Source organism: Delftia sp., assembly GCF_059499305.1.
Genome location: NZ_JCABYI010000022.1, coordinates 168233 through 280764 on the forward strand (window position 1 = coordinate 168233; position 112532 = coordinate 280764).

The following is a 112532-nucleotide window of genomic DNA, read 5'->3' on the forward strand; positions in this document are numbered from 1 at the left end:
TGCGCACGCCGGCCAGCGCGCCGATCTGGCGGTTGAAGGCCTTGTGCGGCACGGTGAGGCGGAAGTCGATGCCGGCCTTTTCCATGACCTTGTTCCAGCGGCCCACGCCCGCGTTGGAGTCCTTGATGTAGTCGTCGCGCAGCACCTCGTTGAGCGCGTTGAGCATGGGCACTTCCTTTTCCTGCAGCCTGCCGTCCACGACCTCCAGCACCTTGTAGTGCTGGTCGTGCAGCCGGTGGTCGTCCGCGCGCTTGCCTTCCTCGTAGCGGCCCTTGAGGCCGCTGCTGTAGAAGGTGGCGGCATTGCTGGACTGGTCGGCGCCGAACAGATCGATGGTCACGCTGTAGTGGAAGTTCAGGTAGCGCTGCAGCGTGGGCAGGTCGATCACGCCGGCCGCGCGCAGGCGGCCCACGTCGTCGGTGCGCAGCTCGTTCATGACCTGGCAGGTGCGCTGCAGCACGCGCGAGACGCCGGACTCGCCCACGAACATGTGGTGGGCCTCCTCGGTCAGCATGAATTTGGTGGTGCGCGCCAGCGGGTCGAAGGCGCTTTCGGCCAGCGCGGCCAGCTGGAACTTGCCGTCGCGGTCGGTGAAGTAGGTGAACATGAAGAAGGACAGCCAGTCGGGCGTCTTCTCGTTGAAGGCGCCCAGGATGCGCGGGTTGTTCTCGTCGCCGGACTGGCGCTCCAGCAGGGCCTCGGCCTCCTCGCGGCCGTCGCGGCCGAAATGCTTGTGCAGCAGGTAGACCATGGCCCACAGGTGGCGGCCTTCCTCCACGTTGACCTGGAACAGGTTGCGCAGGTCGTACATGGACGGCGCGGTCAGGCCCAGGTGGCGCTGCTGCTCCACCGAGGCGGGCTCGGTGTCGCCCTGGGTGACGATGATGCGGCGCAGGTTGGCGCGGTGCTCGCCGGGCACGTCCTGCCAGGCCTTCTCGCCCAGGTGGTCGCCGAAGTGGATGCTGCGGTCGGCCTCGGCCGGGTTCAGGAAGATGCCCCAGCGGTAGTCGCGCATCTTCACGTGGCCGAACTGAGCCCAGCCCTGCGGGTCCACGCTGATGGCGGTGCGCAGGTAGACGTCGTAGTCGGTGGAGCCTTCGGGGCCCACGTCGCCCCACCAGTTCAGGAAGTTGGGCTGCCAGCTCTCCAGCGCGCGCTGCAGGGTGCGGTCTTCGCCGAGGTTGACGTTGTTGGGGATCTTCTCGCTGTAGTTGATGGCGCTCATGGTGGGGTCTCCGTGGATGTTTCGGGGCGTGCCTGCGGTCAGACGCGGTTGAAGTCGAAGCCGGCCTTCTGGCCCGTGCCGTAGAGCTTGAGAGCGCCCTTGTCGCCCACGGCATTGGGGCGGTTGAAGATCCAGTTCTGCCAGGCCGACAGGCGCCCGAAGATGCGCGTGACCATGTTCTCGCGGCTGGCAAAGCGCAGGTTGGCTTCCAGGCCCGTGAGCGCATCGGGCGACATGGCGGCGCGCTCTTCCATGGCGATGCGGATTTCGTCGTCCCAGTCGATGTCGTCGGGCGCGGCCGTGACCAGGCCCAGGGCCAGGGCCTGGTCGCCGTCCAGCGCGCGGCCCGTGGCGGCGCGCGCGGCCTCCAGCGGCGCGGCTTCCTCGTAGAAGCGGCGCTGCAGGCGCGACTGGTCGTTGACCAGGGGCAGCAGGCCGAAATTGAATTCGTCCAGCTGGATGCGCGGGGCGCGCTCGGTGTCGTCGGGCAGCACCAGCATGTAGGCGCGGTCGGCCGCGAAGGCCAGCTCGGCCAGCATGCCCACGAAGCAGGAGCCGGGCTCGATCAGCGCGAACAGCGTGCGCGAGGACACATCGAGCCGCGCAAAGCTGCGGCGCAGCAGGCCCAGCGTCTCGCGCGCCAGCCAGTGGTCCTGGTGGGCCAGCAGGGCTGCGTCTGCGGCCAGCACGGCGGCGGCATCGCCTTCGGTCTTGAGCAGCCAGGTGCCCACGTCCAGCTCGTTGGTGCGCAGGTGCAGGATGGCGTCGTCCAGCTCGCGGCCCATGGCCAGCGGCCACCAGGCGTCGCCAGCCTGCTCGATGGCTTCGATGGTGGCCGGCTGCGGGCCTTGCCCAAGCGTGGGCGCCTTCACGGTCAGCGTGGCGCTGCGGCGCGCGCGGTCGATCTGCACGCTGACATGGCGGTAGTGCAGCGCGTCGTCCGTGGCCTCGCGCTCCAGGCGCGTGAGCGTGATGCCCTGCGCATTGGCGGGGCGCGTGCTGCCCTCGGCCAGGCGCTGCGCGCGCTGGGCCACCACGGCCTCGAACTGCGCGGGCTTGGCCACGGCATCCACCAGGCGCCAGTCCACGGCGCGCTGGCCGCGCACGCCTTCGACGCTGGTGCAGAAGATGTCGGCCAGGTCATGGCGCACATGGCGCTTGTCGGTCACGCGCGTGAGGCCGCCCGTGCCGGGCAGCACGCCCAGCAGCGGCACCTCGGGCAGGGAGACGGAGGAGGAGCGGTCGTCGATCAGCACGATGTCGTCGCAGGCCAGGGCCAGCTCGTAGCCGCCGCCCGCGCAGGCGCCGTTGACGGCGGCCAGGAACTTCAGGCCCGAGTGGCGCGAGCTGTCCTCGATGCCGTTGCGCGTCTCGTTCGTGAACTTGCAGAAGTTCACCTTCCAGGCATGGCTGGACACGCCCAGCATGAAGATGTTGGCGCCCGAGCAGAAGATGCGGTCGCGCCCGCTGGTGACGATGACGGTGCGCACCTGCGGATGCTCGAAGCGGATGCGGTTGAGCGCGTCGTGCAGCTCGATGTCCACGCCCAGGTCGTAGCTGTTGAGCTTGAGCTTGTAGCCGGGCCGTATGCCGCCGTCCTCGGCGATGTTCAGCTGCATGCGGGCGATGGCGCCCTCGACGGTGAACGACCAGTGGCGGTACTGGGCGGGCTCGGTGCGGTAATCGACAGTGGGGTTGGACGGGTGCATGGACGGCCTCTTGGATGAAAAATAGTGCAGTCGCAGATACGGTGCAGGCACAATTATGCAGATTCATCCGGAAAATGCACGCAACAACACGCACGATAGTGCGTGTTTTGGCCGTATCCAGGGTAACCACCAGCCAGCACAGGCGAAAAAAATCCAGGCCTGGGGCCTGGATGCCGTGGGTTGCTGCCGCCGTCTCAGCGTGCGGGCAGGAACAGTGCCTTCAACTGATCGAAGCTCTGCTCCAGCGTCTGGCCGCTGGTATCCACCACGTGGTCGGCCTTGGCGTAGAAGCCGGCGCGGCCTTCGAGGATGCTGCGCAGATCGTCCATGGCCTCGGGATTGGCGGCCATGGGGCGGGTGTCGCCCTGGGCCACGACGCGGGCCATGTGCTCCTCGGGCTGGGCCTTGAGCCAGACCGTGGTGCAGTGCGACAGCAGCTCGTTGAAGGTGGCCGGGTCGGAGACGATGCCGCCCGGCGTGGCGATGACCACGTCGCTGTAGATCTGCACGGCTTCCTCCAGCGCGCGGCGCTCGTAGCGGCGGTAGGCGTTGGCACCGTACAGGTCGTGGATGGCGCGCACGCTGCAGCCCGCAATGCGCTCGATTTCCTGGTTGAGTTCGAGGAAGGGCACGCCCAGCTGCTCGGCCAGCATGCGGCCCAGCGTGGACTTGCCCGCGCCGCGCAGTCCGATCAGGGCGATGCGCGTGTGGCGCTGGCGGTCGCTGGGCGCCGTGCCCAGCAGCTCGCCTGCGGCCAGGCGCACGCGGCGCAGGTCCTCTTCATTGCGGCCTTCCAGCAGCTCGCGGATCAGCAGCCATTCGGCGCTGGTGGTGGTCACGTCGCCCAGCAGCTCGGCCATGGAGCATTGCAGGGCCTGTGCAATATGGTGCAGGACCAGCACCGACACATTGCCCGTGCCGTATTCGAGGTTGGCCAGGTGGCGCTCCGAGACATCGGCCGCCGCCGCCAGGGCGCGCCGCGTCATGCCCCGGCGCGAGCGCAGGCTGCGCACACGCTCGCCCAGCGCCTGCAGCACCTGGTTCCTGGGGGCTTCTGAGAGGGAATCCGCCGCCCCGGCGGACTGGGCTGCCGTCTCGAACTGGTCCATAGAGTTTCCTTGAAGAGGGCGTGAATGATAAACAGTCGGGGTTAACACCAGCCATGCAATATAGTGCTTGACGCTCGGTGGTGTTCTAACTATCTTTTCGGTGCACGCACAATATTGCATGTTGTGCGGAAGATCACAAGTCGGGCCGGATGCCCGATGTCGAAGGAGACCCCGATGATCGACTTCACCCAGCCCTTCAATTTCGCCGCGCACCTGTTCGCGCTCAATGAGGGGCGGCCCGGCAAGATCGCCTACATCGACGACCACGGCACGCTGAGCTACGGCCAGCTGCAGCAGCAGGCGCGGCGCATGGCCAGCGGCCTGCTGGCGGCGGGCATCCACCGCGAGGAACGCGTGCTGCTGCTCATGCACGACCGCCATGAATGGGCCGTGGCCTTTCTGGGCGCGCTGTATGCGGGCGTGGTGCCGGTGGCGGTGAACACCTTGCTCACGGCCGACGACTACGCCTACATGCTGGGCCACAGCCGTGCCCAGGCCGTGCTGACCTGCGATGCGCTGCTGCCCCTGCTGCGCCAGGCGCTGGACCGGGCGCCCAACGAGGTGCGCCATGTCTGGGTGGCCGGCGACGAAGCGGCCGCGCGCGCCGCAGGCTTTGCGCCCCTGCAGCCCTGGCTGGCGGCGCAGCCGCCGTTGCCCGCACCGGCGCCCACGCTGGGCGATGACCCGGGCTTCTGGCTGTATTCCTCGGGCTCCACGGGCAAGCCCAAGGGCGCGGTCCACACGCATGCCAATCCGTACTGGACGGCCGAACTCTATGGCGGCCCGGTGCTGGGTCTGGGCGAGGGCGACATCTGCTTTTCCGCCGCCAAGCTCTACTTCGCCTACGGCCTGGGCAATGCCCTGAGCTTTCCGCTGAGCGTGGGCGCCACCGTGCTGCTGATGGCCGAGCGGCCCACGCCCGAGGCCACCTTCGCGCGCTGGGTGCAGCACCGGCCCACGGTGTTCTTCGGCGCGCCCACGGGCTTTGCGGGCATGCTGGCCTCGCCGCTGCTGCCCGCGCGCGAGCAGGTCAGCCTGCGCATGTGCTCCTCGGCCGGCGAGGCGCTGCCGGCCGAGATCGCCCAGCGCTTCAAGGCGCATTTCGGCGCCGACATCGTGGACGGCATCGGCTCCACCGAGATGCTGCACATCTTCCTGTCCAACCGGCCCGGCGACATCCGCTACGGCACCACGGGCAAGCCCGTGGACGGCTACCGCGTGGAGCTGCGCGGCGAGGACGGCCGCCCCGTGGCCGATGGCGAGGTGGGCGACCTGTTCATCCAGGGCCCCAGCGCCGCCCTCATGTACTGGGGCAACCGCGACAAGACGCGCGAGACCTTCCAGGGCGGCTGGCTCAAGAGCGGCGACAAGTACGTGCGCGACGCCGATGGCTACTACACCTATGCCGGGCGCAGCGACGACATGCTCAAGGTCAGCGGCATCTATGTCTCGCCCTTCGAGGTCGAGGCCACGCTGATGCAGCACCCGGCCGTGCTGGAGGCCGCCGTGATCGGCAAGACCGACGCCGACGGCCTGCTCAAGACCAAGTCCTTCGTCGTGCTCAAGGACGGCTGCAGCGCCACCGAGGCCGAGCTCAAGGCCTTCGTGAAGCAGCGCCTGGCCGCCTACAAGTACCCGCGCTTCATCGAGTTCGTGGACGAACTTCCCAAGACCGCCACCGGAAAGATCCAGCGTTTCCGCCTGCGTGAACGCGAGGCCAGCGTCGGCTGAACAGCCCCTTCCGATTCCCCTGACAAAAGCAAGACCCATCGACCACAAGGAGACACGCATGAACATCGATCGCAAACACTGGGCCGCCCTCGCCCTGACGGCCTCCCTGTCCTGCGGCGCATATGCGCAGGACAGGATCAAGGTCGGCTTCATGCTGCCCTACAGCGGCACCTACGCGGCGCTGGGCTCGGCCATAGAGAACGGCTTTCGCATGTTCGTGAACGAGCAGGGCGGCAGGCTGGGCGGGCGCGAGATCGAGTTCTTCAAGGTCGATGACGAGTCCGATCCGGCCAAGGCCACGGACAACGTCAACCGCCTGATCAAGCGCGACAAGGTCGATGTGCTGGTGGGCACCGTGCATTCGGGCGTGGCCATGGCCATGGCGCGCGCGGCCAAGGAAAGCGGCACCGTGCTCATCGTGCCCAATGCGGGCGCCGATGCGGTCACGGGCGCCATGTGCGCGCCCAACATCTTCCGTTCGTCCTTCTCCAACTGGCAGTCCTCCTATCCCATGGGCGTGGTGGCGGCCAGGCAGGAGGGCAGGAAAACCGCCATGACCATCACCTGGAAATACGCGGCCGGCGAGGAGATGACCAATGCCTTCAAGGAGGGCTTCGAGAAGGAGGGCGGCAAGGTCAGCAAGCAGCTCACCGTGCCCTTTCCCAACGTGGAGTTCCAGGCCCTGCTGACCGAGATCGCGGCGGCCAGGCCCGATGCGGTGTTTGCCTTCTTCGCGGGCGCGGGCGCCGTCAAGTTCGTCAAGGACTACCACGCGGCCGGCCTGCACAAAACCATCCCGCTGTACGGCTCGGGCTTTCTGACCGACGGCACGCTGGAGGCCCAGGGCGAGGCCGCCCAGGGGGTGCTGACCACGCTGCACTACGCCGACGAGCTGGGCACGGAGCGCGACCGGCGCTTTCGCTCCGCCTATGCCCAGGCCTACAAGCTGATGCCCGATGTGTATGCCGTTCAGGGCTACGACGCCGCCCAGATGCTGGGCGTGGGCCTGAAGGCGGCGGGCGGCGACATCGCGAAGAAGGCCGAGTTCCGCCAGGCCATCGAGAAGGCCACCATCCCCAGCCCGCGCGGTGACTTCACCATCAGCAAGTCGCACAACCCCGTGCAGGACATGTACCTGCGCAAGGTCGTGGGCAAGGAGAACCAGCGCATGGGCGTGGCCATCAAGGCCCTGGGCGATACCGGCCGCGGCTGCCGCATGTGAGGCGCGGGGCGCACTCATACGGACGAATACGCACGCATACGGACATCGCCATGGACCTTGCCACCTTTCTCGTGCAGTGCCTGAACGCCGTCCAGTACGGGCTGCTGCTGTTCCTGCTGGCCTCGGGCCTGACGCTGATCTTCGGGATCATGGGCGTGATCAACCTGGCCCATGGCAGCTTCTACATGATCGGCGCCTACATGGCCTTTGTGCTGTCCCCGCTGCTGGGCCAGCACTTCATCACCATGCTGCTGGCCGGCGTGGCGCTGACCGTGGTGCTGGGCTATGCGCTGGAGTGGGCCTTCTTCAGCTACCTCTACGAGCGCGAGCACCTGCAGCAGGTGCTGATGACCTTCGGGCTGATCCTGGTGTTCGAGGAGCTGCGCTCGCTGCTGGCGGGCAACGACGTGCATGGCGTGCCGCTGCCCGGCTGGCTGTCGGGCAGCTTCTCGCTGGGCGGGCTCATGAGCTATCCGTGGTACCGGCTGTTCGCCTCGGGCGTGTGCCTGCTGGTGGCGCTGGCGCTGTACTGGGTGGTCCACCGCACGCGCCTGGGAATGATGGTGCGCGCGGGCGCCAGCAACCGCGACATGGTGCGCGGCCTGGGCATCGACGTGAAGCGCCTGTACCGCATCGTCTTCGCCATCGGCGTGGCGCTGGCGGCACTGGCGGGCATGATCGCCGCGCCCATGAGTTCGGTCTATCCGGGCATGGGCGGCAACGTGCTCATCATCTGCTTCGTGGTGGTGGTGATCGGCGGCATCGGCTCGATCACGGGCGCGCTGCTGGCCTCGCTGCTGGTGGGCTTTGTCGATACCTTCGGCAAGCTGTTCTTCCAGGAGCTCAGCGGCATGAGCGTCTACCTGCTGATGGCGGTGGTGCTGGTGTGGCGGCCCCAGGGCCTGATGGGGCAAAGGAGCTGAACAATGGCCGTATCCAATCCTTCTCCGGCCCTGCTGGCGGCCGCCGCGCAGCCCGTAGAGATGCCGCAGCGCGCCTGCCGATGGCAGGCCTGCGCCGTGCCGCTGGCCTGCGTGGCGCTGCTGGCGCTGGCCGGCCCCTGGTGGTCGGACTATCTGTCGGGCCTGGTGGTCAAGACCATGATCCTGGCCATCTTCGCGCTCAGCCTGCAGCTGCTGGTGGGCGGCACGGGCCTGGTGAGCCTGGGGCATGCGGCCTTCATGGGCCTGGGCGCCTATGCCGCCGTGCTGTCCGCAGGCAACGAGGGCGGCAGCCTGCCGGCCATGCTGGGCTGGGCGCTGCTGGCCTCGGGCGGCTATGCGCTGCTGGTGGGCCTGCCGAGCCTGCGCACGCGCGGCATCTACTTCATCATGGTGACGCTGGCCTTCGCACAGATGGCCTACTTCGTGGTCCACGACACGGGCATCGGCGGCGGCAGCGATGGCATCTACCTGATGGCCCGGCCCGCGCTGGGCGCCATCGACATGGAAATCCCGCGCGTGCAGTACTACGTGGTGCTGGCCGCCCTGGTGCTGGTCTATGCCTTCCTGGCCGGGCTGCGCCAGTCGCGCTTCGGCGCGGCGCTGGCGGGCATACGCGTCAACGAACAGCGCATGCGCGCGGCCGGCTTCACCACCTACGGGTACAAGCTCGCGGCCTTCGTGCTGGCCGGCATGCTGGCTGGCGTGGCAGGCTTTCTGCTGGCGGTGCGCGATGCCGTGGTCAACCCCGAGCTGCTGTCCTGGCACCACTCGGGCGAGGTGCTGCTGATGGTCATCCTCGGCGGCCTGGGCTCGCTGCGCGGCGCCGTGCTGGGCACGGTGGCCTTCATCGCGCTCAAGGAGGTGCTGTCCACGCATGCCATCGTCGGCCCCATGGCCGACCACTGGCAGCTGAGCCTGGGCCTGGCCATCATCGTGCTCGTGGCCCTGCTGCCGAAAGGACTGATGGGGCTGATCGGGCTGGCGGGCCTTGCACGGCAACGCGCTGGAGTGCACAACGAGGTCCATCACAAGGAGGCCGGACATGGCTGATGCGGCACTGCTTTCGGTGCGCGGCCTCACGCGCCGCTTCGGCGGGCTCACGGCCGTGGGCGGCGTGGACCTGGACCTGCACGAGGGCGAGGTCCATGCCGTGATCGGCACCAACGGCGCGGGCAAGTCCACCCTGGTCAACATGCTCTCGGGCGAACTGGCGGCCAGCGCGGGGCGCATCGCGCTCGCGGGCCAGGACGTCACGCGCATGCCCCAGCCCCGGCGCGCGCGTGCCGGCGTGGGCCGCAGCTACCAGCGCACCACCATCTTTCCCGAGTTCTCGGCGCTGGAGAACTGCCGGCTCGCGGCCCAGGCGCAGATGGCGCTCAGGCCCTGGCAGCTGGGCCTGTCCGCACAGCGCTGCGCGGCCAGCCTGCGCCAGGCCCATGCGGCCCTGGAGCGTGCGGGCCTGGCCGGGCAGGCCCAGGCCGTGGCCGGCACGCTGAGCCACGGCGCCAAGCGCCAGCTGGAAGTGGCCATGTGCCTGGCCACCGGCCCGCGCGTGCTGCTGCTGGACGAACCGCTGGCCGGCATGGGCGCCGAGGAGACCGAGCGCATGCTGGCCCTGCTGCAGGAGCTCAAGCGCGGCCATGCGGTACTGCTGGTCGAGCACGACATGGACGCCGTGTTCCGCATCGCCGACCGCATCACCGTGATGGTCAACGGCAGCGTGGTGGCCACGGGCACGCCAGCGCAGATCCGTGTCGATCCCGTGGTCCGTACTGCCTATCTCGGAGAAGACGATGACTGAGCCCATGTTCGCCATCGACGAGCTGCATACCTACTACGGCGACAGCCACATCCTGCAGGGCGTGAGCCTGGCGCTGGGCGCGGGCCAGGCCGTGGGCCTGCTGGGGCGCAACGGCATGGGCAAGACCACGCTGATCCGCACGCTCATGGGCTATGTGCCCGCGCGCCGTGGCCGCCTGCGCGCCGATGGCCGCGACTGCACGGGCGCGCCGCCCGAGCGCATGGCGCGGCTGGGCATTGGCTATGTGCCAGAGGGGCGAGGCATCTTCCCCAACCTCAGCGTGCGCGAGAACCTGGTCATGAGCGCCCGCCCCGGCCTGCAGGGAGAGCGCCACTGGACGCTGGAGCGCGTGCTCGACACCTTCCCCCGGCTCGCGGAGCGCCTGGCCAACGGCGGCGACCAGCTCTCTGGCGGCGAGCAGCAGATGCTGTCCATAGGCCGCGCGCTGATGACGCACCCGCGCCTGCTCATCCTCGACGAAGCCACCGAAGGCCTGGCCCCCCTGGTCGTCGCCGAAATCTGGCGCGTGATCGCCGCCATCCGCAGCACCGGCATCTCCACCCTGATCGTGGACCGCGACTACAAAAAGGTCCTGGCCCACACCGACCGCGCCGTGGTCATGGCCAAGGGCCGGCTGGCGCTGCAGGCCGATTCGCGGGAGCTGCTGGCGCAGCCGGAGCGCCTGTCGGAGTTGCTGGGGGTTTGATCAGGGCTGGGCCGCCACCGGCGGCTGCGCCGCGAGCTTGACGTTCTGCGCATGCGTGGGCGGCAGCAGCGCCATGGTCAGGCTGCAGGTGCAGGTCAGGCGGCCGGTTTCGTCGTGCAGTTCGATGGCCCAGACATGGGTGGTCTGGCCCAGGTGCACGGGGCGGGCCGTGCCCGTGACCCAGCCCTGGCGCGCGGCGCGCACATGGTTGGCCGAGACGTTCAGGCCCACGCTGCGCCAGCCCTCGGGGATGGAGCAGGCCGCGGCCACCGAGCCCAGGGTTTCGGCCAGCACCACGTTCACGCCGCCGTGCAGGATGCCGTAGGGCTGGCAGGTGCGCTGGTCCACGTGCACGCGGCCGCGCAGGAAGTCGTCACCGATCTCGGTGAACTCGATGCCCAGGTGCGAGACGGCCGTGTCGGCGCTCAGCGAGGTGATGTCTTCAAGGGTGAAGCTGCGCTTCCAGATCGGCATGGGAGAAGTCCTGTGGGTGCAACGAAAAAGACGGCCCCGGGGGCCGTCCTTGCATGCTACGCCAGTCCAGGCAGCCATGCCGATGGCCGCCTGTAGCCCAGGAGACTGCGCGCTGGCGCGGTTCAGGCGCGCATGTCGCCCGTTTCGACAAAGCGCTGGTGCCAGCTCAGCGCTTCGCCCAGGATGTGGGGCGTGTGCAGCGCGCCCTGGCGCTGGGCGCGGTCGAAGTAGTCCTGCAGCTGGGGGCGGAAGTCGGGATGGGCGCAGCGGTCGATGATGACCTGGGCGCGCTTGCGCGGCGACAGGCCGCGCAGGTCGGCCAGGCCCTGCTCGGTGACGATGATCTGCGTGTCGTGCTCGGTATGGTCCACGTGCGAGCACATGGGCACGATGCAGCTGATCTTGCCGCCCTTGGCCACCGAGGGCGTGACGAAGAAGGACAGGTAGCCGTTGCGCGCGAAGTCGCCCGAGCCGCCGATGCCGTTCATCATCCCCGTGCCCATGACGTGGGTGGAGTTGATGTTGCCGTAGATGTCGGCCTCGATCATGGAGTTCATGGCGATCACGCCCAGGCGGCGCACCAGCTCGGGGTGGTTGCTGATCTCCTGGGGGCGCAGGATGATGCGGTCGCGGTAGAAGTCGATGTTCTCCTCGAAGTCCCTGTAGGCGCTGCCGGACAGCGAGATCGAGGTGGCCGAGGCGCGGCTCATCTTGCCTGCGCGCAGCAGGTCCAGCATGCCGTCCTGCAGCACCTCGGTGAAGCCCAGCAGGTTCTCGAACGGCCCCGTCAGCAGGCCGGCCAGCACGGCGTTGGCCACGTTGCCCACGCCCGACTGGATGGGCAGCATCTCCTTGGGCAGGCGGCCCATCTTCATCTCGTGCGCGAGGAAGTCGATGATGGACGCGGCGATCAGGTTGGAGTTGGCGTCGGGCTGGGCGAAGACGTTGTCGCGGTCGCCCTTGTGGGTCTCGACCACGGCGACCACCTTGGCCGGGTCCACGCGCAGGTAGGGCTCGCCGATGCGGTCATCGGCATGGGTCAGGGCAATGGGCACGCGGCGCGGCGGGATGGCCGTGCCGTAGTAGATGTCGTGCATGCCTTCCATCTTGGCCGGCGGCTTGGTGTTGACCTCCAGGATCACCTTGTCGGCAATCTCCAGCCAGGTCTTGTTGTTGCCCACGGCGGTGGAGGGGATGAGGCGTCCGTCCTCGGTCACGCCCAGCACCTCGACCACGGCCACGCTCATGGGGCCCAGGAAGCCGAACCACGCATGCTGGGCCACGTGGGACAGGTGCATGTCGATGAAATCGATCTCGCCGGCATTGATCCTGGCGCGGCAGGTCGGGTCGGTGTTGAAGGGCAGGCGCTGGCCCAGTGCGCCGGCTTCGGCCAGGGCGCCGTCCATCTCGGCGGCCGTGGAGGCGCCGGTCCAGACATTGATCTTGTAGGGCCGGCCGGCCGCGTGTTCGCTCTTGGCGTGCTGGGCGATGGCCTGGGGCAGGGCCTTGGGGTAGCCCGCGCCCGTGAACCCGCTCATGCCGACGTTGACGCCGTGGGGGATCAGGGCGGCGGCCTGCTCGGCCGTCATGGTGCGCGAAAGGAATTCTGGGAAACGTACGCGGTCTGCGAGGGACATCTATGGCTCCGGCTGACGGCTCGCGCCAGCCGGCAGGGTGCCGCAGCGCTGGCTTGCAAGCCTAAAAAAAACCGCCCCATGCAAGAACGCAAGGGCGGTATATCTCCGGAAACCGATGGTAGCAGCGCTGGCAGCGGCCCTCGGGTTTCCCCGTAAAGGCCCTGCCGCGCAGTCAAAGGCTCAAAGAATGTTTGCGTGTGCTCACATTCAATGAATCAGCGGCTGATCATCGCGTGCATGATCCAGCAGCGCGTACAGGATGATGGCGCCGAAAGTCGCGGTCCCGATGCCGCCCAGCGCGAAGTCGCCGAACTTGAGCGTGAAGTCGCCCGTGCCCAGGATCAGGGTGATGGCCGCCACGATCAGGTTCTTGTTCTGCGAGAAGTCCACGCGGTTGTCCACCCAGATCTTGGCGCCGGCCACGGCGATCAGGCCGAACACCACGATGGACACGCCGCCCATCACGGGCAGCGGGATCGCCTGGATCAGCGCGCCGAACTTGGGCGAGAAGCCCAGCAGCACGGCCAGGACGGCGGCCACGAAGAACACGGCCGTCGAGTAGATGCGCGTGGCGGCCATCACGCCGATGTTCTCGGCATAGGTGGTCACGCCGGTGCCGCCGGCCGCGCCGCTGACCATGGTGGCCACGCCGTCGCCGATGAAGGCCCGGCCCATGTACTGGTCCAGGTTCTTGCCCGTCATGGCGGTCACGGCCTTGATGTGGCCCAGGTTCTCGGCCACCAGGATGATGACCACGGGAACGATGAGCACCATGGCCGGGCCGCTGAACACGGGCGCGTGGAACTGGGGCAGGCCGAACCAGGCGGCATTGGCCACGCCCGACAGGTCCACGGGCTTGCCCATGCCCAGCACATTGGTGAACAGGCCGTACAGCACGCTGGCGGCGATCAGGCCCACCAGGATCAGCAGGCGCTGCACCATGCCGCGCGTGAACACGGCCACCAGGCCCACGCAGACGAAGGTCAGGGCCTGCATCCACGACTCGAAGTTGTTGGCCGCCATGTTCTTGACGGGGATGGCCGCCAGATTCAGCCCGATCACGGCCACCACGGCGCCCGTGACCACGGGCGGCATGAAGCGCTCGATCCAGCGCGTGCCCACCAGCTGCACCACCAGGCCGATCAGCGCATAGACCGCGCCGCAGGCAATGATGCCGCCCAGCGCCACGCCGATGTTGCCGTTGGCGCCCTTGCCGCCATAGGCCGTGGCTGCGATCACCACGCCGATGAAAGCAAAGGACGAACCCAGGTAGCTGGGCACCTTGCCGCCCGTGATCAGGAAGAAGATCAGCGTGCCGATGCCGCTCATGAGTACGGCCACGTTGGGGTCGAACCCCATGAGGATGGGCGCCAGCACGGTGGAGCCGAACATGGCGATCACGTGCTGTATGCCCATCAGCCCGGTCTGGGGCCAGGGCAGGCGCTCATCGGGGCCGATCACGCCTCCCCGTTGCAGCTGGTCGGCGGATTTCTCCGTCCATTGGAAAAGGCCCATGTGGCATCGCTCCTTGTAAAAAATTGGCGCGATATTAGAGGCATTTGTTTTCTGGCAGGAGGGGGCGAGCGGAAATTTTTTCCCAGTGTTTGTGCGCAGATACGCGATCCGGCCCGCAGACTTTGTCGCCCAGGTGCCAGGCTAATGGCTTTCCCGTCTGGGCTCGCGGGCAGCGCGCGCGTACCGTGGCCGGTCATGAGCCACACCCCTGCCTTCATCCCCCAGATCCGCCTGTACCAGGACTGGCTGCGCGAGCGCCACGGCCTGCAGTTCGACAGCTACGACGCGCTGTGGCGCTGGTCGGTGACCGACCTGGACGCCTTCTGGCAAAGCATCTGGGACTACAACGCGCTGCAATCGCCTACGCCGCACACGGCCGTGCTGGAGCGCAACACCATGCCCGGCGCCCAGTGGTTTCCGGGCGCCCAGATCAACTACACGCGCCAGGCGCTGCGCCATGTGGATGCCGCCCATGCGGCCGGCATGCCCGCCGTGGTCAGCCGCAACGAGACGGGCCGCCACCGCGAACTGTCCTGGCCCGACCTGCGCCGCCAGGTCGCCGCCCTGGCCCTGCACCTGAAGGCCCAGGGCGTGGGCCGCGGCGACCGCGTGGCTGCCTACCTGCCCAACATCCCCGAGGCCATGGTCGCCCTGCTGGCCACGGCCAGCCTGGGCGCCGTCTGGAGCATCTGCGCGCCCGACATGGGCACCAACGCGGTGCTGGACCGCTTCCGCCAGATCGCGCCCAAGGCGCTGATCGCCGTCGATGGCGTGCACTACGCCGGGCGCGATATCGACCGCATGGCCGTGCTGGCGGAGCTGCGCGCAGGCCTGCCCAGCGTGGAGCATGTGGTCCTTGTGCCCAACCTGGATCTGCAGGCCAGGCTGGCCGATGCCGCCGACTACGGCCAGGTCACGGCCCGCGACGACGCGGCCACGGCGGCCTTCGAGCCCGAATGGCTGCCCTTCGACCACCCGCTGTGGATCGTCTACTCCAGCGGCACCACCGGCCTGCCCAAGCCCATCGTCCACGGCCATGGCGGCATGGTGCTGGTGGCCCTGCAGCTCAAGGCCCTGCATAACGACGTAGGCTGCAGCTACCACCCCAACAGCTGGGGCGAGCGCTACCACTGGTACAGCTCCACGGGCTGGGTGATGTGGAATGCCCAGGTCTCGGGCCTGCTGGGCGGCACCACCTGCGTGATCTTCGACGGCAGCCCCGGCGGCAGCAAGGACAGGCCCGACTGGGGCGTGCTGTGGCGCTTCGCGGCCGAGACCGGCGTGACCAGCTTCGGCTCGGGCGCGGCCTTCTACGCCAACTGCATGAAGGCCGGCGTGGACCTGGCCCAGTGCGGCGACCTGTCGCGCATCCGCAGCCTGGGCACCACGGGCTCGCCGCTGTCGCCCGAGGTGCAAAGCTGGGGCACGGCGCAGTTCGCCAGCATGGGACGGCCTGACATCTGGTGGAACAACATCTCGGGGGGCACCGACTTCGCGGGCGCCTTCATCGGCGGCCACCGCGAGCTGCCCCAGCAGCCGGGCATCATGCAGTGCCGCCAGCTGGGCGCGGCCGTGGAGGCCTGGAACGAGCAGGGCCAGCCCGTCATCGACGAGGTGGGCGAGCTGGTCTGCACCCAGCCCATCCCCTCCATGCCGCTGTACCTGTGGGGCGATGCGGACGGCAAGCGCTACCTGTCCAGCTACTTCGACATGTACCCGGCCGGCCATGGCCGCGCGCCCGGTGGCGGTGACGGCCCCGCCGCCATGGGCCCGGTCTGGCGCCACGGCGACTGGATACGCATCCTCCCGGAGGGCGGCTGCATCATCTACGGCCGCAGCGACGCCACCATCAACCGCCACGGCCTGCGCATGGGCACCAGCGAGATCTACAGCGCCGTCGAGGCCCTGCCCGAAGTGCTGGACTCCATGGTCGTGGACCTCGAATACCTGGGCCGCGAAAGCTACATGCCGCTGTTCGTGGTGCTGCGCCCGGGCGTGGATCTGGACGACGCCCTGCGCGCGCGCCTGCAGGGCGCCATCCGCCAGGCCCTGTCGCCGCGCTTCGTGCCCGACGAGATCGTGCAGGTGGCCGAAATCCCGCGCACGCTCAGCGGCAAGAAGCAGGAGCTGCCCATCAAGAAGCTGATGCTGGGCCAGCCGCTGGACAAGGTGGTCAACAAGGAGGCCATGGCCAACCCGGGCTGCCTGGACTGGTATGTGGGCTTTGCGGCGCAGCATGCCAAGGCACAGGCCGCCTGATATTCAAACGGTATCAGTGGCTCGGTTTTTAATATTGGACTGCGACAGACCGGCTGCCTAGAGTGGGGTCCAACCATGGAGCCCTGCAATGAGTGTGCTTGATTCCCTTGCCCTGACCCGCATCCCCGCCGAGGACGAAGCCCTGCGCGCCGAGGTGCGCGCCTTCCTCGCCCAGGCCATAAGCGGCCTGCCGCCCCATGTGCGTGCGCGCTCCTGGGGCGGCTACAGCGCCGAACTGAGCCGGCAGCTGGGCGAAAAGGGCTGGATAGGTGTCACCCTGCCGCGCGAGTACGGCGGCGGCGGGCGCAGCGCCTTCACGCGCTACGTGCTGGTGGAGGAATACCTGGCCTGCGGCGCGCCCGTGGGCTCGCACTGGATTGCCGACCGCCAGAGCGGCCCGCTGATCCTCAAGTACGGCACCGAGGCGCAAAAGCGGTTCTACCTGCCGCGCATCTGCCGGGGCGAGGCCTTCTTTTGCATCGGCATGAGCGAGCCCGGCGCGGGCTCGGACCTGGCCAGCGTGAAGACGCGCGCCGCGCCGAACGGCAAGGGCTTCGTGCTCAACGGCCAGAAGATCTGGACCACCAACGCCCACCACTGCCACTACATGATCGCCCTGGTGCGCACCTCGGGCGAGGCGGGTGACCGGCACAAGGGGCTGTCCCAGGTCATCGTGGACCTGTCGCTGCCGGGCGTGACCGTGCGGCCCATCACCGACCTCTCGGGCGACAGCCATTTCTGCGAAGTCTTCTTCGACAACGTGCAGCTGCCGCCCGACGCCCTGATCGGCCAGGAAGGCCAGGGCTGGGAGCAGGTCACGGCCGAGCTGGCCTTCGAACGCAGCGGGCCCGAGCGGCTGTTCTCCAGCATCGTGCTGTTCGACGAATGGCTGGCCTGGCTGCGTGCAACGGGCGAGCGCAGCGAAGGCGCGCTGCGCCTGGCCGGCCGCGTGTTCACCGAGCTGGCCCCGCTGCGCGCCATGTCGGTTGCCGTGCAGGACAAGCTGGTGCGCGGCGAAAGCCCTATCGTCGAGGCGGCCCTGGTCAAGGAGCTGGGCACGACGCTGGAGCAGTCCATTCCCGCCGCCATCGCCGACGACCTGTTCGCACGCGAGGCGTCCGAGGTTCCGCTGGAGCTGCTGCGCACCCTCAACTACGTGACGGAGGTGGCACCTTCGTACTCGCTGCGCGGCGGCACGCGCGACATCCTGCGCGGAATGATCGCGCGTGGCCTCGGCCTGCGTTGAATAAGGTTCCCCCTGAGTTGGGGCGCGCCAGTTTCAAACGGAACGCCCAAGGCCTGGCGTCATGTGTCATGAATGGAGAGAGACATGCAAGACGATTTGTTTGCCGATGCCGCACGCCAGCTGCTGCAGGGCGAGTGCACGCCCGCGCGGGTGCGCGCCATCGAGGCCGGGGGCTCGCCCCGGGCGCTGTGGCAATCGCTGGAGCAGGCCGGCTTTGCCGATGCCCTGGTGCCTGAGCACGCGGGCGGCGCGGGGCTGGCGCTGGCGCAGCTGTTCGATGTGTGGTCGCAGGCCGGCGCCCATGCGCTGCCCGTGCCGCTGGGCGAGACCATGCTGGCGCGCGCGCTGTTGGCGGGCGCGGGGGCGGAGCGTCCACCAGGCGCCATCGCGTTGGCGCAAGGCCTGCTCCAGCCGGATGGCAGCCTGCACTGCGCACCCGTGCGCCTGGGCGCGGTGGCGGACAGCGTGCTGGTGCAGCATGCGCAGGGCTGGAGCCTGCTGCCCGTGGCGCAGGCGCAGTCCGAGCCGGCGGCCTTCTGCCTGGACGTGAACCTGCGCTGGAGCGCCGATCAGGTCCGCGCAGCACCTGCTCCCGCTATCGCCCTGCCGGATGGGCTGGACCTGCGCACGCTGCAGGCCGGCCTGGTGGCGGCGCAGCTGGCGGGCGCGCTCATGGAGGTGTTCCAGCGCACGCTGCAGTACGCGAACGAGCGCCAGCAGTTCGGGCGCCCCATCGGCAAGTTCCAGGCCATTCAGCACCAGCTGGCGGTGATGAGCGAGCATGTCTTCGCCGCGCGCATGGCGGCCCGGCTGGGCTGCGCGGGGCAGGGCATCTTCCCCGATCGGCTGCGCGTGGCCGTGGCCAAGGCGCGCTGCAGCCAGGCCGCGCTGGACGTGGCCGAGGCGGCCCACGCCATCCACGGCGCCATGGGCTTCACCGAGGAATACGACCTGCAACTGCTCACGCGCCGCCTGCATGCCTGGCGCCAGACGGCGGGCTCCGAGTCGTACTGGCACGGTGTTGCTGGCGCCGCGCTGGTCCATGGCCACGCGGGCAGCACGCTGGACCTGATCCGTTCAACCACCGACATCACCGAATAAACCCTTGCTCAAGGAGTCTTCTCCATGTCCTTTCTGAACATCGCCCGCGACGGCGCCATCTGGACCCTCACCATGAACCAGCCCGAGACGCGCAATGCGCTCACGGGCAACACGGCCGTGGAGGAATTCGTGCAGGTCTGCGACGAGATCCGGCGCGACGCCTCGGTCAAGGCCGTCATCCTCACGGGCGCCGGCCCCATCTTCAGCTCGGGCGGCAACGTCAAGGACATGCAGCGCTTCTTCGACGACGCGCTCACGCCCGATGCCATCCGCGAGGAGTACCGCCAGGGCATACAGCGCATTCCGCGTGCCCTGACCCAGCTGGACGTGCCCGTGATCTGCGCCATCAACGGCCCGGCCATCGGCGCGGGGCTGGACCTGACCTGCATGTGCGACATCCGCATCGCCAGCGAGACGGCCACCTTTGCCGAGAGCTTCGTGCGCGTGGGCATCGTCCCCGGGGACGGCGGCGCCTGGCTGCTGCCGCGCGCCGTGGGCCGCGCCAAGGCGGCCGAGATGGCGTTCACGGGCGAGGCCATCGACGCGCAGGAGGCCCTGGCCTGCGGCCTGGTCAGCCGCGTCGTGCCGGCGGACCAGCTGCTGCCCACGGCACGCGCGCTGGCCGACAAGATCGCCGCCAACCCCGGCGCCGTGATGCGCATGACCAAGCGCCTGCTGCGCGAGGGCGAGCACAGCACGCTGGAGTCGCTGCTGGAGCTGTCCGCCGGCTACCAGGCCCTGGCCCACAAGACCGCCGACCACCGCGAGGCCGTGATGGCCTTCGTGGAGAAGCGTAAGCCCCGGTTTCAGTGACCGGGTCCGCCCGGCCCCCGCCACGGGGGCATGGGCCGTGTGTGACACAACACAAATGGACACTCCCCGGGGCCCGCCTCCCGGCGGGAGTGGGCGCCCATGTACTGCACACACAGTACACTTTGCGCGTCGAGAGGCAACTCTCCCATCCACCGCACTCCCAGTCCCATGGCCGTTGAAACGACGAGTACTGCCCGCCCCAGCTTCGACCTCAAGAGCGCGCAGCTGCCCGTGGTGGCCGTGACCCTGCGGGATACCGACGTACGTGCGCTCGTGGCCGACCTGGCCCAGCGCCTGGCCGACGACCCGGATTTCTTCGACAACGACCCCGTGCTGATCGACCTGGCCCATGTGCGCGAGGCCGAGGAGTCCATCGACTTCGCCGTGCTCGTGGAGGCGCTGCGCTTTCACCGCACCGTGCCCGTGGCCGTGCGCGGCGGCAGCCCGGCGCAGATGGAGGCGGCGCGTGCCGCAGGCCTGGCGCCCGCGCCCGAGGCCGCACCCGTGCGGCCCACGGTGCCCGAGATCGAGATCCAGGAAGTCGTGCGCGAGGTCGAGGTGGTGCGCGAGGTGCCTGCTCCCCAGGCCGACGCCCTCATCGTGGACAAGCCGCTGCGCTCGGGCCAGCGCGTCTATGCGCGCGGCACCGACATCGTGGTGCTGGCCATGGTCAGCTATGGTGCCGAAGTCATCGCCGACGGCAACGTCCATGTCTACGCGCCGCTGCGCGGCAGGGCCATCGCCGGGGCGCGCGGCAACACCGAGGCGCGCATCTTCAGCACCTGCATGGAAGCACAGCTGCTGTCGATTGCCGGCATCTATCGCACAATCGAGACCGATCTCCCCGCGGATGTGGCCGCCAGGCCCGCCAAGGTGCGTCTCGACGGCGAGAAAATCCTCATCGAGCCGGTATGACACCGGACCCTTCTTCTTTGCTCTCCAGTCTTTAAGGAACCGTGCAAACATGGCCAAAATAGTCGTCGTGACCTCCGGCAAGGGTGGCGTGGGCAAGACCACCACCAGCGCCAGCTTCGCATCGGGCCTCGCATTGCGCGGGCACAAGACCGCCGTCATCGATTTCGACGTGGGCCTGCGCAACCTGGACCTGATCATGGGCTGCGAGCGCCGCGTGGTCTACGACCTGATCAACGTCATCCAGGGAGAGGCCAACCTCAACCAGGCCCTGATCAAGGACAAGCAGTGCGACAACCTCTTCGTGCTGGCCGCCTCCCAGACGCGTGACAAGGATGCGCTCACGCAGGACGGCGTCAAGAAGATCCTGGACGACCTGGCGGGCATGGACTTCGAGTACATCGTCTGCGACTCGCCGGCCGGCATCGAAAGCGGCGCGCTGATCGCCATGCACTTCGCCGACGAGGCCCTGGTCGTGACCAACCCCGAAGTCTCCTCCGTGCGCGACTCCGACCGCATCCTGGGCATGCTCAGCTCCAAGACCGCGCGCGCCATCGCGGGCGAGACCGTCAAGGAACACCTGCTGATCACGCGCTACAACCCCAACCGCGTGCAGGACGGCCAGATGCTGTCGCTGGAAGACATCCAGGACATCCTGCGCATCGAGCTGATCGGCGTCGTGCCCGAGTCCGAAACCGTGCTGCAGGCCTCCAACCAGGGCATTCCCGCCGTGCACATGCAGGGCTCGGACGTGGCCGAGGCCTACCAGGACGTGGTCGCGCGCTTCCTGGGCGAGGAAAAGCCCATGCGCTTCACCGAAGCGCAAAAGCCCGGCTTCTTCAAACGCATGTTCGGGGGGAGGTAAGCGGCCATGTCCATGCTCTCTTTCCTGCTCGGAGAAAAGAAGAAGACGGCCTCGGTGGCCAAGGAGCGCCTGCAGATCATCCTCGCGCGCGAGCGCGTGGGCGGCAATGGCGGCGGTCCCGACTACCTGCCTGCGCTGCAAAAGGAGCTGATGGCGGTGATCTCCAAGTACGTGGACATCGACGTCAACGACATCAAGGTGCACCTGGAGCGCCAGGAAAACCTGGAAGTGCTCGAAGTCAAGATCGAGCTGCCCGACGCCTCGCGCTGAGCGCCGCCCGGCGCCGTGCTCAGCCCAGGCGCAGCGTGCAGCGCAACCCGCCCAGCGGGCTCGGCCCCATCTCCAGCGATCCACCATAGGTCTCGGCGATGTCGCGCACGATGGCCAGGCCCAGGCCGTGGCCCTGGGCCTGTTCGTCGAAGCGGACACCGCGCTCCATGGCCTGCGCGAGATGCTCCGGTGCCAGGCCTGGGCCGTCGTCATCGATCTGCAGCAGCGTCGTCGTGCCATCCTGGCACACGGCCAGCGTGACGCGGCTGCGCGCCCACTTGCCGGCGTTGTCCAGCAGGTTTCCCGCCATCTCCTCCAGGTCCGAGGCCGCGCCGCGCCAGCGCCGCCCATGGCCGGGCAGCGGCGTGGAGGTCTGGATGGACCAGGACAGGTGCCGCTGGGCGTGGATCTGGCGCATGGCATCCAGCAGCCGGGCCAGCACCTCATCCAGCGCCACGCTGCCGGCGCTGCCGGCGCCGCTGGCGAAGCGCGCCAGATGGCGGTCGATGGTGTGGGACATGGCCTGTACCTGGTCACGCAGCCACGGGCCATCGACCTGATGGCCGCGTGCCTGGATGCCGAGCACGGCCAGCGGCTTCTTGAGCGCATGGCTCAGGTCGGCCGCCTGGTGGCGCGCGCGCTCCACGACCTGGGCATTGCGCTGCAGCACCTGGTCCACGGCCTCGGCAATCGGGTCCAGGTCGGGGCCGAAGTGCCGCCCCAGCTGCGTGCGTGTGCCGTCTTCCATGTCCTGCAGCGCCTGCTGCAGGCTGCGCAGCGGCTGCAATCCCAGGCGCACCAGCGCCACCGTGCACAGCAGCAGCGCGGCGACCAGGCCCAGCTCGGTGACCAGCAGGATGCGGTCGATTCGGCGCCATTCCTGGCGCGTACCGTCCAGTGGGCCGAAGACATGCAGCTGCACGCGCCTGCCCGCGACATCGAAGCTGCGGCGCAGGCCCAGCAGTTCGCGCCCCTGCGGCCCGCGCAGCGACAGCAGCGTCTCGCTGCCCTTGTGCCGGGGCCAGGGACGGGCGTCGTCCAGCTCCAGGCTGTCGTCCCAGACCGAGCGCGACTGCTGCAGCCGCCCGTCCTGCTCCAGTGTCCAGTACCAGCCCGAGAAAATGCGGCCGAACTCGCCGCGATTGAGCCGCGTGCCCTGTCCGGTCAGGGGTCCCGGGGACTGCAGCTCGGCCTGCAGCCGCTCGGCGCGGTCCTGCAGGCCGGCCTTGAAGCTGCGCAGCACCGCATCGTGCAACTGCTCGCGCAGCAGCCAGCTGGCGGCCGTGCCGCAGGCCAGCGTGGCCACCAGGCTCAGTGCCAGCAGGCGCTCCGACAGGCCCCAGTGCCTAGGACGCATGGTCGCCGCTGGCCTGCTGCAGGCGAAAGCCCCGTCCGCGCTCGGTATGGATCAGGCCATGCGGGGACAGTTTGCGGCGGATGCGGCCGACCAGCACGTCCACGGTGTTGGAGTCCGGGTCCAGGTCGCGTGCGTAGACATGCTCGCTGATGTCGGCGCGGCTGACGAGCTGTCCATGCCGGTTGGTCAGAAAGCTCAGGATGCGTTGCTCCTGCGCGGTCAGCGCAAGCGGCCGACCTTCGAGCGTGAAGCGGTCTGCCATGGTGTCGTAGGCCAGCGGGCCTATCTGCACCAGGGGCCGGCTGCCGCCTGCTGCGCGCCGGTGCAGCACGCGCAGCCGCGTGACGACCTCCTCGTGCAGAAAGGGCTTGGTCAGGTAGTCGTCCGCGCCGGCCTGGAAGGCCGTGAGCTTGTCGCTCCAGCGGTTGCGGGCCGTGAGCACCAGCACGGGAAAGGAGCGGCCCTGCTCGCGCCAATGGCGCAGCACCGAGACGCCGTCCTGTCCTGGCAGCCCCAGGTCCAGCAAGGCGGCGTCATAGTGTTCGACGCTGCCCAGTTCCTGGGCGAGGCGGCCGTCCGCGCAGCACTCGGCCAGCATGCCGGCCTCCTGCAGGATGGCCTGCAGGCCTGCAGCAAGATCGGCGTCGTCTTCGACGATGAGCACCCGCATCAGCGCAGTCCGTCCTCTTCGATGGGCTGGCCGCTGTACGCATCCACATGCACTTCGATGCTGCGGCCGGCGCTCAGCTGCAACTCGACCTCGTAGTAGGCGCGCTGCCGGACGTCGATCTTGAGCTCGGCCTCTGTGGCGCGGGCCTGGTACTTGCGCTCCAGTTCCTCAAGAATGCGCGGCAGCGGTTGCAGCGTGGCGGCCTGCTCCCGGCTCAGGACAGGCTCCGCCAGGATGCGGCCCGTCTGGGCGTCGGCGCGCAGCAGCTGCTCACGGCCTTCGCGCGTGAGCAGCTGGATCTCGTAGTAGGGCCTGGGGCTGCGCGTTTCCTCCAGCTCGATCTGCAGCACGGTGCCGGGATGCAAGCGGGTGACGGCTGCCGCCACGGCGGACATGGGTATCAGCACGGCGGTGGTCGCGCCCGGCCGGGGGATGTCCTGTCCCGTGACTGCATCGATATAGATCTCCGTGCGCTGGCCATTGGCGAGCTTGATTTCGTACCAGCGCCGGCCGTCGGCGCCGCGCTCGAGTTCGATGTCGATGACGCGCCCTTTGTGGCGCTGCTGCACGTCCTGGAGGATTTCCGCCAAGGGCCGCAGGCGCTTGGACTGCACCTCGCGGCGCACGCTTTCATGCTCCGCTGGCGTGGTGGCAGAGGCGGGCGCCAGCGGCAGGGCCAGCAAGGCAGCAAGTGCGAGGCGGAGTTTCACGGCCACGCATCTTATGTGCACGTTCTTAAACAGTGCATGAACGCGCCATTCATGCGCGGTTTAGGCGCCTTTGCCGACACTGCAGGCGGTTGCACCGATGGCCCCGCCGCGGTGCCTTTTCATCTGTTTCTTTCTGGCATCGAACACCATGCATTTTCTTCGCTTTTCCCGCTCCGCCCCGCCATTGCCCCGGGTCCTGGGCGCTGGCGCGCTCTCGCTGTCCGTGCTGCTGGCCGCCTGCGGCGGTGGCGGCGGCGGGGCTGACAAGCCCGCCCCCACGCCGGTCACTCCCAGCGCCAGCTATGCGTCGGGCACCATTGACGGCTTCGGCTCCATCCTGGTCAATGGGGTGCGGTATGACGAGCGCCAGGCCCGGATCACCGATGGCGATGGCGTCCTGCTGGCCAGCGATGCGCTCAAGCTGGGCATGGCGGTCCATGTCACGGCCGATCCCGTGACCACCGGCAGCGATGGTGTGGCGCGCGCCATGGCCCGCCAGATTCTTGTGCGCAGCGATCTGGAAGGTCCGTTGAGCGCGGTCGTGGGCGACCGGCTGACCGTACTGGGCCAGACCGTGATCGTCGATGCGGCCACGGTGTTCGAGGACGGCCGCGCGGCGGCGCTGCAGGTCGGCCGTGTGCTGGAAGTCCACGGCCTGCGCGATGCGCAGGGCCGCATTCTTGCCAGCCGCATCGAGATCGAGGATGACGCCGACGAGCCCTGGCGCCTGCGCGCGCCTGTGGATGCCGTTGACATGTCGCGCCGCACCCTGCGCATCGGCGAGGCCGTCGTCAACTGGAGCGGCGTGCAGGTTGCCGCCGCGCTGGCTGCCGGCGACGTGGTCAGTCTGCGCCTGGCGCGCCAGCCCGATGCCGCCGGCCTGTGGGTGGCCACCGCACTGTCGGTGCAGCGTCCCACGCTGCCCGAACAGGCGGGCGTGGAGGCCGACGTCACCGGCCATATCACCCGCATGGACTCGCCGACCCGCTTCGTCGTGGACGGCCTGAGCGTGGACGCGGGCAGCGCCACACGCCTGCCCGCAGGCCTTGCCGTGGGCGACCTGGTCGAGGTCGAGGGCATGTTCCAGGACGGGGTGCTTCGCGCCTCCGAGGTCGAGCGCAAGCTGCGGCTGGACAGTGACGATGGCTTCGAGATCGAGGGCCGCATCACCGCTGTCGACAGCCTGGCCGGCATCTTCGAGCTGCGCGGCGTGCGCGTGGACTATCGCAATGCGCGCTTCGAGGATGGCAGCGCTGCCCAAATTGCCGTGGGGCGCGTGGTCGAGGTCAAGGGCCGGCTCTCGGTCGATGGCGCGATGGTGGTGGCCACCGAGGTCGAGTTCGACTAAGGGTTCGCGTTCGCCGCAGGCCGCATCGCCTCGCTCTGCGCACGCGCGGCGGCGGGGCGCACCCACAGCAGGTAGGCGGCGCCCAGCAGCACGATCCACAGGCCGCCCACGACCAGCGCGGCACGGGTGTGGAGGAAGTAGCCGAGCACGCCCAGCACCAGCAGCATGAAGGCGATGGCGGCCAGCGGCGCGGCGGGCCACAGCGGGACCGGGAACTTCAGCGCGGCCACCTGCTGCGGGCTCATGCGGCGGCGCGCCGCGAACTGCGACAGCAGGATCATCAGCCAGACCCAGACCGTGGCGAAGGTGGCGATGGAGGCGATCAGCAGGAACACGTCCTCGGGGATCAGGTAGTTCAGCACCACGCCGGCCAGCAGCGCCACGGCCATCACCACCACCGTCATCCAGGGCACGCCATGGCGCGAGACGCGGCCGAAGCCGGCGGGGGCCTGGCCCTGGTGCGCCATGCCGTACAGCATGCGGCCGGCGCCGAAGATGTCGCTGTTGATGGCGGACACGGCCGCCGAGATCACCACGACGTTGAGGATGGTGGCGGCCGAGGAAATGCCCAGGCCGCTGAAGATCTGCACGAAGGGGCTGCCCTGGCTGCCGATCTGCGGCCAGGGGAAGATGCTCATCAGCACGAACAGCGTGAGCACGTAGAACAGCAGGATGCGCAGCGGCACGGCGTTGATGGCGCGCGGGATCACGCGCGCCGGGTCCTTGGCCTCGCCGGCCGAGATGCCGATGATCTCGATGCCGCCGAAGGCGAACACCACCACCGCCAGCGATGCGATCAGGCCCGAGACGCCATGGGGCATGAAGCCGCCGTGCACCCACAGGTTCTGCACGCCGGTGGGCGCCTGGTCGGACGCCATGCCGAAGCCGAACACCATGATGCCCAGGCCGCCGCCGATCATGGCGATGATGGCCGCCACCTTGAGCAGGGACAGCCAGAACTCCATCTCGCCGAACACCCTGACCGAGCACAGGTTGAGCGCGCCGATGAAGCAGACGATGGACAGCACCCAGATCCAGCGCGGCACCTCGGGAAACCAGAACCCCATGTAGATGCCGAAGGCCGTCACGTCGGCCAGGCAGACGATGACCATCTCGAAGGTATAGGTCCAGCCCGTGATGAAGCCGGCGAACGGGCCCAGGTAGTCGCTGGCGTACTGGCCGAAGGAGCCGGGCACGGGGTTGTGCACGGCCATCTCGCCCAGCGCGCGCATCACCATGTAGACCGCCGCGCCCGCCAGCAGGTAGGCGATCAGCACCGAGGGGCCCGCCTGCTGTATGGCCTTGGCCGAGCCGTAGAACAGCCCCGTGCCTATGGCCGAGCCCAGCGCCATGAAGCGGATATGGCGGGCCGACAGCCCTCGGTGCAGGCTGCCTGCAGATGGTGAACTCATGTGCTGTCTCCCCCCGTCATTGGTGAAATGGCCGCCGCATCCACGGGCTTCATCGGCCTGCGGATGGGTCTGTGCTCAGATGTATAAGCCTGTATATACAATATGCGCAGACACCGATTTCCCGGACCGGGGATTACCCGGAGGCGGGAAGGAGCGGGAATGGGGGAGCTGCCGAGAGAGACGACGGGAGTGCTGCCGCGGGCCCGGGCTCAGCCCAGGCCGCCCGTGTGCATGCGGCCTGCGTGGTACAGCAGCGGCGTGTGGCCGGCCTGGTGGCTGCACTGCTCGACCTCGCCGATGAAGATCACATGGTCGCCCTCTTCATGGCGATGGCGGTTGCGGCACTCGAAGACGGTGGTGGCTTCGGTCAGCAGCGGCACGCCCTGGGCCGAGCTGCGCCAGGCGGTGTTGGCGAAGCGGTCCACGCCCTTGCGCGCGAACAGCTCGGCCAGGGGCTTTTGCGAGGCCGACAGCACGTGGATGGCGTAGTGCGAGCAATGCTGGAACACGGGCAGCGAGGCCGCCGACAGCGCCATGCTCCACAGCACCAGCGGCGGTGTGAGCGAGACCGAGTTGAACGAGCTCACGGTGACGCCCACCGGATGGCCCTGCGGGCTGCGCGCGGTGACGATGGTCACGCCCGTGGCGAACTGGCCCAGCGCGTCGCGGAACTCGCGCGACGAGAACGGGGCCTGAGGGGCCAGGTTGGCCATGGCGGCAGGAGGCAGGGCGGAATTCACGGGTGCAAGAACCAGGCGGCAGCAAGGCGGCAGCAGGGCTGCCGCGTTTGGGACGGGCGCCCGTAGCCGGGCAGCAACCGTGCATTATGGGTGCGGATGCCGGCAGATGCGGCCGATGGGGATTTGGCCAGGGAGGTCTTTGCCTTGCGTGCGCCGTGCCGGCTCACAGCGCCATGCGCATCTGGGCGGGCGCGGCGTTCTCCTGCAGCCAGCCTGACATGCGGGCGCGCGCGCAGCGCTGCAGCCGCATCAGCAGGGCATGCTCGGGCCAGGCCAGCGCATAGCGCCGGCACAGGTCCTGCTGCATGCGCGCCAGCAGGGCGGCGGCCATCTCGGCATCGGCCAGCGCCCGGTGGGCACGCTCGGCCACGGGCAGGCCCAGGTGGGCGGTGAGCCGGCTCAGGCTGTGGCTGGGCGCGTCGGGATAGATGCGGCGCGACAGCAGCACGGTGCAGGCAAAGGGCTGGGGCGCGGCCTCGCCGGCCAGGGCCAGTTCGGACTGCCAGAACTTGCTGTCGAAGGCCGCGTTGTGCGCCACCATGGGCGCGCTGCCCACGAAGCGGGCGGCATCGCGCATCACGTCCTCGGCGGGCGGCGCGGCTGCGACCATGGCATTGGTGATGCCGGTCAGCCGCGTGATGAAGGGCGGTATCCAGGCGCCCGTGCGCATCAGGCTCTGGAAGCGGTCCACGACCTGGCCGCCCTCGATCAGCACGATGGCGACCTCGGTGGCACGCGCGCCCTGGGCAGGCGCCATGCCCGTGGTTTCAAAGTCGATGACGGCAATCGGCTGCGGCATGGGGCGATTGTGCCCGGCAGTGCCCGACCGGCGTGCCGGGGCGGCTATTCCTCGGCCTGGCTGCCGTCGGCCGCGCCCAGGCGCTGCACGACCTGGTCGAGCAGGGCGTAGAGCTGCTCGATCTCTTCATGGCCCACCAGGCGCTCGATCTCGGCATAGGTCTCGGAGGAATGCGGCGCGATCTCGGCCACGATGGCGTGGCCGGCCGCCGTGAGCTCGAACTCGGCGCCGCGCATGTCGCTGGCGTGGCGCGACCGCTCCACCAGCTGCCGGCCTTCCAGCGTCTTGAGCAGGCGCGAGAGGCTGGGCATGCTGATGTAGGTGGCCTGCGACAGCTCCATGGGCCGCAGCCTGTGCGTGACCGCCGCCATGGCGCGCAGCACGCGCCACTGCTGTTCGGTCAGGCCATGGGCGCGCAGCATGGGCCGAAAGCGCACCATGACCGATTCGCGGGCGCGCAGCAGCGCCATGGGCAGGGAGCGCGAGAAGGCGCGCAGCGGCTCGGGGGCAAAAGAGGTCGTGGTCTGGGGCATGTTCGGCAGCATCTGTCGGCTGGATTCTATGCAGCCGCCGCTCCCTCCCCGGAGCGGCGTTGCGCGCGCCTTGTCAGGCCGGGGCCTCAATAGGTCTGGCTTTTCGGCGCGGGGGCCGCTGCCTGCTTGAAGCGCGCAGCCAGCGCGCTGGTGGCCTGCACCAGCACGCTGGTGTCCAGGCCCACGGCCGTGAAGGTGCAGCCTAGCTCCAGGTACTTGCGCGCCAGGGCCTCGTTGGGCGTGAGGATGCCGGGCGCCTTGCCGGCGCGGCGTATGCGCGCGATGGCGTCGGCAATCGCCTCCTGCACCTCGGGATGGCCGGGGTTGCCGATGTGGCCCATGGAGGCCGACAGGTCGGCCGGGCCGATGAAGACGCCGTCCACGCCCTCGGTGGCGGCAATGGCGTCCAGGTGGGCCAGCGCCTGGCGCGTCTCCACCTGCACCAGCACGCAGACCTGGGCGTTGGCTTCATGGGCGTAGTTGGCGCGCCGGCCCCAGGCCGATGCGCGTGCGCCGCCCATGCCGCGGATGCCGCCCTGGCCGTCGGCCTGCGGATAGCGCGCGGCGCGCACGATGCGTGCGGCCTGCTCGGCCGTGTCCACCATGGGCACGAGCAGGGTCTGCACGCCGATGTCCAGGTACTGCTTGATCAGCATCTCGCCGACCTCGCCGTGTCCCATGGGCACGCGGGCAATGGCATGGCTGTCGGGATAGGCCGCGATGGCCTGCAGCTGCGCCAGCAGGGTGCGCGTGTCGTTGGGCGAATGCTCGCCGTCGATCAGGAGCCAGTCGAAGCCGGCGCCCGCGCAGATTTCCGCCGAATAGGCGTCGGCCAGGCCCAGCCACAGGCCGATCTGGGGTTGGTCGGCCGCAATGGCGGCCTTGAAGCGGTTCACAGGTGTCTGCATGGTGTGATTGTCCGGGCCTCAGTGGCCCATGCACAGGTACTTGGTGCTCAGGTATTCCTCTATGCCGGCGGCGCCGCCCTCGCGGCCCATGCCCGACTGCTTGACGCCGCCAAACGGCGCCACGGCCGTGCTGATGATGCCGCTGTTGATGCCCACCATGCCGTACTCCAGCGCCTCGCCCACGCGCCACACGCGGCCCACGTCGCGGGCGTAGAAGTAGGCGGCCAGGCCGTACTCGGTGTCGTTGGCCATGCGGATGGCCTCTTCCTCGGTCTTGAAGCGGAACACGGGCGCCACGGGGCCGAAGACCTCTTCCCTGGCGATGCGCATGCGGTCCGTGGCGTTGGCCAGGATGGTGGGCTCGTAGAAGGTGCCGCCCAGCGCGTGGCGCTTGCCGCCCAGCACGACCTCGGCGCCGTTCTTCACGGCATCGGCCACCAGCTCCTCGACCTTGTCCACGGCGGCCTGGTCGATCAACGGGCCCTGGCCCACGCCGGCCTCCAGGCCGTTGCCCACCTTGAGGGCCTGCACGGCGACCTTGAGCCTGGCCATGAAGGCGTCGTACACGCCGTCCTGCACCAGCAGGCGGTTGGCGCACACGCAGGTCTGGCCGGTGTTGCGGTACTTGGAGGCCATGGCGCCCTCGACGGCGGCATCCAGGTCCGCGTCATCGAAGACGATGAAGGGCGCGTTGCCGCCCAGCTCCAGCGACATCTTCTTGAGCGTGGGCGCGCATTGCTCGGCCAGCACGCGGCCCACTTCGGTGGAGCCCGTGAAGGTCAGCTTGCGCACGGCCATGCTGGCCGTGAGCACGCCGCCGATGGCGCGCGAGGAGCCCGTGATCACGCTGAACACGCCCTCGGGAATGCCGGCGCGCTGGGCCAGCTCGGCCATGGCCAGGGCCGACAGCGGTGTCTGCTGCGCGGGCTTGACGATGATGGTGCAGCCCGCCGCCAGGGCGGGTGCGACCTTGCGCGTGATCATGGCGGCCGGGAAGTTCCAGGGCGTGATCGCGGCGCAGACCCCCACGGGCTCCTTGGTCACGATGATGCGCTTGTCGGCCCAGGGCGCGGGCACGGTGGAGCCGTAGATGCGGCGCGCTTCCTCGGCAAACCACTGCACGTAGGAGGCCGCATAGGCGATCTCGCCGCGCGACTCGGCCAGGGGCTTGCCCTGCTCGCTGGTCATGATCAGGGCCAGGTCCTCCTGGTTCTCCATCATCAGCTCGAACCAGCGATGCAGCAGGCGTGCGCGGGCCTCGGCGGTCTGCTGCTTCCAGAGGGCGAAGGCGCGCTCGGCGGCGGCGATGGCGCGCTGCGTCTCGGCCTCGCCCATGCGGGGCACATGGCCCACGGACTCGCCCGTGGCGGGGTTGTGGACGTCGATGCGGCTGCCATCGTCGGCGGCCAGCCATTGGCCGTCGATCAGGCAGAGGTTCTTGAGCAGGCTGGGGTCACGCAGGGCAAGGGGCATGGGAAATCTCCAATAAGGGCGGGGCAGGCGTCGGGACGACAGCGCCTAGACAAAGCGGAACTGCAGGCGGCCCAGCGGGCCGTAGTCGGCATCGAACAGGTCGCCAGGCTTGGCGGCCACGGGGCGCGTGAACGAGCCGGCCAGCACGGTCTGGCCGGCCTCCAGGGCCTCGCCCCAGGGCGAGAGCTTGTTGGCCAGCCAGGCCACGCCGATGGCGGGATGGCCCTGCACGCCGGCAGCCAGGCCGGTCTCCTCGACCACGCCGTTGCAGCGCAGTATGGCGCCGCACCAGGGCAGGTCTATCACCTGGGGGTCAGCGCGGCCGGCGCCGGTGACGATGCCTGCATTGGCTGCGTTGTCGCTGATGGTGTCGTAGACCTTGCGCATGGCCTTGGTGTGGCGGTCGAACTGCTCGATGCGCGCGTCGATGATCTCGATGGCCGGCGTCACGTGGTCGGTGGCGTCCAGCACGTCCTGCAGCGTGATCTCCTTGCCGCCGGGCAGGCCCGGGCCGCGCAGCGGCGCCTTGAGCACGAAGGCCAGCTCCACTTCCACGCGCGGCGCGATGAAATTCGCGGCCGGGATGTCCAGCACCTGGCCCGGCGTGCAGCGGTAGAGCATGCTGTCGAGCAGGGTGCCGTAGTCGGGCTCGTCGATCTGGCTCGATATCTGCATGGCGCGCGAGGTCAGGCCGATCTTGTGGCCGATCACCTTGCGCCCCGCCGCGATCTGCAGGCGCACCCATTCGCGCGAGACGCGGTAGCCATCCTCCACGGTCATGCCGGGAAAGCGCTTGGAGAAATGCTCGACCTGCACGCGCGTCTTCTCGCTGCGGTCCAGCTCCTGGGCCAGTTGGGTCAACAGTTCTTGGGAAAACATTTCAAGGCCTGGAAAAGAGGGGATGAAGGGTGCTGTGCTTGCCGTCATACACCTGGCCCGGGCTTTCATCGACCTGCACGGTCAGGCCCAGGTGGCGCTGCGCGAACAGCGGCTGCAGATGGCGGCGCGCGCAGGCCAGCAGGGCGTCGCCGGCCTGCTGCTGCACGGCGGCCGAGCGGCCCCGGCCCATGCGCAGGTTGATGTAGATGAAGCCGTAGTCGCCATCGCCGCCCGCTGCGCGGCCCGCAGCCCCGCCATCGGCCACGGCGCTGTGCGGCGCGGGGTAGGCCAGCACGCGCGTGCCGCCCGTGGGAAAGACCTGGGCGCCGTCTTCGGCACGCACGGTGAGCATGGTGTCGGCCAGGGCGCGGCACAGCTGCGTCATGTCGGTATACGCGTCCAGGCTGGCCGTGTAGAGGATGACCACGTGCGGCATTCAGGCCACCTCCATGGTGGCGGCCGTGCAGCTCACGGCGAAGATGGGAATGGGCTGGCAGTACAGCACCTGGCCCGCGCCGCGCGCGGCGGCGGCCACGGCGATGAAGCTGCGGATCTCGAAGCCGCCCTGGCCGCCGTCGCGGTAGGTTTCGGCGTCGGTGTACGACAGCAGCGCGTCCCGGTCGTTGCGGCACCAGCGGTCCATGAACTGCTGGTCCCATTCCCAGTTGACCTTGCCCGAGTCGGGCGTGGCCGGCCAGTGCGAGATGCCGCCCGTGCCCACGATGGCGATGCGCTCGGGCGCCTTGTCGCAGGCGCGGCGCAGGGCCTCGCCAAAGGCCCAGGCGCGGTGCAGCGGCGTCAGCGGCGGGCCCTGGCAGTTGATGTTGACGGGGATGATGTCCTTGTCATAGGCCGGCGTCAGAAAGTGCAGCGGGACCATGATGCCGTGGTCGAACTTCCACTCCTCGGCAAAGGCCACGTCCACGGTCTGCATGACCTCGGTGATCAGGCGCCGCGACAGCTCGGCATTGCCGGGAATGCGGTGGCGCTCTATGCCCAGCCAGGCCGGGTCCTCGATGGGTCCTTCGTAGTGGTCTGCCATGCCGATGGCATAGGCCGGCATGTTGTTCATGAAGAAGTTGGCGAAGTGCTCGGCCGCGATGACGATCACGGCGTCGGGCCGCGCCGCCTCCAGCCGTGCGCCCATGTCGCGGAAGGCGGCATGGAAGGCATCCCTGGTGGCCGGATCGGCCAAGTGTGCGCGGCCCGTGATGCCGGGCGCGTGGCTGCAAACGCCTGCAAATACCAGACTCATCTCAAACTCCTGCGATCTTTTCGTTGGTGGCTGTCGTCATCGCGTAGACGCCCGCGCGCACCGGTCCGTGCTTTTGCACGCCGTCGCGCATGGCCTGCAGGTAGTCGGCCCAGGGCATGCCCAGCAGTGGCGCGAAGTGCATCAGCAGCTGGCCGTTGCAGCCCAGCACGTAGAGCTTGCCGATGTCGCCCTGGAACATGGCTTCGTACTCCTCGGGCTCCAGCGCGTACTCGGCCAGCAGCGCGGCGCGATCCTCGGCAAAGCGCCGCTGCACCTCGGGCTCGCGGTTGAGCTGGAACAGGAATTTCTGCATGGTGTACAGGCTCATGGCGGCTCCCGGTGTCTGCCTCAACCCAGCGTGATGTTGGCGCGGCGGATGATGGCTTCGTACTTGGCGATTTCGCTGGTGACGAAGGCCGCGAACTGCTGCGCCGTGCCGGCCTGCGAGACGATGCCGCCGCGCGCGAAGGCGTCCACCACGGCGGGCTCGGCCAGGGCCTTGACCACGGCGGCGTTGATGCGCTGCACCAGCGCATCGGGCGTGGCGCCGGGTGCCAGCAGACCCTGCCAGGAGTTGGATTCCAGCGCCACGCCCTGCTCGGCCAGCGTGGGCACCTGGGGAGCGAACTGCGAGCGCTGGCGCGTGGCCATGCCCAGGGCCACCAGCTTGCCGCTTTGCACATGGCCACGGAACTCGGGCCAGTTGCCGAACATCACGTCCACCTGGCCGCCCAGCAGGTCGGCCAGCGCCGGGCCCTGGCCCTTGTAGGGGATGTGGACCATGTCGATGCCCATCTCCTGGCACAGCAGCGCGCCCGACAGATGGGCCGAGGTGCCGTTGCCGAACGAGGCATAGCTGAGCTCGCCGGGCCTGGCCTTGGCGCGGTTGCGCAGATCGGCCAGCGTCTTCAGTCCGCTGCCCGGGTGGGTGGCCAGCACATGCTCGGACAGGCCCATCAGCGCCACGGGCTTGAGGTCGCGCGTGGTGTCGTAGGGCAGGTTCTTCACCAGCGTCTTGTTGGCCGTGAAGCTGTTGGCCACGCACACCAGGGTGTAGCCGTCGGCCGGCTGCTTGGACACATAGTCCACGCCGATCACCGTGCCCGCGCCGGGCTTGTTCTCCACGATCACAGGCTGGCCCAGGGACTTGCCCAGCTCGGTGCCCACCAGGCGCGCCACCAGGTCGGTGGTGCCGCCCGGCGTGAAGGGCACGATGATGCGCAGCGGTTTTGCAGGCCAGGTGCCGGCCGGGCTACCGGGCTGGGCCTGGGAAAGGCCCGGGAGCATCAGCGCTGCGGCCGTGGTGGCTGCGGTGGATTGCAGGAAATGGCGGCGTTGCATGTCTTGTCTCCTCGGTTCTCTTTGTCGTTGTCGCTGGTCGCCCGTTCAGACGCCCCAGTGCGGAATATGGTGCGAGCCCAGCGAGACGGCCACGTTCTTGGGCTCGCAGAAGACCTCGTAGCTCCAGCTGCCGCCCTCGCGGCCCGTGCCCGAGGCCTTGGTGCCGCCGAAGGGCTGGCGCAGGTCGCGCACGTTCTGGCTGTTGACGAAGCACATGCCGGCCTCGATGGCGGCGGCCACGCGGTGGGCGCGGCCCACGCTCTCGGTCCAGACGTAGCTGGACAGGCCGTACTGGATGTCGTTGGCCAGGCGCACGGCCTCGGTCTCGTCGCTGAAGGGAATGATGCAGGCCACGGGGCCGAAGATCTCGTCCTGGGCGATCTGCATGCGGTTGTCCACGTCGGCAAACACCGTGGGCAGCACGTAGTTGCCCTTGCGCACGCGCTCGGGCAGCACGGGCGCGTCCAGGCCGCCGCACAGCATGCTGGCGCCTTCCTTCTGGCCCAGCTCGATGTAGTGGCGCACCTTGGCCAGGTGGCTGGCGCTGATCATGGGGCCGACGATGGTGGACTCGTCCAGCGGGTCGCCCACGGTGATCTTCCTGGCGCGCTCCACGAAGCGGTCCACGAACTTCGCATAGATGCCCTTTTGCACCAGGATGCGGCTGCCGGCCGTGCAGCGCTCGCCGTTGTTGGAGAAGATCATGAACACGGCCGCATCCAGCGCGCGCTCGAAGTCGGCGTCGTCAAAGATCACGAAGGGGCTCTTGCCGCCCAGCTCCATGCTGAACTTCTTGAGGCCGGCGGCCTGCACGATGCGGTTGCCGGTCTGGGTCGAGCCCGTGAACGAGACGGCGCGCACATCGCGGTGGCGCACCAGGGGCTCGCCCGCGTCCTTGCCGTAGCCGTGCACCAGGTTGAGCACGCCGGGCGGAATGCCGGCCTCCAGCGCCAGCTCGCCCAGGCGCGCGGCCGTCATGGGCGACAGCTCGCTCATCTTGAGCACGGCCGTGTTGCCGAAGGCCAGGCAGGGCGCCACCTTCCAGGTGGCCGTCATGAAGGGCACGTTCCAGGGCGAGATCAGCGCGCACACGCCCACGGGGTGGAACAGGGTGTAGTTCAGGTGCGTGGGCGTGGGATAGGTGTGGCCGTCCACGCGCGTGCACATCTCGGCAAAGTAGTAGAAGTTGTCGGCCGCGCGCGGCACCAGCTGCTTGCCGGTCTGGGCGATGACCTGGCCGCAGTCGTTGGTCTCGGTCTGCGCGATCTCGGGCACATGGCGGGCGATCAGGTCGCCCAGCTTGCGCACGAGCTTGGCGCGTTCGGTGGCGGGCGTGTTGGCCCATTTCGGGAAGGCGTTCTTCGCGGCGGCGACGGCGGCCTGCACCTCGGCCTCGCCGCCAGCGGCAACCTCGGCCAGCACCTCCTGGGTGGCGGGGTTGACGGTCTCGAAATAGTCCTTGCCGGCGACGGCCTTGCCGTCGATCAGGTGGTCAATGCGCATGGGGATTCCTTGGCGTGTGCGGTGGGTTCAGGAGGCGGCCGGCGCGTCGCCGACGATGGTGTTGACCAGGCGGCCCAGGCCTTCGATCTCGGTGACGATCTCGTCGCCCACGCGGGAGTCGGCCACGCCGTCGGGCGTGCCGGTGAGGATGAGATCGCCGGGGTTCAGCGTCATGAAGCCCGACAGGTGGGCGATCAGCGAGGGGATGTCATGCACCATGTCGCGCGTGCTGCCGTCCTGCTTGAGCTCGCCGTTGACCCAGCTGCGCAGGCGCAGGTTCATGGGGTCGGGCACATCGGCCGCATCGACGAACCACGGGCCCACGGGCGTGGCGCCGTCGCGGTTCTTCACGCGCAGGTTGGGCCGGTAGAAGTTCTCCAGGTAGTCGCGTATGGCGTAGTCGTTGGCCGTGCAGTAGCCGGCGACCACGCCGTAGGCATCCTCGCGGCGCACGTTGCGGCAGGTCTTGCCTATGACCACGCCCAGCTCGCACTCGAAGTGCATGTAGGCCACGTCGGCGGGCCGGTACGTGCGGCCGCGGTGGCCGTTCAGCGTGTTCGGGCCCTTGAGGAAGACCAGCGGCTCCTCGGGCGCCTTGTTGAAGGCGATTTCCTTGGCATGGTCCGCATAGTTCAGGCCCAGCGCGAAGACGGTGCCGAACTGCAGCGGCGGCAGCCACTGCACGGCGGTCTCCGCCACCAGGCGGCCATCGGGCAACTGCACCTGTCCGTGCGGGCCTTCGGTGACCTGCAGGCTCTGTCCTTCGAAGATGACGCGTCCGTGCTTCATGCTGCTGCTCCCTGTTCTGCCACCACCGAATGCGTGAGCCGGCCCAGGCCGGGCACCTCGATGACCACGCGGTCCCCGGGCCGCGCCAGCGGCGCGCCTTCGCCCGGGCCCAGCAGCAGCACGTCGCCGGGCGACAGCGTCATGAATTCGGTCACGTCGGCCAGCAGCCTTGCGGGCGAGCGCACCAGACCGGCAAAACCGCGCTGCCAGACCTGTTCACCATTGATGGACACCGTGAGCGTGGCCGCCTGTGCGTCAAAGCCTGTGCCGCGAACGAGGGCGCCCAGCGGGCAGAAACCGTCGCGGCAGCGCTGGCGGATGGCGGGGCGGTAGTAGTTCTCGTGCGGCAGCGTGAGGTCGCTGGCGATCAGCCAGCCGGCCACATGGTCCAGGGCCGTTGCTTCGCGGACGCGCGTGGCGCTTCGGCCGATCACCAGGCCGATGCTGGCATCGACGCGGACCTCGCCGGGATCGGCCGGCACGGCCACCGCAGCGCCATCGCGTGCCCAGGTGTTGCGCGGCTTGAGGTAGAGCACGGGGGCGCGCGGAGCGGCCTTGTAGGGCGCGCTGTCGAACTGCGGCGACAGGCGCTGCACGGTGGCCTGCTGGTTGAGCAGCGTGCCGTAGACCGTGCCCAGCGCAAGGCCGTCATCCAGGAGAAAGGGCTGAATCTGCATGGTGTGGATTTAGTTAACGTGGTAATTATTGTTTTTGCAACAAGCCCCGTCAACACGGTGGATTCAGGGTTTTCCCAGGCCGCAGCAAAAAGCCCCTGCGCGGCGAACCGTGCAGGGGCTTGAAGGGGGTACCGGGTGCGGCCGGTACAGAAGGCGCGCGGGCGTCAGCCGCGGCGGCGGCGCAGTGCGGCCATGCCGCCCAGGGCCAGCGCCAGCAGCGCCTGGGCCAGTGTGGACAGGCCGGGCACGGGGGTGGCCGTGGCGCCGGGCGGCAGGGCCGCAGGCGCGGCCACCGCCACGGGGTCCACGATGACGCCGTTGGCGGCCAGGTCGCTGTCTCCCGTCTGCCCGTCGGTGATGTCGAAGCTCACCGAGCGGCGGTCGGGTGCGAAGCGGTAGGCCGACGCGGCCAGCTCATACCAGTGCGCCGTGGGCGTGGCGGCCGTGGGGCCGTACTTCCAGAGCGTGGCCTGGGCGGGTGCGGCTTCAGGCAGGTCCATGCGGATGGTGGCCATGGAGCCCGGTGTGCCGCCCATGAGCACGAAGCTCAGGCTGCCGTAGGGCATGCGCAGGCCGCCCGGCAGCGGGCTTTGCGAGGGCGCGGGCTGAAAGCCTGCCGAGTTCGAGGCGAACTGCCATTGGTCCGCACCCACATTGCCCGTGCCGTTGCTGACACCTGCCGTGTTGCTGCCCGTGCCGATCTGCGTGCCGATGGGCACGGGCTTGCTCAGGGCCAGCACAGCCGGCGCGCTGGCCGTGCCCGAGGCCGGCAGGTTGACCGCATGCACGCGGTAGCTCACGGCAGGGTCCAGGCCGGTGAAGGACAGCGTGGCGGCCGTGCCGGCTGCGGTGCTGACCGTGTTGCTGGCAGGGGCCGGCAGGCCGGCGGCATCCAGGCCGGCCATGACCTGTTCCCAGCTGGGGACGGGCGCATTGGCAGGCAGGGCCACGGCGCGCAGGCTGCCGCCCACGCTGGGCGTGGCCTGGACCACGGCCGATGTCTGGTCCACTGCCTGGGCGGACAGGGCCACGGTGGACAGCGCCGGCACCGCCAGGCTGTCCAGGCGCGCCTTTTTCCAGGCGGCATAGGGCAGGTCCTTGGCCACGGTGCCATCGCCGTAGAAATCGGCATCGCCGCAGTCGCTGAGGATGTCCACGCTGCCGCCGGCGTCCAGGCTGGCGGGCATGGCGCCTATGCCTTCGGCCGAGCAGGCGGTGTGGGGTGCGGTGATGGCGGCCAGGTCGGCAGTGCGCGGGCGCAGGTTCAGGGCCAGGCCTGCGCCGTTCACGCGGCCATCCCAGGAATAGAGCTGGAAGTTGCGCGGCGCGGTGCCCGTGGCGCTGGCCGAGGGGCCGGCGATGATCAGGTACTCGCCGGCCGCGTTCTTGCGGATTTCGCGGATGCCGCGGCCGCCCAGGTCCAGGCGGATCGGCTGGCCCATGGACGCGCTGCCCTTGCTGCCGCCATCGGCCGCAGGCAGGGCCGCGAAGTTGGTCACGGGCACGATCAGCGCATGCGTGCGGCCCGTGGCGTCGTCCGCCGTGACGGCGGGCGCGCCCGGCGCCGGCACCAGCGGCGCGCGAAAGCCCAGCCAGGCGGCGCCGTCGTCGGGGCTGGTGGACATGCCTTCGATGGAGAAACCGCTCATCGTCTCGGCCTCGGGCGCCTTGGTGGCGCCGCCGTCCGAGCTGGCCACCAGGCCCAGATAGTTGGCGGCAAGGCCGTCATGCGCGGCCGCGTCCCAGCTGCGCAGGTCCTCGCGCAGCCAGCGGTAGTAGCCACTGGCGGTCAGCGCCGTGGAGGCGCCGGAGCCGGTCACATCCATCGCCGCCAGGCGCCAGCGGTCGGTGCGCGACTTGCCGCTCTTGTTGTTGGAGTGCGAGCCCGCCACGTACACGCGGCTGCCCAGGGCAAAGCTGGCCTCGATGTCCATTTCCTCGTCGCTCTTGCAGCTGTCCAGGCCCGTGAGGCCGGGGGCGGTGCAGGCGGCGGCATCGGCCAGGCCCAGGGCGGTCCTGTCCAGCATCAGCGGCTTGACGGGCAGCCCGCCGGCCGGGCCATAGGCCGAGAAGGAGTTGCCGGCCGGCAGCGCATTGCCCGAGGCATCCTGGGCAGGCGCCTCGTCGTCGCCCACCAGCATGGTGGCGGCATCGATGACGATGGCCGTCGATGCGTCCGAGCGCCCGGCCAGCCAGCGCGGGCTGGTGTTGGCTGCGGTGTTGGCCGAGGCCGCGTACTTGATGGTGCGGCTGACGGAGGCGCCGCCCGCGTTGGTCAGCGTGACGGTGATGTCGGCATAGCCCACGCCGGTGGGCGTGATCCTGAGCACGGCGTTGCCGGCCTGGTTGGACGCGGCCAGGCCGGCGTCGGCCACCACGGCCTGGTTGCTCGAACGCGCAGTGACCTGTACGCCGCCAGCGCCCCCCGCATCCTGCACCGTGAAGCCGATGCCTGCCGAGGCCAGCGGGTCGTTGGCGTCGCCGACCACGCCGGAAAACGCGGTCAGTTCGGGCAGCGAGGCCGTCGGCGGGGCCGAGGCCATGAAAGGCACGCTCACTGCAGCCGTGCTCCCGCCGAGGCCGTTGACCGCGCGCACGCGCAGCGTATAGCTGCCGGGCTGCAGGCCTTCCAGCGCCTGGCTGTTGCCCAGGGCCACGGCCGTGGAGGCTACCGATGCAAAGCTGTCCTGCGACAGCTCCACCACGTAGTAGGCGGCGCCCGGCACGGCGTCCCAGGCGGCCGTCACGCGGTTGCCGGTTGGGGTGGCCGCCAGGTTGGAGGGGGCGGCGGGCACGGTCGCCGGCACGGTCTCCAGCGGGGCCCAGGCCACGCCATAGAACACGCCGTCCTGCGGCGCGGCGATGGACTCGGCCGTGCCCGACAGCGTGCCGGCGTAGCCGCCGTGATCGAAGGCGCGGTACAGGCGGCCCGTGGTGTCGGTGGCCATCAGCATCACATTGCCGCCGCCGGTATCGAAGGCGGCCAGGCCGTGGACCTTGGACAGGCCGGCAATGGAGCCTGCGGGCTGCCAGCTGGTGCCGTCCATCGAGAGGCGGAATTTCCGGATGGCGCCGGTATCGTTGTCCGCCACGTAGACGGTGTTCGCCAGGGCGGGGCCGCCATCGAGTTGCAGGAAGGCGATGCCGCGGTAGGTGGAGGGCGTCAGGCCCGCCAGGGGCAGGGCCGTCTGGATGCCCGTGGTCGGCAAATTCGTGCCGATCTGGTTGAGCGAGCCTCCGTTGATGGCGGCGATCAACTGGCCGCTGGCGACCGCCAGGCCCTGGACATTGCTGCTGTTCAGTTGGGAGATGCCCGTGCCGTCGGCAGCCACATGCCAGATGCCGTTGTTGGCCGTGGCCGTACCCTTGCCGCTGGCCCAGACGGCGCCGCAGTCGCTGCTGGCTGCTGCGCGGATGGTGTCCTTGCTGAAGGCCGTGGTGCCGAGCGGGCGCAGGCTTTTCACGTCGGAGTCGAACCCCACCACGGCCACGGCGCGCGGGGCCGCCGCTGCCGTGACGCCGTTGGGCTCGGTGCCGCCGGTGGCCACGGCATAGCCGGGAACCACCAGGCACAGGCCATTGTCCGAGCGGTTGAGCAGGCCTTCCGAGCCCTTGCTGCTGGCCGTCAGCGGCGTCGCTCCGCCTGACAGCGGCAGCGATTGCACTAGCGTGCCGTCCACGCGGTACTCATCCAGGAACACGGGCAGCGCGCCTGTGCCCGTGCCCACGCGGTAGGCCACCAGGTTGCCCGGGGTGAAGGGCGCGGACCATGCAGCGCCACACAGGGCCAGGCAGGCCGTTGCAATCGCCTTGTGCCGCCAATCCAAAGTACTCGCGCGCATGCTCACCATCCCCCTGTGTGACAAATCGCGCGACTGTAAGAGGCGGCTGTGACAGCCCGGTGACGGCAGGCCCGCAGGATGGTGGGAAGGCACCATGCAAAAAAAGACGGCTCCCTCAAGGGAGCCGTCCTTGCCTCATTGCGCCGTGATGCCCGCGCTTTGCTTTTTCTGGTTATGGGCGCTGCGTGTGCACGGGGCAGCGTATCGCGCGGTCGATCAGCGGATCAGCAGCACAGGCACTTGGCTGCCGGCCAGCACCTGGGTGCTGACCGAGCCCATGACCAGGCGGCCCAGCGTGCCGTGGCCATGCGTGCCCATGACCAGCAGGTCGAACTTGCCTTCTTCGGCCGCCTTGATGATGGAGTCGGCAATCGGGCCGACCTTGCTCAGGCGGGCTGCCTGCACGCCGTGCTCGGCCAGGTAGCTGCACACGGGGTCCAGCACCTTGGTCGACTCCTCGGCGTAGTACTCGTCCACCACGTCCTTGCCCAGGGCGGCGCGCGCGCGGGCCGGCAGCTGGGGCTGGACGGTGATGGCGCTGTAGCTGTGGGCCGAACCCAGGATCTCCGGGTGCGAGGTCAGGTAGGCCAGCATCTTCTGGGTGTAGGGGCTGCCATCGACAGCGAGCAGGATGTTCATGAAGGTCCTCCTTGGGTATGGCCCGAGACTAAGCCCAAGCCGGGGTGGAGTGCTTGATCCAGGTCAAGCACGGGCCGGTGCCTCTGCCGCCCCTGCGGTCGCATGCACCGGCAACTCGATGGTAGAGCGCGGCGAAAACCCCTCCTGCTCGCCCTTGCGCGCGTAGCCCAGCGGGTTGGCCACCACGCGGCAGCGCCAGGCGCTGCCATCGCCGCGCAGGCCCTCGGCCACATAGTCGCTGGGCGAATGCAGGTGGCCGTGCAGCCACAGATCGGCAAAGGGCAGCAGTTCATCCAGCACGTTGCAAAAGCCGGCCGTGCCCGGCACCAGGCCGTAGCGCGGGTCGGCGCTGCGCAGGCTGGGCGCGAAATGCGTGACGGCCACCGTGGGGCCATCGAAGGGCCTGGCCAGCGCCTGGCGCACCCATTGCTGGCAGACCAGCGACTGCTCGCGCATGGGCTCGGCCAGGAAGGGCTCGCCGTCGCGCGTGCCGCCGGTCTTTTGCAGGTAGAAATTGGCGGCGCGAAAGGCCTTCTCGCGCAGTTTGAGCAGCCGGGCCAGATCGGTCACGCCTTCATGCATGGACATGGCGTCGTAGTCGCTCCACAGCGTGGTGCCCACGAAGCGCACGCCGTCCAGCACGGCCGTCTCGCGCTCCAGCCAGACCATGCCCATGCGCTCGCAGGTGGCACGCAGGCGGGCGTGGGCGGCGTCGAAGTCCTGCATGTCGTACTCATGGTTGCCCGGCACGAAGATCACGGGGCAGGGCCAGCCCGCGTACTGGGGCAGGGGAGAGAAGCGCTCCAGCCCGAAATCCTGGCCCGGCAGCAGGCTGCCGCTCTGGTAGGAGCCTATGTCGCCGGCCAGCACCAGCACGTCGGCATCGGGTGCGGGCTCAGCGATGAAATGCGGATGGGCCTCGAGGTGCAGGTCGGACAGCAGCTGGATCTTCATGCGGCCAAGTGTAGAACCTGCGCTGGCGCGGGCGCCCCGCAAACGGCGCTCAGGTGTGCGGGAAGGTCGCCTCTGCAGAGCGCGTGAGCGTGCGCAGCAGCCAGTCGTAGGCCTGAGGATGCTGGCCGCGCCGGCGCCACAGCGCGTCCACGTGCACGGGCTGCACGTCGAAGGGCAGCTCGCGCAGCACCAGCTTGTCGGCCATGCCGGTCACGGGCACGAAGTGGCGCGGCAATATGGTCAGCAGGTTGGAGGTCATGACCACGCGCCCGGCCGTGAAGAACTGGTTGACGGTAAGCACCACCTGGCGCGTGCGGCCCAGCGAGGCCAGGGCCTCGTCGATGAAGCCGAAGGAGCGGCCCGAGAAGCTCACCAGCATGTGGCGCGCCGCGCAGTAGTTGTCCAGCGTCAGCGGCACATCGGCCAGCGGATGGCCCTGGCGCATCACGCACAGGTACTCGCCTTCATACAGGCGCCGGCTGTCGAAGGCCACCAGGGCGCCCGACTGCGCGCGCGCCGTCAGGTCGGCCAGCGCGGCGGGGAAGTAGCCCACGGCCATGTCGGCCTCGCCGGCCTCCAGCAGGCTGCGCGGGTCGCGCGTGGTCAGCGGCAGCACGCGGATGCCGATGCCGGGCGCCTCGCGCTCCAGCAGGCTGAACATGGGAGGAATCAGCGTGGCGGCCGTGGCGTCGGCCATGGCCAGCACAAAGGTGGCGGTGGCGGTGGATGGGTGGAATTCGCCTGGCGTCAGCGTGTCCTGCAGCTGCTGCAGCGCCTCGCGGATCACGGGCCACAGCGCCAGCGCGCGCGGCGTGGGCTCCACGCCCTGGCCCTGGCGCACCAGGAGCTCGTCGCCCAGCGCCTCGCGCAGGCGGCGCAGCGCATTGCTCACGGCCGGCTGGGTGATGGCCAGCTTGTGGGCCGCCCGCGTGAGGCTGCGCTCCGCCATCACCTCGTCGAAGACGCGCAGCAGGTTCAGATCCAGTGTGCGGAAGTTCAGGGCGGACATGGCCGTGGCAGCGAGCGCTGAGTCATCACTGGTGTGAATGCTACAGATTCAAGATATAAATTTGAAGAACTCTAGGGTAAACCCTATAGTTACCCCTAGTCGCCCGCCACGCCGTCAAAAGCGGCCATTTAACTGGGTTTATCTGCCATGAGCAACTTCATTTACAACTCCTACTGTGTCGAGCACCCTGGTGTGGTGCATGTCTATCAAGCCGCCGACGACCGCAAGAGCGCCGTCAAGCGTTTCTCCGGCAAGCGCGGCGCCAGCGCCCTGCTGCTCGCTGCCCTGGTGGCCGCGCTGATGGTGGTGGTCAACGAGGTCGCCCACAACTGGACCGACGGCCACATGCTGGGCGCCTGGGTCGTGCTGTGGGTTGCCGCCTTCATGGGCCTGGCCCTGTTCTCCGCCCCCGCCCGCCGCGCCGCCATGATGGCCCGTGCCGGCTACCGCGCCTGGACCGAGAGCCGCCAGCAGGCCGCCGCTGACGAGCGCATCTGGAACGCCGCCCTGCAGGACGCCCGCCTGATGGCCGACCTGGCCCGCGCCATGGATAGGCAAGGTAGCTGATCTCTGCCTGGGGCGCCTTGCGGCGCTCCTCCAAAAAAAGCCGCTGCCCACAAGGCGCGGCTTTTTTGTTGTCTGGGGGCGTCGTTGAAACGCCACAAAAAAAGCCTCGCACTGCGAGGCTTTTTCCATGGGTCGAGAGCTACTCAGGGATTCATTGTTCTGTGCATCTTCCACAGTCCATGAAACTGGCGCTGCCCAAAGCATGAGGCACCGAGGAAGGGCCGCCCCGCACCGAGGGTGCCGTCCCCCCCGCGGAGCGAGAGGGGGAAGCGGCGTAGCCGCTCAGGGGGAACTTTATGTCCCCAGGCGCTTTTCGAGTTCGGCCTTGGTCACCAGCAGCTCCTGGGGCAGCTTGTGGGCCAGCTTGTCGAAGTGCTCGGTGTGCAGCTGCATTTCCTCGGCCCAGGCGGCCTTGTCGATGCTGGTCACGCTGGCGAACTGGTCTGCGGAGAAGTCCAGGCCGGTCCAGTTGATCTCGGCGTACTGGGGCGCAATGCCGAAGGCGGTCTGCTCGCCCTGTGCCTGGCCTTCGAGGCGGTCGATCATCCACTTCAGGACGCGCATGTTCTCGCCGTAGCCGGGCCAGACGAACTTGCCGTCGGCATTCTTGCGGAACCAGTTGGTGGTGAAGATCTTGGGCAGGGCCGCGCCCTGGGCCTGGATCTTGGCGCCCAGCGTAAGCCAGTGCTGGAAGTAGTCGCTCATGTTGTAGCCGGCAAACGGCAGCATGGCGAAGGGGTCGCGGCGCACCACGCCCTGGGCGCCGAAGGCGGCGGCCGTGGTTTCCGAGCCCATGGTGGCGGCCATGTAGACGCCTTCGGTCCAGTTGCGGGCCTCGGTCACCAGCGGCACGGTGGTGGAGCGGCGGCCGCCGAAGATGATGGCGTCGATCTTCACGCCCTTGGGATCGTCCCAGGCTTCGTCCAGCGCGGGGTTGTTGGTCGCGGCCACGGTGAAGCGGGCGTTGGGGTGGGCGGCCTTGGCGCCGGTCTCGCGGGCGATCTGGGGCGTCCAGTCCTTGCCTTGCCAGTCGATCAGGTGATCGGGCAGCTTGCCGGTGTCCTTGTCCATGCCTTCCCACCACACGTCGTTGTCGTCGGTCAGCGCGACGTTCGTGAAGATCACGTTCTTGTCGAGGCTGGCCATGCAGTTGGGGTTGGTGTGGTAGTTCGTGCCCGGGGCCACGCCGAAATAGCCGGCTTCGGGGTTGATCGCGCGAAGCGAGCCGTCGGCCTGGGGCTTGATCCAGGCGATGTCGTCGCCGATGGTGGTGACCTTCCAGCCTTCGAAGACCTTGGGCGGCACCAGCATGGAGAAGTTGGTCTTGCCGCAGGCGCTGGGGAAGGCCGCAGCCACGTGGTACTTCTTGCCTTCGGGGTTGGTCACGCCCAGGATGAGCATGTGCTCGGCCAGCCAGCCCTGGTCGCGGCCCATGGTGGAGGCGATGCGCAGCGCAAAGCACTTCTTGCCCAGCAGGGCGTTGCCGCCGTAGCCCGAGCCATAGCTCCAGATTTCGCGCGTCTCGGGGTAGTGGACGATGTACTTGGTCTTGTTGCAGGGCCAGCTGGTCTGGTCCTTCTCGCCTTCGGCCAGGGGCGCGCCCACGGTGTGCACGCAGGGAACGAACTCGCCTTCCACGCCGATCACGTCATACACGGCACGGCCCATGCGGGTCATGATCTTCATGTTGACGGCCACATAGGCGCTGTCGGACAGCTCCACGCCCACGTGGGCGATGGGCGAGCCCAGCGGGCCCATGGAGAAAGGCACCACATACATGGTGCGGCCGGCCATGCAGCCGTCGAACAGCGGCTGCAGCGTGGCGCGCATCTCGTTCGGGGCCATCCAGTTGTTGGTCGGGCCTGCGTCTTCCTTGTTGGCCGAGCAGATGTAGGTGCGGTCCTCGACGCGCGCCACATCGGACGGATCGGACCAGGCCAGGTAGCTGCCGGGGCGCTTGACGGGATCGAGCTTCTTGAAGGTGCCGGCATCGACGAGCTGCTGGCACAGCTGCTCGTATTCCTCCTGCGAGCCATCGCACCAATGGATTTTGGCGGGCTTGCACAGTGCGGCCATCTCGGCCACCCAGGCGATCAGGCGGCTGTTCTTGACATAGGCGGGGGCCTGGATGTTCAGGCCTTGCATGACGGGTGCGTTCATCGCGGAGCTTCCTTCAATTGAAAAAACCAGTTTTTCAAAGGGGACGCGCCTGCTGCACCGCGCCAACTTTGAGAAACGGGCTCTCGTTCAGTCGGCGCGCGAAGGAAGCTCTTCTCTGGGCGGCGAAGCGGCGCTGGCGGAAGCTGGCGGCGCACCGGCTGGGGATTCGATTCTAGGGAGCGGTCACGAATTTGTCAGCAAACGAATGGCAAAAACTATGCATTCTATGCATTGAAGTATGCAATATGAAAGATGAAATTGCCTGTTGAAAAGGCAAGCAAAAAGCCCCGCAAAGCGGGGCCTGGTGCAGGGGCAGGAGGGCCGGAATCAGGCCATGTTGACGGCAATGAAGGCCAGCAGAAACATCAGCACGGCGCCTGCCAGGGGCAGGATGACAGGCATGTAGGGGACGACGGCCTCGGTGGCGTCTTCGGGGGCCGGCTGCTCGCCGTGGTGCGCTGCGGGATCGTGCGTCATGCAAAAGCTCCTGGCTTGCCAATGGGGATGCCTGATTCTAGGCAGGCCTGTCCCCTGGCGCCTTCGGGGAAAGCCATGACACCGGGCCTGCTAGACGGCATTGACCTGCATGCCTTCGGCCTGAAGGGCGGCTATGACCTCGTCGATATGGGCCTTGTTGCGCGTCTGCAGCACCAGCTCGATTTCCACGCTCTGCGCGGCCAGCATGGTGAAGGCGCGCTGGTGGTGGACTTCCTCGATATTGGCGCCCGCTGCAGCCACTGTGGCCGTGATGCGCGCCAGCACGCCGGGCACGTCGCGCGCGCTGACCTTGATGCGTGCCAGCCGCCCGGAGCGCACCATTCCGCGCCCGATGATGGCCGCCAGCAGCAGCGGATCGATATTGCCGCCCGACAGGATCATTCCCACCTTCTTGCCCGCAAAGCGCTGCGGATGGCGCAGCAGCGCGGCCAGGCCTGCGGCGCCCGCGCCCTCGACCAGGGTCTTCTCGATCTCCAGCAGCATGAGCACGGCCTGCTCGATATCGCCCTCATCGACCAGCAGCATGTCGTCCACCAGGCGTGCCACGACTTCCTGCGTGATCGCGCCGGGCTGGGTGACGGCAATGCCTTCGGCGATGGTCGAGGTGCCCATCGGCAGCTCGGCCTGGCGCACGGCATTGAACATGGACGGAAAGCGCTGGGTCTGCACGCCGATGATTTCGATGTCCGGGTTCAGCCCCTTGGCCGCCGTGGCCACGCCCGCGATCAGGCCGCCGCCGCCAATGGCCACGACCAGCAGGTCCAGATCCGGCTGTTCGGCCAGCATTTCCAGCGCCAGGGTGCCCTGGCCCGCCGCGATCTGCTCGTCGTCATAGGGATGGACAAAGCACAGGCCCTGCTGCTCGGCCAGCGCGTAGGCGTGCTGGCGCGCCTCGGCCAGGGAGTCGCCGTGCAGCACGACCTCGGCGCCGAAGCCGCGCGTGCGCTCCACCTTCACCCCCGGCGTGAAGCGCGGCATGACGATGACGGCACGCACCCCCAGGCGCTGCGCGTGGTAGGCCACGCCCTGGGCATGGTTGCCGGCGCTCATGGCGACCACGCCGCGTGCGCGCTCCTCGGGCGAGAGCTGGGCCAGCTTGTTGAGGGCGCCGCGTTCCTTGAACGAGGCCGTGAACTGCAGGTTCTCGAACTTGAGATACACCTGCGCGCCCGTGATCTGGGACAGCGTGCGCGATTCCACGCAGGGCGTTTCGAGCACGGCGCCGCGCAGGCGGCCGGCGGCGTTCTGGATGTCTTGGAGGCTGAGCATGGCGCATTGTGGCGCACACGCGGGCCTGCCCGCGCCAGGCCATGCAATGGATTCCCCGCAGCCAGCGTGGTGCAGGGGGCTTTCATAAAATAAGAATCATTCTTGTCTGTGGGGCGCGCACCGCTCCGGCTGGCCATGGCTTTCTCCTCTGTCCAAACACCTGCACGCCCTCCGCGCTGGCTGGGGCGGGGCACGCTGCGTGCCTGTGACTTCAGCGGGCCCGACTACCGCATCCTCGATGCCGAGGTCACGGCACAGGATGCGCTGCTGGCCGGGCACCTGCAGGCCTGGCAGGTCCAGCCCGGCCTGTGGCTGCATGGCGTGGAAGCCCGCGACCTGCGCACCATGAGCACGCGTTCGCCGGCCGTGCCGGGCCTGCACATGGTCGTGCTGCTGGAGGGGTGCGTGGACGTGGCCTTCGGCAACCAGGGCCTGCAGCTGCAGGTGGCGCCCGCCAGCGCCGCCGGTGCCCATGTGCAGGCCTGCGGGGCCATCATCCACACGCGGCCCGGCGACATGTTCATGCGGCAGTGGCGGCGCGGCAAGTTCGAGCGCAAGCTCAGCATCACCGTGCAGCCGCAGTGGTTTGCCGCACAGACCCTGCCCATGGCGGCGCCGCCGCTGCTGCAGCACTGGATGGAGCAGCAATTGCTGGCCATACGGCCCTGGCAGCCCTCGCCGCGCGCCGTGGCGGTGGCCGAGCAGATCATCCAGCTGGCACGCGAGGGCTCGGCGCCCTTGCTGCTGGCCAGCCGCACGCTGGAGCTGGTGCACGAGGCCGTGCAGTCCCTCGAGGCGCCCGAGCCCGATCCGGCGCAGACCGTGCCGGGCGTGCTGGGCGTACGCGAGCACCGGCGCATGGCGCGCCTCAAGGCCCTGCTGGACAGCGGCGGCGACGGCTGCCGCACGCTGGCCGAGATCGCACGCGAAGTGGGCCTGAGCGCCAGTGCGCTGCAGCGCCAGTTCCGCCTGGCCTATGGCTCCAGCATCGACGAGTACCGGCGCGAGCAGCGGCTGGCGCGCGCCTGGGCCGCGCTGGAGCAGACGGGCTGCAGCGTGGCCGAGGTCGCACATGGGGCCGGCTATTCCAGCGCGGCCAACTTTTCCACGGCCTTCAAGCGCCGCTTCGGCATCTCTCCCAAGCTGGTGCGTGCCCGGGTCTGACGCCCGGCGGGCGTCTTTGGCGCGTGGCGCAAACATCGGCAGGCCTGCCGCAAAGCCTGCTTGCGCCAGGCGGTGCTGCAATGTGGCAAAAGAAAGGACATACGCGAATGACACAGCTGCAGGCGCGCACCTCGGTGCACATGGACAGGCCCGACGAAGCCATTGCCGCCATCGTCGGGCACATGCAGGAGCACGACATCACCGTGCGCCGCGAAGGCACGCGCTGGGTGGCCGACTACGAAGGCGGCCGGGGCCAGCTGTGGCTGGAGGGCCGGCAGGTGCATGCCGAGGTGGCGGCACCCGGCGTGGAGCTGCTGCAGGACATGAAGCTCATGCTGGCCCACCTGCTGCTGGAGGCCACGGGCGCCGCCGACGGCTCCCTGGCCTGGGAGGGTGACGGCGCCGCGCTGCAGCGCCCGCCGGCCTTCCGCGTGCTGCAGGTGCTGGCCGTGCACGACCTCACGCCGCACATGCGCCGCGTGCGCTTTGCCTGTGACGACATGGCGCGCTATGCGCAGGACACCCACATCCACGTCAAGCTGCTGTTCCCCCAGCCCGGCGTGACCGAGCCCCAATGGCCCACGCTGTCGGCCAGCGGCCTGCTGCGCCTGCCCGAGGGTGACATGCGCCTGGACATGCGCACGTACACCATGCGTGCGATGGGTGTGGATGGCGTGGACAGCGAGGCGGGCGGCGCCAACGGATGGATCGACGTGGACTTCGTGCTGCACGAGGACGCCGGCCCCGGGTCGGCCTGGGCCGCGCGCGCCCAGCCGGGCCAGCGCATCGGCATGACCGGCCCCGGCGGGCGCACGGCCACGCCGGCCGACTGGATGCTGCTGGCCGGCGACGACACCGGCCTGCCGGCCATGCTGCGCATCGCGGCCGCCCTGCCGGCGCATACGCGCGGCCATGTCTTCGCCGAAGTCCAGGGCCCGCAGGACGAGCAGCCCGTGCAGGCGCCCGCAGGCCTGCAATGGCACTGGCTGCACCGCGGCGCTGCCGAGGCCGGGACCACCACGCTGCTGATCGACGCGCTGCGCGCCGTGCGCTGGCCGGATGCGTTGGCCGGTCATCCCGCCAGCCGCTTCGTCTGGGCCGCTGGCGAGTTCGACACCGCCCAGGCCGTGCGCCAGTGGGCGCGCGAGGAGCGCGGGCTGGAAAAGCACGAGCAGCTGGTCGTGGCCTACTGGCGGCGGGGCATGAGCGAGTCGGATTTCAAGGCCGCGAAGTAGGCCGCCAAGTAGACCGCGAAGCAGGCCACGCAGGAGGCCGGCGCCTCAGGGGGCGCTGCGCTCCTGACGCAGCAGAAACTTCTGCAGCTTGCCTGTGGGCGTGCGCGGCAGGCTGGCCGCAAAGACGAATTCACGCGGGATCTTGTAGCGCGCCAGCCTGTCGGCCAGGAATTGCTGCAGCGCCTCGGTATCGGGCGCGGTCTCGCCGCGCAGCACCACATGGGCGATGACGGTCTCGCCCCATTCGGGGTGGGGCCGGCCCACGACGGCGACGTCGGCGACCTGGGGATGGGCCGAGATCGCATCCTCCACCTCCTTGGAATAAACGTTCTCGCCCCCTGTGATGACCATGTCCTTGGTCCGGTCCACGATGAAGAGATAGCCCGCGTCGTCCAGGCGCGCAAGATCGCCCGTGCGGTACCAGCCGCCGGGCGCGAAGGCGGCGGCCGTGGCCTGGGCGTCGTGCAGGTAGCCGTCCATCACGCTGCCGGTGCGCAGCCAGATCTCGCCGGTGTCGCCCGGGCCGGCATCCTCGCCGTCGTCGCGCACCACGCGCATGTCCACGCCGGGCAGGGCCACGCGGCCGATGGAGCCGGCCCGCTCCACCTGCTCCTCGGGGTAGAGCGTGGTGCCCGTGGGGCCGGTCTCGGTCATGCCGTAGACCTGGTAGAAGCGGTCGCTGCGGTAGGCCGTGGCCAGCTTGCGCGCCATCTCGGCGCCGATGGGGCCGCCGCCGTAGACCCAGGCGCGCACGCTGCTCAGGTCGTAGCGGGCAAAGTCCGGCAGCATCTGCAGCGGCGCGAAGTAGGAGACCGGCGCGCCGAAGTACAGCGTCACGCCCTCGTCCTGCACGGCCTGCAGGAAATGCTGCGGGTGGTACTCGCGCAGCAGCACCACGGTGCCGCCCATGTACAGCGTGCCGCCAAACCAGTTGTTGAGCGGCGAGGAATGCCAGATGGGCATGGCCATCAGCGTGCGTTCCTCGCGCGTGATGGACAGGCCCAGCGCGGCCGTGATCGCCGCCAGCGTGACGGCGCGGTGGCTCAGCAGGCAGCCCTTGGGCCGGCCCGTGGTGCCGGAGGTGTAGAGCACCTGGGCGATGTCGCCATCGGCGGGCCGCGCGCCTTCCATGGGCCTGGCGGCCGCCACCAGCGTGTCCCAGTCCTGGACACCCGGGACGGCCTCTTGCGCCTCGGTCACAAGGCGGGCGCAGGGGTGCTGCGCGGCGGCGACCACGGGCGCGAGTGCGGCGTCAAACACCAGGGCCTTGCACTGCGCGTGGCCGAGGATGTACTGCAGCTCGGGCGCCTGCAGCTTGTGGTTGACGGGCACCAGCGCGGCGCCCAGGCGCCAGGCGCCGAACAGGGCTTCGACAAAGCCCGGCGTGTTCAGGCACATCAGGGCCACGGTATCGCCCCGGCCCACGCCCTGGGCCTGGAGTACGGCGGCAGCGCGCTGCGAGCGCCGCTGCATGTCGGCATAGCTGATGGAGGCGCCGCGGTCGCGCAGAAAGGCCTTGGCAGGCGTCTTGCGCACGGCGCTGTCGAAGGCGTCGAGCAGGTTCATGTCTTGTCTCCTTGTGCTTTGTTGTGTGGCGGGCCGGCCACCGCTTCAGGCGGGCAGCGCGCGCTGCAGGATGGCGGCAATGTCCAGGCCTGCGGGATCGAAGGCGCCCGCCACCATGGCGCCCTGCTGCGCGCCCAGGCGCGTGGCGATGAAGCCGTCGGCCATGGCGGGCGGCGCATGGCGGCGCAGCAGGCAGGCCTGGGCCAGCAGCACCAGGTCCTGCACCAGGCGGCGTGCCTGGGCCTCGAGCTGGTCAGGCGGGCCGGACAGGCGCCGGGCCAGCGACTGCGCCTGCTGCAGAAGCGCGGGCTCGCCCGCCGCCGTGTCGATCAGGTCCTGCAGCAGCAGCTGCGCGCCGTCGGGCTCGCGCGAGATGGCGCGCAGCACGTCCAGGCACATGACGTTGCCCGAGCCTTCCCAGATCGAGTTCACGGGCGCCTCGCGGAACAGGCGCGCCATCACGCCCGTGTCCACATAGCCGTTGCCGCCCAGCACCTCCATGGCCTCGCCCGTCAACTCCACGCCGCGCTTGCAGACCCAGAACTTGGCCGCCGGCGTCATGATGCGTTTCCAGGCGCGCTCCAGCGGATCGCCCTCATCGCCTCCACGCTCATAGGCCTGGGCCAGGCGCATGGCGATCTGCAGCGCGGCCTCGCTTTCCAGCGCCAGGTCGGCAAGCACGCTGCGCATCAGCGGCTGCTCGGCCAGCCGCTTGCCGAAGACGCTGCGCCGGCGCGCATAGGCCAGGGCCTGCACCGTGGCCGAGCGCAGGATGGCGGCGCTGCCCAGCACGCAGTTCAGGCGCGTGTAGGTGGCCATCTCGATGATGGTGGGAATGCCCCGGCCTTCCTCGCCCATCAGGATGCCCCAGGCGTCCTCGAACTCCACCTCGCTGCTGGAGTTGCTGCGGTTGCCGACCTTGTCCTTCAGGCGCTGCACGCGCACCGCATTCTTTGTGCCGTCGGGGCGCCAGCGCGGTACGTAGAAGCAGGCCTGCCCACCGCCTTCCCCCATGCGCGCCACCACCAGGTGGGCATCGCACATGGGGGCCGAGAAGAACCACTTGTGGCCGCGCAGCAGGTACTCGCCGCCACGCCCGCCGGCGTACACCGGCATGGCCACCGTGGTGTTGGCGCGCACGTCGGAGCCGCCCTGCTTCTCGGTCATGCCCATGCCCAGCCACATCGACGCCTTGTCGGCCACGGGCAGGTCGCGCGGATCGTATTCGTGGCTGAACAGCTTGCCCTGCAGCTGCTGCCACAGCGCCGGTTCCTTTTGCAGCAGCGGGATGGCGGCCGTGGTCATGGTGGCCGGGCACAGCGTGCCCTGTTCGACCTGGCCATGCAGGTAGAAACCTGCGGCCCAGGCGCTCCAGCGGCCCGCGCTGCTGTCCTCGAAGGGCAGGGAGATCAGCCCCTGCTGCCGGTATAGTCCCAGCAGCGTGTGCCAGCTCGGGTGGAACTCCACGGCGTCGATGATGCGGCCGCGTGCGTCGAAGCGGTGCAGCTCTGGCGTGTGGCGGTTGGCCTGCTCGGCCAGCTCCCAGGTGGCGCGCTCGCCCAGCTGCTGCGCATAGCGCGACAGCGAAGGGATGTGGCGCGCAGCGCCGCTGCGCTGCAGGGCCTCGGCCAGGGCGGGGTCGGCCTCCAGCAGGTTGAAGTCGGTGAGTTCGTCGACCTGGTTCAGGACGTCGTGCGTGTTCCAGGTGTGCCCTGTCTGCAAAGTCTGGCCGGTGCTCATGCGTGTCTCCGTGATCGTGGGTCTCAACGCAAAAGTCTAGGAAAAATGCCCAGCAAAGGTGTTCGGGTTTCAAGGCAGCAGCCGCAGCCGCCCAAAGTGCGGCGCCGCCCCCTGCAATCGCGCGCGCAGGCCACCTCGCAGGCGCTGCAGGACGCCTTTGTTCGGCTTGTGATCGAGCAGGGCTACGAGCGCACCACGGTGCGCGAGGTGGCGGCCGTGGCCGGCGTGGGCCTGGGCACCTTCTACGAATACTTCGGCAACATGGACACGCTGGCGGCCATGTGCATCCACCGCCAGGTGCAGGCCCTGCATGCCCAGGGACTGCAGACGCTGCAGGGATGCGCCGGCATGGCGCCGGCCACGCGCGTGGACCGGCTGCTGGACACCTTGGTGGACGGCATTGCGCGCGAGGCGCCGATGTGGGCTGCGCTGTTCATGCTCGAGCGCAAGGTGTCCGCGCCCGAGCCCTTCCGGCGCCACTACCAGGCCTATGTGCAGCTGTGGGCCATGGCGCTGCAGGACTGCGATCCGCCGTTGCCCGAGCCGGCCCAGCCCCTGGCGCGGCTGCTGCACACGATGACCTATGGCTGGGTGTCGCAGTCGCTGCTGGCGCTGGGGCCGCAGCAGACGCCGCAGCAACTGCGCGAGCCGCTGGGCTGGGCCATTCATGCGCTGCTGCGCAAGGCGCAGGCTGCGTAGTCCCTCAGGGCCCAGGGGCCCGAGACTCAGATGCGCGGAAAGCGCAGCGTGAAGCGGGCGCCGCCCCGCTCGGAATCGTCGGCCTCCACGCTGCCGCCCTGGGACAGGGTCAGCGCCTTGACGATGGACAGGCCCAGGCCAGAACCCTCGCGGCGGCGCTTGCCGGGCACCTGGGCAAAGCGCTGGAAGGGATGGGCGCGCAGCTCGCTGGGCAGGCCGGGGCCTGCATCGCTGATGCGCAGCACGGCCCAGGCGCGGCCTTCGATATCGGACTCCACCGTGAGCGCCACGCCCAGCCAGGCGCCGCTGGCCGCATGGCGCATGGCGTTGCTGACCAGGTTGGAGAGGATCTGGCGCATGCGGTCGGCATCGGCGCGGATGTCGGTCATGCCTTCGTCGGTGGGGCCGGGCAGGGACAGGTCCAGCTGCATGCCGTGCTGCTGCAGCTGGGGGTGGAGCTGGTCCAGCGTCTCGGCCACCAGCAGGGTCAGGTCCATGCGCTGCTTTTGCAGCGAGAGCTGGCCTGCATCGGCCATGGACAGCGTGTGCAGGTCGTCCACCAGCCGGCCCAGGTGCTCGACCTGGGACAGCAGGGTGTTCAATTCGGTGTCGTCCGCCGCGATGACGCCATCGCAGATGGCATGCAGTCGCGCCTGCAGCACCGTCAGCGGCGTGCGCAGCTCATGCGAGATCGAGGCCGCCGTGGCGCGGCGCTCGGTCTCCAGCGTCTCCAGCGAATCGATCATGCGGTTGAAGGCCACCACCATCTCGGCCATCTCGCCGTGGGCCTTGCCGGGCAGGGCGCGCGCGCTGAAGTCGCCCAGCTCCACGCGCTTGGCCACCTCGACCATGGACGCCAGGGGCCGCGTCACCAGGCGAGACACCCAAAAGCCCACGGCCAGTCCGAAGGGCAGGCACACCAGCAGGCCGATGACCAGCGACCATTTCTCGCCGAACAGCAGATCGCCCGTCCAGTACTGGCCATAGATCTGCATGGCGCGCGGGCTGTCCTCCAGCGACTGGGCGTTGAGTTCGTCCAGCTCGATCTGCACGGCCGGCGGCAGGCTGTTGTAGAAGTCGCGGTACTGGATCTCGGAGAACACCAGCACGCCGATGGCCAGCAGGGCGATGGTGCTGAGCACGGTGGCCGTGATCCACAGGCCGAAGCGCACCCAGATGCGGTTGGGCCTCAGTCCCAGGGCCATAGCCGGTAGCCGATGCCACGCACGGTTTCGATCAGGCCTTCCTGGCCGGCCAGCTGCAGCTTGCGGCGCAGCTTGGACAGGTGCGAGTCGATGACGCGCTCCAGCGCATCGCTCTCGGGCAGGCAGTGCTCGATCAGGTGGGAGCGCGAGAAGCAGCGCCGGGGCTGGGCCGCCAGGCAGGCCAGCAGGCGGAACTCGGTCAGCGTCAGGGGCAGCGGCAGGGCGCGGCCCTCGTTGTCGTAGACCACGGCGCTGTGCGCCTCGGTATCGATCTCGATGGGGCCCACGCGGATGGGCGCGGGCGCCGGGTTCTTGCGCGCCTGGGTGCGTCGCAGCACGGCGCGCACGCGGGCCACGACCTCGGGCGGATTGAAGGGCTTGACCACGTAGTCGTCGGCGCCCAGGCGCAGGGCCAGCAGCTTGTCCACATCGTCGGCCAGGGCCGTGACCATGATCACGGGCGTCTGGCTGTCATCGCGGATGGCGCGCAGCACGTCGATGCCATCCATGCCGGGCAGGTGGATGTCCAGCAGCACCAGGTCGGGCCGCAGCTGGCGGAACAGCTGCAGCGCCTCCTGCCCGTCCGAGGCCATGCGCGAACGCAGCCCGTCCCGCTCGAGATAGGCCGTCAGGATGCTGGCGATGGCGGGCTCGTCTTCGACGACGAGCACGAGGGGGGTGGTTGCCGTTGGCTGTGCTGTGGAGTTCATGGGAAAGCTGGCAGGGCCAAGCGCACATTATGGTGCGATGCCCTGCGAGCCGCAGCCCTCCATATTGGCTCCACGAAGTCTGCAATCGCGCGCAAGGCTGGCGCTGTTCATTTCCTGCAGTCCCATCAGCGGCTATTGGTAGCTCATCGTGAAGGTCGCCCTGCCATAGGCCACGCCAGGTGTCACGCTGCCGGCTGTCTGCACCAGGCGCGCGCTCAGCGGAATCTTCAGGCTGTTCTGCCCCTGTGCGACCTGGCCCGCATTCCATTGGTTGGCATTGCCCAGGCTGCCGGAGTCGGGGCCGAAGCTCACGGGCACGTTGTTTCTCAGTACCTGTATGCCGACACCCCGGGCCTTGGAGTTTTGGGCCAGCGTCAGCGTGCTCGATCGGTTGGTCGCCTGGGTGGCGTCCGTCAGCGTGATGAAGGCGGTCAGGCGTGTATTGGCTTCGCCTCCCGCGCAGGTCAACTCGATGCTGAAGTCCTTGGCTGCCGTGACGGTCCCGATTCCCTTGAAATCGGCGAACGGGGCGGGGGCCATGGCCACGTCGATCTTGCCCGTGGACACCCGGCAGGTCGGCGGCCTGGGGCGGCTGCTGACGTTGACGGTGATGCCACTCGAAAAGAATACCGTGGCCAGCAAGTCACGGGCATTGCTGGTCCCAGAGTAGATTCGTGCGAAGCTGCCATTCAGGAAACCGCCAGATGTGAGTTCCCCGGTTTTCACGAGCTCGATGGTCATGTTGTTGCTTGGCAGTGAATGGAATATGCCCTGTTTCAGCATGGACCCTGAATAAGGCGCGGCTCTTTCCCACGTGATTCTCATGCCCAGGTTGGGAATGGAGGTGGAATATATTCCACCGCTTTCCGTTCCAATGCCTTCTATGTAATAAAAATCATTGTCGCAAGAAATGTGGTAGCTGCCGGCCCCGGTATTTTGCAAAGCCATTGCCCTGGAATAGACAACGCTGCCAATCGGATAATTTTCGTTGACGATGGTGGGGGTGTTGGCCGAACCCGGAAACTGGGCATTCCAGCCCTGGGAGGAGCAACGCGCCCAGGATGAAATAGGGGCCATGAAGAAAATCAAGAGGAGCGGCATGGCCAATGCATGGCGCAAGATGGCTGTGAAAGGCATGCTGTGGACTCCAGCCAGGAAGATATGGATCAATGTCCTTGGGACAGGCGGCACCGGGCGCGATATCCGGTCAATATACCGACCTGTATGCGGCATTGGAATCGGAGTGTTCTGAAAATAAACTCGGAATCATCCGAGTCCGCGGTAATCTGGCGCGGTCCGCGACTGGCTCCCGCCCGGGATGGGCAAGAGAGGCTTGCGCACGGCGCCGCGTTCTCCATGTTTCCTCCATAAAGCCTGCAACCTCGCGCAAGCTTGGCCGCGTCCAATGGCTATCCGGGGACATGGTTCCCTGGCCTCGTTTTCCCGGTCCTCCCCCTCGATCATCCCCTCCCGCCTGTCCATCCCGTGAACCACGCCGCCGCGACGCAACGCCTCTCCAGCCTGTGCCTGGGCGCCGCCCTGGCGCTGGCCGGCTGCTCATCGCCGCCCCCGGCACAGCTCGACGGCTCGGTGCCTGCGCAGTGGACACAGCCCCTGCCCGCCGCCGCGCCGGGTGCACCTGGCTCGGCCGCCGCACCCGACCTGCAGGGCTGGTGGAAGGCCTGGGGCGATGAATCCCTCAACACCCTGGTCGAGGAGGCGCTGGCCGCCAACCTCGATCTGTCCCAGGCCCAGTCGCGCCTGCGCCAGCAGCGGCTGCTGGCGGGCACGGCCGGCGCTGCCTTCCGGCCCGTGTTCACGGCCGGTGCGCGCACGCTGCAGGACATCGCAGCCATCGACTCGTATTTCCACGCCAGCATCGACGTGAGCTGGGACCTGGGCCTGTTCGGCGCCCGCGAGGCCGGCGAGCGCAATGCCGCAGCTGCCGTGCTCGATGCACGGGGCCGCCTGCAGGCAGCGCGCGTGGCCCTGGTGGCCGACGTGGTGCACCGCTACCTGGACATCCGCATGGCCCAGCGCCAGCTGGCCCTGATCGACGAGCAGGCGCAGCTGGATGCGCGTGCCCTGCAACTGGCCCAGGTGCGCCAGCAGCAGCGCCTGGGCACGGCCGAGGCCGTGCGCCAGCTGCAGCTGCAGGCCGGCCAGAGCGCTGCCCTGCGTGCGGGCCTGCGTGAAACCCAGGCCCGCAGCGCCCACATGCTGGCCGCACTGCTGGGCCGCACGCGGCCCGATGCGCAATGGCTGCAGGCCGATGCGACAGCGCCGCTGCCCGGCCCGCAGGCGCTGGGCGTGGCGGTCCTTCCGGCCGACCTGCTGCGCACGCGCCCCGACATCCAGGTGGCGCAGGCCGGCGTGGAACGCGCCGCAGCCGAGCAGGGCATTGCGCAAGCGGCGCTGTACCCGCGCTTCGTGATCGGCGGCTCGCTGCTGTATTCGTTCAACATCACCCAGAACCTGCGCACGACGCAGGACAACGCGCCCACCTTCGGGCCGCAGATCGACATTCCCCTGTTCGACTGGGGCCGCCGCCGCTCGCAGGCCGATGCCAGCGAGCTGGCGCTGCAGGCTGCCATCCAGGGCTACCGCCAGAGCGTGCTGGACGGCGTGGCCGAGGTCGAATCCGCCCTGGCCGCCATCGGTGCCCAGCGCCAGCGCATCGCCGCGCTGCAGGACTCGCAGCAGGTGCTGGCCGAGCGCGAACGCGTGCAGCACCAGCGCCAGAAGCTGGGCCTGGACAGCGAGTTCGGTGGTCTGGCGTCCCGGCGCGCCGCATTGCAGGCGCGCAGCGAGCAGACCACCGCCCTGGCCGCCCATGCCCTGGCCTATGTGGCGCTGTACAAGGCCCTGGGCGGCGCGCCGCTGCCTGCCGAGGACAGGCCGGAGGACGATTCCGGCAACGGCCCTGCGCCCGTGGCTCAGGGGGCATCCTCATGATCGCGCTGGCGCGCAAGACGCTGGTGCACGAGTGGCGCCGGTTCATTCCCTCCGTCTTCGCGGTGGGCTTCTCCGGCGTGCTGCTGGCCATGCAGGCCGCGCTGGTGCTGGGCATCTTCGGATCGGCCGCGCTGTATGTGACGGCGTCCTCGGCCGATCTGTGGATCGGCTACCCGGGCACGCAGAGCGTGAATTTCGGCCGCACCATCGGCCGCGACGTGGACATGCGCCTGCGCATGGACCCGGACATCACTGCCGTCGAGCCCTACGTCTGGGTCGATGGCGACTGGCGCTCCAGCACGCCGGCCGGCGGCGCGGCCAGCGAACACGGCGGCGGCGTGTCGGTCTACCTGTCCGGCATTGCCACCGATGATGCCTCCATGCTGTTTTCCCGCGTGCTCCAGCCCTGGCAGCGGCAGCGCCTGCGCGAACCCGGCGCCGTGATCGTGGACCGGGCCGACCTGCAGACGCTGGGCGCCAGCGAGGGCGGCGTGGCCTGGGTCAACAACCACCGCGTGCAGGTGGTGGCCGCCGTGGACGGGCTGCGCGGCCTGGGCGGCGTGAACGTGCTGGCCTCGCTGGCCACGGCGCGCGAGATTGCCGGTGACCCGGGCCAGGGCAGCACCTACTTCGTGGCGCGCGTGCGCCCCGGCGCCTCGGCCAAGGCCGTCCAGCAGCGCCTGAACCAGTCCACGCCCAGCTTCGGCCCCTACGAGGCATGGACAGCCAAGGAATTCGCGCGGCGCTCGCAGCGCTACTGGATGTTCGACACGGGCGCCGGCGCGGGCGTGCTGTTCATGGCCGTCATCGTCTGCCTGGTGGGCTCGGTGGTCACCAGCCAGTCGCTCAAGGCTGTGGTGGCTGCCTCGTCGCGCGAGTACGCCGTGCTCAACGCGCTGGGCGTGAGCCGCGCGGCCCTGGGCCGCGTGGTGGTGGAGCAGGCCTGCTGGATCGGCGGCCTGGGCTTCGTGATGGCCGCGCTGGCCAGCGCCGTGCTGCTGGCCGTGGCCACGGCCTACCGCGTGCCCGTGGCGCTGAACGCATCGGCCGTGCTGGCCTGTGCCGTGCTGGTGGCCGTGCTGTCCCTGCTGTCGGGCCTGGGCGCCATGCGCAGCCTGCTGCGCGCCGACCCGGCCACGCTGCTGCGCTGAAGACTTCCAGACACCATGAACGTGATGAATGCCTCTTCCCCCGCGCCCACGGCGGTGCCTCGCACGGCGCCCAGCCTGGAGGCCGTGCGGCTGTGCAAGTCCTTCCTGTCGGGCATGGTCAGCGTGCAGGTGCTGCAGGGCCTGTCGGTATCGCTGTACGCGGGCGAACTGAGCCTGATCTCTGGCCCATCGGGCTGCGGCAAGAGCACCCTGCTGTCGCTGATGTCGGGCCTGCAGGCGCCGGACAGCGGCTACGCCATGGCGCTGGGCGAGGACCTGGGCAAGCTGGGCACGCGGGCGCTGGAGAAGTTTCGCCTGCGCCACACGGGCTTCGTCTTCCAGGGCTTCAACCTGTTCCCGGCACTGACGGCCATCGAGCAGGTGCAGTTGCCCCTGGGCTACATGGGCCTGCGCAGCGACGAGGCCCTGCGCCGCGCGCAGCAGGCGCTGGACGAGGTCGGCCTGTCCCACCGCGCCCACATGCGCCCGGCCGAACTGTCGGGCGGCGAAAAGCAGCGCGTGGCCATTGCGCGCGCCATGGCCAAGGCGCCGCAGCTGCTGTTCGCCGACGAACCCACGAGTGCGCTGGATGCCGAAAGCGGCCAGCGCGTCATCGACATCCTGCACCGCGCGGCGCGCAACCATGGCACGACCGTGCTGTGCGTGAGCCATGACCCGCGCCTGGTGCGCCATGCCGACCGCGTGCTCGGCATGGAGGACGGCGCCATCCGCAGCGACTGGCGCCAGACCTCCCCGTTGAAGGAAAAACAATGAAGCACCCCCTGAGCGGCCTTGCCGCTTCCACTGCCGGACTGGCTGCGGCGCTGGCCGCCGCCGCGCTGCTGGCGGGCTGCGGTCCTTCGCACGATGCGCCCGCCAATGCGGGCCAGGCCAGCTCCAGGGCGCAGCAAAACGGCCCGGCGGCAGTGGCCGTGGCGCGCGGCAAGATCGAGGTGGAAGGCGGGCTGCTGGACCTGTCGCCCGCCGTGGCCGGCGTGGTGCAGCAGCTGTCCGTCAAGGAAGGCCAGTCCGTGCAGCGCGGCCAGCTGCTGCTGAGGCTGGCCGACGAGACGGGCCAGGCCGACCTGGCCGTGGCCGAGTCCGAGGCCCAGCTGGCCAAGGCCCGCCAGAAGGCACGCGCCGCGCGCCTGCCCCAGCTCAAGCAGACCCTGGCGCGCTGGCAGGCCGCAGCGCGCGAAGGCGCCGCCGATGCGCAGAACGTGGACGAGGCCGCGCAGGCGCTGCGCGATGCCCAGGCCGAGATCGACGTGGCCGCGGCCGAGGCCCAGGTGGCACAGCGCAAGCTCGAACAATTGCGCGCCCAGCACAAGCGCCAGGAACTGCGCGCGCCCGAGGCCGGCACCGTGGTGCGCCTGGCCACCCACGCGGGCAGCCAGGCCGTGCCCGGCACGCCGGCCGTGGTGCTGCTGCCGCAGCGCCCGCTGCAGGTGCGCGCCGAAATCAACGAAAGCTTCGCCGCCGCCGTGCGCGAAGGCATGCGTGCCACGGTGACGCTGGATGCCGATGGCGCCGCACAGCAGCAGCTGCCTTCGGCACGCGTGCTGCGCATCAGCCCCGTCTATGGCACGGCGCGGCTGCAGGACGACCAGCAGCGCGGGCCGGTGCGTGTCATCGAATGTGTGCTGGTCTTCGAGCAAGCTCCCGCCGCCGCCGTGCGCGTGGGCCAAAACGTAAGGGTGCAGTTCCATGAATAAGCGCATTCCCCTGTATCTGGACACCGCCGCGCCCGGCTGGATGGTGCAAAGCGATTTCGACGGCACGATCAGCCTGCTGGACGTGACCGACACCCTGCTCAACCGCTTCGGCAAGCCCGGCTGGCAGGAGCTGGAAGACGCCTGGGAGCGCGGCGAGATCGGCTCGCGCGAATGCATGAAGGGCCAGGTCGCGCTGCTGGACATGGACGAGGCCGAGCTGCGCGCCCACCTGGACACCATCGAGATCGATCCCGGCTTCGCCGGCTTCGTGGCGGCCGCCCAGGCCCACGGCATGGTGGTGCAGGTGGTCAGCGACGGCATCGACTACGCCATACGCCATGTGCTGGAGCGCCATGGCCTGGGCCATCTGCAGGTCATCGCCAACCGTCTGGTGCCGACCGGCGAGCGCAGCTGGCGCCTGGACTCGCCCTGGGCCAGCGCGCAGTGCGCGCGCGCCAGCGGCAACTGCAAGTGCGAGCGCCTGGCCGAGCAGCAGGCCCAGCATGGCCGCGTGCTCTATGTGGGCGACAGCACCTCGGACTTCTGCGTCTCGGGCCGCGCCGACTTCGTGCTGGCCAAGTACAAGCTCATCGCCCACTGCGAAAGCCGGGGCATCGCCCATGCGCCCTTCGAGCATTTCGAGCAGGCCACGGCCTTGCTCGACAAGGTCGTCCTGGGCCTGGAGGCGCTGGCATGACATACCACCCCCTGAGTCGCTTCGCGCCTTCCCGTTGCACGGCGCCCCCCAACGGGGACGATACCTTCGGTGCGGGGCGGCGCGGCCGGCCAAGGCCCTTCCTTGGTGTCTCTGGCTTCGGGGCACGCCAGTTTCATGGACAGAGGGCGACGCGCAGCGTCATGGAAAATTGACATGAATTTGAGTGATGGGCTCTCCTTGGTTCAGCGCAGCGAGCCTGCCACGGGGCTGGACAGCGTCTGCGTGACCGAGCATGAATTCGTCATGCCCGGCACGGGCGCTGCCGCGCGCACCGGCGTGCTGCTGGTGCACGGGCTCACGGGCACGCCGGCCGAGATGCGCCTGCTGGCCAAGGGGCTGAACAAGCAGGGCTTCACCGTCTATGCGGTCCAGCTGGCCGGCCATTGCGGCAGCATGGAAGATCTCGTGGACACGCGCTGGACCGACTGGCTGGCCAGCGTGGAAGGCGGCCTGCAGCGGCTGTCGCAGCATGTGGACCATGTGGTGGTCGGCGGCCTGTCCATGGGCGCCGTGCTCTCGCTGGCCGTGGCCCAGCGTCATCCCGACAAGGTGGACGGCGTCTGCGCCCTGTCCACCACCTTCCGCTACGACGGCTGGAGCATCCCCTTCTACACGCGCCTGGCCTTTTTGCTGCCGCTGTTCCGCGCGCTGGGCATTGGCCGCCGCAGCGTGTTCATGGAGCAGCCGCCCTACGGCATCAAGGACGAGGCCCTGCGCGCGCGCGTGGTCGAGCAGATGCATTCGGGCGACAGCGCGGCGGCCGGCCTGCCGGGCAATCCCTGGTGGTCCATCATCGAGCTGCGCCGCCTCTCGGCCCATGTGCTGGCGCGCCTGCCCCAGCTGCGCTCGCCCTGCCTGGTCATCCATGCGCGCAACGACGACATCTCGTCGGTGGCCAACGCCCACGACATCGTGCACGGCGCCAGCCAGGCCCATGTCGAGCTGGTGCTGCTGGACAACAGCTACCACATGGTCACCATCGACCGCGACCGCCGCACCGTGATCGCGCGCACCACCGAGTTCGTGGCGCGCATCGCCAGCGGCGCCGCCCCCCGCGAAGGCCGGGCTGTGGAGGCTGCGCCGCATGGGCAGTGATCTCTCGCCGCTGGTCATCACGCTGTGGGTGCTGAACGTGCTGGTGGACAGCGGCGGCCAGCTGGCCTTCAAGGCCGCTGCCAGCCAGCCCGGTGACCTCGACGGCCTGGCGCGCTGGCGCTTCATGGCCTCCAGGCCCTGGCTGTGGCTGGGCGTGGGCTGCTATGTGGCCGAGTTCGTGCTGTGGCTGGCCTTTCTCTCGCTGGTGCCGCTGTCCGAGGGCGTGCTGCTGGGCTCCATCAACATCGTGGCCATCATGATCGCGGGCCGGCTGCTGTTTGCCGAGAAGCTGGCACCCATGCGCGTGGCAGGCATCGTTCTGGTGTCCATAGGCGTCGCCATCGTGGGCCTGCATTGAGATGAAACAGCACCCCCTGAGTCGCTTCGCGCCTTCCCCCGTGTGCACGGCGCCCTCTCTCGCTTCGCGGGAGGGGGACGACACCCTCGGTGCGGGGCGGCCCTTCCTCGGTGTCCCTGGCTTTGGGGATCGCCAGTTTCATACGATGCGGGCGGCGCGCAGCCCCGTGAATAACTGAGATGAAACGTTTCTATTTCATTGGCTTTCTGGTGCTCATGGCCTTCGACACGCTGGCCCAGCTGAGCTTCAAGCAGGCCGGCAATGCGGCGCTGCCGCTGGAGTTCTCGGTGGACTGGCTGGCGCGCGTGTTCGGCCAGCCCTGGATCTATGGCGCCTTCGTGGGCTACATCGGCGCCTTTTTCTCGTGGATGACCTTGCTCAAGCGCGCGCCCATCGGCCCGGCCTTTGCGGCATCGCATCTGGAGATTCTTTCCGTGCTGGCGCTGTCGTACTGGCTGTTCGACGAGCGCATAGGCATGCCCCAGATCATCGGCTGCCTGTTCATCGTGGCCGGCATCGCCTGCCTGGCGGTCAGCGAGACGCAGGAGGCCGAGGGGCCCGGCGCAGACGACGACACGCCGGGCCATGCGGGCGGCAATCCGGGCGCGGGCTCGGCCAGCGCGGGCGCCGCGCATCTGGCGGCATCGGCCGAGCACGGCACGCGCCATGGCTGAACGCATGCTGCCGCCCACGGCAGGCCTGCCGCTGCGCGCGGCCGACCTGCTGCCCTGGGGCGACGCGGACCTGGCGACGGCGCTGGCACAGTGGCTGGGCGTGCCCGCCGTGCAGCTTGAATGCTCTGGCACCTCGGCGCTGATGGTGGCGCTGCAGACCCTGCGCCGCCTGGCGCCGGGCCGCAGCGAAGTCATCGCCCCCGCCTATACCTGCCCGCTGGTGGCCCTGGCCGTGGCGCACTGCGGCCTGCAACTGCGCCTGTGCGATCTGCATCCCGACACGCTGGACATGGACCCCACGCGCCTGCGCGCCCTGTGCAGCGAACGCACCCTGGCCGTGCTGCCCACGCATCTGTGCGGCCGCGTGGCCGACGTGGCCACGGCCGTGGACTGCGCGCGCGCCGTGGGCGCCTGGGTGGTGGAGGACGCGGCCCAGGCCCTGGGCGCACGCCTGCGCGGCGAGCCCGTGGGCTGGCAGGGCGATGTGGGCTTCTACAGCCTGGCCGTGGGCAAGGGCCTGACCACCTTCGAGGGCGGCGTGCTGCTGGCGCGCGACCCCGCGCTGCGCGAGGCACTGCGCGAGACACATGCAGCCAGCGTGCGCCAGGACCGGGGCTGGGAGTTGCGCCGCAGCCTGGAGCTGCTGGGCTATGCGGCGCTGTACCGCCCCGCCGGGCTGGACCTGGCCTATGGCCGCCCCCTGCGCGATGCGCTGTCGCGCAGCGACTGGGTGCAGGCCGCCGGCGATGATTTCGACGACGCCATTGCCCGCCATGAACTGGGCACCTGGCGCCGCCGCGTGGGCCGGCGCGCACTGGCGCGGCTGGCGGACTTCCAGCAGCAACTGCAGCGCCAGGCGCGTGAGCGCGGCGCCTGGCTGTCGGCCATCGATGGCATCGAGGTGGTGGGCGACACCGTGCCGGGCGCGCAAGGCGTCTGGCCCGTGCTGCTGCTGCGCCTGCGCGATGCCGCCACGCGCGATGCGCTGCTGCGCGCGCAATGGGGGCGGGGCTGGGGTTTGTCGCTGCCCTTCGTGCATGTGCTGCCCGACTATGGCCGCTACGACCATGTGCTGGGCCTGGCACGCCAGGACGTGGTGGACCAGGGGCGCGACTGGGCGCAGCGCCTGGTGGCCGTGGGCAACAGCCTGTGGTTCGACGACGCGCGCTTTGGCGATCTGGTCCAGGTGCTGGAAAGCGCCACGAAGCAGGCCGCCGCCTGACCTCGCAGCCCCGGTCGCCGCAGCCCCGGTGGGGCCTCAGCCGGCCTGCTGCAGACGCTCCACCAGGCGCTCGTTGAACGCATGCTGGCCCAGTTGCCAGGTGGCCAGCGTCTGCGCGCCGATCTGCGTGTCCTGGCCGTCACCCGCGCTCATCCAGCGCTTCCACCAGGTCGCGTAGCGCCAGGAAGACACATCGCCCGTGATGTCGCTGCCCACGATCTGGCCGGACAGCGCGCCAATGATGTCCATGGCTTCGCTCTCCAGCATGCGGCCCTGGTCCCAGTTGGTGCGCACCACCTCGGGCGCGAACACGTCCTTGTCGATGCTCAGGTAGGTGGGCTGGGCCTGCTCGCGCAGCATGCGCGCCAGCGTGCGCGACAGCTCGGCCACGCTGGCAAAGCTGCGAAAGGCCGAGTCCACGCCCAGGCGGCGCGCCCAGCCCGTGTCCACGCCCGCGCTCCAGTAGCTCAGGCGGCCGGCGCGCAGCGGCGTGAGGTAGTTCTCCCAGGCGTGCGCGCGGCCAATGTCGCCGGAGGTGATGCCGGCCACGTGCACATGCGAGACGGCCGGATGCAGGGCCACGCGGCGCACCCAGGAGCCGCAGTGCACGCCCCAGGGAAAGCGCATGTTGTCGGGGTGGTTGTCCAGCACGACCACGCGCAGCGGCCGGCCTGAGGACAGGGCCCGCGCCGCGATGCAGCGCTCGATCAGCGGCCAGCTCAGATGGTGGAAGTCGCCGCTGCCCATGAGGGCCGTGCCATGCGCGGCGGGCAGCTGTGCATCGAGCGCCGCGCGGAACCGCGCGAAGCGCCGCAGGCCGCAGCCGAAGCGCACCTGCTCCTGCCAGTGCTGCAGCGGCAGGCGCAGCTCGCCGGGCAAGGAACCCACCGAGCCATCCACATCCAGCACGACCGGCTGGGCATTCAGTTCTGTTCGCTCCATTGGCGATCGCTTTCGAAGTGGCCGGCAAAGCGCCGGCCCAGTGCGCGCAGCAGCGGGTTGCGGATGAAGACCGCATGCTGCGTGAAGGTGAAGCTGGCGCCCAGCTGGGCCTTGACCTCGGGATCGGTCCAGCCGGCCACGTAGTGGCTCAGGCCGCGTTCGATGGCGTATTCGAGGTTGACCATCCAGCTCACGAAGTAGAGGTTGGCCTCGCGTGCGGCCGGGTAGGACAGGCCGATGTACTTGTCGATCAGCTTGCCGCCGTGCTCGAAGCACAGGTTCCAGCCCAGCAGCGCGCCGGGCGCGCCGTCGTCCTGCAGCGCGCGGTACTCGAAGACGAGGCCGCCGTTGCCTGCATCGCGCAGCACGGCCGCGAAGAAATCGCGCGTGAGCCTGTCGAAGTGGATCTCGCTTTGCGCATACACCGCATCGAACAGCGCGTAGTAGGCATCGACGCAGGCGTCATCGGCAAAGGCCGCGCCCGTGGGAATGCGCTGCACCTGCAGCTGCGCGCGGCTTTTGAGCTTGCGGCGCAGGTTCTGGCGGCGGCTCCTGGACAGGCGCGCAAGGTACTCGTCCAGGCTGGAGAAGTCGATGGGCACATGTGCCAGGGCCTGGCCTTCGACCAGGAAGAAGCCCGCATCGGCCAGGGCCTGCGCCAGCGCCCGTGCATGGGCGTTGTCGGCGTCCGGCAGCAGCGGGGAATCCTGGGGCAGGTCCTTGACGATGGTCAGCATGCGCCGGCCTGCGCGCGCACGCAGCGCGGCAGCCTGCTGGGCGGCAGGGATGCCCATGGGCAGCACGGCGTACTCGCTGACCGTGGTGCCCACGAAATCGGTGGACAGGCGCAGCCGGCGCGACAGCCAGCCGCCACCGGGCAACGACAAAAGACGCGCCTTGAGCGCGTCGTCCGCCGTGGTCAGAAGATCGAAGGGCGCCGTGAAGGCCGGCGCCGGCCAGTCCTGCAGCAGTGCGAAGCCCTCGGGAGGATGGGCTGCGAACTGCGCGAGCAGGCCTGGGGGTTCGAGCTGGTTGTGCAGGCGCTCTGCGGGCATCGCGCCTTCAGGCCGCCTTGGCTTTCGTGAGCAACTGGTCCAGCAGGACCATGGCCTCGTCGATCTCGGGGCGCGAGATCATCAGCGAGGGCGCGAAGGTGATCACGTTCTTGTAGTAGCCGCCCACGTCCAGCACCAGGCCGCGCTTGCTGCCCTTGTATTCCAGGCCGCCTTCGAGTCCGATGTCCACCATCTTGTCCAGCAGCGCCTTGTTGGGCGTGAAGCCGTCCTCGGTGCAGATCTCGGCGCGCAGCGCCAGGCCCAGGCCGTCCACATCGCCGATTTCCTTGTGGCGCCTTTGCAGCTCCTTGAGGCCTTCGAGGAAGTAGGCGCCCGATTCGCGCACCTGGCGGCCGAAGTCCATCTCGTGGGTCATCTTCATGACTTCCAGGCCCAGGGCCGTGCCCAGCGGGTTGGAGGCGAAGGTGGAGTGCGTCGATCCCGGCGGGAAGATGGTGGGGTTGATCAGCTCCTCGCGCGCCCACAGGCCCGACAGGGCGTTGAGGCCGTTGGTCAGCGCCTTGGCGAAGACCAGCACGTCGGGCTTGACGCCGAAGTTCTCCACCGACCACAGCGTGCCGGTGCGCCAGAAGCCCATCTGGATTTCATCGACCACCATCAGCACGCCGTGGTCGTCCAGCACCTTCTTGAGGCCCTTGAAGAAGTTGGGCGGCGGCACGACGTAGCCGCCCGTGCCCTGGATGGGCTCCACGTAGAAGGCCGCGTACTCGCACTGGTTGGTCTTGGGGTCCCAGATGGCGTGGTATTCGTTCTCGAACTTGCGCGCGAACTCCCGGACGATGGAGTCCGCGTATTCCTCCGACGTCATGCCCTTGGGGCGGCGGAACGGGTAGGGGAAGGGGATGAACTGCGCGCGGTCGCCGAAGTGGCCGTAGCGGCGGCGGTAGCGGTAGCTGGAGGTGATGCTGGAGGCGCCCAGCGTGCGGCCGTGGTAGCCGCCCTCGAAGGCGAACATCAGGCTCTTGCCGCCGCTGGCATTGCGCACGACCTTGAGCGAGTCCTCGATGGCCTGGGCGCCGCCCACGTTGAAGTGCACGCGGCCGGCATGGCCCCACTTGCGCTCCGCATCCTGGGCGATGAACTTGGCCAGCTCGATCTTGGTGGGGTGCAGGTACTGGCTGGCGACCTGGGGCAGGGTCTGCAGCTGCTCGATCATCTTCTGCTCGAGGCGCTTGTTCTTGTAGCCGAAGTTCACGGCCGAATACCACATCTGCAGATCGAGGTAGGGCGTGCCGGCCTCGTCGTACATGTAGCTGCCTTCGCAGCCCGAAAAGATCTTGGGGGGATTGACGTAGTGGACGGTATCCCCGAACGAGCAGTACTTGGCTTCGTCGGCCAGGAGTTGGGCGTTATTGGTCACAGCAAAGGGCTCCAGATATTCAGCCGCCGCAGTGTGAGCGGGCAATCTTGCTGCGCTGTCGAGTCTTTGTGTGGGGTTTGTGGAGGAGGTCCGCGCGGGACCGTGATCTGCCCCTGTGACGTAAATGATACAAAACAAATGATAATCATTATCAATTGATGGGAGAATCGCGGAAAGCCAGCAGGAAGAAATCACACCCGGGGGAATCAATGGTCTCGCAAGAGCACTCCGCGAAGAGGTCGGCAGCTAGCCAGCAACCCTCGTTCCCCGATTCCTGCCATGGCTCCATCTTCACGCTCCTGCGCCCCTGTCTCCCTTTTCTGGAATCCCTGCGCTGCGCCGGCCTTGCGGCCCAGCCTGCTGGCCGTGGCCGTGCAGGCCGCCGTGATCGGTCTGGCCACGTCCGGCGCCTGGGCCCAGCCCCGGCCTCGGGCCCTGGACGATGAGGCCCGGCTGATGGCGCAGGCACCCACCAAGGCACTGGCCCAGGTCGACGTGGTCGACACGGCCGAGCCCGCGCAGCGAACCCCGGGCGCCTCCACCACCGTCAGCGGCCCGGCGCTGGAGCAGGCCGGCAGCATGGCCGACGTGGTGCGCTACCAGCCCCTGGTCTCAGCGCCCGGCACGGCCTCGGGCACCAGCCGCAACCGCAGCAGCTTCGACCGCTCGGGCACCACGGGCTACAACATCCGCGGCATCGAGGGCAACCGCATCGGCATGGATGTGGACGGCGTCGAGATGCCCGACGCCACCACGCGCCCCTATGTGAGCCGTGTCGGTGCCAACACCTTCGGCGTGGGCCGCGACTTCATCGACCCCGAGATGTTCTCGGCCGTGGACATCCTCTCCGGCACCACCACGGCGCGGCGCGCGGCCGGTGGCATCGGCGGCTCGGTGGGCTTTCGCACCAAGTCCGCCGAGGACTACCTGGTGGGCGGCAAGACCTCCTACCTGGGCGGCAAGATCGGCCACGACACGGCCGACCGCTCCTGGAACGAGAGCTTCACGGCCGCTGGCCGCTCGGGCGACCTCGACGGCCTGATCGCCTACTCGCGCCGCGACGGCCACGAGACGCGCAACCACAGCGCCATCGTCAACAGCTATCCCGACGACTGGAACTCCAACGCCCTGCTGCTCAAGGGCGGCCTGCGCATCAACCCGGCCCACCGCCTGGTGCTGTCGGCCGACCTGTACCGCCGCAAGAACGACACCTCCTTCCACGGCTGGGACACCACCAACACCAGCATCACCGAAAGCTCGCGCCAGAACAGCGACACCAGCCGCAACACGCTGCAGCTGCAGCACCTGTGGACACCGGCCGGCGCCTGGGTGGACCAGCTGGACACGCGGCTGTACTTCCAGAACACGGACACCAACGACGTCACCGACACCACCACGCTGGCCACGGGCGCCAAGGTGCACAACGTCTCGGGCAACGAGACGCGCACCTGGGGTTTCTCGAGCACGGGCGACAAGCGCATCGACCGCCACCGCCTGAGCTTTGGCGTCAATGCATCGACACAGGACACGGAGCGGCCGTGGAACGTTTTCGCTACCGGCACGCCCGTTATGAAGCCCCAGCCCGACACCACCACCCGCCGCTACGGCGCCTTCCTGCAGGACGAGATCAGCTTCCAGGCCGGCGGCCGCCGCCTGGCGCTGATTCCCGCGCTGCGCGTGGACCGCGTGGAGATCAAGACACGCGACCTGGACAACTTCGTCTCGGGCGTGCTCACGGCCGCCGATGTGGAAAAGATTTACGGCGGCACGCGCGGCAACACCATCCTCAGCCCCAGCCTCGCCCTGGTCTATGACCTCACGCCCACGTTCAGCGCCTATGCCCAGTTCAAGCGCAGCGGGCGAGAGCCCTCGGCCGGCGAGATCTTCGGCTCGTGGAACATGGCCAGCAACTACAACGCGGCAGGCCAGTACGCCCTGGTCGGCAACCCCAACCTGAAGGAGGAAAGCAGCAATGCCTTCGACTTCGGCCTCAAGGGTTCGCCCACGCCGGGCGTGACCTTCAACAGCTCGGTCTTCTATACCAGGTACTCCGACTTCATCGCCTACACGCGCTACCTGCGCGCGGGCCGTCCCGACCTGTTCGTCAACGTGCCCGCCCACATCGGCACCATCTACCAGGCCGAGAACCGCGACAGCGCAAAGATCTACGGCTTCGAGGCCAGCGCGCGCCTGGACCACGGCCAGTGGATGCCCGCCGCCAGGGGCCTGTACTCCACCTGGGCGCTGGGCATCAGCCGCGGCACCTCCAAGTCCTACTACGCAGGCGACAAGGATGTGCCGCTGGACAGCGTGCTGCCGCGCAAGGCCATCGTCGGCGTGGGCTATGACGCACCCGCCCGGCAATGGGGCCTGAACCTGACCGGCACCTTCGTCGCGGGCAAGCAGGCCGTGGCCACCAACCGCGACAGCTACCTGAACGCGGGCACCGGCCTGACCGACCCGACCACCGAGCTGTTCCGCGTGCCCGGCCATGCCATCTTCGACCTGGCCGGCTACTGGCAGGTCGCAAAGAACGTGCGCCTGAACGCCGGCATCTACAACCTGGGCGACAAGCGCTACTGGGACTATTCCAGCACCCGCAGCCTGCAGCCCGGCGTGGCGCGCGACCGCCGCGACATCGAGCTGCTGAGCAACCCGGGCCGCACCTTCGCCGTGTCCATGAACGTTGCGTTCTGAGCACCCTGCGCACCATGCCATTGCATCCACGCCACCTTCACTTGCCGCGTGGCGCGGATCCGAGGAGTTTCTCCAGGGGCCGGCCGGCCTTCCCTACAGCGGCGGTGTCGGCCGGAAAGCCTCCACCACCATCGCAGCCGCCGCTGTATCTGCCTACTTCAGGAGTCGTTTCATGATCGAGTTCTCTCTGTCCCACCGCATGCTGGCCGCTGCCGGCCTGGCGGCCCTGCTCACCGCCTGCGCATCGCCCACGGCACCGTCCGCCAGCGGCCCGGCCCAGCCTGCGGGCGGGCATGGCCAGTCTGCCTTCATGGGCAGCTACGACGCCAACCGTGATGGCGTGGTCACGCGCCAGGAGTACGACACCGTGCGCAAGCAGCGCTTCCTGGCCGGCGACACCAATGGCGACGGCTGGCTCAGCGAGAAGGAGTACGTGGCCGAGTTCGAGGCCCGCCTCAAGCAGCAGTACGCGGGCCGCCAGCCCGACGAGCGCTATGCCCAGTCCATGAAGCAGGCCCATGTGCGCTTCGGCATCGTGGACAGGAACCGCGACGGCAAATACACCGTGGAAGAAGACATGGCCATCGCCGAACGCAGCTTCAAGGAAGCCGACGTCAATGCCGATGGCGTCGTGGACAAGAACGACGTCAAGAAGCCCTGAGCGGACATGGCCAAAACCCCATCCAAGCGATTGGCCTGGTGGCTGCCGCTGCTGTCGGCCGTGTGCATCTCCGCCCAGGCCCACACGCCCTACCTGCTGCCCACCAGCTTCGAGGCTTCGCCCCGGGCCGTCATCAGCGTGGACGCCAGCTTCGCCGACAAGTTCTTCATCCCCGAAGTGGCTTTTGGCGAAACGCGCTTCGCCGTGACGGCGCCCGACGGCTCGGTCACGCCCATGGCCGATGTGCGCCAGTTCAAGACCCGCACCGTGGCCGAGCACCAATTGCCCGACGAGAAAGGCACCTACCGCGTGAGCACCGGCCCGCGCCTGGGCGCCGTCTTCCGTTCGTGGGAGCGCAACGGCAAGGTGGAGACGGCGCGTGATCCCGCCACTCCCACGCCGGCCGATGCCAGGCTGCTGAGCCACTACCAGTCGCTGTCGGTCTCCGAGACCTACATCACGGTGGGCAAGCCCAGCCGGGCCGCGCTCGCGCCCTCAGGCAAGGGCCTGGAGATCGTGCCCGTAACGCATCCGGCCGACCTGTTCGCGGGCGAGAAGTTCGACTTCACCGTGCAATACGACGGCAGGCCGCTGGCCGCGCAGAAGGTGGAAATCTTCCGCTCGGCCATGGACCTGGCCAGCCAGCACAGCGTGGATGCACTGACCACCGATGGCGAGGGCCGCATCTCCTACGCCCTGCCCAAGTCCGGCATCTACCTGGCCCTGGTGCGCTACCGCGCCGACGCCCCCGCCGGCGCCGCCGCGCCGCAGTACGGCAACAACTACACGCTGACCTTCAGGGTGCTGGCGCAGTAAGGGGTTCCGGTTTCACGAAAAAGGCCTGACGCCATGGAGGTGCAGGCCTTTTCTCATGGTGAAGCCCTGCCCCATGCGATGTGCATGAGGGCTATGCGCCTCAGCCCGTGGCCACCACCCGCAGCACCTCGGCGCCATAGGCGTCCAGCTTCTTGGCGCCCATGCCGCTGATGCCCTGCAGGTCGTCCAGCGAGGCCGGGTTGCGCTCGGCAATGGCGGCCAGCGTGGCGTCGTGGAAGATCACATAGGCCGGCAGGTTGTGCTCGCGCGCGACCTCGGCGCGCCAGGCCTTGAGGTTGATGAAGCGCACCTGGGCATCAGGCCCCAGGCTGGCGGCGGCAGCGTTGGGCTGGGTGGCGCGCTTGGAGGTGCGCGTGCGCGGCGCTGCGACGGCCTCGCGCAGCTGTACCTGGACATTGCCGCGCAGCACTTCGCGCGAGCCTTCGGCCAGGCACAGGGTGTCGAAGCTGTGGCCGCTGTTCTCGCTGGTGATCTTGTGCAGGCCCAGGGCGCCAGTGGCCAGCAGCTGGCGCATCACGCCGCGCAGCTGGGGCTCGCTGTAGTCCTTGCCCAGGCCGAAGGTGGAGATCTTCTCGTGCCCGTACTGGCGCACCTTCTCGGTGTCCTTGCCGCGCAGCACGTCCATGATGTGGCCCGCGCCAAAGGTCAGCTGGCTGGCCTCGTGCACGCGGTAGATGGTGGACAGCAGCTTGCGCGCGGCGTCCGTTCCATCCCACAGGGCCGGGGGCTCCAGGCAGTTGTCGCAGTTGCCGCAGGCGGTCTTTGCCACGCGCTGCAGCGGCCGGCCTTCAATGTCCGTCTCTGCGTCTTCTCCCGGTGCGCCCAGGCCGTACTGCTCGCCGAAGTAGGCCAGCAGCCGCACGCGGCGGCAGTCCGTGGCCTCGGCCAGGCCCAGCAGGGCATCGAGCTTGCCGCGCATGACCTGCTTGAAGGTGTCCTCGGCCGGGCTTTCGTCGATCATGCGGCGCTGGTTGACCACGTCGGACAGGCCGTAGGCCATCCAGGCGTCGGCGGGCAGCCCGTCGCGGCCTGCGCGGCCGGTTTCCTGGTAGTAGCCCTCGATGTTCTTGGGCATGTCCACGTGGGCCACGAAGCGCACATCGGGCTTGTTGATGCCCATGCCGAAGGCGATGGTGGCGACGATGACGATGCCGTCCTCGCGCAGGAAGCGGTCCTGGTGCAGCTGGCGCGTCTCGAAGGGCAGGCCCGCGTGGTAGGGCAGGGCGGGCACGCCGGCCTGGCTCAGCGTCTGGGCCAGCTCCTCCACGCGCTTGCGCGACTGGCAATAGACCACGCCGGCCTCGCCCTCGTGCTCGCGCTCGATGAAGCGCAGCAGCTGGTTGCTGACGTCCTTCTTCTCGGCGATGCGGTAGCGGATGTTGGGGCGGTCGAAGCTGCTGACGAAGTGCCGCGCGCTCTCCAGCTGCAGCCGCTCGACGATGTCGGCGCGCGTCAGCGCATCGGCCGTGGCCGTGAGCGCGATGCGCGGCACGCCCGCATAGCGTTCGTGCAGCACGCTCAGCGCGCGGTACTCGGGCCGGAAGTCATGGCCCCACTGGCTCACGCAGTGCGCCTCGTCGATGGCGAACAGCGACAGCTTGCCCTGGGCATGCAGGTCGTCGAGCAGGCCCAGGAAGCGCGGCGTGTTCAGGCGCTCGGGCGCGGCATACAGCAAGGTGATGTCGCCGCTTTGCAGGCGCCATTCGACTTCCTGCGTCTCGTCATAGGACAGCGTGGAGTTCAGGTAGGCGGCGCTGACACCGGCCTCGTGCAGCGCGCCCACCTGGTCGTGCATGAGCGCGATCAGCGGCGACACCACCACCGCCACGCCGTGGCCCTGCTGCTGGCGCACGATGGCCGGCACCTGGTAGCACAGGCTCTTGCCGCCGCCCGTGGGCATGAGCACCAGCGCATCGCCGCCGGCGACCACGTGCGAGACGATGGCCTCCTGCGGACCGCGGAATTGTTCGTAGCCGAACACGGCTTGCAGGACGGAATGCGCGGCGGACAACGGAGGCTTTCGGAGAAGGGGCGGCGGTGCCGCGAGTTGGCGAAGCGGGAATGCAGGGCAAGCGCCCAAAAAACGGTTCCGGCCACAAGGGCCGGAACCCGCAATTGTGCTCCCCCGGCAAGGGCTGCGAGGGTCATGGGGTTTCGGGAAGGCCTGGCAGCCCATTCTCCCTGCGCATTTCCTGCTCACAGGCGACTTGTGTAGCACGGTTTTCAACGGCGTCCAACAGACTATTCCTAGGAGATAGGACGGCGTGGTCGCCGGATTTCCAGCCAAAAACAAACTCCATAAGCTGCATTTTTTCGCAACGAAACGGGAGGCTGGATATGTGGAAGCGACATCAATCAGTGCGATCAGTGCGCAAGCGGGCTCACGGTCCATGGGCCGCAGGGCTTGGGCTGTTGCTCACCTGGACCGGGCAGGGAGCGGTGGCTGCGGCAGTGTCTGAGCCATCGGTGCCCATGCCCATGCAGCAGGTCAGCCAGGCCCTGCAGGGTCTGGCCGTGCCCTTCGAAGCCAACGGCGGCCAGTTCGACCCGGCCGTCGCCTTCAGGGCCAGGACCTTCGCCGGGGCCGTCTTTGTGACGCAGCAGGGCCAGATCGTCTACAGCCTGCCCGGTCCCGTGAACGGCAGTGCAGACCGGGCGCGTCCGGGTCCGGCTCGTGATGCCGAGCTTACCCGCCAGCCCGGCTGGCGGCTGACGGAAACCCTGGTCGGCGCGCAGCCGCTGGCGCCGCAGGGCGGGGAGGCCGCCCAGGTACAGGTACGCCACTTCACCGGCCCGCGCAGCTACCACGCCGCCACCTACCACAACGTGCAACTGGGCCAGGCATGGCCCGGCGTCAACGTGGAGCTGGCAGCGCGTGGCAGCAATGTGGAGAAACTCTTTCATGTGGCGCCCCATGCCGATGCCGCGCAGATCCAGGTGCAGCTCGGTGGTGCGCTGTCCCTGCGCCTGGGCGAGGAGGGTGAGCTGATCGCTGCAACCGGGCATGGCGACGTGGCCTATACGGCGCCCGTGGCCTTCCAGCAGACGCAACAGGGGCGTGTCGATGTGCCGGTGCGCTATGCGCTCAACGCGGCTGGCGATGGCTACGGCTTTGCACTGGGGGCCTATGACGCATCGCTGCCGCTGGTGATTGATCCCTTGTTGCGCAGTACGTATGTGGGGGGCAATGGGTGGGATGGCATCCATGCACTGGCCATTGATCCGCAGACGGGGGATGTGCTCGTGGCAGGGTGGACCAAGTCGTACAGCTTTCCTGGTGTGGCAGGTGGAGGGCGTTTTGGAGATGAAGATGGTTTCGTGTCTCGCCTGTCGGCGGACTTGAAGACGATCAGGCAAAGCATTTACCTGGGCGGCAATGCCCTGGACCTCATCAACGCGCTGGCCATTGATCCAAAGACGGGAGATGTCCTCGTGGCGGGAGTTACAGACTCCACCGACTTCCATGGCGCCACGGGCAGTGCGCCGCCCGGGCGCAACACCTTCGTGGCGCGCTTGTCAGGCGATCTTGCGGCGTCCAGAAGCATCTATCTGGGAGGATCGGGCCGTGACGATGTCTACGCCCTGGTGATCACGGACAACGGTGACGTGGTGGTTGCCGGGGAGACGAACTCCACGGATTTTCCCCTGGCTGCGAGCGGATCCAGCTTCGGTGGTGGTCGGTGGGGGGATGGCTTTGTCGCGCGCTTGTCTGGCGATCTGGTACTGCAGCGCAGTATCTACCTCGGAGGAGAGGGAGACGACAGAGTTACGGCGATTGCCTTGGATACCAGCCGTGCGGGCAAGGGGGAGTTGCTCGTGGCGGGGAGCACGAACTCCAGCGACTTCCCTTTGACACAGGGCGGGCAACAGGAGCGATTTGGCGACCAAACCGTGGCTGGCTTTATATCGCGCCTGTCGAGTGATTTGGGCATAGTGCAAAGCACCTATCTTGGAGGAGGTGAGGGAAGCCGTTCTTGGGTTGATGCATTGGCCATCAATGCGCGCACGGGCGACATAGTGGTGAGCTCGACAACCAACTCTCCCAATTTTCCGGGTCGCGCCAGTGGTGTCCAGCACGACCATGAAATTTATGTTCAAGGGCATATGGAAGTCGTTGTATCGCGTTTACCGGGCAGTCTCACAGCGGCGCCCAACAGCATTTTTCTGGCAAGTCCAGGCAAAACAATCTCTAGCGCACTGGTCATTGCGGCAGGTGACACGGATGATGACCCCGACGATATTGTGGTTACGGGCTGGACAGAAAGGCACCCCAATTCAAACCCAGGGTACCTTGAAGGTGCCGATATGGGCTTGCAACCGTCGCGTTCGGATCGGGGCGCTACCGGCTTTGTTGCGCGCTTTTCGCTGCCAACACGGGGGGATCTGACCGTCAGGCGCAGCACCTATCTGGGGCGAGGAGGCGAGGTGATCGACGCAATGGCCATTGACTCCATGGGCCGTGTCGTGGTGGGTGGAACCACATGGACCGACCTTCCCGGCGCCACAGGCACTATGGGCGGCGGGCGAGACGGCTTCGTCTCCCGCATCGCGGGCGACCTTCGAGCCACTTCCACACAAAAGATCGTCTTTCCCCAGCAAGGCGCGCAGCGCTTCGACCAGGGCAGCTTTGATGTGCATCCCCCGGCCGTGGCCAGTTCGGAATTGCCGGTTCACTACGGGGTGCTGCCGGCATCGAAGAATGTCTGCGCCATCCCCGACGGTCGGGTGGGCAAGGTCACCATTTTGGGCGTGGGTACCTGCGCGGTGGTCGCCAGCCAGCCTGGCGATGGCGGCATCGGCTGGCTGGCTGCGGGTGACGTGGTTCGCGATATCCGCATCGTCCGCTAGCCCAGCACTCCACGCGCAATGATGCTGCGCTGCACTTCGGACGAGCCTTCGTAGATGCGCAGGATGCGCGCATCGCGCACCAGGCGCTCCAGCGGCATTTCGCGCGTGTAGCCGTAGCCGCCGTGGATCTGCAGGGCCTCGTCGGTGACGAAGCCCACCATTTCCGAGGCATGCAGCTTGGCCATGGCCGAGTGCTGGGTGAAGGGCTGGCCTGCCTGGCGCAAGGCCAGGGCCTGCATGGTCAGCGCCCATGAGGACTCCAGCCGCAGCTTCATGTCTGCCAGCTTCCACTGGATGCCCTGTTTCGTGGCCAGTGGCTCGCCGCCGACCAGGCGCTGATTGGCCCATTGCGCGGCGGCGGCCAGGGCGGCCTCGGCCACGCCCAGGGCGGTGGCCGCCACGTCCAGGCGGCTGTTGTCCAGCACCTTCATCGCCGTCTTGAAGCCCGTGCCCTCGGCGCCCAGCCGGTGGCTGGCAGGCACGCGCACGCCGTCCAGCGATACCTCGAAGGCATGGCCGCCGCGGATGCCCATGAGTTTTTCGGGCGCCGAGACCTGGATGCCGGGCAGGTCACGCGGCACGATGAAGGCGCTGACGCCGCGCGCGCCGGCCTCCATGTCGGTCTTGGCGAAGACGACCATGAAGCGCGCCTCGGCGGCGTTGGAGATGAAGTGCTTGACGCCCGTGATCAGATAGTCGTCCCCATCGCGCACGGCGCGCGTGCGCATGTCGGCCGGGTGCGAGCCGCCGCGCGGTTCGGTCAGCGCAAAGGCCGCCAGCCATTGGCCGCTGGCGCAGCGCGGCAGCCACTGCTGGCGCTGGGCGTCGTCGCCGCCGATGAGCACGGCGTCCGTGCCCAGGTAGTGGGCGCCGATCATGGACGAGGTGGCCGCGCAGGCGCGCGAGATGGCCACCAGGGACAGCAGCATGGCCGTGGGCGTGACGCCGGGGCCGCCCAGGGCCTCGGGCAGGTTCATGCCCATCACGCCCAGGGCCGACAGGCCCGGCACATGGCAGGTGGCGGACAGCGCCTCTTCGTCCATGCGCTGCGCCAGCGGGGCGAGTACGTCGTCGGCAAAGCGGGCCACGGCATCGGCAATGGCGTGGTCGTCGGCGGTGGTGCCCAGTCGTTGGAAGTTCATGTCGGTTGCTCAATGTGATGGGGAAGAGGGGGCTGCGCCTGCGGTGCCCAGGGCACCGGATGCGCGCAGCGCGGCAATGGCTTCGGCGCCCCGGCCCAGCCACTGCGAGAGCAGGGCCTCGGTGTGCTCGCCCAGGGCCGGTGCGCGCTCGGCGCGGTTGGGTGCGGCGCCGCTGAAATGCACGGGCTGGGTGGGCAGGCGCAGGCCGGGCAGGCGCTCGTCGTGCACCGCGCCGAGCAGGCCGCGCGCCTGGCTTTGGGGCGACTCCAGCGCCTGGGCAATGTTCCAGATGGGGGCGGCGGGCACGCCGGCCGCATCCAGCGCGGCCACCACCTGCGCCACTTCATGCCGGCCGGCCCAGGCCTCGATGGCCTCGCGCAGCGCGGGTTCGTGGGCCGAGCGTGATTCGTCGCTGGCAAAGCGCGGGTCGCCGGCCAGGCTGCCCAGCTCCATGGCCTGCAGGGCGGCAGCGAACAGCTTGTTGTTGAGCACGGCCAGCGCGAAGTGGCCATCGCCTGCGCGGTACACGCCGAAGGGGGCCGACAGCGGATGGCGGTTGCCCACGCGGCGCGCGGGCCGGCCCGTGAACAGGTAGCGCGCCACCGAGGTGGCCAGAAAACTCAGCGTGGTGTCGAACATGGCCACGTCCACCTGCTGGCCCTGCCCGGTGGCGCGGGCCTGCAGCAGCGCGGCCAGCGTGGCCCAGGAGGCGAACAGGCCGGCCACCACGTCGCTGACGGCCTCGCCCACGACGGTGGGCGCGCCATCGGGCTCGCCCGTGGCCTCCATGAGGCCGCTCATGGCCTGCACGATGATGTCGTAGGCCGGCCGGTGGGCCAGCGGCCCGGTCTGGCCGAAGCCCGAGACGCTGACGTAGACCAGGCGCGGATTGAGTGCCCGCAACTGGCTTGCGCCTATGCCCAGGCGCTCGGCCACGCCGGGCCGGAAGTTCTCCACCACCACGTCGGCCTGGGCCGCCATCTCGCGGACCAGGGCCACGGCCTCGGGGTGCTTGAGGTCCAGCACCAGGCTTTGCTTGTTGCGGTTCATCACCGTGAACAGCGCGCTTTCGCCGTTGTTCATGGGGCCGATGGCGCGGTAGTCGTCGCCCTGCGGCGGCTCGATCTTGACGACCTCGGCGCCCAGGTCGGCCAGCAGGGCCGTGGACAGCGGCCCGGCCAGCACGCGCGTGAAGTCGAGGATGCGCACGCCGTCCAGCGGGCGGGCGGTACTGGCAGGGGCGGGGGGCGAGGCGGATTCGGTCATTGATGCAGCCATGGACAGGTGGTGGATGGCTGCATGCTGGCCCGCAATTGAATCAATGGAAAATATTCAATCCTGATGCAATGCATTCAAAAAGATGATCCATATCAGCCTCCGGCAGCTTGAGTACTTCGTGGCCGCTGCACGCCATGGCAGTGCGGCGCGCGCGGCAGAAGCCATCGGCGTGTCCCAGCCGTCCATCTCCAAGGCGATTGCCGACCTGGAGGCGCAGTGGGGCGAGGCGCTGTTCGTGCGCCGCCATGCCAGGGGGCTGGATCTCACGGCGGCCGGCGCGGTGCGCAGCCGCGATGCCCAGGCGCTGCTGGACGGCGCACGCAGCCTGCAGGGGCCGCGCACGGCGGCGGTGGCGGGCGTGCTGCGCCTGGGCTTTCTGAGCACGCTGGGCGCGCGCTGGGTGCCGGCGCTGCTGGCGCAGATGCAGCGCCGCCATCCCGGCATTGCACTGGAGCTGGTGGAGGGCGATATCGCCTCGCTCACGCAGCAGGTGGAGCGCGGCGAGCTCGATGCGGCCCTGCAGTACAACACGGGCCTGGCGCGTCCCCGCATGGAGCTGCTGCCCGTGGCGGCGTTGCCGCCCTATGTGCTGCTGCCGCATCGCCATGCGCTGGCGGCCAGGACCAGCGTGAGCCTGGCCGAAGTGGCGGCCCACCCGCTGGTGCTGATCAACCTGCCGCACAGCCGCGAGTATTTCCTGTCGCTGTTCCGCGAGGCCGGCGTGACGCCGCTGGTGGCCCATGAGTTCGCCTCCATCGAGATGCTGCGTTCCATGGTGGCCAATGGCCACGGCCTGAGCGTGCTGACCACGCGACCGGTGGTGGACCGCGCCCACGATGGCCAGCGCCTGGCCTGCCGCCGCATCCGGGGCCGCGTGGCCCCCCAGCCCGTGGTGCTGGCCGTGCCGGCGGGCAATGCCTCGCCGCTGATTGCACCTTTTTTGAAGGTGGCGCGGGCTGTGATTGCACCGTAGCGGCGCGCCATGCGGTGGCCTGCACCACGGTGGTGAATCGCGACCAGGGACTTTCCCCAGCTTGTATGGACAAGATGGGTTGGCACGGTGCTTGCTCTCGCTCTCTGTGTTGACCGCAGATGGATGCAGGTTTCCGCCCTTGCCAGGTTTGCCGGGTAATCCTGTATATACATGTTTGGTCGGCAAAAACACACTTCGGGCTTCCGCACCGGTCTGCCCGCGGACCCCGAAACTGCCATTGCCAACTTGCTTTCCCGACCGAGGAGTGCCACATGAGTTCGATCCCCACGTTCCGCCGCCTGCCCCTGGGGCCGCTGGCCGCCGCCCTCTGCCTTGCCGCCGCACTGCAGCCCGCTGCCGCGCAGGAGACCAAGATCACCCTGGGCATGTCGGGCTGGACCGGCTTCGCGCCGCTGACCCTGGCCGACAAGGCCGGCATCTTCAAGAAGAACGGCCTGGCGGTGGACCTGAAGATGATTCCGCAGAAGGACCGCCACCTGGCCCTGGCCTCGGGCGCCATCCAGTGCGCGGCCACCACCATCGAGACGCATGTGGCCTGGAACACCAACGGCGTGCCCATCGTGCAGATCTTCCAGATGGACAAGTCCTATGGCGCCGACGGCATCGCCGTGCGCAATGACGTCAAGGGCTTTGCCGACCTCAAGGGCAAGACCGTGGCCGTGAGCGCGCCGGGCACGGCGCCGTACTTCGGCCTGGCCTGGATGCTGCACAAGAACGGCATGACCATGAAGGATGTGAAGACCGTCTCGCTGGAGCCCCAGCCCGCGGCCCAGGCCTTCGTGGCCGGCCAGAACGATGCGGCCATGAGCTACGAGCCCTACCTGTCCACCATCCGCGCCAACCCGGCGGCGGGCAAGATCCTGGCCACCACCATCGACTACCCCATGGTCATGGACACCGTGGGCTGCGATCCCAAGTGGCTCAAGGCCAACGCCGCCGCCGCCAAGGCCCTGGCCCAGTCGTATTTCGATGCGGTGGCCATGATCGAGGCCGACAAGACCAAGTCCTTCGAGATCATGGGCACGGCCGTCAAGCAAAGCGGCGAGCAGTTCGGCAAGTCGGCCTCCTACCTCAAGTGGTCCGACAAGGAAGCCAACCAGAAATTCTTCGCCAACGAGCTGGTGCCCTTCATGAAGGAGTCGGCCGTGATCCTCAAGGAGGCCGGCATCATCCGCTCCATCCCCGAGAACTATGGCGTGATGTACGACGCCAGCTTCATCCAGTAAGCCCGCCAGGGGATGACCATGCAAGCCGCATCCACTTCCGCAGTCCAGCCGGCTAACAAGCCCATGACCCACGCCACACCGCACGCTCCCGCGCCCGCCGCGGCGCCAGCCCCCGTCCGCCGCCGCCGCATGGCGCCGCTGGAGCCCGTCAGCCCCACGGCCAAGTGGGTGCTGGGTGTGGCCTTCTTCGTGCTGTTCTTTCTCGTCTGGGCGGCTGTGACGCTGGGCGGCTTCGTCTCCCCGACCTTCCTGGCCAGCCCCATGACCATGGCGCGCGAGGGCGTGCTGCTGTTCACCGAGTACGGCTTCCTGCACGACATCGGCATGACGGTCTGGCGCGTGATGGGCGGCTTCATCCTGGCCTCGGTCGTGGCCGTGCCCCTGGGCATTGCCATGGGCGCCTGGAAGCCGGTCGAGGCCTTCTTCGAGCCCTTTGTCTCGTTCTGCCGCTACCTGCCGGCCTCGGCCTTCATCCCGCTGCTGATCCTGTGGGCCGGCGTGGGCGAGACGCAGAAGCTGCTGGTCATCTTCATCGGCTCGGTGTTCCAGATCACGCTGATGGTGGCCGTGACCGTGGGCGGCGCACGCAAGGACCTGGTGGAGGCCGCCTACACGCTAGGCGCCTCCAACACCGGCGTGGTGCGCCGCGTGCTGATCCCGGGCGCCGCGCCCGGCATTGCCGAGACGCTGCGCCTGGTGCTGGGCTGGGCCTGGACCTATGTGATCGTGGCCGAGCTGATCGGCTCGTCCTCGGGCATCGGCCACATGATCACCGACAGCCAGGCGCTGCTGAACACGGGCCAGATCATCTTCGGCATCATCGTGATCGGCCTCATCGGCCTGGTGTCCGATTTCATCTTCAAATCGCTGAACCGTCGCATGTTCGAGTGGAGCACCCTGTGATGAATCTGCTGTCCATTCAAGGTGTTTCGCGCACCTTCACCAGCCACAAGGGCACGAGCACGCAGGCCTTGCTGCCTGTGGATTTCGAGGTCCGCGAGAACGACTTCGTCACCATCCTCGGCCCTTCGGGCTGCGGCAAGTCCACCATGCTGCGCATTGCGGCGGGGCTGGATTTCCCGACCACGGGCCAGGTGCTGCTGGACGGCCGCGCCGTGGACGGGCCGGGCGCCGACCGCGGCATGGTGTTCCAGAGCTACACGCTGTTCCCGTGGCTGACGGTGGCCCAGAACATCCGCTTCGGCCTGCGCGAGAAGGGCGTGAGCGAGGCGCTGCAAAAGGAGCGCAGCGACTACTTCATCGCCAAGGTGGGGCTGCGCGGCTTCGAGAACCACTTTCCCAAGCAGCTGTCGGGCGGCATGCAGCAGCGCACGGCCATTGCGCGCGCGCTGGCCAACGATCCCAAGATCCTGCTCATGGACGAGCCCTTCGGCGCACTCGACAACCAGACCCGCGTGCTCATGCAGGAGCTGCTGCTGGGAATCTGGGAGGCCGAGCGCAAGACCGTGATGTTCGTCACCCACGACATCGACGAGGCCATCTTCATGGCCAACCGCGTGGCCGTGTTCAGCGCGCGGCCGGGCCGCATCAAGGCCGACATTCCCGTGAACCTGCCGCATCCGCGCCACTACACGGTCAAGACATCGCCCGAGTTCATGGAGCTGAAAGCCCGGCTGACCGAAGAGATTCGCGCAGAGTCGCTGGCTGCTGCTGCACACTGACGCTTTTCATGACCACTGCCCACACCATGTCTTCCCGCTCCACGGCTTCTCGTCTTTCCGCAACGACGGCGGAGGTGCCCATGGCCCTGTACCAGCAGGTCAAGGACCATGTGATGCGCAAGATCGCCGATGGCTCGCTGTCGGCCGGCGAGCGCGTGCCGTCCGAGCAGGAGCTGGTGCAGGAGTTCGGCGTGGCCCGCATGACGGCCAACCGCGCGCTGCGCGAGCTGGCCGAGCAGGGCGTGATCGTGCGGGTGGCGGGCGTGGGCTCGTTCGTGGCCGAGGAAAAGCCGCAGTCCACGCTGCTGCGCATCGCCAACATCGCCGAGGAAATCCGCCAGCGCGGCCATGACCACCGCTTCGAGCTGATCAGCGTGCGCCGCGAGTCGGCCTCGCCCGAGGCGGCGGCTTCGCTGCAGCTGTCCGCCGGCAGCTCGGTGTTCCACCTGCAGGGCGTGCATTTCGAGAACGACGTGCCCGTGCAGCTGGAAGACCGCCATGTGAACCCGCGCATGGCGCCGGACTTCATGGAGCAGGACTTCTCGCTGATCCAGCCTTCGGTGTACCTGGTGCGCAACGTGCCCTTCGACCAGATCGAGCATGTGGTGGACGCCATGCTGCCCACGCCCGAGCAGGCACGCTGGCTGCAGATGGAGACCGACCAGCCCTGCCTGACGCTGACGCGCCGCACCTGGTACCTGGGCACGCCCGTGACCTGGGTGCACTGCGTGCATCCGGGCATGCGCTACCGGCTGGGCAGCCGCTTTCGCACCGACGGCGGATCGCACGACGGCTGAGGCCGGAAAGGCGGGGTTCCCGCTCTTGCGCTGTTCCGCTTCGATTGATATTGTATAGACAGGCATAGACATCCATCCTGGCACATCCTCCCAGACACCGACAGGGCATCACCATGAACACCATCACGACTCCCGGCCTCACCTCCCGTCCCGGCACCGCGCTGACGCTGCAGCCCGGCCAAGTCACCCTGGCCCAGCTGCGGGCCATACAGCAGGGCGGCGTGCGCCTGTCCATGGCGGCGCCCGCCTACGAGCGCATGCGCGCCGCCCAGGCCCATGTGCAGCACATCGTGGATGAGGACCAGGTCGTCTATGGCATCAACACCGGCTTCGGCAAGCTGGCCTCCACCAAGATCGCCCATGACCGCCTGGCCGAACTGCAGCGCAACCTGGTGCTGTCGCACAGCGTGGGCACGGGCGAGCCGCTGCCCGACGCCGTGGTGCGCCTGGTGCTGGCCACCAAGGCCGTGAGCCTGGCGCGCGGCCACTCGGGCGTGCGCCCCGAGCTGGTGGACGCGCTGCTGGCCCTGGCCAACGCCGACGTGCTGCCCGTGATCCCCGCCAAGGGCTCGGTGGGCGCCTCCGGCGACCTGGCGCCGCTGTCGCACCTGGCCTGCGTGCTGATCGGCGAAGGCCAGGCCAAGATCGACGGACAGGTGGTGTCCGGCGCCGAGGCCATGCGCCACGTGGGCCTGGAGCCCTTCGTGCTCGGCCCCAAGGAAGGGCTGGCCCTGCTCAACGGCACCCAGGTGTCCACGGCCCTGGCCCTGGTGGGCCTGTTCCAGGGCGAGAGCGTGTTCGCGGCCGGCCTGGTGGCGGGCTGCCTGACGCTGGAGGCCATCAAGGGCTCGGTCAAGCCGTTCGACGCCCGCATCCACGAGGCGCGCGGCCAGCTTGGCCAGATCGCCGTGGCCGCCGCCGTGCGCGAGCTGCTGGACGGCAGCGCTATCGACACCTCCCACCCCCACTGCGGCCGCGTGCAGGACCCGTACTCCATCCGCTGCGTGCCCCAGGTCATGGGCGCCTGCCTGGACAACCTCAGCCATGCGGCCCGCGTGCTGGTGATCGAGGCCAACGCCGCCTCGGACAACCCGCTGGTCTTCGACAACGGCGACGTGATCTCGGGCGGCAACTTCCATGCCGAGCCCGTGGCCTTCGCGGCCGACATCATCGCCCTGGCCCTGGCCGAGATCGGCGCCATCTCCGAGCGCCGCATGGCCCTGCTGCTGGACACCGGCCTGTCGGGCCTGCCGGCCTTCCTGATTGCCGACAGCGGCGTGAACTCGGGCTTCATGATCGCCCAGGTCACGGCCGCCGCCCTGGCTGCCGAGAACCAGTGCCTGGCTCATCCCAGCAGCGTCACCAGCCTGCCCACCTCGGCCAACCAGGAAGACCATGTCTCCATGGCCACCTACGGCGCGCGGCGCCTGGGCGAGATGGCGCGCAACACCGCCGTCATCGTGGGCGTGGAAGCCATGGCCGCCGCCCAGGGCATGGACTTCGACCGCAGCCTGAGCAGCTCCGAACTGATCGAGGCGCAGTACGCGCTGATCCGCAGCCAGGTTCCGCACCTGGACCGTGACCGCTACCTGGCACCCGACATCGAAACCATGCGCCAGTGGGCGCTTGCCACGGACTGGCCCCAGGCCATCGTCCGCCACCTGCCCAGCCACCAGGCTGCCTGAACCCCGCAACCGCTCACCCTACGCACCCAGGAGATCGCCATGAACGCCAACGACGCCATCCTCAACGCCAACGCTGCCACGGCTGCCACCAATCCCCGCTATGACGCCAGCCGCGTCATCCGCGCCCCGCGCGGCAGCGAACTGCACTGCAAGAACTGGCTGGCCGAGGCCGCCTACCGCATGCTGCAGAACAACCTGGACCCCGACGTGGCCGAGAACCCCAAGGCCCTGGTGGTCTACGGCGGCATCGGCCGCGCGGCGCGCAACTGGGAGTGCTATGACCAGATCCTGGAGTCGCTGAAAAAGCTGGAGGCCGACGAGTCGCTGCTGATCCAGTCGGGTAAGCCCGTGGGCGTGTTCAAGACGCACGAGAACGCACCGCGCGTGCTGCTGGCCAACTCCAACCTCGTTCCCCAGTGGGCGAATTGGGAGCACTTCAACGAGCTCGACCAGAAGGGCCTGTTCATGTACGGCCAGATGACGGCCGGCAGCTGGATCTACATCGGTGCCCAGGGCATCGTGCAGGGCACGTTCGAGACCTTCGTCGAGGCCGGTCGCCAGCACTACAACAACGACCTCACGGGCAAGTGGATCCTCACGGCGGGCCTGGGCGGCATGGGCGGTGCCCAGCCGCTGGCCGGCGTGCTGGCCGGCGCCTGCGTGCTGGCCATCGAATGCCAGCAAAGCAGCATCGACTTCCGCCTGCGCACACGCTACCTGGACAAGCAGGCGCGCGACATCGACCACGCGCTGGAGCTCATCGCCCAGCACACGGCTGCGGGCGAGGCCATCTCCATCGGCCTGCTGGGCAATGCCGCCGAAATCCTGCCCGAGCTGGTGCGCCGCGCAAAGGCCGGCGGCGCCCGCCCCGACATCGTGACCGACCAAACCTCCGCCCATGACCTGATCAACGGCTACCTGCCCGTGGGCTGGACCGTGGACGAGTGGCGTGCCGCCGCGGCCGACCCGTCGCGCCATGCCCAGCTCAAGGCCGCCGCCGCCCAGGGCTGCGCCCAGCACGTGCAGGCCATGCTGGACTTCCAGGCCATGGGTATTCCCACGGTGGACTACGGCAACAACATCCGCCAGGTGGCCCTGGACCAGGGCGTGAAGAACGCCTTCGACTTCCCCGGCTTCGTGCCCGCCTACATCCGGCCGCTGTTTTGCGAGGGCAAGGGCCCGTTCCGCTGGGTGGCCCTGTCCGGCGACCCCGAGGACATCTACAAGACCGACGCCAAGATCAAGGAACTGTTCCCCGACAACAAGCACACCCACCGCTGGCTGGACATGGCGCGCGAGCGCATCAGCTTCCAGGGCCTGCCCGCGCGCATCTGCTGGCTGGGACTGGGCGAGCGCCACAAGGCGGCCCTGGCCTTCAACGAGATGGTGAAGAACGGCGAACTCAAGGCCCCCATCGTGATCGGCCGCGACCACCTGGACTGCGGCTCGGTGGCCAGCCCCAACCGCGAGACCGAATCCATGAAGGACGGCACGGACGCCGTCAGCGACTGGCCGCTGCTCAACGCCCTGCTCAACACTGCAGGCGGCGCCACCTGGGTCAGCCTGCACCACGGCGGCGGCGTGGGCATGGGCTACTCCCAGCATGCGGGCGTGGTCATCGTGGCCGATGGCACGGACGAGGCCGCCGCCCGCCTGGGCCGCGTGCTCTGGAACGATCCGGCCACCGGCGTGATGCGCCATGCGGATGCGGGCTACGACATTGCCGTGGCGGCCGCCAAGCGCCATCAGCTGAACCTGCCCATGGTCAAGTGAGCCGCTTGCAGGACACCACGGCCATGCAGCGTTTCGACCTGAACCAGATCGCCGCCAGCCCCTGGAAGAACGGGGGCGGCAGCACGCGCGAGATCGCCTGCTGGCCGCCCGGGGCCGGCATGGAGGCCTTTGGCTGGCGCATCAGCGTGGCCACCATTGACCAGCCCGGCCCGTTCTCGGCCTTTGCGGGCGTGGACCGGCAGATCATGCTGCTCGATGGCGACGGCGTGCACCTGCGCGGCGAAGGCATCGACCATGTGCTGGACGCGCGCTGGCAGCCGTTTGCCTTCTCCGGCGATGTGGCGCTGGGCTGCTCGCTGCTGGGCGGCACTTCCACCGACTTCAACGTGATGGCGCGGCGCGGCCGGTGGCGGGCGCAGGTCCAGGTGCTGGACAGCGCTGCCGACGCCGGCCGCGCCGACGCCGGCCTGTGCATGGTGCTGCAGGGCGACTGGCAGGCGGATGGCGCTGCGCTCATCCCCGGCCAGGGCCTGTGGTGGAGCGCGCAGCAGCCCGACCCGCAGCAGCTGGTGCCGCAGACCGACGACGCGCGGCTGGTGCAGGTGCTGCTGCAAGCCTGCTGACGACCCACGACATCCAAGGAATCACCTCCATGACCGAGCCCCACGCACCCGCTTCTGCATCCGCTTCCGCACTCGCTCCATCCTCCTCGGCCGACGGCTGCTGGCAGAACCTGCGCCTGGCGCCTGACATGTTCGAGGCCGGCCAGGCCGTGGGTGATGGCGAGGATGCCTGCATCGTGGTGCAGCAGGGCCGCGTGGCCTGGGTGGGGCCGCAGCAGGCCCTGCCGCCCGCATATGCGTCCCTGCCGCGCCATGACGGCCAGGGCATGCTGGCCACGCCGGGCCTGGTCGATTGCCACACCCACCTGGTCTATGGCGGCGAGCGCGCCAACGAATTCGCCATGCGCCTGGACGGCGCCAGCTACGAGGAAGTGGCACGCGCCGGCGGCGGCATCGTCTCCAGCGTGCGTGCCACGCGCGAGGCCAGCGAGGACGAGCTGTTCGCCCAGGCCCTGCCGCGCCTGCAGCAGCTGCTGGACGAGGGCGTCTGCGCCATCGAGATCAAGTCGGGCTACGGCCTGGCGCTGGAGCACGAGCGCAAGCAGCTGCGCGTGGCCCGGCGCCTGGGCCAGGCCCTGGGCGTGACCGTGCGCACCACCTTCCTGGGCGCGCATGCGCTGCCGCCCGAGTACGCAGGGCGCAGCCAGGACTACATCGACCTCGTCGCCGGCACCATGCTGCCCGCGCTGGCGGCCGAGGGCCTGGTCGATGCGGTCGATGTGTTCTGCGAGCGCATCGCCTTCTCGCTGGCCGAGACCGAGCAGGTCTTCCAGGCCGCACGCCGCCTGGGCCTGCCCGTCAAGCTGCATGCCGAGCAGCTGTCGAACATGGAGGGGGCGGCCCTCGCGGCCCGCTATGGCGCGCTGTCCTGCGACCACATCGAGCACCTGTCGGAAGCAGGTATCGCCGCCATGCGCGGCGCGGGTTCCGTGGCCGTGCTGCTGCCCGGCGCCTACTACACGCTGCGTGACACCCACATGCCGCCCATCGCGGGCCTGCGCGCCGCGGGCGTTCCCATGGCCGTCTCTACCGATCACAATCCGGGCACCTCCCCCTGCCTGAGCCTTTTGCTCATGGCCAACATGGCCTGCACCCTGTTCCGGCTCACCGTGCCCGAGGCCCTGGCGGGCATCACCCGCCATGCCGCGCGCGCCCTGGGCCTGCAGGACGAGCATGGCCTGATCGCGGCCGGCCGTCCCGCCCACTTCGTGCTCTGGCCCGTGCGCCATGCGGCCGAGCTGGCCTACTGGTTCGGCAGCAAGCCTGACTGCACCATCGTGCGCCAGGGCCGCATCGTGCGGACCCGCGGGCAGGGGAGCCACTGAAAGCCTGCTCATGCCCCATGCACTGTTTCTCGATGAATTGATTTCCACCCTGGGCGCCGAAGTGGCGCAGCGCGGCGACGATGTGCCCGCGCGCTACCACACCGACTGGAGCGGCACGCCGCCCCAGCGCCCGCTGGCCCTGGTGCGCCCGCGCAGCACCGACGAGGTCAGCGCGCTCATGCGCCTGTGCACGGCCCACCGCGTGCCTGTCGTGCCCCAGGGCGGGCTCACGGGCCTGGCCGGTGCGGCCGTGCCCGTGCCGGGTGCGGTGGCCGTCTCCATGGAGCGCATGAATGCCATCGAGGACGTGAACGCGCGCACCGCGCTGATGACCGTGCAGGCCGGCGCCACGCTGCAGGCCGTGCAGGAGGCGGCCGTGGCCGCAGGCATGGTCTTCGGCGTGGACCTGGGCGCGCGCGGCAGCTGCCAGATCGGCGGCAACGTGGCCACCAATGCGGGCGGCAACGGCGTGCTGCAGCACGGCATGATGCGCGAGCAGGTGCTGGGCCTGGAGGTGGTGCTGGCCGACGGCACGGTGCTGCCCATGCTGCGCCCCATGCTCAAGAACAACACGGGCTACGACCTCAAGCAGTTCTTCATCGGCTCGGAGGGCACGCTGGGCATCGTCACGCGCGTGCTGCTGCGCCTGCGCCCCGCGCCCCAGGCCCGCGCCACGGCCCTGGTGGCCGTGCCGGACTTCGATGCGGCGCTGTCCGTGCTCGCGCGCATGCAATCGCGCTTTGGCAACGGCGTGGCGGCCTTCGAGCTGATGTGGGACAGCTTCATCCAGGCCTCCATCCGCTGGCAGAAGCTGCAGCCGCCCTTTGGCCAGGCGCATGCGCTGCTGGCCCTGATCGATGTGGACGGCAAGGACGAGGCCACGCTGCGCGCCGACGTGGAAGAGGCCCTGGGCGAGGCCATGGAGGCCGGCGAGGTGGCCGATGCCGTCATCGCCCAGTCCGTGGCCCAGGCGCGCCAGCTGTGGAAGCTGCGCGAGGCGCCGGCCGAGCTCAACACGAACATGCATCCGCCCGTCAACTTCGACGTCAGCCTGCCCCAGGCCGACATCGGCCGCTTTGCCGATGCCTGCCGCGCCGCGTTCGACGCGCGCTGGCCCGGCCACCACACGCTGTTCTTCGGCCATGTGGGCGACGGCAACCTGCATGTCTCGGTGGACGGTGCCACCGCCAACGGCGACTGCGAAGGCGTCGAGGCCGCGCTGTACCACCTGGTCGGCGAGTTCGGCGGCAGCGTCTCGGCCGAGCACGGCATCGGCCTGCACAAGAAGCCCTATCTCGGCGCCAGCCGCACCCCGGCCGAACTGGCCGTCATGCGCGCCATCAAGCAGGCGCTGGACCCCCTGCATCTGTTCAACCCCGGCAAGGTATTCGACCTATGAACGCTCCCGCCCTCCACGCGATCCACACCCTGGCACGCCCCGAAGTGCCGCCGCTGCCGCCCTACAACGCAGGCCTGTCCTCCGAGGCCGTGCGGGCGCGCTACGGCGTCACCGAGATCGCGCGGCTGGCGAGCAACGAGAACCCCTTTGGCGCCAGCCCCGCCGTGGCCCGCGCCCTGGCCGACCTGGCCCTGCACGTGGGCACCTATCCCGATGCGCAATGCACGGCGCTGCGCGCGGCCATCGCCGCGCGCACCGGCGTGCCGGCCGAGGCCATTGCCGTGGGCAACGGCTCCGAGGACATCCTGCAGATGCTGTGCCAGGCGTTTCTCTCGCCCGGCGACCGCGTGCTCACCCAGCGCCCGGCCTTCGGCCTGCACGAGATCTACCCGCGCATGATGGGCGCCCGCGTCGAGCTGCTGGAGCTGACGCCCGCGCTGGACTTCGACGTCGATGCCTGGTGCCAGGCGCTGGCGCGCGGTCCCAAGATCGCCATGCTGGCCAATCCCTCCAATCCCGTGGGCTGCATGTTCAGCGCCCGCGATTTCGCGCGCCTGCTGGACGCCACGCCGCCGCAGACCCTGCTGGTGGTGGACGAGGCCTACTACGAGTACGCCCTGCACGCCGACGGCTACCCCGACGTGCTGGCCCTGCTGCGCGGCCGCGCCATGCCCTGGATCGTGCTGCGCACCTTCTCCAAGGCCTGGGGCCTGGCGGGCCTGCGCGTGGGCTACGGCCTGGCCAGCGACGCGGCCCTGGTGCAACTGCTGGACCGCGTGCGCACGCCCTTCAACGTCAACCAGGCCGCCCAGGCGGCGGCGCTGGCGGCCTGGGGCGACGAGGACTTCATGCAGCGCGGCGTGGCCGAGACCGTGCGCCTGCGCGATGTGCTGGCGCAGCGGCTGGCCGCCCTGCCTGCACTGCCCGCACTTCGGATAGCGCCTTCGGCCGCCAACTTCCTGTTCATCGACATCGGCCGCCCCAACGGCCCCGTGAACGAGGCGCTGCTGGCCCGGGGCCTGATCGTCAAGCCCTGGAAGGAGCCGGGCTTCGAGCACTTCATCCGCGTCTCCGTGGGCACGGAGGCCGACAACGAACGCTTCGTGCGCGCGCTGGCCGAGATCCTGGAGGCCGGGCAATGAGCGGCATCGACCCGACACCCGACAGCCGCACGCTGTTCGCCGAGCATGCGCTGCTGCCCACGGGCTGGGCGCGCAATGTGCTGCTGCGCTGGGATGGCGCAGGGCGCCTGCTGGCCGTACAGGCCGACGCCCCGCCCGGCAGCGCGCCGCGCGCGCCCGGCCCCGTGCTGCCCGGCATGCCCAACCTGCACTCGCATGCCTTCCAGCGCGCCTTTGCGGGCCTGACCGAATACCGCGCCGAGGCCCAGGACAGCTTCTGGAGCTGGCGCGACCTAATGTACCGCTTTGCCGCGCGCATCACGCCCGAGTCGCTGGAGGCCATCGCCACCTGGCTGTACGTGGAGATGCTGGAGGCCGGCTACACCTCGGTCTGCGAATTCCACTACGTGCACCACGACCGGGATGGCCGGCCTTATGCCGACGACGCCACGCTGTCCCTGGCCCTGCTGCGCGCCGCGCGCAAGGCCGGCATGGGCATCACCCTGCTGCCCGTGCTCTACCAGACCAGCGGCTTCGGCGGCAAGCCGCCGCGCGCCGACCAGGCGCGCTTCATCCGCAGCACCGACAACATGCTGGCCCTGCTGCAGCGCCTGCTGCCCGAGGCGCGCGCACAAGGCGCGGCCCTGGGCCTGGCGCCCCACTCGCTGCGCGCCGTGCCGCCCGACAGCCTGCGCGTGGCCGTGGAGGGCCTGACGGCGCTGGACGCGCGCGCGCCCCTCCACATCCACATTGCCGAGCAGACCCAGGAGGTGGACGACTGCCTGGCCTGGAGCGGCCAGCGCCCCGTGCAATGGCTGCTGGAGCATGCCCCCGTGGACGCGCGCTGGTGCCTGGTCCACGCCACCCACATGACGCCCGGTGAATACGCGGGCGCCGCGCGCAGCGGCGCCGTGGCCGGCATCTGCCCCACCACCGAGGCCAACCTGGGCGATGGCATCTTCGACATGCCGCAATGGCTGGGCCATGGCGGCGCCTGGGGCGTGGGCTCGGACAGCCATGCCTGCGTCAACGCGGCCGAGGAACTGCTGATGCTCGAATACAGCCAGCGCCTGTCGCTGCGCCAGCGCAATGTGCTGGCCGGCCCCGACCCGCAGGTGGGCACCGCGCTGTGGACCGCTGCCGTGCAGGGCGGTGCCCAGGCCGCAGGCCGCCCCGTGGCCGGGCTGGCCGTGGGCCAGCAGGCCGACTTCCTGGCGCTGGATGCAGGCCATGTGGCACTGGCCGGCCTGCCGGTGCAGGCCATGGTCTCGGCCCATGTCTTCGGCAGCCACCGCAGCAGCGCGCTGCACAGCCTGTGGGTGGGCGGCGAGCGCCGCGTGCAGGCCGGACGGCATGCGCTGCACGAGGCGGCAGCCCGCGGCTTTGTCGCGGCCCGCGCGGCCACCCTGCAATCCTGAGGCCCCCGCATGCCATGGGCCCGCGAAACCCGCCAGAAACGTTCCAGAATCACGCCATGACCGATACCGCTCCCCCTCCCTTCATCTTCCACCAGGGCACGGCGCCGCTGCTGATCTCCATGCCGCATGCGGGCACCCATGTGCCGCCCGACATCGCCGCGCGCCTGACCGAGGAAGCCCGCCACGTGCCCGACACCGACTGGCACCTGCCGCGCCTGTACGAGTTCGCCAGGGCCATGGGCGCCTCCATCCTCGTGGCCACGCATTCGCGCTATGTGGTGGACCTGAACCGTCCGCCCGATGGCGCCAGCCTCTACCCGGGCCAGAGCGTCACCGGCCTGTGCCCCGTGGACACCTTCGACGACACGCCGCTGTACGCCGACCCGGCCGATGTGCCCACGGACGCCGAAATCGCCGCGCGCCGCGAGGCCATCTGGGGCCCGTACCACGCACAGCTGCGCGCCGAGCTGGACCGCCTCAAGGCCGTGCACGGCACCGTGGCGCTGTGGGACGCGCACTCCATCCGCTCGGTGCTGCCGCGTTTCTTCGAAGGCAAGCTGCCCGACCTGAACCTGGGCACCGGCAAGGGCACGAGCTGCGCGCTGGAACTGGCCGAGCATCTGCTGGCCATTGCGCAGACCGCGCCGGGCCACACCGCCATACTCAACGGCCGCTTCACGGGCGGCTACATCACGCGCCACTACGGCCAGCCCGAGGCCGGCATCCACGCCGTGCAGCTGGAGATGACGCAGTGCAGCTACATGCAGGAAGCCCTGCCCTTCGACTACCTGCCCGAGCGCGCCGAACAGATCCAGCCCACGCTGCAGCGCATGCTGCAGGCGGTACTGGACTTCGTGCGCAAGCCGACCTGACACGGCGCCGCGCCGGGGCCGCAGATATTCATCGTCTGCTTGGGCGTTTTGCCTTGCAGCGTTGACCGGCTGGCCCTTTCTGTGTCCCGGCCTACCTGACCCTTACAGTCTTCACTGCCTTGGATGTGATCCGGTCTAGCTCCTTGCTGTGAAACAGGTCAATGCACTTCATTGTGTTGAATTCCGAGGGCACTGAACCGCCGTATTTCAGGGCAACATACTTGGCAACCAGAGCCCGGAGGTCGTCATACACGGCCAAGTCTTGTTGACCAAATTCCAGGTAGGCTCCGGCGGTGGACCCGGCGTCCCTGGCAGTGCGCTCGTCCTGAGCCACTTGCGCCAGGCAAATGCTGAGCGCCCAATTCTTCAGAAGGGTCTTCTGGCTGTACTTGCTTGTTTGCGGGAGCGTCTGCGCCTGCACCGTTGCGCAAGCGATACCAGCCAAGACCCATAGCAGGACTGAGGGCTTCATGGCAATACCCAAATGGATGCAATGTCGGGCACGAACGTGCCGTTGTCAGGGTCCGACATCAAGTGACAAGTGTCAGAGCATTCCGTGCCGTTCCATAGGGTCACATGGCCGATAGCATTGCCCCATCCGTGGCCCTTGACGACGATGATTCCCTTCATGCCAGTAAAGTCGGTCGTCTTCGGCGAACGCACGGTTTTTTCAGCCTTGCCAAAAGTCTTTTCCAAATACGCCATCATTTCTGCCACTCTGTACATGTACTGTCTACCGTCAGCCCCACTCACGGTTTTGTAGGTGCTGCCCTTCGGAATTGGAAATCCCGTCATGTTGAGCACATAGCTCATCCGGATCGGACAGGCATTCTCAAAGCCTCCAAGCTTTGGGTCGAGCTCGGTGTTCTTTTGAACCATGCCGCCGATCTTTCGGCCGACCTCTTTAACGGGAATGCGCACTGCCATGAAGGCATGCCATGCTTGGCTGAAGGCCGGACGTTTGGTAGCCATAAAGATTTCTTTTCTTAGAGCCGCTGAAAAACCATTGATACGTTGCTGCTTCGCGCCTCGCCTCAACCGTCAATCCTCGATTAAATGGTTTGCACTGTACTGAATCGGCATTCCATTTTATGAACTGCCTTCGATGGGCGACCTACCTGGTCTTTTCGATGGAAGGGATCATAGACAAGATTGAGATCAATCGATCATGAGGAGTTCTTCAGAATAATCTTATAAATGTAAGTAAATGAATTTGAAGTTCCATGTGGCTGCTTAATTTTGTTTTCTGAATGCAGGCATGGATCTGTATGACGGAATGGCCGCCGCCGCTGGCCGGTCTTCTCCAGCACGGGCGCGGTCGGGGTGGCGGGCTGCCACCAGCGCTTGCCGCTGGACTTCGTCACGACACGGCGCGTGTCCTGATCAGCCTTCGTCGTGGCAGTGGCCCGGGCAGGGCCCGCCCATGGCCACGGGCGGCGGGTCGCCCAGCCAGCGGCGCGGCCCGGGGCCGTTCTGTGCGCACAGGTCGCCGGGGTTGTGCAGCACGCAGTGGCGCAGCGACAGGCAGCCGCAGCCAATGCACTGGTCCAGGCTCTCGCTGAGCCGCTGCAGCTCGCCTATGCGGTCGTCCAGCCGCTGCTTCCAGACCCGCGACATCTTCTGCCAGTCCCCGCCCGTGGGGACATGGCGGCTGGGTAGCTTGGCCAGCTGCTCGGCGATCTCCTCCAGCGTGAAGCCTATGCGCTGGGCGAACACCACGAAGGCGATGCGCCGCAGCGACGAGCGGTGGTAGCGCCGGTGGCCGCTGGCGCTGCGCACGGACTCGATCAGGTTCAGCGACTCGTAAAAGCGCAGCGCCGAGGCCTTGACCCCGCTGCGCTGCGCCACGTCGCCGATGCTGAGCAGCGGATCATCCTCGGTTTTCATGGTGGCTTTCCTTCGTGGCTTGACTTCAAGTTCACTTGAACTCGAAGAATGCGGCCATTCTGAGCGAAAGCGCAGGAACAGGGCAACCGGGGCTTGTACCGCCCCTGCAGGCGTCCTGGCCGGACTGCGAAATTCTTTGGCCGAGTGCTGCAATGACGCAGCTGACGTTCATTCATAGAGTAATGGGTCTCATTTGTATTGAATGGCATCGGCCGGAGGTTTCCATGTACATCGACAGCAGCAGCTTTCCCCTGGTCCGCATGGGCTACGAGCGCGACAAGGCCGTGCCCGTGGACCGCTTGCTGGAGGATTTCTCGGCCCTGCTGGCCCGCGGCCAGGCCTTTGTCTTCTTCAGCGACGGCGACATGTCCCAGGAGGAGCGCTCGCCCGAGGAGCGCAAGCAGGTCGTGCTGTGGATGAAGGCCCGCCGCCCCGAGCTCAAAAGCCTGGTGCGCGCCCTTGTCCACGCCGAGCCCGATGCGCACAAGCGCGCCGAGGCCGAGGCCTTCGCACAGATGTTCGGCAAGGCCTGGGGCTATCCCATGCTGCTGGTGGCCTCCCCCGAGGAGGCGCAGCAGCGTGCACGGGAGCTGCTCGGGTCCGATTGATGACCGATTGACATGAACTGAGAGAAACACCATGAATGCCGTGGATTCCGCCCTGCTCAAAGTCCTGCCCGAGAGGTGGGATCCCGACCATGTGGACCGTCCCGTGATCGTCCTGCCGATGCGCTCGGGCCCGGGTGACTGGGCAATGGACTTCCATGCCCACCGCAAGAGCCAGCTCATGGTCACCAATGCGGGCCTGATCACGCTGGAGACCGAGGCCGGAGTCTGCGTGGTGCCGCCGCGCAGCGCCGCCTGGATTCCGGGCGGCACGCTGCACCGCGTCAGCTGCAGCGGTGCGGCCAGCGGCCATATCGTCTTTGTGGAATCCGGCGCGGCGCGCCCCGCGCCCGGCCCCTGCCATGCGCTGGCCGTCTCGCCCTTTCTGCATGCCCTGCTGGAGCGCGTGCAGGGCCTGCCGCAGGACTACGAGCCCGACAGCGGCGATGGCCGGCTCATGCAGGTCCTGCTCGATGAAATCCAGAACGCGCAGCCCGAGGGCCTGCACCTGCCCCTGCCGCGCGACCGCCGCCTGCGTCGCATGACCGGCGCCCTGTGCGAGCAGCCCCAGCTGCAGGCGCGGCTGGCCGACTGGGCCCAGCGCATCGGCATGAGCGAGCGCAGCATGACGCGGCTGTTCCTGGCCGAGACCGGCCTCACCGTCAACCAGTGGCGCCGCCAGCTGCATGTGCTCACCGCGCTGCAGCAGCTGTCCCAGGGGCTGCGCATCCAGACCGTGGCCGATGCCCTGGGATACGAAAGCGCACCGGCCTTCGTGACCATGTTCCGCAAGGCCGTGGGCACCTCGCCGCGCCGCTTTCTGGCACTGCGCAGCGCGGTGCGCTGATCGCTACGAAAGCCGCAATCCCAGGCCGACCAGCACGGCCACCACCATCGCCGCCCCGAAGACATCCCAGCGCTGGATGCGCCGGTACCTGAGGATGACGACCAGGACGATGCCGATCAGCGTGATCAGCCGGGCCTGGAACACGGTGCCCAGCAGGAAGCAGATCACGATCTGCGCCCAGTAGGTGAGCAGGCCGGCCATCGGCGGCCTTTTCGATGCGGGCGGATTCGGGTCCGGTGCGGCCGGTGATGGCGATGCCGCGGGCAGGGTGCTTGCGACGCCGGGGGCAGGGCCAGCCGCCTGCCGGGCGGCCTGCCGTTCCTCCTGGCGCTGCTCGCGCCGCTGCTGGTCGGTCTTCTCCAGCACGGGCGCTGCGGGTGCGGCCGGCTGCCACCATGGCTTGCCGCTGGCCAGCGCAGGTGCCTGCCCGCCGGCTGCCAGGCGCCGGAACGTGGCGTTTGCGGCGGGCTTGGCGCGCGCGGCGGCGCGGTCCTGCCGGCTGGCCTCGAGCAGGGCGTCGTTCGCCCGGTCCACAGGGCTGCGCGTGAGCTGCCGGGCCTGTGCCAGCAGCGGCCCGCCCTGCACGGGATCGATCTGGTGGACGAACTGCGCCATTCCCAGCAACTGCGAGGCATGTGCCGGCTGGCCTTGCCAGTGGGGCGCCTGGGCAGGCTGGACAGATTGGCCTGGCAGGCCTGTCCCGGCCTGCGTGGCGCGGTGCAGGGCGGCGCGCAGGCGCCTGCGCGTCTGGCGCGATACGCCGGGCTTGTCCGCGTTCACCACCAGCCCCGTGACCTCCTGGCGGCGGCCCTTGCGCATCACGCGCTCCTTGTCGGGGTGGGGCGTGAAGCCTTCGTCGCGCAGTATCCAGCGCACGCGGCCCAGCAGCCGCCCCACGTTGTCGCGCGCGGCCTCGCCCGAGGCCGAGAAGGTCAGGTCGTCCGCATAGCGCGTGTACACAAAGCCCAGCTGCCTGGCCAGGCCCAGCAGGCGGCGGTCCAGGCGGCGGCACAGCAGGTTGGTGAGCATGGGGCTGGTGGGCGCGCCCTGGGGCAGCACGCGCTCGCGCGCCTTGCCGCCGACGAAGAGCTTCTCGCCATCCACCTGCCAGGCCTGGGCGCGGCTTTCGCTGCACAGCAGGGCCAGGAGGGTGGCCATGGCCTCGCCATAGCCCAGATGCCGGAACACGCCCTTGATGCGGCCGAAGGCAATGCTGGGAAAGAAGTCCTTCACATCCAGGTTGATGACCACGTCGTGGCCCGCATGCGGCGCGGCATTGCTCACGATGGAGCGGCCGGCCAGGAAGCCGTGCGCGGCATCGTGCGCGGGCACCTTGGCGAGGATGTTGTCCAGCACCCAGTACTGCGCGCGCTTGAGGCGCGGCATGGGCGCGGAGATCAGCCGCTCGCCACCGGTCTTCTTGGGCAGGGTGAACGAGTGGTAGTGGTGGGTGCGGGCCACCTCGCGGTGAAAGCCCAGGAAGCGCAGCTCGGCCACGGTGATGCCCATGGCCTGCGCCAGCTGGGCGGCATCGGCCAGCTGCGGCAGGCCATGCCGGGCGAGCCGCTGCGGATCGGCCTGCCTGCGCTCCGTGCCATCCCGGGCGGCATCCTGCAGGGCCGCGGAGACGCCGGGACCCAGATAGCCCATGTGCGTGGACCGCCTGGCATGCCAGGCCAGCGCCTTGTCATGGCGTTCCTGGGCCTGGCGGCGTTTGGTTTCCTCGCGCTGGGCCAGCGCCTTTTGCATGCGCTCCTTGCGCATCTGGCGCAGTGCGCGCTCGGGGTTCTGGCGCACGGCGATCTGCTGGCGCAGCTCGGCCAGCTCGCGCTGCAGCTCGCCTTCGCGCTGGATGTGGGCGGCGGCCAGCTGCGGCTGTCCCTCGCCCTTGGGCCAGAAGCCCAGGCGCTGCATTTCCTCGAGGATGACTTCCTGTTTGCTGGAGGCCTTGATGCGCTCGTAGATCTCGGCGCGCGTGGGTTGCGGCTGGCTCATGCGGCAACTCCTGCAAGGCGGGCCCGGCCGGTGCGAGGCGGGCAAGAAGGTGGAGCGACGCGCTTCTCGTCGAAGAGCCCGCAGGGCTCACGGGACGGGAGCTGTTCGCTCGACGCCACCCCGCGACGGTATGCGTGTTTCGCTTGTAGCAAGCCACTCAGGAAAACGCATACCGTCGCTGGGGTGGCACAGTGAAAACGGCGCCCGTGGTGCATGAAACGGCAGTTCACAAGGGTGGCGAAACACCACCCGGGTTGCAAGAGCCTGCGCGTCGCTCCGCGTGGCAGTGTAGAGCAATTGAGGCGGTTCACGCGATTTCTCCTTGTCCTGCTGCGGCCGCCTGCTGCGGGCCTGCCGGCTGGCGTGCGGCATCGAGCTGGGCCTGCGCCACCAGGCGCAGCGCAATCATGTGCTCGCAGGGCCCCTGGCGCAGCCGGTGCTGCTGGTAGTGGTTGCAGCTGCAGCGCGCATCGGTCAGGCGCTCGTCCGCGTTGAGTTCGAGCTGGGTGTCGAACAGGCGCTTGCCGTCGGCGCGCGGTATCTGGCCGGTGATGCGGCTGAAGCCGTCCTTGCGGTCGATGCGCGGCGGGGCAATGGCCTTGCCGCGCACCAGGGCCAGCGCCTTGTCCTCCTCGGGGTTGGCGGGCTGCAATTGCTGCGCCGTCAGCGGCTCGCGCAGCAGCTCGCGCCAGGCGTAGCGCCCGGCGTCCAGGTCGTAGACCGCGCGCCCGGCCTGCATCCAGCGTGTCATGGCCGTGTGCACCTGGGCCGGGGCCAGGCCCGTGGCCTGGGCCAGTTCCTGCGCGCCGGCCTGCCAGCACGACTGCAGTTGCCGGCCCACGGCCTCGACCTGGGCGGGCGTGACCTCGGCCTGCGGCGCCATCAGGTGAAAGCGCGCGCTGGCGGCCCAGTCGTTGGCGCTCCAGCCCGACAGGCCCAGCGTGACCGTGACCTGGCCCAGCTCCACCACCCAGAAGCTGGGCATGCCACTGCCCAGCAGGTGCACGCGCACGCGCGTGGCCTGCGGGATCAGCCGCTCCAGCGTGAGCAGGCGCCGGCGCCCCCACAGGCGGATGGTGCCGCCGCCCGTGCCCAAGGCATCGCTGACGACGTGCGAGCGCCGGGTGGCCAGGCGTTCCTCCCAGGGCTCGAACACCACGGCGGGCGGCTGCCCCGGCGTCAGCTCGAAGCGCAGCGCGCGCGGGCCATGGCGCTCGCGCCGGGCACGCAGCCGCGCGCAGATGTTGAACAGGTCCATGGGGTGCAGTTCCACCACGGTGGCGGGCAGGGCCATGGCGCTGGAGACCTGCACGAAGCCGCGCAGCCAGCTGTCGGGCAGGTCGATCTTTTCCTCGCGCAGTGCCGGATCGGCGCCCACCTGCACGGCAAAGCCGGCCGGGTCCAGCGTCAGCCGCGTGTCCCGGTAGCTGCGGATCTTCTGGAACTCTTCGTAGAGGCTGGCCGAGTAGTCGATGTTGGTGGTGCCGCAGATGCGCTCGCCCGCATGCTCGAAGGCCTCGTGCCGGATGCTGACCGCGCAGTAGCTGGACTCGTCCTGGCTGAAGGCCTCGAACAGCAGCCGGTCCGGGTGCACGGTGATCACGGGGTCGAGCACGTACCAGGCATCGCGGTTGGCCTGGTACAGCCAGTCGAAGTATTTGCGCTGCGCCTTGTAGAAGGGCGCGAGCACCTGGTTGCGGGTCTCGCGCAGGTCCTTGAGTTCGGCGCTGATTTCCCTGGCGCGCGCCTGGGCGCCGCCGGTGTCGGCCATGAAGCCGGCCAGCAGCTGGGACTCATGCTCCTGCAGCCATTCGCGGTAGGCCGTCTTGTCGCGGCCGCGCGTGCGCATGTCGCTGACCACCACGCTGTGCAGCGCGCTGAGGCCTTCGCGCACCTGCAGGAAGGCCGGGCCGTCGCGCCTGAGCAGGCCGTCGAAGCGCGTGGGAGGCCGCAGCAGGTCGGGCGCGAAGGAAAACGCCTGTTGCGTGGCCGTGTCGCTGACCTGCGTGCTGCCGTAGTACTGATAGCGAAATTCCATGTCCGTTCGACTCCGTGCTGTGAACAGGCGCTCAGGTGGAAGACGGGGCCTGGCCGCGCCGCTCCGCCGCCAGGGGCTGCATGAAGCTTTGCGCCAGATGGGGATGGCGCTGCACGATGTCGCGCAGCCCGGCCACATAGTCGGGCTGGTCGGCCTGGCTGGCGCTGACCACCTGCCGCGCGAAGATGGCCGCGACCACGGCCGCGGTCTCGGGCGCATCGACCTGGCCGCGCAGGAAATGCAGCACGCGCGTCTTGCTGGCGCGCGCGCGGTGCACCTGGCTGAGCACAGTCAGGAAGTAGGGCTGCAGCTCCTGCAGGCGCGTGGCGCGCTGGGGCGCGGGCTCGTCGGGCAGGGCCAGCAGCCATTGCGTGACGAACAGCTGCACGCCGGGGGCCGGGTGCTGGGCCAGGCGCGCGAGGTAGAGGCTGGCCTCGGGCGCGCTCATGTGCTGCTCGAGCCGCTGGCGGCCCAGGGCCTGTACCCAGGACTGGGGATGGTCCACCCAGCCGATCAGCAGCTCGGGCGTGAGCGCATTGGCCGGCAGCCGCTGGCCGAACATCTCGCGTGCGTACTGCTGGGTGTCGGCGAACAGGGCGTCGGCCAGCGGCAGCAGTTGTTCCGCCTGCTCGGGCCGGGTCTGTTCCATGGGCGTGAGGCGCGTGTCGATGCTCTGGCGGCTCCGTGCGCGCACATCGGCATCGGCATGCCGCGCCAGCGTGGACCACTGGCGCAGGGTGTAGGCCTGGATGTCCAGCGCCTTCAGGCCCCAGGCGCCGTAGCGTTGCGCACCCGTGGCCTGGGCCTGCAGGGCGCGCCAGATGCCCGAGGCATCGCGGGCCGGGGCCACGGCGGCCAGCGGGCCGGTGAGCAGGCGCAGCGCCGCGTCGTGGACGCCTTCGGCCTTTTCCGCGCGGAACAGCACCTCGTGCAGGCGTTCGGCGATCTGGGCGTTGCAGCGCGCGTTGTACAGAGGGGTGCCGGCCAGGCGCTCGACCAGGGGCGCGGCCGCTGCGCGCAAGGCGGCATGGGGCGATACCGCGAACCCGGCCAGCATGTCGGCCTGCTCGCACAGCAGATCGTCGGCCAGGCTGCCCATGAGCCGTATGCCGCAGGCCATGCGCGCAGGTTCCTCGGATTCCAGCAGCCCGCGCAGCGCCGCCGCAGGCAGGGTGCGCAGGCCTTGCGGGTGGACCAGCAGCCAGGCGGTCGCCATCTCCACCAGTGCCGTCACCGAATGCGCCAGCAGGTGGTGCAGCGGCGGGGCCGGAACGCCGGGCGCGTGCGCGACCAGCGGTGCCTTGTCCGCGAAGAGGGCCTGCACCGCATCGCGGATGTCGGCCAGCGCAGCGCCGTCCGCATCCAGCGTGGGCAGCGCCGCCAGCAGGGCCAGGGCCACGGCGGCGCCATCGGCATAGAGCAGCAGGGCCAGTGCCTGCGTGCGCGAGCTGGCGGCGGGCGACAGAAGCAGGGCCGCCACCAGCTCGGCATCGCGCGCGGCGGCTGCGCGGTCGCGCGACAGCCAGGCGCCCAGGTAGCGGGCGGCCGGCCCCTCGCCGCATTGCGCAAGCGCCAGCAGCCAGGGGCGGCGCGCCGCATCGTCGGTCAGAGCGACCATGCGCTGCTGGGCAATCTCCAGGCCCAAGGCGGCGGCGGGCGCATAGGTTTGGTGCAGCAGCGGCGCGGCGGCCGCCGCATCCAGGCTGTCCAGAAAGGCCTTCTGGTCCTGCAGAGCGCGCGTGAGCGACCACAGCAGCAGCGTGGACTGCGAGCGGCCCACCAGCTGCAGCAGCCGCTCGGGGTGGGCGTCCCACAGGGGCGACAGCCCTTCCACGCGCTGCGCGGGCAGCTGCTGCAGGTCCAGCGGCTCGTCGGTGTTCCAGCCATGGGCGCGTGCCGAGGCATGCAGCTGCGGCCAGCGCGGCAGCAGCAGCCGGGCGGCAAGCAGCCAGCGCGATTCGGGCAGGCGGCCGGAGCGCGAGGCAGCCTGGCCCGCGCAGCGGCGGTCCATGGCCTGGAGCAGGGCCGTGGCCTGCGCGGCGCCTTCGCTGTGCCCGGCCGAGACCATGCGCCGCAGCTGGCGCCAGCCGCGCAGGCGCAGGTACAGGGAGGTGTCGCGGCTGAAGACGGCACCCTCGTCGCGCGGGCCATCGAAGCGGGCATGCAGCACGGCCAGCAGGGCGTGGTCGCGCCGCCACTCGGCACGCTTGTGGATGCGCCGTATGGCAGGCCACCAGGGGCGTGTGAAAGGGATGCGCTCCATCCAGGCCAGCAGCTGCCGGTGGACGGCGCCATCGTGCGCTCCCAGCGTATCGGCCGCCAGCAGCGCCTGGGGCGTGAGGGCGTTGAACACGGCCTGCTGCGCCTGCGGGCCGTCCTCCGGCGGGGCGGTGCGTGTCTCTTGTTCCCCCTGTGCCCCTTGCTCCCCTTGTACCCACTGCTCCCACTGATCCCGGTGCTCCTGCAGCGCCGCCTGGCGCTCCTGCGGCGCGAGCAGCGCCAGCCAGGCCTGGTGCGCCAGGTCGCGCGTGGCCTCGCTGGCGCCGCGCTGCGACAGCGCCTGCATGGCCACCGCCGCGCCGCCATCGCCCAGGCGGCCCACCAGATAGGCCAGGCAGTAGTCGAGCAGGTCGTCGCCCGTGCCCAGCAGGGCCACCAGGCGCGGCACCTGCGCATGCAGCAGGCGCTGGGCGCCGCCGCCGCGCGCGGCATCCGCATATTCCGCCAGGCGCCACACCAGGCGCGCCTGCTGGCCTGCGGGCATCAGCCGCCAGGCATTGCCGTCCAGGCGCCGGCACAGGGCCGGTATGGCGGCGGCCTGCACGGGCGACTCCGGCAGCTGTGGCGGCTGCGGTGCCGGTTCCTGGGCGTGGCCAGCCAAGGGCAAGGCTTGCACGCCATCCAGCTCGGCAAAACCTTGCTGGGACTGCAGCACATCGCCGGCCGCCAGGCGCTGGCGCAGATAGGCCAGTGCGCGCTGGCGTGCAGGCTCCAGTGCCAGCGGCAACGGGGTCAGCGTGCTGTCATCGACCTGCGCGACGACGCCGGCCTTCCATTGCGTGACCTGCAAGGTCACGACATGGCGCGCCGCCGCGTCGCGCCCCTGCGGGTCCAGGGCCACCAACGTCACGGTGCTGATGCGTTCATTGCGTCCCTGCGGGCGGGACAGTACGGCTTGAGCAAGCAGGTTCATGCGGCAGGCATCCAGTGCTTTTCCATATGGGGTTGGCTGGCGGGAACAACCGGGGCCGCAAAGTGTTCGCGGCCGTCGTTTCCCGCTGGCCAACGCAGGGTCAGATGGCATCGCAGTGTAGTGCCTCGATGCCCTGCGGGCGCCGCCCGCCGCAGTGCCGATGGCCGCTGCGCTTGTCCGATCCGGCCATTGATTCCCCTGGCAAACCGTCCTCAATTTTCGTGGTGTCTTTGTGGCTGGATCTTGACTTCAAGTTCACTTGAACTTGAAGAATGCAACCCATTGTGAGCAGCCGCCGGCAAGGCCTTCAGAGCTTGCGGTACAGCCCCCCTTTTTCCGGCCCTGCACCGACCCCGGCAGCAGGGCCTTGCCCATCCCCCTCAAGGAGAGTCGATCCATGCCAGTTCTTCCCCCGCCGCCGTTGCGGCGTGCCCTGTTCGGAGGCGCCCTGGCGGCGCTGGCCCTGCTTGCCGGCTGCCGCCCGCAGGCCGTGGGCGATGCCCATGCCAGCGACGGCCCGCCGCCTGCGCCCGAGGTGCTGGTGAGCGAGGTCGTGCCGGCCAGCGTGCGTGTCTGGGACGAGTTCAACGGCCGCATCGATGCCGTGGACTCCGTGCAGCTGCGCCCGCGCGTGTCGGGCTATATCGAGCGCATTGCCTTCAGCGAGGGGCAGGAGGTCCGGAAGGGCCAGCTGCTGTTCGTGATCGACCAGCGGCCCTACCGCGCGGCCCTGGCCAGCGCCGAGGCCGAGCTGGAGCGCACGCGTGCCGGCGCCGCCCTGGCGCGCACCCAGGACCAGCGTGCCCGCCAGCTGGTGGCCGAGCATGCCGTCTCGCGCGAGGAAGCCGACACGCGTGCCGGCGCCATGGCCCAGAGCGCCGCCCAGGTGCGTGCCGCCGAGGCCGCGCTGGCGGCCGCGCGGCTCAACCTGGACTTCACCGAGGTGCGCGCGCCGGTCTCCGGCCGCGCGGGCCGCGCCCTGCTCACCGTGGGCAACCTGGCCCAGGCCGACCAGAGTGTGCTGACCACCGTGGTCTCGCAGGACCCGGTGTATGTGTATTTCGATGCGGACGAGCACAGCTTCCTGCGCCACCAGCAGGCCGCCAACGCCGCCAACGGCGGCAAGGGCCGGCCCGTGCGCATGGGCCTGGCCAGCGATGAGGGCTTCCCGCACAAGGGCACGCTGGATTTCACCGACAACCAGCTCAACGCCGGCACGGGCACGGTGCGCATGCGCGCCCGCATGCCCAATCCCGACCGCCTGCTGACGCCGGGCCTGTTCGCGCGCGTGCAGTTGCAGTCAGGGCAGTCCGAGCAGGGCGGCGGCGGGCAGCAGGCGCTGCTGATCGACGACAAGGCCGTGCTCACCGACCAGGACCGCAAGTACGTGTATGTGGTGGGCGAGGGCAACAAGGCCGAGCGCCGCGACCTGGAGCTGGGCCGCATGGTCGATGGCCGGCGCGTGGTGCAAAAGGGCCTGGCGGCGGGCGACCGCCTCGTGGTCGGCGGCCTGCAGCGCATCTACTACCCCGGCATGCCGGTCAGCCCCAAGCCTGCGCCCGGCGATGGGCAGGCGGCGGTGGCCCAGGCGTCGGCCGTGGCCGCGCAGTGAACCGGGACGCACCATGGATTTCTCCAAATTCTTCATAGACCGCCCGATCTTCGCGGTCGTGCTCTCCATCATCCTGTTCGCCGTGGGCCTGGTTGCGATTCCGCAGCTGCCCGTGGGCGAGTATCCCGAGGTCGTGCCGCCCAGCGTGGTGGTGCGCGCCACCTATCCGGGCGCCAATCCCAAGGAGATCGCCGAGTCGGTGGCCGTGCCGCTGGAGGAGGCGATCAATGGCGTCGAAGGCCTGATCTACCTGAAGTCGGTCGCGGCCTCGGACGGCAGCCTGCAGGTGGTGGCCACCTTCCGCGCCGACGTGGACCCCGACACGGCAGCCGTGCGCGTGCAAAACCGCGTGAGCCAGGCGCAGAGCCGCCTTCCCGAGGAAGTGCGCCAGTACGGCGTGACCACGCAAAAGCGCTCGTCCACGCCGCTGATGTATGCGGGCCTGACCTCCAGCGACGGCAACCATGATGCGCTGTATCTGCGCAACCATGCCACGCTCAAGATCAAGGACGAGCTGGCGCGCATCCCCGGCATCGGCGAGGTGGCGCTGTACGGCGCAGGCGACTATGCGATGCGCGTCTGGCTGGACCCCAGCAAGGTGGCCGCACGACAGCTCACCGCCGCCGAGGTGATCGCCGCCATCCGCGAGCAGAACGTGCAGGTATCGGCCGGCCAGCTGGGCGCCGAGCCCAGCCCCAAGGGCTCGGACAAGCTGCTGTCCATCAATGTGCGAGGCCGCCTGAAGACGGCCGAGGAGTTCGGCTCCATCGTGCTCAAGGGGGGTGCCGACGGCCAGGTCGTGCGCCTGTCCGACGTGGCGCGCATCGAACTGGGCGCCAGCGACTACAGCATGCGCTCGCTCAGCGACACGCGGCAGATGGCGGCCGTGGGCATCTTCCTGTCGCCGGGCGCCAATGCGCTGGGCGTGGCGCGGGAGGTCTACGCCACCATGGAGCGCCTGTCCAGGGATCTGCCCGAAGGCGTGAACTTCGAGACCGTCTGGGACCCCACGGTCTTCGTGCGCGACTCCATCAAGGCGGTGCAGAGCACGCTGATCGAGGCGGTGATCCTCGTGGTGCTGGTGGTCATCGTCTTCCTGCAGACCTGGCGCGCTTCCATCATTCCGCTGCTGGCCGTGCCCGTGTCCATCGTCGGAACCTTCGCGGGGCTGTACCTGCTGGGCTACTCCATCAACACGCTGACCCTGTTCGGACTGGTGCTGGCCATCGGCATCGTGGTGGACGATGCCATCGTCGTGGTGGAGAACGTGGAGCGCTACATCGAGGAGGGCCACTCGCCCCTGGAGGCGGCGCACCTGGCGATGAAGGAGGTCTCGGGCCCCATCATCGCCATCGCCCTGGTGCTGTGCGCGGTCTTCGTGCCCATGGCCTTCCTCAGCGGCGTGACGGGCCAGTTCTACAAGCAGTTCGCCGTGACGATCGCCATCTCCACGGTGATCTCGGCCATCAACTCGCTGACGCTGTCGCCTGCACTGGCGGCCAAGCTGCTGCAGCCGCGCGGCGCGCCGCGCGATCTGCTGTCGCGCGGGCTGGACCGCAGCCTGGGCTGGTTCTTCCGGCCCTTCAACCGCTTCTTCGACCGCAGCGCGCACGGCTACCAGAACTCCGTGGGGCAGTCGCTGCGCCGCCGCGGCCTGGTGTTTGCGGTCTACGCGGCGCTGCTGGCGGGCACGGCCGTGCTGTTCCAGGCCGTGCCGGGCGGCTTCATCCCGCTGCAGGACAAGCTGTACCTGTTCGGCGGCGCCAAGCTGCCCGAGGGCGCCTCGCTGGGCCGCACCTCCGAGGTGACGCGCCAGATCGTGGAGCTGGCCCACAGCGTGGAGGGCGTGGACAAAGTCGCTGCCTTCGCAGGCTTCAATGCGCTGCAGACCACGACCACGCCCAACCTGACCAGCTCCTACATCATGCTCAAGCCCTTCGGCGAGCGCACGCGCAGCGCCGAGGAGATCAATGCCGAGCTGGGCGCCAAGTTCGCGCAGATCGAGGGCGGCTTCGCCTACGCGCTGATGCCGCCGCCCATCCAGGGCCTGGGCAACGGCTCGGGCTACTCGCTGTTCCTGCAGGATCGCGCGGGCCTGGGCTACGCGGCGCTGCAGCAGGCGCTGCAGGCCTTCCAGGCCGAGATCGCCAAAACGCCGGGCATGACCTATCCGGTCAGCAGCTATCAGTCCAACATCCCGCAGCTCGAAGTCAAGGTGGACCGTACCAAGGCCAAGGCGCAGGGTGTGGCGCTGACCGACCTGTTCCAGACGCTGCAGGCCTACCTGGGCTCGGTCTACGTCAACGACTTCAACGCCTTCGGCCGCGTCTGGCGCGTGATGCTGCAGGCCGATGCCGACCACCGCCAGGCCGTGGAGGACATCGCGCGGCTGCGCACGCGCAATGCGCGCGGCGAGATGGTGCCCATTGGCTCCATGGTCACCGTGGTGCCCAGCTTCGGGCCCGACCCGGTGCTGCGCTACAACGGCTTCCCGGCGGCCGACCTGATCGGCGACTCCGACCCGCGCGTGCTGTCCTCGGGCGAGGTGCTGACCAAGCTCCAGGAGATCGCGCAGCGCACGCTGCCGCGCGGCATCGAGCTGGCCTGGACCGACCTCAGCTACCAGCAGGTGGAGCAGAGCAACGCCGCGGCCGTGGTCTTCGCCATCGCCGTGATGCTGGTCTTCCTGGTGCTGGCCGCGCTCTACGAGAGCTGGACGCTGCCGCTGGCCGTCATCCTCATCGTGCCCGTGTGCATCTGCGCGGCGCTGTTCGGCGTCTGGCTGGCCGGCGGCGACAACAACGTCTTCGTGCAGGTGGGGCTGGTGGTGCTGATGGGGCTGGCCTGCAAGAACGCCATCCTGATCGTGGAGTTCGCGCGCGAGCTGGAGCTGCGCGGCGTGGGCATCGTCGATGCCGCGCTGCAGGCCTGCCGCCTGCGGCTGCGGCCCATCGTCATGACCTCGATCGCCTTCATCGCCGGTGCCGTGCCCCTGCTCATCGGCGGCGGCGCGGGCAGCGAGGTGCGCGCGGCCACGGGGGTGACGGTGTTCTCCGGAATGCTGGGCGTGACCCTGTTCGGCCTGTTCCTCACGCCGGTGTTCTACGTCACGCTGCGCCGGCTCTCGGGCCGGGCGCTGACGGGGCATGCGCCTGCACATGCCGCGCCTGCCTTCCCACCCTCCGACAAAGCCGCACCCCTGGAGCCCCACCATGTCTGAAATCCGCAAATCCCTGAGCCGACACGCGCTGGCGCTGGCGTCTGCCGGGCTTGTGGCCGGCTGCGCGGTCGGCCCCGACTTCAAGGCGCCTGCGGCGCCGCAGGCCGGAGCACAGTTCGCGCGGGCCGAGCCTGCACCGGCCACCCCGCAGGCCGAGCCCGATGCCGCCTTCTGGCGCCAGTTCCAGGACCCGCAGCTGACGCGGCTGGTGGAGCAGGCGCTGGGCGGCAACCAGGACCTGCAGGTGGCGCTGGCACGGCTGGACGGCGCCCAGGCGCTGCTGAGCGAAAGCCGCTTCGACCAGTTCCCCACGGTCACGATGTCGGGCCAGGCCACGCAG

General features: G+C 69.0%; 97 protein-coding genes and 1 pseudogene (2 of these 98 running past the window's edge). 50 read left to right on the forward strand and 48 right to left on the reverse strand.

Annotation, left to right across the window (positions count from 1 at the left end):
* From boxB to AC5I49_RS13370, 3 genes are all read right to left on the reverse strand, one after another.
* On the reverse strand, positions 1-1225 hold the 5' portion of the coding sequence (gene boxB / locus AC5I49_RS13360; protein ID WP_495789493.1) for a benzoyl-CoA 2,3-epoxidase subunit BoxB. It extends 203 nt beyond the left edge of the window; 1225 of the gene's 1428 nt are visible here — the first part of the coding sequence; the start codon lies at positions 1223-1225; its stop codon lies beyond the left edge, outside the window.
* Positions 1226-1263: 38 nt separating this feature from the next.
* Positions 1264-2934: a 2,3-epoxybenzoyl-CoA dihydrolase gene (gene boxC / locus AC5I49_RS13365; RefSeq protein WP_495789494.1), complete on the reverse strand. Its 1671-nt coding sequence runs from the start codon at positions 2932-2934 to the stop codon at positions 1264-1266.
* Between the two features lie 194 nt (positions 2935-3128).
* Positions 3129-4043 (reverse strand): helix-turn-helix transcriptional regulator, encoded by a 915-nt coding sequence (locus AC5I49_RS13370; RefSeq protein WP_012202015.1) that lies wholly within the window; start codon positions 4041-4043, stop codon positions 3129-3131.
* A gap of 174 nt (positions 4044-4217) precedes the next feature.
* Between AC5I49_RS13370 and AC5I49_RS13375 the strand changes: the two genes are divergently transcribed.
* Genes AC5I49_RS13375 through AC5I49_RS13400 form a run of 6 tightly spaced genes read left to right on the forward strand, consistent with a single transcriptional unit; the run spans position 4218 to position 10447 of the window.
* A complete protein-coding gene (locus tag AC5I49_RS13375) occupies positions 4218-5774 on the forward strand; it encodes a benzoate-CoA ligase family protein (RefSeq protein ID WP_343740379.1) in 1557 nt (518 codons plus the stop codon).
* Between the two features lie 58 nt (positions 5775-5832).
* A complete protein-coding gene (locus tag AC5I49_RS13380; protein WP_016447315.1) occupies positions 5833-6996 on the forward strand; it encodes an ABC transporter substrate-binding protein in 1164 nt (387 codons plus the stop codon).
* Between the two features lie 50 nt (positions 6997-7046).
* Positions 7047-7919, forward strand: coding sequence for a branched-chain amino acid ABC transporter permease (locus AC5I49_RS13385; RefSeq protein ID WP_495789495.1), 873 nt, complete (start codon positions 7047-7049; stop codon positions 7917-7919).
* A gap of 3 nt (positions 7920-7922) precedes the next feature.
* A complete protein-coding gene (locus AC5I49_RS13390) occupies positions 7923-8990 on the forward strand; it encodes a branched-chain amino acid ABC transporter permease (RefSeq protein WP_495789496.1) in 1068 nt (355 codons plus the stop codon).
* Positions 8983-9741 (forward strand): ABC transporter ATP-binding protein, encoded by a 759-nt coding sequence (locus AC5I49_RS13395; protein WP_071953933.1) that lies wholly within the window; start codon positions 8983-8985, stop codon positions 9739-9741. Before AC5I49_RS13390 ends, AC5I49_RS13395 begins: the two co-directional genes overlap by 8 nt.
* On the forward strand, positions 9734-10447 hold the full coding sequence (locus AC5I49_RS13400) for an ABC transporter ATP-binding protein (RefSeq protein ID WP_016447319.1): 714 nt from the start codon (positions 9734-9736) through the stop codon (positions 10445-10447). The genes AC5I49_RS13395 and AC5I49_RS13400 overlap by 8 nt, the downstream gene beginning before the upstream one ends.
* On the opposite strand, the gene AC5I49_RS13405 is transcribed toward AC5I49_RS13400, so the two are convergent.
* The 3 genes from AC5I49_RS13405 to AC5I49_RS13415 form a co-directional block, all read right to left on the reverse strand.
* Positions 10448-10921, reverse strand: a complete 474-nt coding sequence (locus AC5I49_RS13405; protein WP_012202024.1) for a hotdog fold thioesterase — start codon at positions 10919-10921, stop codon at positions 10448-10450.
* A gap of 122 nt (positions 10922-11043) precedes the next feature.
* Positions 11044-12558, reverse strand: a complete 1515-nt coding sequence (gene scpC, locus AC5I49_RS13410) for a succinyl-CoA:acetate CoA-transferase ScpC (protein WP_043789488.1) — start codon at positions 12556-12558, stop codon at positions 11044-11046.
* 207 nt (positions 12559-12765) lie between these two features.
* Complete coding sequence (locus AC5I49_RS13415) at positions 12766-14073, reverse strand: solute carrier family 23 protein (RefSeq protein ID WP_046239355.1); 1308 nt, start codon at positions 14071-14073, stop codon at positions 12766-12768.
* 195 nt (positions 14074-14268) lie between these two features.
* Here AC5I49_RS13415 and AC5I49_RS13420 point away from each other — a divergent pair, with 195 nt between their 5' ends.
* From AC5I49_RS13420 to minE, 7 genes are all read left to right on the forward strand, one after another.
* Positions 14269-16332 (forward strand): acetoacetate--CoA ligase, encoded by a 2064-nt coding sequence (locus tag AC5I49_RS13420; protein ID WP_207442502.1) that lies wholly within the window; start codon positions 14269-14271, stop codon positions 16330-16332.
* An 88-nt stretch (positions 16333-16420) separates the two neighbouring features.
* A complete protein-coding gene (locus AC5I49_RS13425) occupies positions 16421-17578 on the forward strand; it encodes an acyl-CoA dehydrogenase family protein (protein WP_013799995.1) in 1158 nt (385 codons plus the stop codon).
* Positions 17579-17662: 84 nt separating this feature from the next.
* A complete protein-coding gene (locus AC5I49_RS13430) occupies positions 17663-18679 on the forward strand; it encodes an acyl-CoA dehydrogenase family protein (protein ID WP_495789497.1) in 1017 nt (338 codons plus the stop codon).
* A 24-nt stretch (positions 18680-18703) separates the two neighbouring features.
* Positions 18704-19492 carry a crotonase/enoyl-CoA hydratase family protein gene (locus tag AC5I49_RS13435; RefSeq protein ID WP_154833006.1) on the forward strand — a complete coding sequence of 263 codons (789 nt, stop codon included), beginning with the start codon at positions 18704-18706 and terminating at the stop codon, positions 19490-19492.
* Positions 19493-19660: 168 nt separating this feature from the next.
* Positions 19661-20407: a septum site-determining protein MinC gene (gene minC / locus AC5I49_RS13440; protein ID WP_126311558.1), complete on the forward strand. Its 747-nt coding sequence runs from the start codon at positions 19661-19663 to the stop codon at positions 20405-20407.
* Positions 20408-20456: 49 nt separating this feature from the next.
* Positions 20457-21269 carry a septum site-determining protein MinD gene (gene minD, locus AC5I49_RS13445; RefSeq protein ID WP_017405686.1) on the forward strand — a complete coding sequence of 271 codons (813 nt, stop codon included), beginning with the start codon at positions 20457-20459 and terminating at the stop codon, positions 21267-21269.
* Between the two features lie 6 nt (positions 21270-21275).
* Positions 21276-21539 (forward strand): cell division topological specificity factor MinE, encoded by a 264-nt coding sequence (gene minE, locus AC5I49_RS13450; RefSeq protein WP_012202033.1) that lies wholly within the window; start codon positions 21276-21278, stop codon positions 21537-21539.
* A gap of 19 nt (positions 21540-21558) precedes the next feature.
* Here the strand turns inward: minE and AC5I49_RS13455 are convergent, their stop codons facing one another.
* From AC5I49_RS13455 to AC5I49_RS13465, 3 genes are read right to left on the reverse strand one after another with little or no spacing between them, the layout of a single operon-like run.
* Positions 21559-22896: a sensor histidine kinase gene (locus AC5I49_RS13455; RefSeq protein ID WP_074921175.1), complete on the reverse strand. Its 1338-nt coding sequence runs from the start codon at positions 22894-22896 to the stop codon at positions 21559-21561.
* A complete protein-coding gene (locus tag AC5I49_RS13460; protein WP_013800000.1) occupies positions 22886-23566 on the reverse strand; it encodes a response regulator transcription factor in 681 nt (226 codons plus the stop codon). Before AC5I49_RS13460 ends, AC5I49_RS13455 begins: the two co-directional genes overlap by 11 nt.
* Positions 23566-24276 carry a PepSY domain-containing protein gene (locus tag AC5I49_RS13465; RefSeq protein WP_223275184.1) on the reverse strand — a complete coding sequence of 237 codons (711 nt, stop codon included), beginning with the start codon at positions 24274-24276 and terminating at the stop codon, positions 23566-23568. The genes AC5I49_RS13460 and AC5I49_RS13465 overlap by 1 nt, the downstream gene beginning before the upstream one ends.
* A 148-nt stretch (positions 24277-24424) precedes the next feature.
* On the opposite strand from AC5I49_RS13465, the gene AC5I49_RS13470 reads away from it, so the two are divergent.
* Entirely contained in the window at positions 24425-25624 is a 1200-nt protein-coding gene (locus AC5I49_RS13470; RefSeq protein ID WP_126311559.1) for a DUF5666 domain-containing protein, read from the forward strand.
* Here the strand turns inward: AC5I49_RS13470 and AC5I49_RS13475 are convergent.
* The 18 genes and pseudogenes from AC5I49_RS13475 to AC5I49_RS13560 form a co-directional block, all read right to left on the reverse strand.
* Positions 25621-27036: an amino acid permease gene (locus AC5I49_RS13475; protein WP_495789498.1), complete on the reverse strand. Its 1416-nt coding sequence runs from the start codon at positions 27034-27036 to the stop codon at positions 25621-25623. The genes AC5I49_RS13470 and AC5I49_RS13475 overlap by 4 nt on opposite strands.
* Before the next feature lie 209 nt (positions 27037-27245).
* Entirely contained in the window at positions 27246-27749 is a 504-nt protein-coding gene (locus AC5I49_RS13480) for a flavin reductase family protein (protein WP_016452255.1), read from the reverse strand.
* A 190-nt stretch (positions 27750-27939) separates the two neighbouring features.
* Entirely contained in the window at positions 27940-28575 is a 636-nt protein-coding gene (locus AC5I49_RS13485; protein WP_244387693.1) for a 3'-5' exonuclease, read from the reverse strand.
* Positions 28576-28619: 44 nt separating this feature from the next.
* Entirely contained in the window at positions 28620-29108 is a 489-nt protein-coding gene (hpaR, locus tag AC5I49_RS13490; RefSeq protein WP_016447335.1) for a homoprotocatechuate degradation operon regulator HpaR, read from the reverse strand.
* Between the two features lie 86 nt (positions 29109-29194).
* Positions 29195-30016, reverse strand: coding sequence for an aldolase/citrate lyase family protein (locus tag AC5I49_RS13495; protein ID WP_012202038.1), 822 nt, complete (start codon positions 30014-30016; stop codon positions 29195-29197).
* A gap of 18 nt (positions 30017-30034) precedes the next feature.
* The gene (locus AC5I49_RS13500; RefSeq protein WP_065344938.1) at positions 30035-31489 is read right to left on the reverse strand and encodes an NAD-dependent succinate-semialdehyde dehydrogenase; all 1455 of its coding nucleotides are present in this window, start codon (positions 31487-31489) and stop codon (positions 30035-30037) included.
* Positions 31490-31534: 45 nt separating this feature from the next.
* The gene (gene hpaH / locus AC5I49_RS13505; RefSeq protein ID WP_047468572.1) at positions 31535-32368 is read right to left on the reverse strand and encodes a 2-oxo-hept-4-ene-1,7-dioate hydratase; all 834 of its coding nucleotides are present in this window, start codon (positions 32366-32368) and stop codon (positions 31535-31537) included.
* A 1-nt stretch (position 32369) separates the two neighbouring features.
* A complete protein-coding gene (locus tag AC5I49_RS13510; protein WP_445609837.1) occupies positions 32370-32804 on the reverse strand; it encodes a 5-carboxymethyl-2-hydroxymuconate isomerase in 435 nt (144 codons plus the stop codon).
* Complete coding sequence (locus AC5I49_RS13515; protein ID WP_012202042.1) at positions 32805-33623, reverse strand: DODA-type extradiol aromatic ring-opening family dioxygenase; 819 nt, start codon at positions 33621-33623, stop codon at positions 32805-32807. It lies immediately after the preceding gene.
* A gap of 1 nt (position 33624) precedes the next feature.
* On the reverse strand, positions 33625-33951 hold the full coding sequence (locus tag AC5I49_RS13520; RefSeq protein WP_043823357.1) for an aromatic ring-opening dioxygenase LigA: 327 nt from the start codon (positions 33949-33951) through the stop codon (positions 33625-33627).
* A 20-nt stretch (positions 33952-33971) separates the two neighbouring features.
* A pseudogene (locus AC5I49_RS13525) lies at positions 33972-34967 on the reverse strand (tripartite tricarboxylate transporter substrate binding protein); the annotation flags it as partial.
* 42 nt (positions 34968-35009) lie between these two features.
* On the reverse strand, positions 35010-36467 hold the full coding sequence (gene hpaE / locus AC5I49_RS13530; protein WP_209801311.1) for a 5-carboxymethyl-2-hydroxymuconate semialdehyde dehydrogenase: 1458 nt from the start codon (positions 36465-36467) through the stop codon (positions 35010-35012).
* Positions 36468-36494: 27 nt separating this feature from the next.
* On the reverse strand, positions 36495-37256 hold the full coding sequence (locus tag AC5I49_RS13535; RefSeq protein ID WP_151020358.1) for a fumarylacetoacetate hydrolase family protein: 762 nt from the start codon (positions 37254-37256) through the stop codon (positions 36495-36497).
* The gene (locus tag AC5I49_RS13540) at positions 37253-37933 is read right to left on the reverse strand and encodes a fumarylacetoacetate hydrolase family protein (RefSeq protein ID WP_495789499.1); all 681 of its coding nucleotides are present in this window, start codon (positions 37931-37933) and stop codon (positions 37253-37255) included. The genes AC5I49_RS13535 and AC5I49_RS13540 overlap by 4 nt, the downstream gene beginning before the upstream one ends.
* A gap of 164 nt (positions 37934-38097) precedes the next feature.
* Complete coding sequence (locus tag AC5I49_RS13545; RefSeq protein ID WP_495789500.1) at positions 38098-41775, reverse strand: IPTL-CTERM sorting domain-containing protein; 3678 nt, start codon at positions 41773-41775, stop codon at positions 38098-38100.
* Positions 41776-41991: 216 nt separating this feature from the next.
* The gene (locus tag AC5I49_RS13550) at positions 41992-42414 is read right to left on the reverse strand and encodes a universal stress protein (RefSeq protein ID WP_016447345.1); all 423 of its coding nucleotides are present in this window, start codon (positions 42412-42414) and stop codon (positions 41992-41994) included.
* Positions 42415-42477: 63 nt separating this feature from the next.
* Positions 42478-43368 (reverse strand): metallophosphoesterase, encoded by an 891-nt coding sequence (locus tag AC5I49_RS13555; RefSeq protein WP_495789501.1) that lies wholly within the window; start codon positions 43366-43368, stop codon positions 42478-42480.
* 49 nt (positions 43369-43417) lie between these two features.
* Complete coding sequence (locus AC5I49_RS13560; RefSeq protein WP_016452246.1) at positions 43418-44377, reverse strand: LysR family transcriptional regulator; 960 nt, start codon at positions 44375-44377, stop codon at positions 43418-43420.
* 147 nt (positions 44378-44524) lie between these two features.
* Between AC5I49_RS13560 and AC5I49_RS13565 the strand changes: the two genes are divergently transcribed.
* Entirely contained in the window at positions 44525-44944 is a 420-nt protein-coding gene (locus AC5I49_RS13565) for a hypothetical protein (protein WP_016447348.1), read from the forward strand.
* Positions 44945-45238: 294 nt separating this feature from the next.
* Here the strand turns inward: AC5I49_RS13565 and AC5I49_RS13570 are convergent, their stop codons facing one another.
* Entirely contained in the window at positions 45239-47104 is a 1866-nt protein-coding gene (locus AC5I49_RS13570) for a phosphoenolpyruvate carboxykinase (GTP) (protein WP_016447349.1), read from the reverse strand.
* Between AC5I49_RS13570 and AC5I49_RS13575 the strand changes: the two genes are divergently transcribed.
* Entirely contained in the window at positions 47088-47339 is a 252-nt protein-coding gene (locus AC5I49_RS13575; RefSeq protein WP_126311565.1) for a hypothetical protein, read from the forward strand. The two genes, AC5I49_RS13570 and AC5I49_RS13575, sit on opposite strands and share 17 nt — an antisense overlap.
* 92 nt (positions 47340-47431) lie before the next feature.
* Here the strand turns inward: AC5I49_RS13575 and AC5I49_RS13580 are convergent, their stop codons facing one another.
* Both AC5I49_RS13580 and AC5I49_RS13585 read right to left on the reverse strand, forming a co-directional pair.
* Positions 47432-47581 (reverse strand): hypothetical protein, encoded by a 150-nt coding sequence (locus AC5I49_RS13580; RefSeq protein WP_016447350.1) that lies wholly within the window; start codon positions 47579-47581, stop codon positions 47432-47434.
* A gap of 90 nt (positions 47582-47671) precedes the next feature.
* Positions 47672-48871 carry a threonine ammonia-lyase gene (locus AC5I49_RS13585; protein ID WP_016447351.1) on the reverse strand — a complete coding sequence of 400 codons (1200 nt, stop codon included), beginning with the start codon at positions 48869-48871 and terminating at the stop codon, positions 47672-47674.
* 135 nt (positions 48872-49006) lie between these two features.
* On the opposite strand from AC5I49_RS13585, the gene AC5I49_RS13590 reads away from it, so the two are divergent.
* Together AC5I49_RS13590 and AC5I49_RS13595 are read left to right on the forward strand one after the other, a co-directional pair.
* Complete coding sequence (locus tag AC5I49_RS13590) at positions 49007-50035, forward strand: helix-turn-helix transcriptional regulator (protein WP_495789502.1); 1029 nt, start codon at positions 49007-49009, stop codon at positions 50033-50035.
* Positions 50036-50142: 107 nt separating this feature from the next.
* Positions 50143-51270, forward strand: a complete 1128-nt coding sequence (locus AC5I49_RS13595; RefSeq protein WP_495789503.1) for a siderophore-interacting protein — start codon at positions 50143-50145, stop codon at positions 51268-51270.
* Positions 51271-51315: 45 nt separating this feature from the next.
* Here the strand turns inward: AC5I49_RS13595 and AC5I49_RS13600 are convergent, their stop codons facing one another.
* Positions 51316-52836, reverse strand: coding sequence for a class I adenylate-forming enzyme family protein (locus AC5I49_RS13600; protein WP_043789465.1), 1521 nt, complete (start codon positions 52834-52836; stop codon positions 51316-51318).
* Positions 52837-52881: 45 nt separating this feature from the next.
* Positions 52882-54576 (reverse strand): acyl-CoA dehydrogenase family protein, encoded by a 1695-nt coding sequence (locus tag AC5I49_RS13605; RefSeq protein ID WP_495789504.1) that lies wholly within the window; start codon positions 54574-54576, stop codon positions 52882-52884.
* A gap of 45 nt (positions 54577-54621) precedes the next feature.
* On the opposite strand from AC5I49_RS13605, the gene AC5I49_RS13610 reads away from it, so the two are divergent.
* Positions 54622-55275 carry a TetR/AcrR family transcriptional regulator gene (locus tag AC5I49_RS13610; RefSeq protein WP_016452241.1) on the forward strand — a complete coding sequence of 218 codons (654 nt, stop codon included), beginning with the start codon at positions 54622-54624 and terminating at the stop codon, positions 55273-55275.
* A gap of 26 nt (positions 55276-55301) precedes the next feature.
* On the opposite strand, the gene AC5I49_RS13615 is transcribed toward AC5I49_RS13610, so the two are convergent.
* The 3 genes from AC5I49_RS13615 to AC5I49_RS13625 all read right to left on the reverse strand — a co-directional run bounded on the left by AC5I49_RS13615 (position 55302) and on the right by AC5I49_RS13625 (position 58327).
* Complete coding sequence (locus tag AC5I49_RS13615) at positions 55302-56480, reverse strand: sensor histidine kinase (protein ID WP_043789461.1); 1179 nt, start codon at positions 56478-56480, stop codon at positions 55302-55304.
* Positions 56465-57190 (reverse strand): response regulator, encoded by a 726-nt coding sequence (locus AC5I49_RS13620; protein WP_016447358.1) that lies wholly within the window; start codon positions 57188-57190, stop codon positions 56465-56467. Before AC5I49_RS13620 ends, AC5I49_RS13615 begins: the two co-directional genes overlap by 16 nt.
* Before the next feature lie 132 nt (positions 57191-57322).
* The gene (locus AC5I49_RS13625; RefSeq protein ID WP_209670468.1) at positions 57323-58327 is read right to left on the reverse strand and encodes a fimbrial protein; all 1005 of its coding nucleotides are present in this window, start codon (positions 58325-58327) and stop codon (positions 57323-57325) included.
* A gap of 348 nt (positions 58328-58675) precedes the next feature.
* On the opposite strand from AC5I49_RS13625, the gene AC5I49_RS13630 reads away from it, so the two are divergent.
* The 9 genes from AC5I49_RS13630 (at position 58676) to AC5I49_RS13670 (ending at position 67078) form a co-directional block, all read left to right on the forward strand.
* Positions 58676-60145, forward strand: coding sequence for an efflux transporter outer membrane subunit (locus AC5I49_RS13630; RefSeq protein WP_046982603.1), 1470 nt, complete (start codon positions 58676-58678; stop codon positions 60143-60145).
* Positions 60142-61296, forward strand: a complete 1155-nt coding sequence (locus tag AC5I49_RS13635; RefSeq protein WP_016447361.1) for an ABC transporter permease — start codon at positions 60142-60144, stop codon at positions 61294-61296. The genes AC5I49_RS13630 and AC5I49_RS13635 overlap by 4 nt, the downstream gene beginning before the upstream one ends.
* Before the next feature lie 15 nt (positions 61297-61311).
* Positions 61312-62070 (forward strand): ABC transporter ATP-binding protein, encoded by a 759-nt coding sequence (locus AC5I49_RS13640; RefSeq protein ID WP_016447362.1) that lies wholly within the window; start codon positions 61312-61314, stop codon positions 62068-62070.
* Positions 62067-63011 (forward strand): HlyD family secretion protein, encoded by a 945-nt coding sequence (locus tag AC5I49_RS13645; protein ID WP_392413295.1) that lies wholly within the window; start codon positions 62067-62069, stop codon positions 63009-63011. Before AC5I49_RS13640 ends, AC5I49_RS13645 begins: the two co-directional genes overlap by 4 nt.
* A complete protein-coding gene (locus AC5I49_RS13650; RefSeq protein WP_016452236.1) occupies positions 63004-63708 on the forward strand; it encodes an MtnX-like HAD-IB family phosphatase in 705 nt (234 codons plus the stop codon). Before AC5I49_RS13645 ends, AC5I49_RS13650 begins: the two co-directional genes overlap by 8 nt.
* A 174-nt stretch (positions 63709-63882) precedes the next feature.
* Complete coding sequence (locus tag AC5I49_RS13655) at positions 63883-64824, forward strand: alpha/beta hydrolase (RefSeq protein WP_016447365.1); 942 nt, start codon at positions 63883-63885, stop codon at positions 64822-64824.
* On the forward strand, positions 64814-65182 hold the full coding sequence (locus AC5I49_RS13660) for a DMT family transporter (protein WP_012202070.1): 369 nt from the start codon (positions 64814-64816) through the stop codon (positions 65180-65182). Before AC5I49_RS13655 ends, AC5I49_RS13660 begins: the two co-directional genes overlap by 11 nt.
* Positions 65183-65361: 179 nt before the next feature.
* Positions 65362-65856 (forward strand): DMT family transporter, encoded by a 495-nt coding sequence (locus tag AC5I49_RS13665; RefSeq protein WP_016447366.1) that lies wholly within the window; start codon positions 65362-65364, stop codon positions 65854-65856.
* Positions 65849-67078, forward strand: a complete 1230-nt coding sequence (locus tag AC5I49_RS13670) for a DegT/DnrJ/EryC1/StrS family aminotransferase (protein WP_061287505.1) — start codon at positions 65849-65851, stop codon at positions 67076-67078. The genes AC5I49_RS13665 and AC5I49_RS13670 overlap by 8 nt, the downstream gene beginning before the upstream one ends.
* A 36-nt stretch (positions 67079-67114) precedes the next feature.
* On the opposite strand, the gene AC5I49_RS13675 is transcribed toward AC5I49_RS13670, so the two are convergent.
* From AC5I49_RS13675 to AC5I49_RS13685, 3 genes are read right to left on the reverse strand one after another with little or no spacing between them, the layout of a single operon-like run.
* On the reverse strand, positions 67115-68020 hold the full coding sequence (locus AC5I49_RS13675) for an arginase family protein (RefSeq protein ID WP_016447368.1): 906 nt from the start codon (positions 68018-68020) through the stop codon (positions 67115-67117).
* On the reverse strand, positions 68002-69075 hold the full coding sequence (locus AC5I49_RS13680; protein WP_495789505.1) for a GNAT family N-acetyltransferase: 1074 nt from the start codon (positions 69073-69075) through the stop codon (positions 68002-68004). Before AC5I49_RS13680 ends, AC5I49_RS13675 begins: the two co-directional genes overlap by 19 nt.
* Before the next feature lie 7 nt (positions 69076-69082).
* Positions 69083-70456, reverse strand: a complete 1374-nt coding sequence (locus AC5I49_RS13685) for an aspartate aminotransferase family protein (protein ID WP_277849197.1) — start codon at positions 70454-70456, stop codon at positions 69083-69085.
* Between the two features lie 279 nt (positions 70457-70735).
* Here AC5I49_RS13685 and AC5I49_RS13690 point away from each other — a divergent pair, with 279 nt between their 5' ends.
* The 3 genes from AC5I49_RS13690 to AC5I49_RS13700 all read left to right on the forward strand — a co-directional run bounded on the left by AC5I49_RS13690 (position 70736) and on the right by AC5I49_RS13700 (position 74630).
* A complete protein-coding gene (locus tag AC5I49_RS13690; protein ID WP_495789506.1) occupies positions 70736-73153 on the forward strand; it encodes a TonB-dependent hemoglobin/transferrin/lactoferrin family receptor in 2418 nt (805 codons plus the stop codon).
* A gap of 172 nt (positions 73154-73325) precedes the next feature.
* Positions 73326-73814 carry an EF-hand domain-containing protein gene (locus AC5I49_RS13695; protein ID WP_495789507.1) on the forward strand — a complete coding sequence of 163 codons (489 nt, stop codon included), beginning with the start codon at positions 73326-73328 and terminating at the stop codon, positions 73812-73814.
* A 6-nt stretch (positions 73815-73820) separates the two neighbouring features.
* Positions 73821-74630: a DUF4198 domain-containing protein gene (locus AC5I49_RS13700; RefSeq protein ID WP_495789508.1), complete on the forward strand. Its 810-nt coding sequence runs from the start codon at positions 73821-73823 to the stop codon at positions 74628-74630.
* 100 nt (positions 74631-74730) lie between these two features.
* On the opposite strand, the gene AC5I49_RS13705 is transcribed toward AC5I49_RS13700, so the two are convergent.
* A complete protein-coding gene (locus AC5I49_RS13705; RefSeq protein WP_017405658.1) occupies positions 74731-76662 on the reverse strand; it encodes a RecQ family ATP-dependent DNA helicase in 1932 nt (643 codons plus the stop codon).
* Positions 76663-77123: 461 nt separating this feature from the next.
* Here AC5I49_RS13705 and AC5I49_RS13710 point away from each other — a divergent pair, with 461 nt between their 5' ends.
* Positions 77124-79499 carry a DUF7948 domain-containing protein gene (locus AC5I49_RS13710; protein WP_160851094.1) on the forward strand — a complete coding sequence of 792 codons (2376 nt, stop codon included), beginning with the start codon at positions 77124-77126 and terminating at the stop codon, positions 79497-79499.
* Here AC5I49_RS13710 and AC5I49_RS13715 read toward each other — a convergent pair.
* Both AC5I49_RS13715 and AC5I49_RS13720 read right to left on the reverse strand, forming a co-directional pair.
* The gene (locus AC5I49_RS13715; RefSeq protein ID WP_495789509.1) at positions 79496-80641 is read right to left on the reverse strand and encodes an acyl-CoA dehydrogenase family protein; all 1146 of its coding nucleotides are present in this window, start codon (positions 80639-80641) and stop codon (positions 79496-79498) included. The genes AC5I49_RS13710 and AC5I49_RS13715 overlap by 4 nt on opposite strands.
* A 9-nt stretch (positions 80642-80650) precedes the next feature.
* Entirely contained in the window at positions 80651-81907 is a 1257-nt protein-coding gene (locus AC5I49_RS13720) for a CaiB/BaiF CoA transferase family protein (protein ID WP_343740359.1), read from the reverse strand.
* A gap of 94 nt (positions 81908-82001) precedes the next feature.
* On the opposite strand from AC5I49_RS13720, the gene AC5I49_RS13725 reads away from it, so the two are divergent.
* The 13 genes from AC5I49_RS13725 (at position 82002) to hutG (ending at position 96795) form a co-directional block, all read left to right on the forward strand.
* Positions 82002-82892, forward strand: a complete 891-nt coding sequence (locus tag AC5I49_RS13725) for a LysR substrate-binding domain-containing protein (protein ID WP_046240486.1) — start codon at positions 82002-82004, stop codon at positions 82890-82892.
* Between the two features lie 272 nt (positions 82893-83164).
* On the forward strand, positions 83165-84139 hold the full coding sequence (locus AC5I49_RS13730) for an ABC transporter substrate-binding protein (protein WP_013800043.1): 975 nt from the start codon (positions 83165-83167) through the stop codon (positions 84137-84139).
* Between the two features lie 18 nt (positions 84140-84157).
* Positions 84158-85042, forward strand: a complete 885-nt coding sequence (locus AC5I49_RS13735; protein ID WP_016447378.1) for an ABC transporter permease — start codon at positions 84158-84160, stop codon at positions 85040-85042.
* Positions 85042-85821 (forward strand): ABC transporter ATP-binding protein, encoded by a 780-nt coding sequence (locus AC5I49_RS13740; RefSeq protein WP_012202086.1) that lies wholly within the window; start codon positions 85042-85044, stop codon positions 85819-85821. The genes AC5I49_RS13735 and AC5I49_RS13740 overlap by 1 nt, the downstream gene beginning before the upstream one ends.
* Before the next feature lie 26 nt (positions 85822-85847).
* A complete protein-coding gene (gene hutC / locus AC5I49_RS13745; protein WP_026062963.1) occupies positions 85848-86618 on the forward strand; it encodes a histidine utilization transcriptional repressor HutC in 771 nt (256 codons plus the stop codon).
* Positions 86619-86731: 113 nt separating this feature from the next.
* Complete coding sequence (gene hutH / locus AC5I49_RS13750; RefSeq protein ID WP_046240484.1) at positions 86732-88303, forward strand: histidine ammonia-lyase; 1572 nt, start codon at positions 86732-86734, stop codon at positions 88301-88303.
* Positions 88304-88342: 39 nt separating this feature from the next.
* The gene (hutU, locus tag AC5I49_RS13755) at positions 88343-90076 is read left to right on the forward strand and encodes a urocanate hydratase (protein ID WP_016447381.1); all 1734 of its coding nucleotides are present in this window, start codon (positions 88343-88345) and stop codon (positions 90074-90076) included.
* A 23-nt stretch (positions 90077-90099) separates the two neighbouring features.
* Positions 90100-90660 carry a HutD/Ves family protein gene (locus tag AC5I49_RS13760; RefSeq protein ID WP_016452222.1) on the forward strand — a complete coding sequence of 187 codons (561 nt, stop codon included), beginning with the start codon at positions 90100-90102 and terminating at the stop codon, positions 90658-90660.
* Positions 90661-90689: 29 nt separating this feature from the next.
* Entirely contained in the window at positions 90690-91985 is a 1296-nt protein-coding gene (gene hutI, locus AC5I49_RS13765) for an imidazolonepropionase (protein WP_047217589.1), read from the forward strand.
* Positions 91986-91995: 10 nt separating this feature from the next.
* The gene (locus AC5I49_RS13770) at positions 91996-93384 is read left to right on the forward strand and encodes an FAD-binding oxidoreductase (protein WP_017407628.1); all 1389 of its coding nucleotides are present in this window, start codon (positions 91996-91998) and stop codon (positions 93382-93384) included.
* Positions 93381-94526 (forward strand): histidinol-phosphate transaminase, encoded by a 1146-nt coding sequence (locus AC5I49_RS13775; RefSeq protein WP_473042092.1) that lies wholly within the window; start codon positions 93381-93383, stop codon positions 94524-94526. The genes AC5I49_RS13770 and AC5I49_RS13775 overlap by 4 nt, the downstream gene beginning before the upstream one ends.
* Positions 94523-95923, forward strand: coding sequence for a formimidoylglutamate deiminase (locus AC5I49_RS13780; RefSeq protein ID WP_047217591.1), 1401 nt, complete (start codon positions 94523-94525; stop codon positions 95921-95923). The genes AC5I49_RS13775 and AC5I49_RS13780 overlap by 4 nt, the downstream gene beginning before the upstream one ends.
* 14 nt (positions 95924-95937) lie before the next feature.
* Positions 95938-96795: an N-formylglutamate deformylase gene (hutG, locus tag AC5I49_RS13785; protein ID WP_495789510.1), complete on the forward strand. Its 858-nt coding sequence runs from the start codon at positions 95938-95940 to the stop codon at positions 96793-96795.
* Between the two features lie 91 nt (positions 96796-96886).
* On the opposite strand, the gene AC5I49_RS13790 is transcribed toward hutG, so the two are convergent.
* From AC5I49_RS13790 to soxR, 4 genes are all read right to left on the reverse strand, one after another.
* The gene (locus AC5I49_RS13790; protein WP_047473661.1) at positions 96887-97267 is read right to left on the reverse strand and encodes a T6SS amidase immunity protein Tai4 family protein; all 381 of its coding nucleotides are present in this window, start codon (positions 97265-97267) and stop codon (positions 96887-96889) included.
* Positions 97264-97767 (reverse strand): type VI secretion system amidase effector protein Tae4, encoded by a 504-nt coding sequence (locus AC5I49_RS13795; RefSeq protein WP_212645551.1) that lies wholly within the window; start codon positions 97765-97767, stop codon positions 97264-97266. The genes AC5I49_RS13790 and AC5I49_RS13795 overlap by 4 nt, the downstream gene beginning before the upstream one ends.
* 194 nt (positions 97768-97961) lie before the next feature.
* Positions 97962-98159 (reverse strand): hypothetical protein, encoded by a 198-nt coding sequence (locus AC5I49_RS13800; RefSeq protein WP_495789511.1) that lies wholly within the window; start codon positions 98157-98159, stop codon positions 97962-97964.
* Positions 98160-98178: 19 nt separating this feature from the next.
* The gene (gene soxR / locus AC5I49_RS13805) at positions 98179-98682 is read right to left on the reverse strand and encodes a redox-sensitive transcriptional activator SoxR (RefSeq protein ID WP_012202096.1); all 504 of its coding nucleotides are present in this window, start codon (positions 98680-98682) and stop codon (positions 98179-98181) included.
* 224 nt (positions 98683-98906) lie between these two features.
* On the opposite strand from soxR, the gene AC5I49_RS13810 reads away from it, so the two are divergent.
* On the forward strand, positions 98907-99290 hold the full coding sequence (locus AC5I49_RS13810; protein WP_016447388.1) for a hypothetical protein: 384 nt from the start codon (positions 98907-98909) through the stop codon (positions 99288-99290).
* 31 nt (positions 99291-99321) lie between these two features.
* The gene (locus tag AC5I49_RS13815) at positions 99322-100134 is read left to right on the forward strand and encodes an AraC family transcriptional regulator (RefSeq protein WP_016447389.1); all 813 of its coding nucleotides are present in this window, start codon (positions 99322-99324) and stop codon (positions 100132-100134) included.
* Positions 100135-100137: 3 nt separating this feature from the next.
* Here AC5I49_RS13815 and AC5I49_RS13820 read toward each other — a convergent pair whose 3' ends face one another.
* The 3 genes from AC5I49_RS13820 to AC5I49_RS13830 form a co-directional block, all read right to left on the reverse strand.
* Complete coding sequence (locus AC5I49_RS13820) at positions 100138-102129, reverse strand: reverse transcriptase family protein (RefSeq protein ID WP_495789512.1); 1992 nt, start codon at positions 102127-102129, stop codon at positions 100138-100140.
* Between the two features lie 307 nt (positions 102130-102436).
* Positions 102437-104167, reverse strand: a complete 1731-nt coding sequence (locus AC5I49_RS13825) for an SWIM zinc finger family protein (RefSeq protein WP_495789513.1) — start codon at positions 104165-104167, stop codon at positions 102437-102439.
* Between the two features lie 31 nt (positions 104168-104198).
* Positions 104199-107360 (reverse strand): hypothetical protein, encoded by a 3162-nt coding sequence (locus tag AC5I49_RS13830; RefSeq protein ID WP_495789514.1) that lies wholly within the window; start codon positions 107358-107360, stop codon positions 104199-104201.
* A 397-nt stretch (positions 107361-107757) separates the two neighbouring features.
* Between AC5I49_RS13830 and AC5I49_RS13835 the strand changes: the two genes are divergently transcribed.
* The 3 genes in view from AC5I49_RS13835 to AC5I49_RS13845 are tightly spaced (at most 13 nt apart) and all read left to right on the forward strand, a layout consistent with a single transcriptional unit that may run on beyond the window.
* Positions 107758-108972 carry an efflux RND transporter periplasmic adaptor subunit gene (locus AC5I49_RS13835; RefSeq protein WP_016447393.1) on the forward strand — a complete coding sequence of 405 codons (1215 nt, stop codon included), beginning with the start codon at positions 107758-107760 and terminating at the stop codon, positions 108970-108972.
* A 13-nt stretch (positions 108973-108985) separates the two neighbouring features.
* A complete protein-coding gene (locus tag AC5I49_RS13840) occupies positions 108986-112192 on the forward strand; it encodes an efflux RND transporter permease subunit (RefSeq protein WP_061287500.1) in 3207 nt (1068 codons plus the stop codon).
* Positions 112185-112532, forward strand: the beginning of a protein-coding gene (locus AC5I49_RS13845) for an efflux transporter outer membrane subunit (RefSeq protein ID WP_046982621.1). Its footprint extends 1086 nt past the window's final position; the window shows 348 of its 1434 coding nt (coding positions 1-348); it begins with the start codon at positions 112185-112187; the stop codon falls past the right edge of the window. Before AC5I49_RS13840 ends, AC5I49_RS13845 begins: the two co-directional genes overlap by 8 nt.

Coding starts and splice junctions, on each gene's coding strand:
- boxC (WP_495789494.1), bottom strand. CDS start 2,934: ATGCACCCGTCCAACCCCACTGTCGATTACCGCACCGAGCCCGCCCAG.
- AC5I49_RS13370 (WP_012202015.1), bottom strand. CDS start 4,043: ATGGACCAGTTCGAGACGGCAGCCCAGTCCGCCGGGGCGGCGGATTCC.
- AC5I49_RS13375 (WP_343740379.1), top strand. CDS start 4,218: ATGATCGACTTCACCCAGCCCTTCAATTTCGCCGCGCACCTGTTCGCG.
- AC5I49_RS13380 (WP_016447315.1), top strand. CDS start 5,833: ATGAACATCGATCGCAAACACTGGGCCGCCCTCGCCCTGACGGCCTCC.
- AC5I49_RS13385 (WP_495789495.1), top strand. CDS start 7,047: ATGGACCTTGCCACCTTTCTCGTGCAGTGCCTGAACGCCGTCCAGTAC.
- AC5I49_RS13390 (WP_495789496.1), top strand. CDS start 7,923: ATGGCCGTATCCAATCCTTCTCCGGCCCTGCTGGCGGCCGCCGCGCAG.
- AC5I49_RS13395 (WP_071953933.1), top strand. CDS start 8,983: ATGGCTGATGCGGCACTGCTTTCGGTGCGCGGCCTCACGCGCCGCTTC.
- AC5I49_RS13400 (WP_016447319.1), top strand. CDS start 9,734: ATGACTGAGCCCATGTTCGCCATCGACGAGCTGCATACCTACTACGGC.
- AC5I49_RS13405 (WP_012202024.1), bottom strand. CDS start 10,921: ATGCCGATCTGGAAGCGCAGCTTCACCCTTGAAGACATCACCTCGCTG.
- scpC (WP_043789488.1), bottom strand. CDS start 12,558: ATGTCCCTCGCAGACCGCGTACGTTTCCCAGAATTCCTTTCGCGCACC.
- AC5I49_RS13415 (WP_046239355.1), bottom strand. CDS start 14,073: ATGGGCCTTTTCCAATGGACGGAGAAATCCGCCGACCAGCTGCAACGG.
- AC5I49_RS13420 (WP_207442502.1), top strand. CDS start 14,269: ATGAGCCACACCCCTGCCTTCATCCCCCAGATCCGCCTGTACCAGGAC.
- AC5I49_RS13425 (WP_013799995.1), top strand. CDS start 16,421: ATGAGTGTGCTTGATTCCCTTGCCCTGACCCGCATCCCCGCCGAGGAC.
- AC5I49_RS13430 (WP_495789497.1), top strand. CDS start 17,663: ATGCAAGACGATTTGTTTGCCGATGCCGCACGCCAGCTGCTGCAGGGC.
- AC5I49_RS13435 (WP_154833006.1), top strand. CDS start 18,704: ATGTCCTTTCTGAACATCGCCCGCGACGGCGCCATCTGGACCCTCACC.
- minC (WP_126311558.1), top strand. CDS start 19,661: ATGGCCGTTGAAACGACGAGTACTGCCCGCCCCAGCTTCGACCTCAAG.
- minD (WP_017405686.1), top strand. CDS start 20,457: ATGGCCAAAATAGTCGTCGTGACCTCCGGCAAGGGTGGCGTGGGCAAG.
- minE (WP_012202033.1), top strand. CDS start 21,276: ATGTCCATGCTCTCTTTCCTGCTCGGAGAAAAGAAGAAGACGGCCTCG.
- AC5I49_RS13455 (WP_074921175.1), bottom strand. CDS start 22,896: ATGCGTCCTAGGCACTGGGGCCTGTCGGAGCGCCTGCTGGCACTGAGC.
- AC5I49_RS13460 (WP_013800000.1), bottom strand. CDS start 23,566: ATGCGGGTGCTCATCGTCGAAGACGACGCCGATCTTGCTGCAGGCCTG.
- AC5I49_RS13470 (WP_126311559.1), top strand. CDS start 24,425: ATGCATTTTCTTCGCTTTTCCCGCTCCGCCCCGCCATTGCCCCGGGTC.
- AC5I49_RS13475 (WP_495789498.1), bottom strand. CDS start 27,036: ATGAGTTCACCATCTGCAGGCAGCCTGCACCGAGGGCTGTCGGCCCGC.
- AC5I49_RS13480 (WP_016452255.1), bottom strand. CDS start 27,749: ATGGCCAACCTGGCCCCTCAGGCCCCGTTCTCGTCGCGCGAGTTCCGC.
- AC5I49_RS13485 (WP_244387693.1), bottom strand. CDS start 28,575: ATGCCGCAGCCGATTGCCGTCATCGACTTTGAAACCACGGGCATGGCG.
- hpaR (WP_016447335.1), bottom strand. CDS start 29,108: ATGCCCCAGACCACGACCTCTTTTGCCCCCGAGCCGCTGCGCGCCTTC.
- AC5I49_RS13495 (WP_012202038.1), bottom strand. CDS start 30,016: ATGCAGACACCTGTGAACCGCTTCAAGGCCGCCATTGCGGCCGACCAA.
- AC5I49_RS13500 (WP_065344938.1), bottom strand. CDS start 31,489: ATGCCCCTTGCCCTGCGTGACCCCAGCCTGCTCAAGAACCTCTGCCTG.
- hpaH (WP_047468572.1), bottom strand. CDS start 32,368: ATGTTTTCCCAAGAACTGTTGACCCAACTGGCCCAGGAGCTGGACCGC.
- AC5I49_RS13510 (WP_445609837.1), bottom strand. CDS start 32,804: ATGCCGCACGTGGTCATCCTCTACACGGCCAGCCTGGACGCGTATACC.
- AC5I49_RS13515 (WP_012202042.1), bottom strand. CDS start 33,623: ATGAGTCTGGTATTTGCAGGCGTTTGCAGCCACGCGCCCGGCATCACG.
- AC5I49_RS13520 (WP_043823357.1), bottom strand. CDS start 33,951: ATGAGCCTGTACACCATGCAGAAATTCCTGTTCCAGCTCAACCGCGAG.
- hpaE (WP_209801311.1), bottom strand. CDS start 36,467: ATGCGCATTGACCACCTGATCGACGGCAAGGCCGTCGCCGGCAAGGAC.
- AC5I49_RS13535 (WP_151020358.1), bottom strand. CDS start 37,256: ATGAAGCACGGACGCGTCATCTTCGAAGGACAGAGCCTGCAGGTCACC.
- AC5I49_RS13540 (WP_495789499.1), bottom strand. CDS start 37,933: ATGCAGATTCAGCCCTTTCTCCTGGATGACGGCCTTGCGCTGGGCACG.
- AC5I49_RS13545 (WP_495789500.1), bottom strand. CDS start 41,775: ATGCGCGCGAGTACTTTGGATTGGCGGCACAAGGCGATTGCAACGGCC.
- AC5I49_RS13550 (WP_016447345.1), bottom strand. CDS start 42,414: ATGAACATCCTGCTCGCTGTCGATGGCAGCCCCTACACCCAGAAGATG.
- AC5I49_RS13555 (WP_495789501.1), bottom strand. CDS start 43,368: ATGAAGATCCAGCTGCTGTCCGACCTGCACCTCGAGGCCCATCCGCAT.
- AC5I49_RS13560 (WP_016452246.1), bottom strand. CDS start 44,377: ATGTCCGCCCTGAACTTCCGCACACTGGATCTGAACCTGCTGCGCGTC.
- AC5I49_RS13565 (WP_016447348.1), top strand. CDS start 44,525: ATGAGCAACTTCATTTACAACTCCTACTGTGTCGAGCACCCTGGTGTG.
- AC5I49_RS13575 (WP_126311565.1), top strand. CDS start 47,088: ATGACGGGTGCGTTCATCGCGGAGCTTCCTTCAATTGAAAAAACCAGT.
- AC5I49_RS13570 (WP_016447349.1), bottom strand. CDS start 47,104: ATGAACGCACCCGTCATGCAAGGCCTGAACATCCAGGCCCCCGCCTAT.
- AC5I49_RS13580 (WP_016447350.1), bottom strand. CDS start 47,581: ATGACGCACGATCCCGCAGCGCACCACGGCGAGCAGCCGGCCCCCGAA.
- AC5I49_RS13585 (WP_016447351.1), bottom strand. CDS start 48,871: ATGCTCAGCCTCCAAGACATCCAGAACGCCGCCGGCCGCCTGCGCGGC.
- AC5I49_RS13590 (WP_495789502.1), top strand. CDS start 49,007: ATGGCTTTCTCCTCTGTCCAAACACCTGCACGCCCTCCGCGCTGGCTG.
- AC5I49_RS13595 (WP_495789503.1), top strand. CDS start 50,143: ATGACACAGCTGCAGGCGCGCACCTCGGTGCACATGGACAGGCCCGAC.
- AC5I49_RS13600 (WP_043789465.1), bottom strand. CDS start 52,836: ATGAACCTGCTCGACGCCTTCGACAGCGCCGTGCGCAAGACGCCTGCC.
- AC5I49_RS13605 (WP_495789504.1), bottom strand. CDS start 54,576: ATGAGCACCGGCCAGACTTTGCAGACAGGGCACACCTGGAACACGCAC.
- AC5I49_RS13610 (WP_016452241.1), top strand. CDS start 54,622: ATGCCCAGCAAAGGTGTTCGGGTTTCAAGGCAGCAGCCGCAGCCGCCC.
- AC5I49_RS13615 (WP_043789461.1), bottom strand. CDS start 56,480: ATGGCCCTGGGACTGAGGCCCAACCGCATCTGGGTGCGCTTCGGCCTG.
- AC5I49_RS13620 (WP_016447358.1), bottom strand. CDS start 57,190: ATGAACTCCACAGCACAGCCAACGGCAACCACCCCCCTCGTGCTCGTC.
- AC5I49_RS13625 (WP_209670468.1), bottom strand. CDS start 58,327: ATGCCTTTCACAGCCATCTTGCGCCATGCATTGGCCATGCCGCTCCTC.
- AC5I49_RS13635 (WP_016447361.1), top strand. CDS start 60,142: ATGATCGCGCTGGCGCGCAAGACGCTGGTGCACGAGTGGCGCCGGTTC.
- AC5I49_RS13640 (WP_016447362.1), top strand. CDS start 61,312: ATGAACGTGATGAATGCCTCTTCCCCCGCGCCCACGGCGGTGCCTCGC.
- AC5I49_RS13645 (WP_392413295.1), top strand. CDS start 62,067: ATGAAGCACCCCCTGAGCGGCCTTGCCGCTTCCACTGCCGGACTGGCT.
- AC5I49_RS13650 (WP_016452236.1), top strand. CDS start 63,004: ATGAATAAGCGCATTCCCCTGTATCTGGACACCGCCGCGCCCGGCTGG.
- AC5I49_RS13655 (WP_016447365.1), top strand. CDS start 63,883: ATGAATTTGAGTGATGGGCTCTCCTTGGTTCAGCGCAGCGAGCCTGCC.
- AC5I49_RS13660 (WP_012202070.1), top strand. CDS start 64,814: ATGGGCAGTGATCTCTCGCCGCTGGTCATCACGCTGTGGGTGCTGAAC.
- AC5I49_RS13665 (WP_016447366.1), top strand. CDS start 65,362: ATGAAACGTTTCTATTTCATTGGCTTTCTGGTGCTCATGGCCTTCGAC.
- AC5I49_RS13670 (WP_061287505.1), top strand. CDS start 65,849: ATGGCTGAACGCATGCTGCCGCCCACGGCAGGCCTGCCGCTGCGCGCG.
- AC5I49_RS13675 (WP_016447368.1), bottom strand. CDS start 68,020: ATGGAGCGAACAGAACTGAATGCCCAGCCGGTCGTGCTGGATGTGGAT.
- AC5I49_RS13680 (WP_495789505.1), bottom strand. CDS start 69,075: ATGCCCGCAGAGCGCCTGCACAACCAGCTCGAACCCCCAGGCCTGCTC.
- AC5I49_RS13690 (WP_495789506.1), top strand. CDS start 70,736: ATGGCTCCATCTTCACGCTCCTGCGCCCCTGTCTCCCTTTTCTGGAAT.
- AC5I49_RS13695 (WP_495789507.1), top strand. CDS start 73,326: ATGATCGAGTTCTCTCTGTCCCACCGCATGCTGGCCGCTGCCGGCCTG.
- AC5I49_RS13700 (WP_495789508.1), top strand. CDS start 73,821: ATGGCCAAAACCCCATCCAAGCGATTGGCCTGGTGGCTGCCGCTGCTG.
- AC5I49_RS13710 (WP_160851094.1), top strand. CDS start 77,124: ATGCCCATGCAGCAGGTCAGCCAGGCCCTGCAGGGTCTGGCCGTGCCC.
- AC5I49_RS13715 (WP_495789509.1), bottom strand. CDS start 80,641: ATGAACTTCCAACGACTGGGCACCACCGCCGACGACCACGCCATTGCC.
- AC5I49_RS13720 (WP_343740359.1), bottom strand. CDS start 81,907: ATGACCGAATCCGCCTCGCCCCCCGCCCCTGCCAGTACCGCCCGCCCG.
- AC5I49_RS13725 (WP_046240486.1), top strand. CDS start 82,002: ATGATCCATATCAGCCTCCGGCAGCTTGAGTACTTCGTGGCCGCTGCA.
- AC5I49_RS13730 (WP_013800043.1), top strand. CDS start 83,165: ATGAGTTCGATCCCCACGTTCCGCCGCCTGCCCCTGGGGCCGCTGGCC.
- AC5I49_RS13735 (WP_016447378.1), top strand. CDS start 84,158: ATGCAAGCCGCATCCACTTCCGCAGTCCAGCCGGCTAACAAGCCCATG.
- AC5I49_RS13740 (WP_012202086.1), top strand. CDS start 85,042: ATGAATCTGCTGTCCATTCAAGGTGTTTCGCGCACCTTCACCAGCCAC.
- hutC (WP_026062963.1), top strand. CDS start 85,848: ATGTCTTCCCGCTCCACGGCTTCTCGTCTTTCCGCAACGACGGCGGAG.
- hutH (WP_046240484.1), top strand. CDS start 86,732: ATGAACACCATCACGACTCCCGGCCTCACCTCCCGTCCCGGCACCGCG.
- hutU (WP_016447381.1), top strand. CDS start 88,343: ATGAACGCCAACGACGCCATCCTCAACGCCAACGCTGCCACGGCTGCC.
- AC5I49_RS13760 (WP_016452222.1), top strand. CDS start 90,100: ATGCAGCGTTTCGACCTGAACCAGATCGCCGCCAGCCCCTGGAAGAAC.
- hutI (WP_047217589.1), top strand. CDS start 90,690: ATGACCGAGCCCCACGCACCCGCTTCTGCATCCGCTTCCGCACTCGCT.
- AC5I49_RS13770 (WP_017407628.1), top strand. CDS start 91,996: ATGCCCCATGCACTGTTTCTCGATGAATTGATTTCCACCCTGGGCGCC.
- AC5I49_RS13775 (WP_473042092.1), top strand. CDS start 93,381: ATGAACGCTCCCGCCCTCCACGCGATCCACACCCTGGCACGCCCCGAA.
- AC5I49_RS13780 (WP_047217591.1), top strand. CDS start 94,523: ATGAGCGGCATCGACCCGACACCCGACAGCCGCACGCTGTTCGCCGAG.
- hutG (WP_495789510.1), top strand. CDS start 95,938: ATGGGCCCGCGAAACCCGCCAGAAACGTTCCAGAATCACGCCATGACC.
- AC5I49_RS13790 (WP_047473661.1), bottom strand. CDS start 97,267: ATGAAGCCCTCAGTCCTGCTATGGGTCTTGGCTGGTATCGCTTGCGCA.
- AC5I49_RS13795 (WP_212645551.1), bottom strand. CDS start 97,767: ATGGCTACCAAACGTCCGGCCTTCAGCCAAGCATGGCATGCCTTCATG.
- soxR (WP_012202096.1), bottom strand. CDS start 98,682: ATGAAAACCGAGGATGATCCGCTGCTCAGCATCGGCGACGTGGCGCAG.
- AC5I49_RS13810 (WP_016447388.1), top strand. CDS start 98,907: ATGTACATCGACAGCAGCAGCTTTCCCCTGGTCCGCATGGGCTACGAG.
- AC5I49_RS13815 (WP_016447389.1), top strand. CDS start 99,322: ATGAATGCCGTGGATTCCGCCCTGCTCAAAGTCCTGCCCGAGAGGTGG.
- AC5I49_RS13820 (WP_495789512.1), bottom strand. CDS start 102,129: ATGAGCCAGCCGCAACCCACGCGCGCCGAGATCTACGAGCGCATCAAG.
- AC5I49_RS13825 (WP_495789513.1), bottom strand. CDS start 104,167: ATGGAATTTCGCTATCAGTACTACGGCAGCACGCAGGTCAGCGACACG.
- AC5I49_RS13830 (WP_495789514.1), bottom strand. CDS start 107,360: ATGAACCTGCTTGCTCAAGCCGTACTGTCCCGCCCGCAGGGACGCAAT.
- AC5I49_RS13835 (WP_016447393.1), top strand. CDS start 107,758: ATGCCAGTTCTTCCCCCGCCGCCGTTGCGGCGTGCCCTGTTCGGAGGC.
- AC5I49_RS13840 (WP_061287500.1), top strand. CDS start 108,986: ATGGATTTCTCCAAATTCTTCATAGACCGCCCGATCTTCGCGGTCGTG.